The sequence below is a fragment of the Planomicrobium stackebrandtii genome, assembly GCF_030814955.1.
Taxonomy (GTDB): Bacteria; Bacillota; Bacilli; order Bacillales_A; family Planococcaceae; genus Planococcus; species Planococcus stackebrandtii.
Genome location: NZ_JAUSWB010000006.1, coordinates 113980 through 228220 on the forward strand (window position 1 = coordinate 113980; position 114241 = coordinate 228220).

Consider the following 114241-nt stretch of genomic DNA (forward strand, 5'->3'; position numbering starts at 1 on the left):
CTTTCGGAAGATCGGTTTTTCTGAATTCGATGCGGCAGTTTTCAAGTTCCAGACTCCCGCCCAGAAGTTTTTGCCATGTACTCGCGGCTTCCTCTGGATTCCATACCCCAAACACACAGCGTTCAATTGCCAGTTCTTTATTTGATTCTTGAATTGCGCCATTTTCCTTAAGGTTCTTGTAGCGCTCCTGGTCCGTTTCCTGCCATTCAATAAAAAATGGGGAAGGCAGGCGGGCTGATGCCTCTTCTTTAATGAACAGCATTTTCCATTTGATCAGCTGTCCGGCTTCAGTCCGGCGCTCGGCATCCAGAACTCCAGACGTGGTGAATCCGCGGCCGTTTAAGTCATCGTTTACTGACTCGATATTGTCGGTGCGCAAGCAAACCGTCCCAAACCCCACTTGGTCATAGAGCAGCTGCCGGGTCAACGGATGATCAGCCTGAGCAGCAACTTGCTCTTTCTCAACTGACAGCCATTCGATATAGCAATCCTTTACATACAAAAGTGCATTATGCGTTCCCCAGTTTATATGTTGCCCTCCAACAGCTGCATAAAATCCTTGTTCCTTCCACAGGGTTGCAGCTTCCTGCGGATTTTTGCGGACGAAATGAACAATATGATCCAATTTCATAAAGCACCTCACAATTTTTGTCATGCTATACCGTTCGCCATCTGTAACCCAGTCTCCTCCAAGCAAAGAAAGTAAAAAACTGGCACCAGAAAACCTATGATTTTAGCAGGAACTTTGGTTTTTTTACCATAATGGGTGGTTTTTATCCCGCATATTCGGTAGGGTAAACTATAGAAAAACTTATAGGAGGTCACGATGGATAAAAAAATGTTGAAAAATCCCGTATTTATAGTATCCGCCGCCGTTATTCTTATACTGGTTATTTTAGGTGCGGCGACCCCAGTTCAGTTCGGGGAAGTAGCGGGGAGCTTATTCAGTTTCACTACCTTAAACTTTGGCTGGTTCTACTTGCTGGCTGTCTTTGTCATTACCCTCTTCCTTATTATCATCGCATTGTCCAAATATGGCGGCATTCGGCTTGGAGCTGACAGCGACCGTCCGGAATTCCCCTTCTTTACTTGGATCGGCATGCTGTTTTCTGCCGGATTCGGAGCTGGCCTTGTGTTTTGGGGCGTAGCTGAACCGATGAGCCATTTTTTCACCACCCCTTTTGGCGATGAAGCACAAACACCGGAAGCTGCGAAAATCGCTATGGGCTACTCGTTTTTCCACTGGGGCATCAGCCAATGGTCGGTATTTGCCATTGTCGGGCTCGTCATCGGGTTTCTTCAATTCCGAAAAAAGAAACCTGGCCTGGTTTCTACAGCTCTTGAGCCGGTGCTCGGCAGCAAGCCTTTGATCAAACACTCAATCGATTCGCTTGCGGTCATCGCGACCGTCATGGGAATTGCGACATCTCTTGGACTGGGCGTTCTTCAGATGAATGGCGGACTGAATGCCGTATTCGGTATCGACAACGCCTTCCCGATACAGCTTGGCATTATCGCTGTTATGTTTGTGGCATATACTTTATCTTCTTCAACCGGACTGAAAAAAGGAATTGCGTACTTAAGCAATTTAAACCTTGGACTCGCTTTGGTACTGATGGTATTTGTCTTTATTGCCGGACCGACTGTCTTCATCATGGAGACCTTTACATTGGCAATGGGCGATTACATCACCAACTTTGTGTCCTATAGTCTGCGCCTTGAACCTTATGCAGATGGCGATTGGGTGCAGGGATGGACAATCTTCTATTGGGCCTGGGCAATTGCTTGGTCTCCATTCGTTGGCGCATTTGTCGCACGTGTCTCAAGAGGACGGACGATCCGCGAATTCGTAATGGGTGTACTCGTCATTCCGCCGGCTATCGCTTGCCTGTGGATTGCGGTCTTTGGCGGCACGGCACTTTGGTATGATATCAATCAGGGTACTGGAATTGCCGAAGCTGTTGATAATGACCTGACATCGGCTCTGTTCCAAACTTTCGGAGTGCTGCCATTGACGACCATTATGTCGGTTCTTGCCATTCTGCTGATTTTCACTTTCTTAGTGACTTCTGCTGACTCAGCTACTTACATCCTGGCTTCAATGACCAGCTACGGAAGCTTGAATCCGCCAACAGCGTTTAAAATTGTTTGGGGTATTCTGATGTCTGCAATTGCTGCAGTTCTGCTGTATGCAGGCGGACTGGAAGCTCTTCAAACAGCTTCTCTCATATCGGCTCTGCCGTTTACCGTACTGCTCGTATTGATGCTTTGGTCCTTCACTAAAATCATTCGCACAGAATCACCGCCAATTCGAAAATCCGAATTGCAGCGATTCAAGCGCATGGAACAGGAAGCCCGCAAGCAGCGCAACAAATAACCGAATCAATGAAAAAAAGCGTACGGCCCTTCCAGTTGGAAGGGCCGTACGCCTTTTTGTTTAGAGTGTTATTTGTCTTCGTTGATCAATCGAACCGTTTCATCAAATTCTTTGTCAATTTGTGCATCCGGTTTATAAGTTACAAGGCTGACAAGCCATGTAACAAGCAGGCACAGGAAGAAACCTGGAATGATTTCGTAGACACTGCCGATGAAATTCGTTGTTGCAGTTGCTCCAGGTTCGTCTGCAGCAGTACCAATCAAATCCCACACGATAACTGTTACAGCACCAACAATCATTCCGGCCAAAGCACCTTTTGAAGTAAGCTTGCGCCAGAATAGAGACAGTAGAATGATTGGTCCGAACGCGGCACCAAATCCTGCCCACGCATAAGCGACCAGACCTAAAATGGTGTTGTTTTGCTCCCATGCAAGATATGCAGCAATTATGGCGATAACCGCTACAGCAATACGGCTCAAATTCACATAGCCTTTCGGCGATGCTTCTTTCTTGAAAGCAATCTTGTACAGATCTTCAATCAATGCAGATGAACTGACCAGCAGCTGAGAAGAAATCGTACTCATAACAGCTGCCAGAACAGCTGCCAATACAAATCCAGCAATAAATGGATGGAACAGGATTTGGCTCAAGTCAAGAAAGACCGATTCTGGATCCACTAAAGTTGCTGAAGGATTTTGTTGGAAGTAAGCAATCCCGACAAGCGCTGTTGCCGTTGCTCCAAGAAGACTGAAAATCATCCAGCCCATACCGATGCGGCGGGCTACACGAACTTCCTTCAAAGTTTTAATTGCCATAAAACGAACGATGATATGCGGTTGGCCAAAATAACCAAGACCCCAAGCTACAGCGGAGATAACTCCGATTGTAGAGGCTCCAGAAACAAGGCTCATCATGTTCGGATCTACTTCACGAATACTGGCAGCTGTTTCGCCAAATCCGCCTGTAGCAAAAATCCCAACTGCCGGAACTGCGATCAACGCCAACACCATCATGATGCCCTGGACAAAATCCGTATAGCTGACAGCTAAAAATCCGCCGAACAGCGTATAGGCTACAACAACAATCGACCCTAAAACAAGGCCTAAATGATAGTCCATGCCGAACGAGCTCTGGAAGAATAATCCAGATGCAACCATTCCGGAAGAAACGTAGAACGTGAAAAAGATCAAGATAATAATTCCCGATACAATTCTCAACAACCGTGATTTATCTTTTAAGCGGTTCTCAAGAAAACTTGGAATGGTAATCGAGTCGCTCGTGACGAATGAATAAATCCGTAAGCGCGGCGCAACAAAGTACCAGTTTAAAAAGGCACCCACTGTCAGTCCAATGGCGATCCATACCTCAACCAATCCTCCGAGGTAAATAGCACCAGGCAAACCGAGCAAAAGCCATCCGGACATATCCGATGCACCGGCACTGAGTGCTGCAACTGCTGGCCCAAGACCCCTCCCACCAAGCATGTAGTCGGATAAATCGGCAGTTTTTCGATAAGCATACCAGCCGATAAAGAGCATGGCTGCAAGATAAATAGCTAAAGCAATGATTTGATATGTAGTATCTGTCATTTTATCCCCTCCTTGTTTAACAGTGTAACATCATTGACACTTTTTAAAAGTCCCATTTTCGGTTTTACTGCCCGTCCAATCGGGGAAAAGAATCTCAAGGAGGAGATTATGATGCCATGGAGCAAAAATGATTATCCGGATTCGTTTAAAAACTTGGACAATGCAGTCCGCAGCAAAGCCATTGAAATCGCAAATGCATTGCTTCGTGATGGCTACGAGGAAGGCCGCGCCATACCTATTGCTTTGGACCGTGCAAAACAAAGTGTAACGGGAGACGAAGAGCGGCCGATCTACGAGATCAGAAAACATGACGAAGGGTGGCAACTAAAGAAAAAAGACAGCAAAAAAGCCATCCTGATCGAAGAAACAAAGGATAGCCTGATGGGCGAAGCCAAACGCTACGTCAACAAAAATCATGGAGAACTCCACATTTACAACGAAGATGATTCCCTTTCCGACACGCTTTATGAATAACTCCCGAACACTAAAACGCCGCTGTCAGCCGACAGCAGCGTTTTATTTGAACCAGCCTTTTTCTTTGAAACGGGATATGGCTTCAATCCGGTTCCCGACCTCGAGCTTGTCCAGAATGGTTGAGATATAATTGCGGACAGTACCTGTAGTGATAAACAGTTCTTTGGCAATTTCTTTCGTGCTGCGCCCTTCGGCGATCAATTCCATAACTTGGCTTTCCCGTTCGGTTAATGGGTTTTCGTCAGCATAGGCCAAATCCACAAGCTCTGGTGCATAAATACGGCGCCCATCCATGATTGTCCGTATGGATGTAGCAAGGTCTTCACTTGGGCTGTCTTTCAGCAAATATCCGCTGACTCCCGCTTTTCTTGCGCGCTCAAAATAGCCTGAACGTGCGAACGTGGTCAAAATGATGATTTTGCAAGGATGTTCTTTCAGAATTTCTGCAGCATCCAAACCACTTTTTAATGGCATTTCGATGTCCATAATGCAAATATCAGGCTGCAGCTTTTCCACAAGCTCAATGACCTCTTCTCCATTTGCCGCTTTGCCAACCACTTCCAGATCCTCTTCCAGATCCAATAACGAACCTAAAGCTCCCAGCATCATCCGCTGATCTTCTGCTAATACGATTCGAATCATTTCACCGCCTCCTTTGAACTATATAAAATTACATTCGGCACCCGGATATTCAGCGTAGTGCCATCCATTTCTTTAATATCGACTGAACCATTCACAAATTCCAAACGCTCCCGCATCCCTGCCAGTCCGTTCCCCTGCAAGGAAGTGTTTCCTTCCGGGAACCCTTTGCCGTCATCCTGCACCTGAACTAAAATCTCTTCCGGATTTTGCTTGATCAAAACGCTGCAGCGTACAGCACCGCTGTGTTTGACAACGTTTGTCACGGCCTCTTTCAAACACATGCTGAGGACATTCTCCACCAAGAGCGGTGTATTGGTCAGCTGTGGTGAACCGTAAAACACAAAATCGATTTCTGCAGCACTTAAAATTTGCTGAATGCGCAGCAATTCTTCATCCAATTTGGTGCCGCGCATATTTGAGACCAGCTCTCTGACTTCCTTTAAAGCAGTACGGGCTGTCTGCCGGACATCGTTGATTTCATTTAAAGCAGATTCTGGATTCCGGTAAATTAGTTTGCCCGCCAAATCACTTTTCAAACCGATCAGTGACAATTTCTGCCCCAGTGTATCGTGAAGATCACGCGCAATCCGTTCCCGCTCTTCGATGATGACCAGCTGGGAAATCCGCTTATTGGCATCTTCCAGCTGACCTTCCAGCTTTTCCCGCTTGTTGCGGTTATAAGTATTGAAAGGCAAAAGAATTACTCCTAATACACTGAGCACGATAAATGGCAGCTGTGAAACGTATAGTTCACTGTGTTCAAAAAAGCCGAATACGACAGCCGTAATCGTTGTTCCGATATGGATGCCATAAATTATGAAAAAACCGACTTTGCTGCGCAAGTTCCCAATGAAAAAGGCAACAAAAATCGAGAGATAGACGTAGCCGAACAACAGGATCATCCCAATATTGATCGCCATTTCAAAGCTCACCCAAACATAGACAAAGCCGGTTCTTGAATTGAAAGAAAGCCGATATGCGATGAAGAATAGCAGCAAAAGCAAAATGCCGAAAATAATTTCAGGCATCAAAGAAGATCGGAAAATAAAGAAAAACGGTAAAATACAAAAGATCACCCAAGCGTATAGGCTCAGCCAAGGATTTTTAGGGAATATTTGATACCAGCTGTGCATACGATCCTTCGCTTCCTTTCTCTGCCTTATAAGTTAAACTAATGATTTTCGCCTGCTGATATTACGCAAATCAGCTCCACTTACCTGTAGGCGTTTCCGCTAATTCGATCCCTATCTTTTAGGAATACAGCAGAAAAACTTAGGCTTGCTTTCAATCTACTCCATCTCTTAGCGCAGGCGCGCCAGAAGCGATGGTTAAAAGTTGGTTTCTTTAATTCAACTTATATAGTTTCATCATAGCAAAAAATAGGCAAAAGAAAAAACCATTCCGCTAAGAATGGCTTTTTGCTTCTTTTACTGTTGAGCCGTTTTCGAATTGCCCAGCAAGTGTTTGATATCCCCAAATGTAACGAATGTTTTATTTGGTGCATCATACAATTTGTAGCGCAATGACTTAAGGCTCGATTTGATGTTGATCGTTGTTGCCTGTTGAAGCGGTGGAGTAGAAACATGTGCTTTCTCCAAGTTGTAGTTAGGAACACGCGGGCTCAAGTGATGCACGTGGTGGAAACCGATGTTGCCTGTTACCCACTGCAATACTTTTGGAAGCTGGTAGTACGAGCTTCCTTCTACCGCTGCTTTCACATAATCCCATTCGTTTTCGTCTTCGAAATACGAATCTTCAAATGTGTGCTGAACGTAGAACAACCAAATACCGAATGCTCCGGCAATGAACATCGTTGTTCCTTGAACGATCAAGAATGCCTGCCAGCCGATTACCCAAATCAAAAGCGAGTAGATGGCAACTAGCGAAAAGTTGATCAAGTACGTGTTGTTGCGTTCTTTTTTGCGTGCATCTTTACGATTGAAACGGCTTGAGATTAATACAAGGAAGAGAGGTCCAATTCCGAACATGACCAATGGATTGCGGTACATGCGGTATTTGAAACGTTCCCATTTTGAAGCTTCTACATATTCTTCTATAGTCATTACCCAAATATCGCCGACTCCACGCTTATCAAGATTACCACTTGAAGCATGGTGAATCGAGTGCTCGCGTTTCCACTTTTCATAAGCGAAAAGTGTCATGATGCCTGTGATAGTACCGACAACTGCATTTGCTTTTTTGTTCTTAAAAAACGATCCGTGCGTGCAGTCATGGAAAATGATGAATGTGCGGATAACGAATGCGGCGGCTACTGCTGATAACGCAATGGTCAACCAAATTGAGACATCAAGTGCTTGGTAAGCCAAGAACCATGCCAATATAAAAGGTGGAATTGTGTTTGCTATTTGTCTTACACTTGCTTTGACATCCGCCTTTTCGAAAGGGGCGACAAATTTGCGTAACTGCGCTGTTTTTTCTCTGCTCATGTCTTCAACTTCCTCCTCGAACGGACTTTTTCGGTCCGAATAACTTATTAACCCAATCATAAAGGGAAAACCACCTGACTATAAGACACAAACGTCTATATTTCTATATGACAGTTGTCATATGTTTCAGGAAATCTGCTTCTTTAAAATTACAAGCAATATGTGTATACTGAAAATAATCAGAAAAATCAGAACGGAGTGAGGCATATGACCGGTCTTGTAGCCGTCATCATGGTCTTTTCGATACCACTTGCTGGCATCATCAGCGCACATCTCCAGACGCAGGCAAAACTTAAGCACAAAATGATTGAAACTGAACTGGAACTTGAAAAGCTGAAGCACGATAATTTTGTCATCGAAACACAGAAAATGCGCCTCGAGTTGGAACAGCTGAAATTGGAAGATGCTAAAAAAAATGAGCATCTCCTGCTGAAATAAGAGCAGCAAAAGACCCGTCACCTAATTGTGTGACGGGTCTTTTGGGCGTTTTTGCTTTTCTTGTTGTCCAGACTCCAGCGGCCAACTCCTCGGGTCGTAACCCACTCTGGCTGTGCGGCAAAGAACGCCGCTTCGCCGGAGCGTCTTATGCCCGTCGGACCTACACTGGCGCTTACGCTTTTCCTTATTGTCCAGACTCCAGCGCCCAGCTCTTCGGGGTCATAAATCATTCCAGCTGCGTGGCAAAAAGCGCCACTTCGCTGTTCTGCCTTATGCCCGTCAGAGCTACACGGGCGCTTACGCTTTTCTAAGCAAATACACTGTTTTCTATCTGTTTTAATTGGTGGAAATATGATTTTCTTTCCATTAGTTCCTGGTAGGATCCACTTTCTACGATGCGGCCGTTTTCCATTACGATAATCTGGTCCATCTTTTCAAGGCCTGCCAAGTCATGGCTGATCGTAACGAACATGTCTCCTTTGCCTTGCTGGAAAAGTTCCTCGTAAATGGCTTGGCCAGTCAGGCTGTCTACTGAAGATACCGGTTCATCGAGAAGCCATAGTGATTTGCCTTTGAGGAGAGCACGTGCAATGGCGAGCCGCTGTTTTTGGCCGCCAGACAAGTTCTGCCCTTTTTCCTCCACCGCCATCGACAACGGAAACAGTTCCAACTGAACTTTAGCTAATGCCAGTTCCATTTTTTCATCACTTGCTTCCGGATCTGCAATCAGCAGATTGCTGCGCACCGTGCCATAGAAAAAATGATTTTCCTGGAGCACTACGTTCATTTTCTGCCAGATGGATTCCTGTTGAAGCTTTTCGGCAGGTATTCCGCCAATTGATAATTGCCCGTGGTCAAGCGGAAAGACGTTCAGCAGCAATTGCATAAGCGTCGACTTGCCAGATCCGCTGGGTCCGACAATTGCGGTTTTTGTGCCTGGCTTCAAATGAAGTGAAACATCATCGACTGCTGCATTTTTTTCTCCAGGATAGCTAAAGCTGGCTCTCGTAAGCTTTATATCGAGCGGCCCTTCCGGAAGCTGTTCCGTTCCTCGCGGCGCAGCAGGTTCTGCCACAATTTCTTCTAACCGCACGGCGGCTTTTCGGCTTTCTTCAAAATATGCAGGGAAGGCGGCCATCGGGGCTACGTTTTCAAAGGCAGCAATGGATATCATAACGAGCATAGCCAAATACAAACCGTTCAGTTCACCCGCTGCAACAAAATACGCACCGACACCCAATACGAAAAACGATACCAGCAAAGCCACCAAGGAATTGATGGACTGGGCCAGGTTTTCCTCCAACCCCTCTTTTCGCTGGCTCTCATTATATTGGGCTGCATCATTTGCCAGCTGCTGTTCTTTGGCATTGAGCTGCTGGTGGATTTTCAAATCCCGAAAACCATAAAGGAATTCTGTCGCTTCAATAGCCAAACTTCCTCGCTTGGCTCTCGTTTTTCCATCTGTCCGGCGTTTTCTAATCGAAAACAGAGCCGGAACCACGATAACCGTCAGCAGCATCCCGATGAACATCACAGCAGCAATTCCCATGGAGAAAAATGAGCTGAAGAAAATGGTGCTTAAAAAAACAATCCCTAATACAACCGGCGGATAGAAAACACGCAGCAGGAAATTTTGCAGGCTTTCGACGTCTCCAACAATTCGAGACAATAAATCCCCACTCCGATACTTGCCAAATATTCCAGGGGCGAGCGGCGCCAAACGATCAAAAAAGGATACTCTCAAATGGCTGAGCATAGTGAACGTTGCCCGGTGGGAATACAAACGTTCCCCGTAGCGGCTTAACGCCGAAATAAAACCGAATAATTTCAGGCAGGCTGCCATCACAACAAGCGTCGTCATGTGAGAAGTCAAGGCAGCTTTAGAAATTAAATAGCCGCTTGAACCCATCAATGCCACACTCGCTGCGCCCGCTATAAATCCAAAAAAGATAGCAGTGGCAACATCCTTCTTCTCAATCAATGTCAATCTCAATACATGCTTTAATTCATTCATCGCACGCCGCCTCCCTGCTGTGCTGCAAGCATTTCTTTATAGGGACCGTAATTTTGCAGAAGTTCATCATGGCTTCCAGCTGCTTCCAGTTTGCCGTTTTCCAGAAAGAAAATCATATCCGCATTTTTAATCGTATGCAGGCGGTGAGCAACCGTGATGACCGTGGATGTTTTTTGCAGCTCACGAAGCGAAGCTTGCAGGATTTGTTCGGTCCGCAGATCCAGTCCAGTTGTCGGTTCATCAAATAAAATGAGCGACGGTTTCTTCAAGAAGGCGCGAGCCAGCGCAATTCGCTGTTTCTCTCCACCGGATAATCCGCGTCCGGCTTCCCCGATTGGCGTTTCAAATCCTTGTTCAAGCATTGAGATCATTTCTGCAATCCCTGCTTTTTCAGCAGCTGCCAGCACTTCTTTATCATTGACTTGCCGGTTGGCACCGATTTCCATATTTTCACGGATAGTGCCAGCAAAAAGATACGGATTTTGGGATATATAGCTTAACTGGTCAAACCAAGACTTTTCACTGACGGTTTCACGTGGAACTCCGTTGATCATCAGATGGCCCTGGCTTTGCGGCAATAACCCAGCCAATAAATGCATAAATGTCGTTTTTCCGGAACCGCTTTTGCCGACAATCGCCACCTGGCTGTAAGGGGGAATTTCTCCATTAAACGGTGCGAGTTCAAAGCCTTCGCCATATTGAAAAGACAAGCCTTCCAAAGACAAATGCGGCGGCTCAGGTGCAACAGCTTCATTGCCCCAAGTTAATGGCGAATGTTTTTTTTCAAGTTCAGCACCCAATTGTTTGGCTGCTGATACGCTGCCGCGTGCTGTATGGAAAGCACTGCCGAAATCTTTCAGCAAATTAAAGAAATCCGGCACTAAAATCAAAATGAAAAACGCAGTGAAAAAGCTGATGCTGTCAAACACAACAAGGCGCAGACCAATTTCCAGTGCAACAATACCAATGCTAAGCATGGAAATGTACTCCAGCATCAACGATGATAAAAACGCGGATTTCAATACTTCCATTGTTGAATCACGGAAGCTTAAACTGCTTTTGCGGATGGCTTTTTGCTGCTTTTCAGCCTGTCCGAATAATTTGAGCGTGGACAATCCCTGCAGAATATCCAAAAAAGTACCGGAAAACCGGTTGAGCTGCTCCATTTTTTCATCGGCTTTTTTCTTCGTCCCTTTTCCGACCATGGCCATGAAAACTGGGATGAACGGCGCCGTGATTAAAATGATGACACCGGTAGTCCAGTTTTGAGTGAAAATAACCACCAATAACAGGAGTGGAATGATATAAGTTTGGATCATTTGTGGAATGTATTTACTGAAAAAGCCATCTACTTCATCCACTGCATCCATCAATAGGCTGACCTTTTGGCCAGACTGCCCTTGAGCTGCAGACAGCAGCGGATTTTCAGCAAATGACTTTATCAAGTTGGTTCGAAACTCATTTTTTACGTCAGCGGCCAGATTGACACCCGCTCTGCCAATTGCGTAACCGGCCACTACACGCAGCAAAATTGCCGCGAACAAGCCGCCAAACAGTGGCAGCAAGCTTTCGAATGCAGCATTCTGAAGAAAAACACGATCTGCAATGAATACGAAAAATAAGGCTTGTCCAATTGTGGCAATCCCTTTTAAAAGCGATGCCGCCGCCAGAAAGGCCATAATGTTTTTCCGTTGGAATGCCAGCTGTTTTAAGTCGTTCATGCCATTCTCTCCTTCGCTTTACCTCTTCTCATTATAAAGCATACGATACTGAAACCCCCGTCAGGTGCCCATGGCAGCCGCATTTATCCAAAGCTTTGTTACAATGTTGTTCACAAATTCATCCTTTTCTTCCGCACATAAAAACCCTGCAGGCATTTGGCCTCCAGGGTTGAAATCATTAACTTTCGATTGGTTGTTCATAAGAGTTTATTGAAAAAATGGCCGACTTTAACCAAACCATATCTTCTTGTATTATCAGTTTCAAGGACTGATCCGTACATCTTCGGTATTCGTCCATTAGCTTAATCAGTTCATATTCGAAAATGGCGAGCTCTTCTTCTGTGATCACTGCAAACACCCTCTTAGGTAAGCCATTTTATAATTAGCGTCTTATTACCTACAGTAATAAGGCTATTATACCAAAAAAATAGCATTTTACTACCTTAAAGAAGTTTTTATTTCATAAAAATAACAATAAAATAGAGTAAGACGTTAATCCGACACAAAAGGACACCAAACTGCTCTCTCTTTCTTCTGGAAGTTCTTCTTTTAGGACGTTTAAAATAACACCTCCTGCCAGGAAAGCTGTGAGCACTGAAATAATCCATTCATGAACATCCGCAAAAGCTCCAGTTGCCCACCCCACAAGGATAGCTGCGGCAAGCAGCCATCTGCCATACCGATCATATTCTTCCTGGTGGGTCGCGCGTAACCCCTTGTCATTGGTTATGAAATGTACCCCCATTGCAATGAAGAATAAAAACATCCCCAAAGGATCCCCGTACTCTTCTCTGACAAGCAAATAACTAATTACAGAGTTGTATAATGCAAAGGTAACAATATGCACCCAGAAAACCCCCGTTGCAGCTTTCGGCTGATCTGCATGCTTGTTCTTTTTCTTGGAAGTTTTGACTGAGTGCTCTAAAGCATAAAAAATGACCAGTCCGGCCATCGCGATCACATATATATGGTTTTCCAGAAACTGCAGACCGCTGTTTTCGAGCTCTCCCTGCAGTTCGTCCTGGAAAATACTGAGTTCAGGCAATAGATGCAAAAAAACATAAGCGACTGATATACCGCCGGCAACTGAAAGAAACCGGCTGCGCGGCAACACTTTCAACAACTTTAAACGTTTTGAGAAAAGATGAATCAATACAAATCCAATGGCAAAAATAAAGCTTAGACCAAGCATCCGCTTTCTCCTTTCTATCTATATAAGGTGAACGAAACAGCAGCTTTCCCCACCGCTTCGGCTGCTTTGGGCAGAGCAAGACCAGTGCTCCCGCGGGGTAGCGAAACTGATTTGCGGAATTCCAGCAGCCGAAAATTATTAGTTCAACTTATATATGTATATTTCAGAATCGGATACCTTATATGCGAGATAACCCTCTTTACTAGATGTCTCCCCTTAGCGGAACTCGTTTAAACAAACTAGGGATTTGCAGCTGTTTCTTCTATAAAAGATGCAAAAAAAAAGCGTCCAGGAGACGCTTGAGCTTGTAGACAAAAGAGTAGTTATGAAATTCAAAGAATGAATATTCATTTTAGCTTGTTTATACGGGATACTGCGCTCCAGGCGGACGCTTTCCGCGGGCTTGCGCCGAACTAACTCGGACTTGGGTCCGAGTGGATTTCGGCACTTCGCTATCCCGCAGGAGTCGCCGCCTTGCGCTCCGGATCCTGGAGTGAGGTGATTTATCAGGCTTGTCGAAATCAGCGTCATGGAGAAACTGGCGAACAGGCTTCTCTATTTGATTAAAGCCGCATGCTCCCAACCGGGCTGGCCACGAGACTCCTGTGGCACAGCGAGAGCTGAAGACCCCGCAGGAACGCAGTGACGAGGAGGCTGAAGCTGAGCCCACGGAAAGCGAAGTGGCCGGACCGGTTGGGATGATACACTACTATTCATTTTGGTTAGATTTTGTCTACAGTCTGAAGCGTCCAGGAGACGCTTTTACCTATCAAGCATTTTTCCACTCAAACACCCGCTTGCCGGCTATGCTCTACAGATAGTTCACGCAGCTTGAACTTCTGAATTTTCCCGGAGGCTGTCATTGGGTATTCCTTTATGAACTCAATATAGCGCGGAATTTTATGTCGTGAAATTTTTCCGCTGCAATACTCCTTCAACTCTTCTGCCTCCAGCCCTTCCCCTTCTTTCAGGATCACCCATGCCATCAGTTCTTCTCCGTATTTCGGATCCGGCACACCGACCACCTGAACATCCTGGACCGAAGGGTGCTGGTAAAGAAATTCTTCGATTTCACGCGGGTAGATATTTTCGCCTCCGCGGATTACCATATCCTTAATGCGTCCGGTAATGGCAATATAGCCGTCTTCGTCTTCCACTGCGATATCACCCGTATGAAGCCAGCCTTCGGAATCAATGGCTGCTTGGGTGGCTTCTTCATTTTTATAATAGCCCTTCATGACATGATAGCCTCTTGTACAAAGTTCGCCGGGAATGCCCGGCTCCACCTCTTCACCTGTTACTGGGTCAATAATTTTCACTTCCACTCCGGCATGCGGCTTGCCGACAGTTGAGACCCGTTTTTCAATATCATCATCCGCCCGCGTCTGCGTGATAACTGGCGACGATTCTGTTTGTCCGTAAGCGATAGTAATTTCTGAAGCGCCCATATCATGGATGACTTTTTTCATCACTTCAATCGGACAAGGCGAACCGGCCATGATGCCCGTGCGAAGCGTGGAAGTATCGAACGACGCAAATTCCGGATGGTTTAATTCGGCGATGAACATGGTTGGCACTCCGTGAAGCCCCGTGCATTTTTCGTCCTGCACCATCTGCAGCACGCGCTTCGGTTCGAACTGCTCCGCAATGACCATGGTCGTGGAATGCGTGACCGCGGCCATCGTTCCAAGAACGCAGCCAAAACAATGGAAAAAAGGCACCGGAATGCACAGCCGGTCCTTTTCCGTCAGGTTCATCGTGTCACCGATCAACTTGCCGTTATTGACGACATTCAGATGTGTCAGCATGACGCCTTTGGGAAATCCTGTAGTGCCTGATGTGTACTGAATATTGATGACATCGTCAGGAATCATTGAGGCGAAGCGTTCCTCATACTCGGAGTCGCTGATTCCTTCAGCAAAAGCCTCAAATTCGTTCCACGAATAAATTCCCGGATAATTGTTATTGCTCATGACAATCACCCGTTTCAAATGAGGCAGCTTCTTGCTTATAATCTTTCCTTTATCAGCCGTTGCCAACTCTGGACAAACCGTGTTGAGAATTTCTATATAGCTGGTGCCTTTGAATTCTTCCCCCAATATCAAAGTTGTCGCGTCCGACTGTTCCAATAAATACTCCAGTTCACTGGACTGGTAGCTGGTATTGACTGTCACCAGCACACCGCCCATTTTGCCGGTAGCGAATTGGCTCAGCAGCCATTCACGCTTATTGTCTGACCAAATGGCCACATGCTCCCCTTTTTCAATCCCAATGCCGATAAACGCCTTTGCCAGACGATCTGTTTCTTCATCAAATTCCTTATAGGATTTTCGGATGCCATGCTCTGGATAGACATAAGCTTCCGTCTCCGGATGTCGCGCGGCTTGCTCTTTTACCACTTGGCCGACTGTCTTTTGCAAAATAACCATTTTCCATCCCCCTAATTGAAAACGTTTTCAGTCCACTATATACTATCACAAAATTCCAAATTAATGGAACCTGCTCTATCTGTAAAAACGGACAGCTCGCTCTTATCATGTACTGCATGATAAACTAAAACTACTACATGCAATGGAAGGGATCGACCATGGACTTACAAACAATGCAGGACCAACTTACAGAACGCCTTTTGCAGCAGCAGCTGGTGTCAGCAACCATCAGCCAGCCAAGGCTTAAATCAAATGACATCAAACGGATCAAATTAAAACCGGTAGAGATAAAGAAAGAATACTTGATTCAATTTGAGTACCAGCATGAGCATGTTCTGAAACATGAAAATCTGCCAGTTGAGGAAGCCGCCAGAAAGCTGGCTCTTTTGTTCACTGATTTCCGCCAGGCACTGTTTCAGTTAACAGATGAAAAGGTGCAGATCCAACTATCCAAGAAATTCAAAGTCATCTGGAAAGCCGAACCGACTGGAGAGAAAAAAGCCGAGCTTTCGCATAACCGCAAAAAGCAGTATTTGCTGGAAGACGGCATTCCGTATCCATTTTTGGTGCGTCTTGGCGTACAAAGCCCAGATGGCAAAGTCAAAAAACAGAAATATGATAAGTTTCGCCAAATCAATCGCTTTATTGAATTTATTGACGATGCACTTGCCTATTTGCCGCAGGACCGCACCGTTCGCATCCTCGATTTCGGCTCCGGAAAATCCTATTTGACCTTTGCGCTTTACCATTATTTGCGCATCGAAAAAGGACTGGACCTCCGTGTTACCGGCCTTGATTTGAAAAAAGAAGTGATTGCGGAATGCCAGCAGATTGCGCAGGATCTCCACTACGAACAGCTGGAATTCCTGGTTGGCGATATTAACGACTACAATGATGAATCGGCTGTCGATATGGTCGTCACCCTGCATGCCTGTGACACAGCAACCGATATGGCCTTAGCACGCGCCGTCAAATGGGATGCTAAGGTGATCTTGAGCGTTCCTTGCTGCCAGCATGAACTAAACAGCCAAATCGATGCACCGGAACTTGGCATCATGCTTCAGCACGGGCTGATCAAAGAGCGGTTCAGCGCCTTGGCGACCGACTCTATCCGAGCAGAACTGCTGTCGCTGGTCGGCTATGAAACACAATTAATGGAGTTTATCGATATGGAGCATACCCCTAAAAATATTTTGATCCGTGCTTATAAAACCAATCGAAAACCTGCTGCAGGGCAATTTGAAAGTTATCGTCAGTTTACTGCTCTCCTGTCAGCCGCCCCATTTCTGGAAAACGAATTAAAGGAGTATTTATGAAACGCAAAAACCTGGTAAACGGCATAATTTTAGCTTTTTCAGTCGTGCTGATACGCTTTATCGATGTTCGCGTTTATGATATGAATATCATTGTGACTTTACTGCTATTAGTTGCCCTTATTTACGGAGCAATGCGGATTGTTGAGCGGTTTCCATCTCTTGATCAATCTGTCAGCAAGCGCACCTCATTCACTGTCAATACGCTTGTCATCATCTCCATCTTTCTAGTGTTTTTCATCTTTAAATTATAGGACAAAAAGAAGCGTTGGCCATAGTGAGCCTTCGCTTCTTTTTGTCCATCAAGGAGAATTTTCATTCGGCTTTTGCTGCGCCTGTTCCTGAATGGTTTTGAATATATAGGCCTTTACCGGTTCCAAAGTGAATTTCAAATTGCTGGTTTTCAGGTTGTTCTCCAAATAATCCAATTGATGTTCCTCTACTGCGTCGGATTGAAGGTTCAAGACGCTGTTGACATACAGCATCCCTTCATTCGTCGCCATCGGGCTGTCCTGACCTTCTTTTTCGCGGTCCCGTACTTGTTCAATCCCAAAAATCAGGCCTTCATTTTTCAATTCCTTCATCGCTGCTGCATAGCGCTCTTCGCCGATTTCTTTCGACAAGTGCTGATCCAATTGTTTAACGTCCTCAAAGTTTGCACCTCTATAGTATTGCGCATAATAAGCGATTAACACCTGCTCCTTGTCCTCCAACTCTTCCATCGCCAATCCCTCCATTATTTTGCTGTTGCTTTTTCTATTCCCTTTTCTCTAATGCAATATGCATTACTGTTCCATGTCACTGGAAAAAAGTGAAACTTTCGCTCTTTTGGTTCGTTATTACTACTGACACGATAAGAGAAAGCAGGTGCATCATATGGCTGAACAGGCGATCGTCCAAATTAAAAATCTGTCGAAAACGATCGGCAGCAAAAAAATCATCAAAAACTTGAACCTGGATTTGCACAAAGGTGAAATCACAGGATTTCTGGGACCGAATGGAGCCGGAAAAACCACAACCATTCGCATGATGGTCGGCTTAATGAAGCCCACTGATGGAGAAGTATGGATTGATGGCCAATCCGTACAAGGGGATTTTGAAGGCAGTATCCGGAAAGTCGGCGTGATTGTTGAAAATCCGGAAATGTATAAGTATATGTCAGGCTATAAAAACCTGCTTCACTTTTCCCGGATGCACAAAGGCGTTCCAAAAAAGCGAATCGATGAAGTCGTCAAACAGGTCGGCATGCAGAATCGCATCAATGAAAAAGTGGGTTCCTATTCACTGGGCATGCGCCAGCGGCTTGGCCTTGCCCAAGCGCTGTTGCACGACCCCAAATTCCTCATTCTAGACGAACCGACAAATGGCCTCGATCCAGCCGGCATCCGCGAATTCCGTATTTATCTTCAAAAAATCGCCAAGGAAAACGGGGTCGCTATCTTTGTATCAAGCCATCTACTCTCTGAAATCGAATTGCTGTGCGACCGGATTGCCATTATCCAGAATGGTGAACTGATCAATATTAAGAATGTCAACGAACTTCAGAAATCCCGCTATTACATTCAAGCAGAGCCATTGGAGCTTGTAGGCGAAGTGCTGACAGGGGCCGGTTTTCCAGCAGTATTGCACGACAATGGATATTTGGTCGACTCCGGAGCGGAACATATCCCGGGAGCCATCAATTTATTGGTAGGTGCCGGCGCCAGAATTTTTGCCGTCCAGCCTTACCGAGAAACCCTGGAATCGCAATTCCTTGAAATGACAGGAGGCGGAGAAATTGCTCAAGCTCATACAAAATGAATGGATGAAATTATGGAATAAGAAAATAACTTGGATCATGGTCATATTGCTGGTTTTCATCGTATTTGCCGGTCTTGGAATCACCAAGTGGATGAACTCCACAGGCAATCAAGACATTGATGAAAGCTGGCAGGAGAATACGCAGGCAGAACTCGCCAGCATCAACCTCATGATGGAGGAACCTGGTTTGAGCGAAACTCAGATTGACAATTACGAAGAGCAAATCGCCATCGCTGAGCATCGTCTGGAAAATGATATTGCGCCACTCGAATACGCCAGCATGCAGCAGCAGGTGCTCGACACTCATATGATGATGTCACTCGTCACGCTATTGACAGTTATTGTCGCAGCCAGCATTGTCGCAGCTGAATTTTCGCAAGGCACAATTAAAATGCTGTTGACGCGGCCGGTGAAACGCTGGAAAATCCTTACTTCCAAATACATAACCGTTTTGCTGTTCGCTGTTTTACTGACAGTGATTCTGCTGATTTCAACAGCACTTGCCGGACTGATCTTTTTGGGCATCGGAGAAGGCACTCTTCTTACATGGACCGGCACCGAAGTGGCAGAAGCTTCGTTCTGGCTGGAAGCCCTCAAGCTGGCAGCACTTAAATTCTCAAGCATTTGGATGATCAGCACGTTTGCCTTTATGCTCGGAACTGTATTCCGCTCGAGTTCTCTGGCTATCGGCTTATCGATCTTCCTCATGTTCACAGGTGTTCAAGCTGTATTCTTCCTGCAGAATTATGAAATCGTTAAATACTACCTGTTCACCCATACAGATCTGACACAATTTTACACCGGCAACTTCCTGGTTCCGGACATCACCATCTCGATGTCCCTGCTTGTACTGGCCATCTATTTCCTAGTATTCATGGCCATCAGCTACTGGACATTCGGAAAAAGAGACGTAACGGCTTAATAGAAAAGCGTAAGCAGCCATAAGCAGAAGCTAACCTAATAGCGCGACTTCCTGTCGCAACGGTTAGCTGACCCGCATCCTGCGGCCCTCCGACAAGCGCTGGAAGCCTTACCAGTAATGGCGTCTTTTGCCATTGGTGGTAAGGCTGAAGCGACTCGAGGGGCTGGCTGCTGGAGTCTGGACACAGAAAAGCGCAAGCGCCCGTTTAGCTCTAAATGGCATTAAACAGAACATATTTCCAAACTGATAAGCAAAACAAAAACTGACCCGGAATTCTGGGTCAGTTTTTGTTTATCCATTCAATTAATGCTTCTATCACTTGATCCTGTTGCTCCACCGCGGTTATTTGGGCTGGATTGTCACCTTTTTGTTCACCGTACAACCCAAACTGCGCATGGTTTCCCCCTTCAATTTCCTCAAAGATACTGCCGTCCGGAAACAGTTCACGGCTCGCTTCAATATCCTCAATCGTGGACAAGCCATCCAACTCTCCATAAATCGACAGCATCGGCAGTCCGCTTTCTGAAAAGTCACTTGCTGGGTATGCCCCCAGGAAAAAAAGTCCACTAAGCTTCGGTGAAGGGTCTTCTGCATAGAAAGAGGCAGCTACCCCACCCAAAGAATGTCCGCCAAGAAACCATTCCTCCACTTCGGGATGTACTTCCATCACAGAACCCGCTGTTCCAGAACCGAGGATCCCAAAATTCAACGGCAACTGAGGAATCGACACCACAAATCCTTGTTCGCTCAAGGATTTGCCAAGGTAGGCGTAAGCTTCCTTTTGGACTTTAGCCCCTTGAAACAGGATTATTCCTTGGCCATTCGGCGATTCGGGCTGGAAGAACAGCCCTTCCCCGTCACTTTCAAGCGCAGACAAATCCACTCTTTCAGCCAAGGTCTCACTTGGCCCATAATCAAATTGAGCATAAACAACAAAGCTGACAATCGCAATCACTAATAAAGCTAAAACGCTCATTGCAACACGCAACAGCCACTTTTTCATCGCGCCACCTTCTTGTCTGAACTTTTTAGTAAGCCAAGCCTACACGGCTCTGAATAAATTCCTGTGATTGGAGCTGACGATAGGCGAATTCTGCTGTATCACCGACAGTAATTTCCTTGCCTTCTTCCGGCAGCAAGTCTTTCTCTGCGCGGTAATTGCCGCGTGCCTCGCCGTCTGGCAAGTATGTAGGGCAAACAATGGTCCAATGAAGCTCTGTTTTTTCAAACAATCGGTAAACTGCTTCATGTTCTTCTGCAGCAAAAGTCAGCTTACGCTTGGAGTCCCCACCCTCATAGCGAAGCAGACCCGGGCTGAGGCGACTGTCCAAAATCCCTGCCGTCCCAATTGTTATTATCCGTTTGATATTGTGATTGGCCATCGATTTGACAATCAGAGGTGCTGCTTCAGATAACGTCGTCGTTCTGTCCGTACCAATGGCACTAAAAACCGCAGTTGTCCCTGCGATTGTTCTTTCAATATCTTCCGCGTTCCGCACATCTCCCAGAATAATTTCCAGATTCGGATGTGTTTCCAATTTTTCTGAGCGGACCAAGGCCTTTACATGATGCCCATCTCTGAGTGCCCGCTTGAGAATTTCGCCTCCCACACGGCCAGTCGCTCCGAATATAGCCAGTTTCATCGCTTTTCCCCCTCATGTTCTGTCTATCAAAAACCTGCATGGTGTTTATCTGAAATGATAGCCTTTTTTCGCCAGTACCTGCTTTAAGTCTTCACGGCGTGGCTTGCTAAGAAAATCTGCCATTTGCTGTGTCCAGGTCGCTGTTTTCTGATTCGATCCGCGGCTGGCGTAGTAGGCTTCGATTGTATTGTCGTATTCCGGCAAGAGAGTTTCGTATTTGGCTTCATCGTATTCATTTTCATGCAAAATCGCTTCCACCGGCAATCTCGGCTTGACTCCATTCGCTTCGTTTGGCACACCGACCGTCAATCCGTAGACCGGGAAAACGCCTTCCGGCAATCCGACCAGTTCGCTGATCTCTTCCATATTATTGCGGACACCGCCGATATAGCAGATACCATAGCCTTTTGATTCGGCAGCAAGAGCCAGATTCTGTGCCAGCAACCCGATATCGGTAACGGCAACAATCAAGTTTTCCGCACGGTCAAAGACGATTTCCTGTCCTTGCAGTTTTCCAGCGTGCTGCAGGCGGTTGTAATCAGCGCACATCAAAAAGACCGCTCCGGCGCCTTCCATCTGCTTGGCGTTTTTTGATAATTCGCCCAGCTTTCTGCGTTTTTCAGGATCCGTTACCCATACAATCGAGTAGGCCTGGACAAAATGGGACGTCGCCGCATGCTGTGCTGCCTCAACCAGTTCACTGACTTCCTCCCGTGACAATTGTTTTTCTTTATAATCTCTTACAGACGCGTGTGCTTTCATTAATTCGATAACCATTGGCCGTATCCCCTCTCAGTTCATTTCTTCTATCGTACCAAATTCTCTGCCGCGATACTCTTCAGATGATTTTTGCTACAATAGAACTTACAGAGGTGAATGGATTTGAAAAATACGAAGACCGCTTTTTCCATCCTTTTCTTATTGGTTCTCGGCGGTTTTTTGTTCATATGGCTGGAAAAGGAATTGGCGTTCCGCGAAGAGCTGGAGCAGCGGACTTTGCCTACCGGATTGCATCCCATCGTAGAAGAAAAACGGGATTTGCTGGTGGCGCAAGCTGCTGAAATCGGCATTGATATCCTGATTACCGATGGCTATCGTTCACCGGAAGAGCAGGATGGCCTCCACAGCCAAGGCCGCAGTTCGTCTGGATCTATCGTGACTTATGCAGAAGCAGGGGAATCCTATCATAATTATGGTTTGGCCATCGATTATGCATTGCGCCTGGATGATGGCTCGGTGGTATGGGATATTGAACGGGATGGCAACGGCAACGGGGAAAGTGACTGGTTTGAAGTCGCAGCGATAGGCAAAAACCTGGGCTTTGACTGGGGTGGCGACTGGCAGCGCTTTAAGGATTATCCTCATCTGGAAATGACTTTTGGCTTATCCATCCGCGAGCTGCAGCAAGGCTGGCGGCCTGAAGATAAGATGGAGTAGCCATTGTAACCGAAGGGCACATTGTTTCGTCTTCTTTATAAAGGAGGCAGAACGAGGATGAAAATGGCTTTATCGGTTTGGATCGCTCCTCTTATTTTATTGCAGGCAGCTTGTGGCGCGGAGAATGCGGGCAATGAAAACGTGAACAGAATAACTGACTTCCAGGTTATTTCTTCTCACAGCGAATCTTCAGAAGCGGACTTTATTTACCGCTTGTCAACAGACCGGGATCAATACACCGAAGGCGAAGAAATAATAATTCAAGCTGAACTGGAATATACTGGCGAGGCGGAAACTATTGAAATTTCCCACGCCGCTTCCCCCTTCTATTTCCCACTTCGTGAAGAAACCCGGGCTTATGCTGTAGAGTATCCCATGAATGAACCTTTGCTGATTACTAAGCTGACGAGAGGCGAGCCCTTACAGGAACGCTATGCCGGCAGCGGCGGCTACAGTGCAGAAGATGATGATGCCTATATTGAGTTTGTCCAAAACATCATGAAAAAGCAGTTTCCTTCAGGCTACTACAAAATGGAAGGGTACGCGGATTTTTCTGCGATAAATGCCGATGGGTCCAGTACCCCTTATAAAATCAGTGCAACCATCGACTTTATGGTAGCTCCAAAAAATTAAAGCAGGGGCTGTTCCAAAAGGGGCTGATGTCCATTCCAGCGGACGCTTTCCGCGGGCTTGCGCCGAACTGACTCGGGCTAAACGCCCGAGTGGATTTCGGCACTGCGCTACCCCGCAGGAGTCGCCGCTTCCATTCCCGTCAGCTCATTTAAAAACCGGCAAAGAAAAGCAATCCTTTTCTTTGCCGGTTTTATATTTTGTAGTTATGAGACAGTCCATGCATTATTATTAGGAAAACAAAGTCATCTGTCGCGGTAGTCGTGCAAATAAGACAGCGGAGTTATGTAATAAAGTTCCTCTGGACATCTTTGAGAAATTTTATGAAGTTCCCAAAACAGTTCTTTGGAAATTTTATACCGTTCGATCGAGTCCGGCATTTTTTTCATTTTAGATGTAGCCCGCTCACTTGCCACTTCTTCTATGTCCACCCAAATCGTTTTGTTCTCGCTGGCACCTCCCTGTTTTCCAGAAGCAGGAATCTCCAGACTTAAACGTGCAAACAGGGTGATAAAGCATTTTCCAGCTTCTTCATGCGTAGCTTTGGATTTCGAGAAAAAAAAGTGCACTTCTTGTTGATCAGCAGATGGATTTTTCGGCACGTTCGCTGTCATCCTTTCTGTTTAAGGTATTATTCCATTTGAACAAACAAAAAGCCGAAAAGCCCTCCTAGGGAGAGATGCTTTTCGGCTTTGCTGGCAGCTCTATTCTCTGCAGCACTTGACCAAATTATTCGTTTTTATAGTCATCGTCACAAAATGTTGAGCTGGAGAGTACAAAGCGGAAACACTATTAGTTTTCCTGTTATTTCTAGCTTACCGGAATTTTTGAAATTAGTAAAGTGCCCTATTCCACCAAACTTCTGCGCCCCAAATGCGGTTTTCAAATGCACAGCCAACTGAAAATTGATGCACTCTTTCAAGTTACCGCTATTCCCCATGCGCCCATGAAATCCGTGGATCAATCTGCCTTGTCATACGCACCATGATAGGCTGAAAGCCCATTCGTGGCCAAAAATAGGAAGCCAACTGATTTGGAGTATGCCAATCTGCAAAAATATATTCGAATCCTTGTTTTTTCATTTCACCAAAGCAATGATTGGCTAATGCACGCCCTACTCCTCTTCCGCGAAGATCAGGATTGGTAGAGGCAGCAGGAAGTTCTGCACAATTCTCGGGCGTTACCATGCTCATTGGGTCTTCTTTGCGAAAATAGACATGGAATCCAGCAACTTGGTCTCCCTGCTCTGCCATCCACAAATAGGCATCCTGATCTTCAGTCAAGGATTCATAACTCTCTTTAACATCTTCCATCGTTTCACGTGTAATCGGCAGCCAGGAAGGAGCCGTCGCCTGATGAATGCTGTTCCACATTGCCATTTTCTTGAGCAATGGCGCATCTTCTTTACCGCCTTTTCGGAATTCAAGCTTTGGAAGCGTGCCATTATTCGGTTCAAAATCATCGAGCGAAAGGATGCCGTATTTCTGTTCAAAGCCAAAAGATTGATCCAGCCATTGGTCAATGACCGCCTCATTGCCAAGCGGCGCCAGCAGCATATGATGAAAGTAGCCGTGTTTGACCCATTCAGCTCCAGCGTCTGCATACAGCAGCCTCAGCAGCCTTGGATTTTCGTGCTCACTGATTGCGATGGATTCATAGTCCATCCACACATAGCGGCCTCGCTTGGCATCTTCTTTAAATTCATACAGCAAATACCCGATGACATCGATGCCTCTTACAGCGACAATGCCGTTGATAAAGGGCCGTTCCAATACCTTTCGGAGAACTGCTTCAGTGTCATCGATTTCTTCAAATTGGGCAGGCAAAAAATTGAAGATCTTCCGTTCCCGTTCATGCCGCTTCGCTAACAATACGGACATCTGACGAATATGCTTTTCTTCCATCCCTGTAATTTGAATCATCCACGATCACTCCTCTGAATAGAGTTTCACTTCCAGGATTCTGTAGTTGCCGACTTTCACTGTTTCACCAAACCGGACCGGAACCGGCTCTACAAAAATAGGGCCATCTATGATGATTGTATGAAATTCCCCTTCTTCACCACAGGCATCCACGCCTGCAGTCTCCAGTTCACCGATCAGTTCGTGCGTAAACTCCCGCCCTAAAAAACTTTCGTCCAACCGCTTCGTATCAACTACGGTAATAACAGCCTGGAAGCCTTCGTTAATCAGTTCTTCCAACAGTTTTTTCCGCGGCTCCTGCCAAAGTGGATGGCTGACATCCATGTCTGCTTCCGCACTGACTTTTTTCACCCATTCCAAATGGTCCTGCAAATCGATGTCGCCATAAACACCCATGTCGATGCCCTGCGTTTTGAATTTCTTCAACTGTTCGATAAATTCCTTTTCATAACCGGACCAGCTGGCTTTGCCAATAACTAACGGCAATCCCATGCGGTCAGCCTGCGCTTCCATAACCTCAATCGGCAAGCCATGCGAACGGGATTTGGTGCCATCTTCTTCGAACATCGTAAATAATGCGAGCGGCACATGTCCTTCCAGCACCGCGCGGTAATAAGCGAGTGCCGAATCTTTTCCACCACTCCATGACATAACAAATGATTTTTGCATACTACACCTCTTCTTTTTTAATTCACTGTTGTTGTAACTAGTTCGCCGCCTCTTCCGAAAAACCCTTTTGCACATCCGGATTTTGAATTTCGAGAACACTGGCAAGCCCTTGGTGGTTTGCTGAAAAATCTTTTTTCGTTTTTTATTATACTTCTATCCGTTTAATAGGCTAAAGCAAAGGGAAAACTCAACTATACCCAAAGGAGGTAAAAAAATGCAACAGCATAAATTATACGTAAATGGTGAATATATAGAATCTGCAGGAACAGAATGGATCGACATCATCAATCCTTCAACTGAAAAAGTCATTTCACAAATACCTAAAGGCACAAAAGAAGATGTTGATCGCGCAGTGGATGCTGCGTTTAAAGCGCAGACAGCGTGGGAGTTGACCCCCAACATCGAACGCGGCAAAATTGTCCGCAAGCTCGGGGATAAAATTGCGGAGAGACGCGATACTTTTATCGATCTGCTGCAGGAAGAGCAGGGAAAAAGCTATGAGTTGGCAAGCGGAGAAGTGGATCTTGCCATTGACTATTTCCATTACATGTCCGAATGGGCTCGGCGTATCGAAGGTGAAATTTTGCCAAGTGACCGCCCGAACGAAAATATTTTTGTCTACAAAAAACCGATTGGTGTCGTAGCCGGTATTGTTCCGTGGAATTTCCCGGTATTTATCCTGGCCAGAAAAGTGGCCACCGCTTTTGTCACCGGCTGCACGATTGTTTTAAAGCCAAGCCAGCAAACGCCGAACACCGCCATGGAATTCACTAAAATCATCCACGAGATGGATGAAGTGCCAGCAGGCGTGTACAACGTTGTTACAGGAACAGGCTCAGAGATTGGCAATGCACTCGCATCACATGAAAAAGTGCAGCTGATCACCATGACTGGCAGTGTCCCAGCAGGTACAAAAGTGATGGAAGCAGCAGCGCAGAACATTACCAAAGTCAATTTGGAATTGGGCGGTAAGGCTCCGGCCATCGTCACGCAAAATGCGGATCTCGATTTGGCAGCTGAAGCCATCGCCACTTCCCGCTTGGCAAATAACGGACAGGCCTGCACAAACGCCGAACGGGTTTACGTGCATGACAGCATCGCAGATGAATTCACAAAAAAACTCATTGCTGTGTTTGAATCGAAAGTTCTGGGAGATCCGCGTGAAAACAAAGAGGCAGATGTCGGTCCGCTCGTCAGCCAGGACCGTCTTGATACGGTACACGACATGGTCGAACAGGCGGTCACAGAAGGTGCCACTGTCGCAATCGGCGGTGAACGCGACAGCAGCCGGTCTGGATTTTTCTACAAGCCCACTATTCTGACAGGAGTGGAACACGACTCGGCCATTATCCGTGATGAAATTTTTGGGCCTGTACTGCCGATTACTACCTACAGCACACTGGCAGAAGCTATTGAAAAAGCCAATGATACAGAATTCGGCCTTTCTTCCGCCATCTACACAAACGATTTGAACGAAGCCATGCAGGTTGTCAACGAGATGAAGTTTGGCGAAACCTATGTGAACCGCGAAAACTTTGAAGCGGTTCAAGGCTACCACGCCGGTATGCGCAAATCCGGACTCGGGGGCGCAGACGGCAAGCATGGCATGGAAGACTTTTTAGTTACGCAAGTGGTTTACATGCAGTATAAGAATGGCAAATAAATGAACACAAAAAACACTCTTCCTTTTTAGGGAAGAGTGTTTTTTCAGGCTGTCGAGAAACTTCTACCAAGCCGTGGATTTCCAAAGCTTACCACCCGCTTTCAGACCCACAGGATATGGTCATGCAGCAGGCGCGAAATGCTATGGGAGCAGAAGGGTTTACGAGCGGACGCTTCTCCAAGCTACTTCGTAAACTCTTTCTTCCTTGAATGCAGCTGGAGGCGGCGACTCCTACGGCAGAAGCTTTGCCAGTGGAATGTGTCCGCCTGAAGGGAAATGAAAAGTAAGGTGAGTTTTTCAACAAGCTGAAAAAAAGCAGCCGGAAACTCCCGGCCGCTTTTCAGCTTGTTATTTTCCTACCATGTTCTCCGGTTTAACCCATTCGTCGAACTGATCAGCAGTCAAATGCCCGCTGTTTACGGCAGATTCTTTTAAGGTGGTGCCATCTTTATGTGCTTGCTTAGCAATTGCAGCGGCATTCTCGTAACCGATATGCGGGTTTAATGCTGTAACCAGCATCAATGAATTGCTGACGTGATTTTGAATAACATCCAAATTGGCTTCGATGCCTACCGCACAATGGTCATTAAAGCTGACCAAGCTGTCTGTCAAAAGACGGACAGACTGCAGGAAGTTATAAGCGATAACCGGTTTGAAAACGTTCAACTCGAAGTTCCCCTGGCTTGCCGAGAAACCGATTGTTGCGTCATTGCCCATTACTTGAGCCGCAACCATTGTCAGTGCCTCGCTTTGAGTCGGGTTGACTTTACCTGGCATAATCGAGCTTCCAGGCTCGTTTGCAGGAATTGTAATTTCACCGATTCCGCTGCGGGGACCGCTTGCCAGCCAGCGTACATCATTGGCAATTTTCATGGCATCTGCTGCCAATGCTTTAATAGCGCCGTGTGTGTAGACCATTTCATCATGGCTTGTCAGTGCATGGAATTTGTTTTCTGCAGAAGTGAAAGAAGTTCCAACCGCTTCACTGATAAATTCAGCAACTGAAGGGCCGAAAGTCGGATCTGCGTTGATGCCTGTTCCAACTGCTGTGCCGCCGATTGCCAATTCACGCATGTGTTCAACGCTTTCGCGAATCATCCGCTCGCTTTTTTCAAGCATGTGCCTCCAGCCGCTGATTTCCTGGCCAAGTGTCAAAGGTGTTGCATCCTGTAAATGCGTACGTCCAATTTTAATGATTTCATCGAATTGCTGTGCTTTTTCATCCAATGTTGCTTTAAGTTTTTGAACAGCCGGCACCAGGTTTTCAGTTACTGCCAAAACCCCTGCTACATGCATTGCTGTCGGATACGTATCATTCGAGCTTTGAGACATATTCACATCATCGTTTGGATGAAGTTTTTCGTCAGAATTCTGCTCTGCTAAGATTTCATTGCCACGGCGCGCCAGAACTTCGTTCATGTTCATATTGGATTGTGTACCGCTTCCTGTCTGCCAGACAACCAATGGAAAATGATCGTTCCATTTGCCTTCGATCACTTCATTTGCAGCAAGTTCAACGGCTTTCATCTTCGCTTCGGATAATTTCCCCAGTTTATGGTTTGCTTTGGCTGTCGCTTTTTTCAATTGAGCAAAAGCCATGACGACTTCATGCGGCATGCGTTCCGTACCGATTTCAAAATTCTGTACGCTGCGCTGCGTTTGAGCGCCCCACATTTTGTCCGCTTCAACTTGAATTTCACCAATGGTATCTTTTTCTGTACGATACTGCATTCCATTCACTCCAATTCTGATGTCTATGTATTCTTCTCTTCTATTATAACCACACACAAGCCTAAAAAAGCGACCTTTGCAGTTAAAAATCGCTGGTTTTGCTATTGAAAAATTCTTCAATTATTGCTTCATCAGAATGTGGAATATACTCGCCCTTAACGATTTGTGCACCGTTTATCGATCCGCTGGAAAGCAGGACCAAGTCATCAGGACCGCTTTCCTTCAAAGCAGCCAGAACCGCTTCGCGCCGTGAATTGGCGGTCACTACCTGTTGCTTGTAAGGCACTGTGAACCCTTCCAATACCGCATTGATCACGGTACTCGGTTCGTTGTCGCCTGGATGATCGACTGTGACCACAAGAACGTCCGCTTTCCCTTCCGCCGCTTTGGCCATTTTCGGCATTTTCGAGAAGTCCCGTATCCCGATGCCAGCAATCAATGCAATCAGCCGATTGTGCGACAACTTCTTTACTTCTTGCAGCACCGAGGCTAAAGCGACCGGCGTATGGGCATAATCCAGAATGATTTTGCGGTTTTCGGGGCCATGAATTACTTGAAAACGGCCCTCAACCTGAGGCATGTCCGGAAGAACAGCTAAAATATCTTCCAGCTGAACACCTGACAAAAGGGCTGTGCCGATCGCTGCCGTCAAATTAGCCGCATTGTATTCGCCATAAAGCGGCACATGGATCGGCCATCGCTTTTCCTGATAACATAAATCAAATTTCAATCCTGTATCCGAAGATTCGCAAGCCGTCCAAATCAAATCAGCTCCGGAATCCAGCTGGTTGCTGTATGTCAAATGAGGATAATCAACGACTTCCAAAATTTCCTTGGCCATACCTTCATCATCGATGTTGACTACAGCAGCCTTAGCTTGCTTGAATAACAAAAGTTTTGACTGAAGATAGTGGGTGAATGTCTTATGGTATTCCAAATGCTCTTCAGAAATATTTGTGTGGATGGCGACATCAAAACTGATGCCTTCCACGCGTTTTTGATCTAAAGCGATAGAAGAAACTTCCATCGCCACAGCGCGGTCTCCTTCTGTTACAAACTTTCCGAAAATTTTGTGAATGTCGGATGAAATCGGAGTGGTCGGGGTGCTTTTATAAAAAGGAATTTTGCCATTGGCTCCTATAATCCCTGTCGTGCCGATAAACCCACAGGAAATGCCCAAAAGGTTAAATAAATTGTAAACGTAAGTAGCTGTAGTTGTTTTCCCATTGGTTCCTGTAACTCCAACTTTCAGCAAGTTTTTTTGAGGAGAATGGTAAAAGAAATCGGACATATAAGCAAGTGCTGTCCGGACATTCGCCACCACTGCAAACGAAAGATCAGGATGTTTTTCGGCATATTCAGCAATTATCTGCCGATTCGATCCGATAACTGTGGTGGCGCCGTTGTCGATTGCTTCTTCAATATACAAATGTCCATCGGTGTTTTCGCCTGGAACACAAAAGAAAGTGCAACCTTGGGTAACTTGTGTTGAATTGTATTCAATTGAACTGACTTTTGATATTGCAGGTCCAAATTGATCGATTACGGGGAAAGACGGGATGCTGGTGAGTTGTATCTCCATTGAAAGGCTCCTTAGGGAAAATATTATGTCAAATACCTATAGTTTCACAGGAACATGTATCATTATTCTATCATTTCCCTCTGACAGCGCCAACATTTTAAGTCGAATTACGTCGAATTTTTCTGAAATGCTGACTTTTTCTGTACTTTTATAGAGCATAAAAAAACTGCTCAACAATCTCTTTGAGCAGGGAACTTCTATAATTATTTCACTTCAATTTATTCCAATCGCCGGATTCCCGGGACCAGCACCTAAAAAAATTCAGCCAACCTACATCTAACTCCCGTTGTAGCCGCCATTTTTTATAAAGTTCTAGGTTTGCTTGCCTGCACATATAAAGTGCCGTCATTCACTTCAACAATCAGCACTTTTTCGTCTTGGCTGATCGCTTCATTGTTATAGCCGGTTGCACGTTTTGAAATCATTCCCGCGCAATTCTCCAGCACTACTTCCCCATATCCATCGACAGGAATTGAAATGATCACATTGGCCATTTGTCCAGGCAGCGGCTCTTCCGAATAGGCACTTAATGATTCTGCAGCAGACAGCGGCAATAAGATTAAAAAATATAAAACCATAGTTAAGATGGTTGCCGCCCCTCCACTAATCGCCAAGATCGCCCATTCGCTCAGTTCTGTTGCTGTTTCCATCAAAAAGCCGATTGCAGAGCCAAATATGATGAAAGCGAGGATTACGGTCAGGTTGAACACCGGCAAACCACCCTTAAGGTCAGCGATGTCGCCAAAAAAGACATACAGTACAGTAAGCGCTCCTGATGCAAGCAGCACATACATATAAAGCTGCTCCATGGGTAAGCCAAAAACAGCCATTCCAAAACCTCCCATTCCAGTAAGTAAATTCCCATCTCTCTTACTAATAACGAATAACTTCAAAAGAAGTTTCAGAATCCTTTGAAACCCAAATAAAAACCCGTTCTTTTATAGAACGGGTTTTGCAAATTGAATTTCATGAAAACCTTGTACCAGTTGAAAGCCGATGCCTACATACCCTTCACGGAGCAACTCCTGCTGCTTTTCAAGATCATCCAGCTTGGCTGTGACATGGTCACTGTAGTGGCCCAATGGATTTTCCAGGTCTTTCACCAGAATATACCGCTGTAATCCGGCATACTTTTCCTTCAGGGCGGCAATGTGCATTGCCTGCGTAAACTTGTCTTTTAAGCTCGGGATGTTCATGGGCGCAACGGTGCAGCAAACATAGCGATACTCTTCTTCAAGATTAGGCAATTCCTTCATAATGACCTCAGCTAATTTTTGCTGCAGGCGATTTCCCCGGTATTCAGGAAGCACCACAGAAATCTCCTGGTAAATCACTTTCCGCAATTGCTCTGGCGGCAGGCCGATATCCCAGCCCAAATGTTCTTCATCGATTTCAGGAATAAGCAATGCCCTGAAACCAATCAATTCATCTTCGACAAATGCCCCAACCATCAAGCCCCGCTCATTCAGAATAAACAAAAACTCTTCGGTAGCCAATGCCTGAAGGGAGTCCTTTTCGGGAAGCGATTCAATTACTTTTGCTTGAATCTGTTCGATCACGGGCAAATCTTCCAAATACAGCCGCTTCATAGAAAAGGGAAGTTTTTTATGAAGCACTTGGTTTGTTATTGTGCCTTCATGCAGCAACTTCATCAGCCATTCTCCTCCACATATTTTGTAGCTATAGAATACCACTTCCATTCCAGAACGTCTGCAAGTTTTTCACTATATTACAATGCCAACTATCTTGTTGGAGAGCCGGAAAACAGTTCAACCGCTGTCTCTTTCAAAAACCTCTCAATTTCCTTTTGATTGCGCAGAAAAATGACTTGGTTGTGAGGACTTTCTTCTATAAACTGTTCCAGGCGCTTTCTCATCTTTATTTTTCGGGCACTATATGTGGAGATGATGAACTTTAGGAAGTCTTTGTCCAGTTTTTCCGGACAACCGGCGGCTATATCGGGACGTGTTTTTCCATGATTCATAATGCGGCGCTTGACCACTCGGTACAGGCATACGGCTAATGGCAGTTCCAAATAGATGATAGTATCGGCTTTTTGCCTTCGAATTTCATAAGTGCCTGTGTAATTTCCTTCAATGATCCAACGGTCCTGTTCAACCAGCCGCTGCTGTTTTTCACTGAATTCTAAATCGCTGCTTTCCACCCAACCTGGCTTCCAAAAATAAGCATCCAAGTGATGGACCGGAATTGCTGCTATGTCTGCCAAGCTTCTTGAAAAGCTTGATTTGCCAACCCCAGATGATACGCCAAGCACCATAATTCTCTGCATAACCGCGCCTCCCCATTGTTTCTCTGTTCAGTTTTTTTATTATAATTCATGGTGGAAAAGAAAAGTAGTAAAAAGAATATTTCATAATCCCTTGCAATATATGTAACCCCATGTTATTCTAAGGAAGAATTATTTTTGTTCGGATAACTTTTTACAAAGTGTCAGATGTCCATCTGCAAGATTTGAGCAAGGATAGTAATACAATGTATGCTTACGCATACGAGGAGGAAACACACATGGAACAAGGTAAAGTAAAATGGTTTAACTCAGAAAAAGGATTTGGCTTCATCGAACGCGAAGGCGGCGACGATGTATTCGTACATTTCTCTGCAATTCAAAGCGAAGGCTTCAAATCTTTAGACGAAGGTCAAGAAGTTACTTTTGACATCGAGCAAGGCCAACGCGGTCTTCAAGCTACTAACGTTCAAAAAGCGTAATCTAAAGTCAAACTATCAATGAGCTCTTCTTCGGAAGAGCTTATTTTTTTGTCCTTTATGAAGGTGTGATCAGGGAAATCCTGGTTGCGCCTTTTCTCATTCAAAAAAAAAAAACGGCATTTGCCTTATCAGCAAATACCGCCTCGTATTTCTTTTAATTCAGCCAAAAGTACAGTTGGAAAACTGCAAAAATCAAAATACATACGGCAAGCGTTCCAAAAATGATCCCCAATGCTAATTTTTTCCCGGTCATGCTGTCACTCCTTTTTCATTCTCAAATCTTCAATGGTTTCGGTAATTTTATAAGCTCCTGCCCCTTTATTCGACAAGACTGTGAGAATATTGCCCTCTTCAGGGTAAAATGCGGAATGGAAACAGACCCCCGGATCGTATCCCATAACATGATATTTCACCAATCCATCCCCTTGGCTCTGAATCCATATTCCATAACCATAATCGCCGTCTTCCCCGGATGCATGCACTTGGAGCATGGTCTCCAGCATCTCTTTCGTCACTAAGGCGCCGTCCACCAGACTGCTCCAGAAATTCGCCATATCACTCGCTGTGACATAAGCTCCGCCGTCAGCACCTCCACGGATCGGGATAGCGTATTGGTTTGTACGCCACACTCCATCTTCTTCAATATAGCCGAAAGCCGTTTCACCAGGCAGCCGGTCTAAACGGAAATAACCCGAGCTTTCCATCTTGGCTGGACCAAAAATCTGTTCTTCCACAACTTCGGCAAACTCTTTGCCAGTCACCTGCTCCACAATCAGGCCGAGTGCGATAAATCCAGCGTTGTTGTAGCGGAACCTCTCACCCGGCTTGAACATCATTGGCTGGTCTTTAAACAAAGGAATAAAATCTGAAGCAGTTTGCATGGTGTACATCGGCCGTTGTTTCCATAGCTCTTCATAATCTCCCATGACTTGTTCATCAAAATAATCCGGCATGCCGGATGTATGAGTCAATAGCTGATGAATGGTGACGTCGAAATGCGGAAAAGCCTGCGGCAGCAGTTCGGATAGCTTGTCGTGGAAATTGAGCTTTCCTGCCTCCACCAATTGGCACACAGCAACAGCCGTGAAAATCTTGCTGCCCGATGCAATACCGAACCTTGTATCGACAGCATTCGGCCGTTCATCTGCACGATTGGCAAATCCTCTTGCTGCTGTCCAGGTTTCCTCTTTACGCAAAAAGACGGCGCCCGAAAAATCGATCTCTTCCATCTTGTCCATAATTGGCGTAGCTGGTTTCTCCTGCTGAAACCGTCCGTCTTCTGTAATGTTAATGTGGCGGCCGTCTGACAGCTCAATCGATAAAGGATGCGTCTCGCTTTTTTGTTTCGAAAAATACCAGACGCGCTTTGGTGCCACCAATAAAATATAAGCATGTCCACTGCCCAAGAAGTTCAATGCATTTGGATCGATCCCCTTATAGCCCCTCACTGGAATATCCATCTCTTCAAGCTGTTTGCCGACTTCTTCAACATGCGGTGTCGTGATGCTCACTTCACTGATGCTAAGCAAAGAGTCGACTGTAAAATTGCCCATGCGATCGACGCTGCGCCGCGCAATGAATTCAATGACATTGCCGGCAGGATCTTGGAAATAAAATGCATCAGCATCAAAATTGGCGTAAAAAACTTCATCCATTCCCTCTTGGCGATTCAAGGTTACCCGCTCACCAGCCCACCATTTAGCGAGTGTAAACTGGTTGCCTGGAATGTTCAGCGCATAATGATAAATAGCTGGTCTTTCGGATTCCTGGAAGACTAACTGGGATTCTCCAATCGACAGCGTAAAGCTGCTTTCATCTTCTTCAACAATCCGGAAGCCCAGTTGGTATTCATAAAAGCCCTTCATGTCTTCTAACTGATTTGTGTATAAGGTCACCTTTTTAAACATGTCCTCACTCCTTGCCTTTAGCATACCGAAAAATCCAATCTTTTACCTCTTTTAGCCATAAAAAAAGAGCCCAGAGGCTCTTTTTTATGGCAGTCGGAAGTGGTTAAGAAGACAGTCCATTGTTTACTGTGGAGCGAAGCCGGATCATGTCGCGGCATTCAATGCCATTCTCAAAAATCGGCTGTGGGTAATTCCGCCTGAAAAAATCCGGATCAATCGCACACATCCGAAACCCGCATTTCTGATAAAGCGCAAGTTGATCCAGGCTCGAATTGCCGGTACCGATTTCCACAAACGTAAATCCGCGGAGTGCCGCTTCAGCCAAAGCATGCTGCAGAAGTTGACGCCCGTACCCTCGGCCCCGAAAGCTTTCTGCAACTGCAATATTCTTTATTTCCACAACGGTGTCCGACAGAGCGACAAGTACGTAAACGCCGACAATTGCACCGCCCTGCTCTCCGATCGTGCACCAGCCGGATTCACTATAAGCACGCACCAGGCTTTCGGAAGGATCCGCTTCGAGCAACAAGTCCATCGGCAGCGGTTCATGAGCCTGCAGCTGTCGGAATTCCATCATTTCTTTTCTTTAAAGCCTTGATCGATCAAATAATTTTCAGCATCGTCAAAAGTTCCAAAGCTTTCTTCCAGGTTTTTTCCTGTGTAGATATTCCAAAATGGCTCTTCATAAACCAAATCCAGTTTCACATTGTCGCGGCTAACCCACGTTTTGTCGTATGGAGGTTCTGGCTCCAGTGATAAGTAATCCAAAGAATCAGCAAGGACGCTGCGCAATTCCTTTTCGGAAAAATCACGGATGTTGACAAAGCCTTTCTTGTCCGCTTCGTAATGCGGCAAGTTTCCTACATAGACAAAGCCATTGCCCGTCGGATGCAAATGGTAAACAACGATTTTTTTGTCGTATAAGCTTTCTTCATAATGAAAATTCACGCGTTTCATCGATACATCTTTTCTCGTCAATTCCGGAAAAGATTCAATGATTTCCAACTTTTGTTCAAATGTTAACAATCTCATTACCTCATTTCTTAGTTTCAGTTAGTTCATCAAAAACATCAGTAAGATCCAAAATATAGAACTGCTGTATGGAGAAAATCGCAGAAATATATGGTTACACCCGTTTCGCATTTTTAATTACCATTCAGTATAACATGCCAGCCACAATCCCACATCCATAGAAAAAAGCTGCGCGAACGCAGCTTTTTGGCTTTACTATAAAATCGAATAACGATTTTACTCCACCGACTTACTTTTTCTTGCCAAACGGCCACCAGACACCCCGGTCAAAGGATACTGAAATTGCCGGTATCAATAATGGCAGGACGATCAATCCGTACAGCAGCAATCCAGTAATGACGATGGTTGCAATCTGTACTAGGCTTAAGACGCCGGATGGCATCATGGCACCGAATGTACCCGCCAGAATGATGGCTGCCGTGATGATGACAGTTCCCATCTTCGCCATCGAAGTACGCATCGCATCGCGAACGGTGATGCCATTAAATGATTCTTCTCGGAACCGGTCGAGCAGGAAAATCGAGTAGTCGACTCCGAGCGCCACCAGCATGACAAAGCCAAAGAATGGCACTGCCCAGCTGATGCCGTCATATCCGAGACCGTTGACAAAGATTAATTCCGCAATGGAAATTGCTGTATAGTACGTCAATAACAGCGATCCAATCATATACAGCGGCATGATCAATGACCGGAAAAGAATTGCCAGCACAACGAACAAGCTGATCAGCATGATGATCACGGTATTCGTAAAGTCATTGGAAGATACTTCTTCCAAATCACTGTTGATGCTCGAAATCCCGCTGAATGCAATTTCCGCGCTTTCAAGCGGCGTTCCGGCTACAGAGCGTTCCACCGTTTCCTTAATCTCAGAAGTAATGACAATGGCTTCATGAGAGTAAGGATCCTCTGACAAGATTACTTCCATCATCATTCCTGTGCCGTCGGCAAAAGAATAACGGTCCAATACCTGCTCAAAATCAGCGCTTTCAAGTGTGCCTTCCGGAATGAACAGGCCCGTATCGCGAACCGCTTCGCTGCCGCTCATCTCTTCCATCATATAGACAGCTTCCGTCAAACCGGTTTCAATTTCTGCCAAGCCATCGTTTGAAGCTCCGACTCCATCTGCCAATTGCGTTAATCCGGCACTAAGTTCTGCTGTTTGGCCAGCCGCGCCAGCCAAACCTTGCTGAATTTCTGACAACCCACCGTTGATTTGTGTCAAAGCACCAACAGTTTGAGGAATGTTGCCTGTTTGCTGCAATCCTTGAGAAACCTGATCCAATTGTTGATTGATCTGGCCGAGACCTGCCGCCGCCTCATCCAACCCTCCAGCATCACCCGCTTGTTCACTGATGGCAGTTAAGTTCGCCTGGACTTCTGCTAACCCTGCCTGCACTTCACCTATTCCATCGCGTGCTTCGCCAAGCCCATCCGCCAGCAAGCCGAGCTGCTCGTCGACGTAGAGCTCATCGATTACTTCCCCCGTTGGACGTGTAATGGAGCGAACCGTTTCAACCCCATCAATTTTATCAATTTCTGCACTTAACGATTCGAAATAAGGGACAGTTGATCGATCCATCAATGAGTCTTCTGACTTCACAATCACTTGAACAGGCAGTGAATCACCTTGCCCAAAGCCTTCTTCGATAGCACGCAAGCCTTTCACCGATTCATATTCCGAACCAATTTCATCTACTGTATTAAACGACAAAGAATTATCGTATGTAAAGAGCAAAGGCACTGTAATCACAGCTACCACCAGCATCGACAACAAGGGCCGGTTGATCGACAGCTTGCTCATGGTGACCCATAATTTGCTGTCATTGTGAGAAGCTGATTTTTTTGCTGGCCAGAATAACTTTTCCTTCAATAATGACATGAAGAATGGCACGATCGTGTATAGAACCAGCAACAATACGAATATCCCAACTGCTACCGCTACGGCAGATTTAAAAATCGGAAATTCTGCAAAGCCGATGGCGAAGAACCCGATAAATACAGCGATTCCGCTGATCAGCAACGTTCGCCCTGCCGTTTTATACGTGTTGATGATTGATTGCTCTACATCATGTCCTGCCGAAAGTTCTTCTTTATAGCGGCTCAGGAGCAAGATACAATAATCTGTTCCAATTCCGAAAAGAATCGCGACCAGGAATATTTGCGTATAGTTGGATACTGGGAAACCAAACCAATCGATGAAAAAAGCGACCAGTGACTGGCTCAATAAATAAGTAATTCCGACTGCCACAAGCGGTATGAAAGGCGTTACAATTGACCGGAAAACGGCCAGCAGCAATCCGAAAATCAAGACAACCGTAATAATCTCGGTGCGCTTCAAGCCTTCCTGTGCACTGATGTTGACATCATTATTTATGATGGCTTCTCCAGTAACATAGGCCGTCAAGTCTTCAGGAATAATAGACTCCCTGATGGTATCGGCAACGGCGTTCACTTCTTCGTCTGTCCCATCCACTGTAATCGGCATCAACACCGTTTGGCGGTCTTCCGAAATGAGCTGGCCTTCCAGTTCTTCGCTTTCAACTGGATTTAAGACACTTGTCACCGGATCTCCCAGCGCTTCGATATCCGTCACCATCTGTTCAAGCGTTTCCCGAACCGAATCCGTCAGTTCACTTTCCAGCGGCATGACGAGAGAAATCGTTTGTTCCGAGGCGTCTGCATCTGTCAGAATGCTTGAAGCGATTTGCGAAGAAGCTTCATCAGACAGCTGAAACGATCCTGCCTGTTCTGCCTGCTCTGTTAAATTAGGTGCTAATAAGAATAAGGCGACTGTTAATACTATCAATCCTATGGCAATCGGCCATTTGAATTTTAATACGCTACGCATGTATTACACTCCATCCATTTTTATGATCGTTTTCAGCTTCCGGAAAATCGTGAGGAATTGATCTATTTCTTCATCCGCAATATTTTCGGACATCAGCTTCTCGAGATAATCCGTCAACACCTTGTCCAGCTCTGCCAAAATCGTTTGGCCTTTATCCGTCAGTTCCAGCAATTTTTCCCGCCTGTCTGTTGTTTCGACGATCTGAATTACTTCTTTTTGAAGCAGTTTTTTTATGCGGCTGGAAATTGCACTTTTATGTACGGCTTGCATGACAGCCAATCTTGCCGAAGTAACCTGTTTTTCCTTGCTGATCAGTTTCAACAATTGGATTTGTTCCGGCGAATACTCTTTCCATAAAGGATGGTCAACGGATTTGATGACACGCTCAGTTCCGTATATCATGACTTCTTGAAAAAGATCCACCGCTTCTTGAATGCGATTGTCCACGATAGTTTACCCCCTCAACCAATATTAATAGTCTAGGGGGTAAACCTTCTATGGTCAAGAAAGAACCGCAATTCCACAAAAAAACCTGTGAACATAAAGTTCACAGGTTGCGTTTATTCAATATCGCGCGTAGCCGTATTGCGTATTTCACTTCGTCTTGCGTATACATTTTTTGCGATGGTCTTAATTACGGCATACACCGGAATTGCTAAAATGATTCCCCAAAGACCGGCGATATTTCCTGCCGCCAAGATCAAGGTAATGACCGTCAGCGGATGGACGTCGAGCGATTTCCCCATGACGTTCGGAGTGATGAAATTGCTTTCGATCTGCTGTGCAACGAGCATGATAATGGCTACATACACAGCCATGATCGGATCTTGCACAAGCGCGATGATAATAGCTGGAATAACTGCAATGTAAGGCCCCAAAAATGGAATGACATTGGTAGCCATACCGATCAATGCCAACAACAATGCATAGTCTAAATCGATAATCAGATACCCGATCAGCAACATGAGTCCTACAAGGAAGCTGACAAACAGCTGCCCCTGGATATAAGCCTGCAAGGTTTCATCGATGTCATGCAAAGTTTTGCGAATCCATCTTTTGCGCTCTCCGGAAAAGAATCCGGAAACGAATGGAACAAATTTCTTATGGTCGACCAACAGGTAAACAAGGAAAAACGGCACTAACACTAAAGTGATAACACCCGAGACAAAACTCGTAATGAAGGCCAGAATCCATCCTCCGACATCGCCAAGGCTGTCACCAATTTGCCCGGTCATGCCATCCAACTGTTCTTCAATTGAATCCGGAAGCCGGTCACGCTGGTCGAATATATATTGACCGTATTCTTCCACACTTTCTACTATTTCAGGCCCATTCTCTACCAGTGTATTGATCTGATCTGTAACAATCGGTCCGATCATGACATAGAACAAATAGAACACCAAGATAATGGATAGCAGAACTGTTAGAACTGCAGCCCATTTCGGAAACTTTTTCTTCATCAGAAAATTCAAGATCGGCCTTGTCAGGTAGAACAAGACGCCTCCCAACAACAATGGAACAAAAATTGTTCCTGCAATAATGAATAAGGGATCAAAAATTCCTTGTACTTCAATAAATAATCGAATGATGACTAAAGCCAGGATAATTCCTACTCCAACTTGAAACCAAAGCTTGTTCGTCAAGCGCCACACTTCCTTTCTTTCAATAGTATACCCAGTTTATCATGAAAGTATGGTATTATATTTTTTTATGTTATTTTGAAATTATCGCGTAAAAAGGAAATACTAACAAACAAAATATATGATCAAGCAATGGAGGATTTATTCCAATGGACCAATTATGGCTTACAATTAAATTTCTGCTTCTCGGCCTATTTCAAGGACTTACTGAACCAATTCCTATTTCTTCAAGCGGACATTTATTGATCGCGCAATACTTTTTGGACGTACAGATCGAAGGAAGTGTTTCAACTTTCGCGTTGCTCGTCAACAGTGCTTCGCTGATTGCAGTACTGATTATTTACCGTGACGATATCAAGCGCCTCGTCATCAACGGATTAAAGTACTTTACAGTTAAAAACGCGGAAACAAAACGGGACTTCCTGTTCGTTGTCTACCTGGTAGTCGCAACAATTCCTGCTGGGGTTATCGGCCTGCTGTTCCAGGATGCAATTGATGAGAATCTTTCGACCATTGTCACAGTCGGTTTGACCTTAATCGTGACAGGTTTCGGGCTTTGGTGGATCCGCAATATGCGCGGACAGCGAAACGACGGCAACATGACAATGAAAGATGCTGTGATCATTGGCGGTGCCCAGGCAGTGGCGTTGATTCCAGGAATCAGCCGAAGCGGCGCTACCATTGTTGCGGCTATGGCACGTGGCATTAATCAGGAAACCGCTCTCCGCTTCTCTTTCCTGTTATTTATTCCGATCAGCCTGGGTGGCGCTGTCCTCAGCATTACCGACATCGTCAATGATGATAACCTGGCTTCCATGGCGGTCCCTTACATCATGGCGTTCCTGGGATCTCTTGTAGCTTCTTACTTCTCACTCAAATGGTTCATGAACATCATGGCGAAAGGCCAATTAAAGTATTTTGCAATTTATTGCTTTATCGTTGGTCCTCTTGTCGTTCTGGCATGGGTAGTATTAAATTAATTAAAAGAGACGAACTTTCAATTTTGATTGAAAGTTCGTCTCTTTTTTATCGGTTAAAGAAATTAGCCGTGTAATAGGGTTGATTCTCTGCGTTGAACGCTGTGCCTATACCAAGAAACCCAAAATCGGGTTTGACGATATTTTCACGATGTCCCATGGAATTCATTAATCCTTCATGGGCAAAAATACTGCTGTATTGCCCATAAGCCAAGTTCTCACCGGCCACATAAAACGCGATATCGTCTTCATTCATTCGATCAAACGGTGACTGGCCCACCAGGTTGGTGTGGCTGAAATACTTATTTTCCGCCATATCGTCACTATGCTTACGGGCTGTCAGTTTTGTCTGTTCATCCCACTTCAATAGCGGCAGGTTACGTTGAATACGCGCTGAATTGGTTAATTCAAAAAGCAGGTATTCGTATCCTTCTTTCAACTCTTCGTTCGCTTCTGCGTATATTCCAGGACGCGCTTTCTCCAGCTCTTCATGGATAACTTGCACAGCAGTCACTGTATCTTCTTCATGGATATCATAAAAAACGGTTGTATAAGTATTCTCGGTTTTAAATACATCGTATTCTTCCCCGGTATCAAGTATATATTGAACGTTTCCTTTTTGGAGGCTTTTCAGCGGAACCCCGAGCAACGAACGGACTTCCGATTTAGTAGAATCCATCGTTATTCCTTCCGTAGAAGAAATCAAATCCTGGTTCGTGAACATTCCATTCACTTTTCCATCCTCATCGTAAGACAAGAGCACGTAATTTTGATAATCCTGATGGTAGCTATGCCAGTCAGTGCCATACTCATTCCGCATTAAACGAAGTGGCATTCCCACTTTTTCCTGCGCTTCGTCCTTGTCCATACCAAGCGTAACATTATGGACCGCAAACAAGGCATCAGGTTCGGCCAATTCCGGTTTTGCCACAGCCTCCGGCATTTCAAGAGAGCTGGAAGCAATCATAGACCGCAGTTCAGTGCCCACACGCGAAGTGAAATTCCAGGCTTCATCAACTGCTTGTGAAACTTCCGGATCTTCGGTGATGTTATCAATTGTGCGATCGACTGAATCCAAGAAACTTAAATCGACATATTCACCCACTGGTTCTTCCCAAATCGGGCGCGCAAAAAAAACCGCCAGCAACAAAACCATCAACCAAAAAAGTTTCCGCACACACATCACCTCTTACCCTACAGTTTAATCGCAAACGCATCATCCACAAAGCAAAACGCCTTTGTGCAAGAAAAGCGGAGGCTGCCGTTAAGCCCCGACAAGCGCTGGAAGCCTTATCGGTAATGGCGGTTTTTGCCATTGGTGATAAGGCTGAAGCGACTCGAGGGGCTGGCTGTCGGAGTCTGGACAATAAAGAAAAGCGCAGGCTGCCGTTTAGCCCCGACAAGCGCTGGAAGCCTTATCGGTAATGGCGGTCTTTGCCATTGCTGGTAAGGCTGAAGCGACTCGAGGGGCTGGCTGCCGGAGTCTGGACATCGAAAAGCGGAGGCGTCTTAAATTAAAAAGAGGAACCATCCCAATTGATGGCTCCTCTTTTACCCAATTAAAATTCTTCAGTAATGGCAGTCTTTTTAGGTGAACTGAACAACAACGTAAATACTAAACCAAGCGCAAATGTCACCAAGCTGGCGATGAGCGTGGCCGAATCAGTCGAGAATCCAGGAAAGACCACAAACAAAGACCCGATAATCAGACCGATAATCGCCGCATACGTAACGTAGGTAAAGTGTTCCAACAAATATTGGATTGCCTTGCTGCTGACGATAAATCCAACGATAACTCCAGCACCGATAGCCAGCGCAACTGGAATGTTTAAGGTAGTTAAAGCATTGATAGCTGTCGAATAGACACCCAGCAACAACAGGATAAACGAACCGCTGATTCCTGGCAGCAACATCGCCATGCTGGCCAGCCAGCCGGAAAAGAACAGCGTGAAGAATACAGGTATAGTAAGTGAAGTAATCGGCGCCAAATTATCCTCTGTCGGGATAAATGCAGTAGCCGCTAAAGCAGCTCCAATAACCACAAGGATAATCAAATGGCGTGGAGTAAAATTCTTTTTAACTTCTGCCTGTTTCATAATGTACGGAATAACGCCGATGATCAGCCCCATGAAGAAAAACTGCGTCGCTTCATAATGCTGCTCCAATAAATATTCAATAACCCGGCTGAACAGCAGTAGTGTAATGACAACTCCCAGACCAAGTGGTACTAAAAATCCGAGATGTTTTTTCCAATCCCGGCTGAAAAAACCGCTGATTGCTTCCAATAAACGATCGTAAATTCCTAAAATAAAGGCAATTGTGCCTCCGCTGACACCTGGTATCAAATCACTGATGCCCATTAAGATGCCGCGGTATATGTTCTTCCATTCCATTCGTCTAGTCTCCTTGTCTTAAAAATCACTTTAACCAGTATAGCATGTGCGAAATGGAAACTCGAGCATCACTTAATTCAGATCAAACCATCCATCAATAAATTAATCTATTATTCTTTTTGCTTCTTCCACAGCGCTCCTAACAATTTCTGCCGCAGCCACTTCTTCCGTCAGGCTCCGAGTCGATTGCCCGGCCCATAACGACATGAATTCAGGATCATCAGCCTTTGCAGCAGCAGCCCGGATGTCTTTGGTGATCGTATTTTGAGAGGGAAACGGCAAAGGAGCAACGCCGGTTTGTTCAAACTTCTCAATAAAATGATTTTTGATGCCGCGTGCCGGACGTCCCGAAAAGCTGGTTGTCACAACTGTACTTTCCTCATTGCTTTTGAATAGCGCCTGCTTATACGCGCTATGTGCACCGGATTCTTTAGAACTGACAAAACGGGTCCCGATTTGCACACCCTGTGCCCCGAGAGCAAGCGAAGCCACCAATCCGCGGCCATCTATGATTCCTCCTGCTGCTATCACTGGAACGCTGACAGCATCCACTACCTGCGGCACTAATGACAAGGTCCCAATCTGCGCACCTGCCGGATGACGATCAAGCGAAAAGGTGCTGCGATGTCCTCCTGCTTCGCTTCCCTGAGCCACTATGGCAGCTGCTCCAGAAGCTTCCGCCTGTTTGGCCTCTATCACTGTGGTCACCATCACTACAATTTGAATTTGCTGCTCTTTAGCAGTTTTCATTTGCTCAGCTGAAAGGCAGCCAAAAGCTGTACTAATAATAGGCACACCTTCTTCGACACAAACATTGAACTGCTCTTCGCTCCAATCCGGTGATTGATAGGAAGACCCAATTTCCTGAATCTCAAATTTTGAACGAAAAGGGCTTAATGCCTTCTGGACTTCTTCTAAACGGCTGAAATCATCCTTCACCGGTGCTGCAAAAATATTGACGCTAAACGGTTTTGCTGTTGCGGACTGAATTTCTTTGATTGCTTGTCGCAATGCACTGGGCGACATATAGGCAGCCCCCAGAGTTCCGAGTCCTCCTGCATTACTGACTTCAACAACCAGTTCTACGGTCGTCGGTCCTCCGGCCATACCGGCTTGAATAATCGGATAATCGATTTTGAACAATTGGCAGATTTCCGTTTCCAATGAAATCATGAATGGTCCTCCTCTTTGATTTGAATGCATTTGCTGTTGTTCCAAGTATCCCGCAAACGGCAATGTACAGCAATAGGGAACTTTCTTGCATGAGACAACGTTCTCTATAGTAAGCAAACATGAGAAGGCGGGATTTATTTATGAAGGGATTCCTTTCACTTCTAGGCGTCACTTTAATTGTTGGAGCATGTGGATTAATTCTCTTATCTTTTTACGGCAACCCTCTAGAAAAGGTGATCAGCCAGGAAAGAATGTACGCATATATTGAAACACGCCAGAACGACCTACCGGAAATACCACCGCAAAATCAGATGACTACTGAGATTCCGGAACAGGCAGCTTTCACCACTACAGCTTTTACGGCAATTGACAACAGCTGTAACAGAGCCTCCCTGAACGACAAAAGCCGACTCGAATAACGAGTCGGCTTTTTCTTTTCATCAAACAACTAAACGAATCCGGTTGCCAGAAGGATCTTTCACTTCCCAGTAATCATCATATTGTGCAATTTCAGTTCCCATCGAATGCAGAGTATCTGCCAGTTTATTTCGCTTTTCACTTTCAATTATCAACGTATAGTAATGCAGGCCTGCTGTTTTTTCAGGCAATGCCGGGATGCCCGTGCCATTCCAAACATTCATGCCAATATGGTGATGATATTTCTGGTCAGCCAAGAACAAGGCCTGACCCCCCATGCTTGCAACTACTTCAAAACCAAGTCCATTTACATAGAAATTTTTAGCATCTTCCAAGTTTGAAACATGCAAATGGATATGCCCCATTACTGTAGCAGCAGGCATCCCTTTCCATGGCTCTGATGATTTTTGCGCTGCTTCCACTAACCCTTGGGCATCAAGCGGGTCTACTGCCATCGAAACTTCATCGTTTCTCCAGTTCCATTGTTCAGGTTCCCGGTCACGGTATATTTCGATGCCGTTGCCTTCCGGATCCGATAGATACAAGGCTTCACTGACAAGGTGATCCGAAGAACCCAGCTGGATTCCATTCTGATGAAGATGAATAAGAATTTTCCCTAAATCTTCTCTAGTTGGCACTAAAATCGCAAAATGGTAAAGTCCTGCATAACGATCCTGTTTTGGTGAGATTCCTTCTATGGCTTCAAGCTTCAACAAGACATTGCCGGCTGCACCCAACTCTACAATCGTCGGCTCTTCTGAAATCACTTCAAATCCAATAATTTCTTCGTAAAATTTTTTCATTTTATTAATATCCATTACTTTTAATCCTACTTCACCTACATAAGTCACTGGCTTCTGATGAAAGTTCATAAATATTTCTCTCTCCCTTTAGTTACTTTATGTAACAAATTATATTTATTAAACTAAACTCTGTCAAGTAACTTAATTCCTTTAAAGAATCTATCATTTATGCTATCATTGGAGAAAAGGAGTGAGGAGTATGGATACTTCCGTCATTTGCCCCCGTTTTGAGACAGCTATTTCTCTGCTCAGCCAACGCTGGACAGGTTTAATTATTTATCAATTATTATCCGGTCCCCAGCGCTTCAGCCATTTAACCGAAATTATCGGCATCAGCGGCCGCCTTTTATCGGAACGCCTGAAAAATCTGGAAGCCGAAGGACTCGTTACACGAACCGTCTACCCGGAAACGCCCGTACGGATCGAATACGCATTGACCGAAAAAGGATTTTCCCTAAAACCGGTTATGGATGAAATCCAAAACTGGTCGCAAATATGGGTGGAACCAACTGAAACAAGAAATGTGTAAACAGCCGTCTGGCTAACCAGTTAATCGCATCATACTCCCTCTAAAACAAATAAGAGCTCATCCGGTAAACCGGATAAGCTCTTATTTTATTTCGCCTGCAGTTGTATGATGTGTTTTAATCCTTCATGAGCTGTACTGAATATCGGAGTCTTGCTGTCCAATTGGACAATTGACATGGCCAGCTTTGGGCTGATTCCGACAAGTATGCAGGTGGCTCCTATCAAGTTCAGCGTATCAGTCATCATTTGAATCTGATAGCGGACCTGGTTTTCGAACTCCTTGATACCGCTCAAATCGATTAAGACGTACTCGATTTGCTTCTCAGAACATTCCATTAAAACTGTCGCGATCAATTGATCTGTACGATTTTTGTCAAAGTCTCCGATTAAAGGCAAGGCAATCGTCTTGTCCCAGATGTTCAGAATGGGAATCGACAGCTCCTTGATCAATTGCGCACTTCGCTTCTGCTCTTCTGCTTGCATCGTAACATCCATCAGCATAACGATATAGCCCTCAGGTTCATCGCTGCTTCCCATGATGGGAGTGATCACAATATCGGTCATCACTTGATTTCGGATTGTAATGCGCGTTCGATGAACTCCGGTTAGTTTCTGCATAATCTTGTTCTGATGCTCCGGACGCTCGTGGAAATCATCCATGTTCATCCCAATCATTGCTTCGCAATCCGGCATGCCATATAAAGGAGCGACTTCACCCATTAATCGGCATGCTTCGGTATTCATCCATCTGATGGTATAGGAACTATCTGCAATAATGATGGTTTCCCCGATAACATCCAGGGCGTTCAGTAAAAGTATATTTTCCGGGATCTTTCCTATAGCTGGCATGTGTTACCACCTTATCTACTGATTTCCACTTGCTTGTGTTCATCTATTATGCCATAACAGCACAAAAATTAACCATTCTTTCAAAAACTTTATTTTACAGCAGCTGCGACTTTTTCTCTTGCAGCTGAATAGTTGCCGTCAAATCGTTCGACCGTTTCGTTTCTTAGCCAATACGTCACTGGAAACAGCTTATCCAGAAAATAACGATCGTGGGAAACTGCGATAATGGTTCCTGGAAATTCACTTAAGGCATCTTCCATCACTTCTTTTGCTTCCAGATCGAGATGATTCGTGGGCTCATCCAAAATCAGCAAATTGTGGTTTTGATGCATCAACTGAGCGAGTCGAAGCCTCATTCGCTCGCCTCCGCTCAGCTGCCGAACCGGCTCGAAAACCATATTTCCGAAGAATAGGAATTTAGCCAACATGGGCCGTGCATCATATTCTGAAACGGCAACCGCGTCACGGAATTCTTCAATAATGGTTCGATCATTGTCCATCTCCAACGTGTGCTGTGACAAATAACCGATCGACAAACCGCTGCCCATTTTCACTTCGCCTGCGTCAGCATGCCCTTGGCCCACCAGCATGTTGAGCAGGGTTGTTTTTCCTGATCCATTGGAGCCTACAATTGCCGCGCGTTCTCCATAGCGTATATGCATCGAAACATCATGGAATAAAATTCGGTCTCCAAACTCTTTCCAAATCCCGTCAAGAAAAACGACGTCTTTACCGCTGCGTCCATCTATTTTGAAATCCAGTGCCATCTGTTTTTTTGATAATACCGGACGGTCGAGAAGTTCGATGCGATTTAGGGCTTTTTCTATACTTTTCGCTTGTCGATGCATTCCTGCGTTCGGCGGATTGGCCCGGTTGGCCCACTCCTTCAGCCGTTTAATGGTTTCTTTCATCTTTTGAATTTTCTTTTGCTGATCTTGGTATTGCTGGAATTCAATCAGCAAGCGAGCTTCCCGCTCTTTGACATAGTTTGAATAATTGCCGGCATATTGAATCAAGCCCCCTTGGTCCAGCTCCCAAATATGAGTAACGGTTTCATCCAGAAAATAGCGGTCGTGGGAAACAAGGACGATCGTTCCTTTGTAATGGCTGATGAATGCACCTAACCATTCAATAGCTTCCAGATCCAAGTGGTTTGTCGGTTCATCCAGCAGCAACAAATCAGGTTTCTGCAAAAGCAGCTTTGCCAAGCCCACTTTTGTTTTTTCCCCTCCGCTCAGATGTCCCCATTGCTCAAATTTCAGTTGTTTGATTTTCAATCCATTCAGCACCTGGTCAATTTTCACTTCTATGTCGTAGCCGCCGCGCTGAATAAAATTATCCTGCAACGTCCCATAGCGCAGAAGCAGACGTTCCATCTCTTCTGAAGATGCCTTTTCCATTTTGTATTCCATCTCTGTCAGCTGCTGCTGGATAAGCGTCAGTTCTGAAAACACAGTGATCATCAGCTGCTCTACAGTCTGCTCTTCCTGTTCCACAGGCGACTGTTCCAGCAAGCCGATGCTGCAGTCTTTTTTCCATGTCACAACTCCCTCAGTGGGCTGTAAGGTTCCAGCCAAAACATTCAAAAGAGTCGTTTTCCCTTCTCCGTTTCTTCCGACAAGACCGATGCGCTGACCGTACATTACTTCCCCTTTTATTTGGTTGAATAGTTTTTGCGTCGCAAAATGGCACAGTATTTGTTGAAATTGGCTAATAATCATGTTCCTCTTCCTTTCCATTGAAGAGACGCATGCACAGCAAAAAAGGCACGCCAGGAGGCATGCCTTTGCTAAATCCGTTTGCAGGCAGATGTCTCTTACTGGTAATTTTCACTCGATGCAGTTGGCTGAAAAAGGACAGACTTGTCCCGTACAGCTGCTGCAGTGAAAGTGACGCCATGAAGAATGTATAGATATTCCTGACATTCTGTCATGCGCTTACCAGTTTGATTCATCTTACCCACCTCCTTCGTTTATTTCTTATATCATACATTTCCTGTTGTTTTCCGTCAATAATTTGACGGAATAATCTTTTTTATCTTCTTCTCTGCTTAAAAGTAGGTATAAATTCCTTAAAATCGGGAAACATTAAAGTAACAGCATTTCAGCAGAGAGGGGGGATCAGGAAATGTCCATGTATTCCAAGTTGGCTTTTGACAACGATACCCGAAAAGTAGAAAAGGCATTGAAAAAGTATGAAGACAAAAAGACTGAAGCCTTGGTGTTGCTAGCGGAAATTGACATGCTTGAAAAAATGGAAGATGTCCAGGACGCAGAGTTGTGGAGACGGCAATCAATGAAGGAAAAATTAGTGGCAGTAGAACGCCAGCGAAGAGGATTAAAAGAAACCATTACAAACTACGTAGAAAAGCACGGAGATCAGGACCTGCATCGCTATACGGAACTGCTGATGGAACTTGAAAATGACAAGGCAAAATAAACAAAAACAGGGATCCTAATGGATTCCTGTTTTTGTTTTAGCTTGTAGACAAAAGAATACTTATGTTTTTTAAAGAATAAACATGCAATTTATCGTAATTACGCGGGATCCTGCGCTCCAGGCGGACGCCTCTACGGACGAAGCGCTGAAGCTGAGCCAACGGAAATCGAAGTGGCCGGACTGGCTGATGTTATGCACCGCTATTCATTTTGTTTAGAATTTATCTATTCTTTTTCAGATGAATTTTTGCCAATCGACTGAAGGATATCCCCCATCCATCCCTTTCGTTTCAAATAAAGATACAGGACGAAGGTCGAACCAATAATTACAAGCAGCGCCCCAAGGTAACCGAACTGCCATTTCAATTCTGGCATTTTTTCAAAATTCATTCCCCAAAGGGCCCCCCATGCCATAATCGGTGTGAACAAAGTGGTGAGAACCGTTAAAGTTTTCATGATTTCGTTGCCTCGATAATTGGCCACTACGTTTTCGATATCAACCATGTTATTGACTTCGTCCTCGTAAGAATTGACAAGCATAACACAGCGTCCAATGCGGACAGCTGTCCGCTGGTATTCAGCTTCTTCCGTCACACTTTTTCCAAACGTTTCTTCAATCGCCATTTTGATTTCCTGGAACCCCATAATCAGGTGCTTCCATAAGAGAATCTCATGGCGTACATTTTCAATTTTCTCTAAAGTTTTCTTATTATTTTTCTCTTTGATTGCCCACAGCAAATCATGCAGGCGCTCTTCAAAACTATCAATTTTATGTAATATAGAAGCTACCATCTCGCCTAGGATGATCATCATCACTTCTACAGAAGAGGCTGCGCTTTCCATTTGGTGCAAAATTTCTTCTTTCTCCAAATCTGCATCTTTTTCGAAATCAATCTTATTCGTAACAAAGACTTCATGGGACAAATAGAAATGAAAAACCTCACGTGAACCTTCAGATGTGGCACTTTGCCGGTAAATCAAGGAGCCCCAAAGCGATTCTTTTCCATTCTCAATTGTATGTGTATGAAGGATATTCACTGCAGGATTTTTTGATTTGTCAATCCATCTGAGCATTTTTTCATTTTTGGGAAGGAATTTGCGGAAACTATAGTCTTCGACACCGTCCTCCTCATGCCAAACTGCATTTTCAAACGTATATTGCGGCATTATTTTGTCCCCTTTCGACCGTTCGGTGCGATGCAAAAAGCAAGCCAGTACTTGGCTTGCCCAGACTGTAGACAAAATCTAACCAAAATGAATAGTAGTGTATCATCCCAACCGGTCCGGCCACTTCGCTTTCCGTGGGCTCAGCTTCAGCCTCCTCGTCACTGCGTTCCTGCGGGGTCTTCAGCTCTCGCTGTGCCACAGGAGTCTCGTGGCCAGCCCGGTTGGGAGCATGCGGCTTTAATCAAATAGAGAAGCCTGTTCGCCAGTTTCTCCATGACGCTGATTTCGACAAGCCTGATAAATCACCTCACTCAAGGATCCGGAGCGCAAGGCGGCGACTCCTGCGGGATAGCGAAGTGCCGAAATCCACTCGGACCCAAGTCCGAGTTAGTTCGGCGCAAGCCCGCAGAAAGCGTCCGCCTGGAGCGCAGGATCCCGTATAAACAAGCTAAAATGAATATTCATTCTTTGAATTTTATAAATACTCTTTTGTCTACAAGCTCAGCAAGCCAGTACTTGGCTTGCCTACTCTTTTTGCTGTGTGTTGTCTCTGTATTTTTCATTCGAGTTTTCCTTGTATTCCAAATCCCTGTTCGGCATCGGATCCATATCCTTTTCAGGCGGCATATTCCGGCGCGGCTCAACTTCTGGAATCAGCTCTTCGCCTTCTTTGCTTTCACGGTCTTTCTTCATCCAAAACACCTCCTGGACTGCTGTTATACCGTAATTACCCGTTTTATTTTTTTATAATCCAAGGAAACGATTTTGCTTATTGAACGGCCAGTGATTCAATGAGCGCTGCATCATCCGGATACGCCATCTCCAATTCCCCGAGTTCAGAAATCGGCTTCCAGGCAACTGCCTCTATCCATTCATCGCCGTCTTGCAAAGTAATCTTCCCGCCTGTCACTTCCACTTTGAAATAAGTAACTTCAAAGGAAACTGCCGAGTCTTCGTACTGACCAGCTCTGATGTTCAACTTCTCTACGACCCGAACTGTCAAGCCAGTCTCTTCAAAGAACTCCCTCGTACAGCATTGTTCCACTGTTTCGCTGCCTTCAAGACCACCCGCTGGCACTGTCCACTTTTTTTCCTCACCGGGAACACCTTGCAATACCAATAACACTTCGTTTTTTTCGTTGACGCACACGCCTGCAGCGCCTTGCCAATTAGACATTTCCATGAGATCTCTCCTATAGCTTTTTCAATACAAGCAGTTTCCTTCTTTTTAGGCACTACACTGCCACCTCTTTTTACGTTACCACACATTTCAGCACACGGGACCGGCTTGTGCAAATAATTCAGAGCAAAACAAAACGGCTTGCCGAAGCAAGCCGTTTTACCGGGGGTCTTACTCTGCCTTTTTTCTTTGTTCCTGTTCCAAAACAATGCCATGAGTCGCATCCGGCAGGCCAAGATCTCCTGAGAAACCATTCGCTCTGTAGAAGGCATCCGCTGAAGAAGAGTCTGTCCGGACAACTAGTTCGCGGAAATGTCCATGTGCATCTTTTAGAATTTGCTGCAATAATTTCGTTCCGATTCCTTGCCGGCGGGCATTTGCAGAAATATAAAATCTTCGCAGCCTGCCAACGCCTTCTTTAGTGGAATAAGGGTCGCGGTTTAAACCGCCAATTGCCACTAGATGATTATGATGGTCCCATACGCCGTATAGCACTTCGCCTGTTTTACTAAATGTATTGCTTCCATCTTCGTACTGGTCGACGAGCCTTCTCAAAAAACGATAGCCCTCTGCTTCACTTTCTTCCACCAGCTTTGAAACATCTACTTGCTGTAAGTCCTGGATTTCTTTGATTTCTACTGCCATGTCGCATCCTCCTCATTATGGATAACCATTTCCACTTGCGGATTTCCTGCCATTAGCTTGCTCTTTCAGTGTATAGCAGTTGAGATTCGATTGCCAATAAATATCAGAATTTTCTTTCAACACAAACGCAAAACAGACTGCATGTCCTAAACTGCAGCCTGTTTTGTATATCAAACTGTATCTTCAATTGCCGATTTCCTATCTTCTGTTTTCTTGATGATGAAAATGCTCGCTTCATAGAGGCCCGCCATCGGAATAAGGACCAGCAGCTGGCTCAAAAAATCCGGTGGGGTGATCAATGCCGAAACAATAGCCAGCACCAGATAGGACCATTTTCTGACCTTCTTCATCGAAACAGACGTCAATACGCCAATAGACGATAAAAACAAAGCGATAATTGGCATTTCAAAAAGCAAGCCGAGGGGAACCGTTGTCATGATCAAAAAATGAATGTATTCATTCGCGGAAATCATTACATCAAAATTCGCCATTCCCATACCGATTAAAAACTGAAAGCTTAAAGGGTTGACGATAAAGTAACCAAAAGCAATTCCCAAAACAAACAGCAAAAACATGACCGGCGAATAAAGACCCAAAAAACGTGCTTCTTTTTCTTCCAGGCCGGGTTTCACAAATTGCCAGATGAAATGAATCAAAAATGGCAAAGACAATCCCAAGGCCAGTGTTGCAGATATGGACGTATAGAATTTGATGACCTCTAATGGCCCTAGAATAACCAGGTTGTTGCCTTTGACGATGTAGGGAAACCAAAAGTTTAAAGTCGAGAATACGACCAGCAGGAAGAACAGGAAAACAAGCGCACTTTTAATGAGCTGTTTCCGCAGTTCTCCTAAATGGTCAACTAAAGTTTCTACTTGTACGCCTGGTTCCTCTGCAGGCGGCTCTGGCTCTTCAATGGGGGGCTCCGGCACTTTTTCCGCAGGTTTTTCTGTCTGCACCGCTTTTTTACGCAAAGGACTTGTTAAGTTTCTGTCTCCATACGGATCCATCTAACCACCTTCATAGCTTCTCAGATTTTTTAAGATCCTTTTCTTCCACAGTATCTTTTTTCACGGTCTCGTCGTCATCATCGTCCATCAAGCCTTTAGTTGAACGCTTAAATTCCGAAAAAGTTTTTCCTACCGCTCCACCGATTTCCGGCAATTTTTTCGGTCCAAATATAATCAGGACAATGACCAATATGATAATCAAACCTGGTACACCAATTGAAGCTAATCCACCCATATTATTTTCCTCCTTTTTTAAACAAGCGATCCGCCTTCACGGCTGTAGCGAATTATTCCTTCTGCACAGCGGTAAGCCAGTGCCCCAACAGTGCCAGTCGGATTGTAGCCGCCGTTATGGGCAAAGTTCCCTGCTCCTATAACAAACAGATTCTCCGCATCCCAATGCTGCAGGAAGTTATTAACTACGCTGGTAGCTGGATCTGCCCCCATAATAGTCCCTCCCGTATTGTGGGTAGTTTGGTAAGGAACGATATCGTAATCAGAAATTGGACTTCCAGCTACCACTGTAGTTGCCCCCATTTCCTGCATGATTTCGCCGGCTCTTTCCGTAAGGTAACTGTGAAGCGCACGATCCTGATCAGTAAAATTGTAAGTCAATTGCAGCAACGGAACGCCATAAATATCTTTATAAGTGCTATCCAGCGACATATAGTTGTCTCTATGAGGCATGGAAGCTCCCTGTCCGCCAACATTTAAAGTTCTAGTGTAGTTTTCAATTGATGCTCGCTTAAAATCGGCTCCCCAGGAAGGGGTATCCGGTGGAATCGGATTGTGCAAGATTGGCCGCAAGCCGGTCTGGGTCATGGATAAACTGGCTCCGTGTATAAAGTCCAAATCCGCATGGTCGAAAGAATCTCCATTAAAGTCATCAACAGTCATTCCAAGAGCTCCAGCACCCATAAAGGTATTCATTTGTTCGTCGAAGAAACCGGACGCTCCGGGAAGAATCTGGTACGCGTAGTTTTTCCCAAGTGTTCCCTGACCCGTTTCCGGATCGTACTGCTCACCAATTTGGGACACCATCAACAGCTTGGCATTGTTCAGCATATAGCTTGTCAGAACAACAACATTTGCCGGCTGGATAAATTCCTCAAAAGTTTCTGTATCGTAATAGCGGACACCTGTGACACGATCGCCTTCTTTCATGACTTCAACCACATTGGCATTAAACTTGATTTCATAATTGCCTGTTTCTCTGGCAGTTGGAACGACGGTGATTTCCGGAGAGGTTTTCGCCCCATACTCACAACCAAAGCGTTCACAGAAGCCACAGTATTGGCACGCATTAATTTGCTGGCCATCCGGATTTTCGTATGCTTCAGACAAATTGGCAGATGGCATCATGAATGGCGACAGCCCTAAATTGGTGGCCGCTGTTTCAAAACGCTGTAAAAGCGGCGTCTTTTTCATTGGCGGAGTTGGATAAGGACTTGAACGCTGACCCCAAAACGGATTATTATCCTCACCGGAAATGCCAGCGGTTTTTTCAAACCGATCGAAATACGGTTCCAGTTCGTCGTATGTGATTCCCCAGTCCTGAATAGTATATTCAGGCGGCAGCTTGTTGGCGCCATATTTTTCATCCGTCATGGTTTTAATCTGAAAATCATAAGGAAGAAAACGCCAATTCTGGCCATTCCAATGCGTTCCCGATCCGCCCAATCCTTCACCCAATAAGAATGATCCCATTTGGCGCATCGGCAATGCCCGCTGCTGTCGACTATTACGGAAAGTAATCGTTTCTTTTGATAAGTCCTGCATCAATTCATAACGGATTGCATAGCGGTACTCATCGTGCACAATGCTAAAGTCTTCCGTTCCCCGTTCACGCCCGCGTTCCAGTCCCACCACGCTGAGCCCTTCTTTCGCACATTCGGCGGCGATGATTCCGCCCGTCCACCCGACACCTACAGTCACCACATCAACGCTGTCTAAAGTCGTTACCATCTAAATTCCCCCTTTTCAGTTAATGCTCCATGCCCAGAGACTGAGGTTCAATTTCCACAAAGTCTTCACTGTCGATTTCATTGATATAAGCAGCTTGGTGGCCTGGGAAACTTTTCATGCGCCAGCCGTCCATATTATGGTTGCCGCCGTAAATCGGATCTGCATAAGCGCCTTCAAGGGTTGCCTGCCTTAAAAGCCTGAAAAAGAACAGCGATGTTGTCCCCTTCATCTGGATCTCGTCTTCCTGGAAAGCTGTCAGAATTTCATCCATCTGTCCGCCGTCCAAATCAACAAAGTTTGCGTTAAAACGGCTTTGAGATTCCTGCTGCATTAACTGAATGCCCTGCCGGAACATCTCATTTCTCTTTAAGCGGCTTTGATAACCTTGAGTAGATTCCCCTTCATAAAAAGGTGCCTGCATATATTCTTTTGAATTTTCGCCATAACTGCCCGCCAGTTGCTGATCAATAAAATAAGCGACACCTAATCCAATGGCTCCCGGACCTAAATCATCCTCCGGAAAAATCCGTTCCGTGGCCTGATTCAGAATTTCAAATTCTGCGTTGTTTTTAAAGAAGGTCAGCCCTCTTACTCCTCCTGGTGCCCCCATCGACTCCTCAGGCGTGCCGGGTGCAGAAGTTGAACCCGCATTCTGCTGATTGGTATTGGCGCCGATCAACCCGCCGATAATTCCTCCGCCGATCAATGCACCCGTTGCAATACCTGAAGTTTTTAAAAAGTCGCGCCGCGAAAAGTTCTTTTCTTTTTTTGCCATTACGCTGTCCCCCTTATGATGATTAAAGTTTAGAATATTTCGAATATTAACTACTATACCCTTTCAAAAGATTCGTATTCATAAATTCACAGAAAATTATAACAAACTTTTCCAACCTAAAAAAAGGCAGTCCCCAAAAATTTCAGGACTGCCTTGAACTTAATTATGTATACAAAAAAGCCAAGGGAATGGACACCTCGGCTGTGTAGCATTATGGTATTAGTTTAAAACTTTGATCGTAACGTCTTTACGGCCCCATTGTAGAGCTGCATCTTGTGATGGAATGAATAGATCAATTTTGTTTCCTTTGATTGCGCCGCCAGTATCGCCAGCGATTGCTTCTCCGTAACCTTCAACCCAAACTTTAGAGCCTAGTGGAATTACTGAAGGATCAACTGCGATTACTTTTTGGTTTGGATTTGAACGAAGGTCAATTCCAGTTGCTGTAGTTCCTGAACATCCTGCACAGTATGCAGTATAAGCTGTTGCAGACACTGTCATGGTTTTACCAGATTGTGTTGAAGCTGCTGCAGGAGCTTTTTCTGCAGGAGCACTTGCTGGTGCTGGCGTTGGAGCTGGTGCCGCTGATTTTGCAGGTGCTGCTGGCGCTGCTGCAGTTTTAGCTGGTGCTTTTTCTGCTGTTGCAGTTCCGCCTTTGACAACCAATTGCTCACCCGGGAAAATAAGGTGTCCGGAAACGCCATTCCAGCTGATTAAGCTGTCCAATGAAATTCCGTGTGCACTAGCGATTTCGAATAATGTGTCGCCAGATTTTACTGTATATGTTGAGTTGTCCGCTTTCGTTTCTGATGCTGCTTGCCCATCAACTTTAAGTTCCTGGCTCGGCAAGATCAAGTCTGAGGATAAATTGTTTAATCCTTTTAAGCTTTCTACTGATACGTTCTTATCTTGTGAAATTCCCCAGAGAGTGTCTCCTGATTGAACTGTATACGATGATGAAGCACTAGCTGACGTAGCTGCTCCCACACTTAACGCTGCGATAGCAGTTAGTGTAACGATTTGCTTTTTCATAAATTGAAATTCCTCCTTTTCACTAACAGGAATGATCATAACACCTCGACATTTCAGGAACATGACAGAATGGCAGATAGAACATAACAATTTCGTGACACAATTGTTCACTTTATTACAAGCTGTAATAAAACTGATAATTTGCAGCGAAGTCTTATAATTCCGAACCTTAATTTAAATGCCTGAAGGCAAATGAGCCGAATTGGATAGAACCAACTTTTTTCCATTATTGCTGCTCCAGCAAAAAAACCGTGCAGCTATTCAACAGTTTTGATTTGCCGGCAAATAAAATCATTGCTCCAACTTCTTAAACAAGAAATTGTGCTTAGACAGTTTATCCCCTATATATGAGGGAATATTAAAAAGTTGTTTATAGAAAATGAAAGGAGGAAGTCACTTGAAAAATATCACTTCGGTTTTTTGGATCTCATTAATAATTTGCATTGGCCTGGTTGCTTGGGGACTGGCTTCACCTCAAGGCTTCCAGACACAGACAGGCGAATTGACAGCAGCCATCTCCAGTACATTTGGCTGGTATTATCTTCTGACAGTCTTTCTAATTCTGATTTTCTGCGTGTACTTAATATTCTCAAGATTTGCTAATTTGAAGTTAGGAAAGCCTGGAGACAAACCTGAATTTTCTCTCGTATCGTGGTTTGCCATGCTATTTAGTGCAGGCATGGGGATGGGGTTGGTTTTTTGGACAACAGCCGAACCAATTTCACACGCATTCATCAGTTCTCCAAACGCTGAACTGGGGTCAGATCAGGCAATTCAGGAAGCAATGCAATTCTCTTTTTTCCACTGGGGACTGCATGCATGGGCCGTATACGGAATCGTTGCACTCGTTTTGGCTTACTTTAAGTTTCACAACGACGCCCCAGGTTTAATCAGTGCAACGCTGATTCCTTTATTCGGCAAAAAACTGATGGCCGGACCACTTGGAAAACTGATAGATACGCTGGCGGTCTTCGCAACAGTAATCGGCGTCGCTTCAACGCTTGGATTCGGATCTGCTCAAATGAATGAAGGGATTTCCTTTTTATTCGGCACACCGAATACATTTGCTTTCCAAATGCTGATACTTGCTGTTGCAACAGTCCTTTTCATTGCCTCTGCCTCTTCCGGGATCGGACGCGGCATCAAGTACTTGAGTAATATCAATATGGTTCTTGCTTTTGTTCTGCTTTTGCTCTTATTGATTGTTGGACCAACACTTTATATTTTCAACTCGTTTGCTGATGCCATCGGCGGCTACATGAACAACTTCTTCTCCATGAGCTTTAACCTTGAGCCAATTAATGAAGAGCGGCGGGCATGGGTAGATGGCTGGACAGTATTTTACTGGGCATGGTGGATTTCATGGGCACCGTTTGTCGGCATTTTCATCGCCCGCATTTCCCGCGGACGGACAGTTAAAGAATTTATGCTCGGTGTACTGTTGGTGCCTTCACTGGTATGCTTCATCTTTTTCGCGGTATTTGGGGTTTCTGCATTAAACCTTGAACAAAACAATATCGCCAAAATTTCCGAATACAGTTTAGAAACAGCAACATTCGGGGTGTTGCAATATTATCCACTCGGTACTTTACTTTCTATTATTACGTTGTTTGTCATCGCGATTTTCTTTATCACTTCCGCCGATTCGGCTACGTTCGTACTCGGCATGCAAACAACTGGCGGCATGTTGAATCCGCCGAACTTGGTCAAGATCACTTGGGGGCTTATCCAGTCGGCTGTTGCTGCCATCGTCATTTATACTGGCGGCACGCAGGGACTGCAAAATGCCCTGATCATTGCAGCCCTGCCTTTTTCGGTCGTTATCATTTTAATGGGCGTCTCCTTTCTCAAGGCGGCTTCTCATGATCCATTAGCCAAAAAGAATAAAAGGCATTAAAAAAATAAGAGCCGGCACATAAAAATGTGCCGGCTCTTATTTTTTGTTATTTAAAAACGCTGGTACTGTGCAGAGGCTGCACTTTAGATTTTGGATCCAGATAGGATTTCGCGTTATTAATGGCAGTCGGCGCTTCACCGAAGCCTACGGCAATCAGCTTGACTTTGCCTTCATATGTGGCAATATCCCCTGCTGCATAAATACCGGGAATGCTCGTTTCCATCTTGGAATTGACGATGACCGAGTTTTTATCCATCTCGAGTCCCCACTCTTTAATGGCGCCTAGTGAAGTGATATTGCCATAGTTGACGATAACGTGATCTACATCAAGGCGCTCTTCGTTTCCTTCTTTGTCAATCAACACTAGCTCGTTGACCTCACCGTTTTCACCAACCAGCTCTTTAACGCCATATGGCTTTTTCACTTCTACTTTTGATTCCATTAAAGTATCAATGTTGGCTTCGTGAGCCGTCATTTTGTCTCTGCGGTGGCTCAAAGTCACATGGGATGCTACATTTTCAAGCATCATCGCCCAGTCAACTGCTGAATCCCCGCCGCCTAAAACGACGACTTTTTTATCGCTGAAAAGAGTCAGATCTTTCACACCATAGTGAAGTGTTTTGCCTTCGAACACTTCGCATCCTTCAACTGCAAGTTTGCGGGGCTGGAATGCACCAACGCCGGCAGTCAGCAAAATCGCTTTCGTGTAGTGGAGACCTTTATCTGTCTGAATCACAAAGTGGTCCTCGTGGCGCTCTGCGGCTGTAACGGTTTCTTCCAGACAAATTTCGGGATCTCCGTATTTCGCCTGCTGGACCAGGTTATCCACCAGGTCTTTCGCTAACACTTTTGGAAATCCACCTACATCGTAAATGAACTTATCCGGATACAGCTCAGTCAGCTGACCGCCAAGCTGCGGAAGGCTGTCCAAAATCTTTACTTTCATTTTGCGCATACCGCCGTAAAAGGAAGCAAACAGGCCAGTTGGCCCGCCGCCGATAATTGTAATATCAAAAACTTCGCGTTCTTCCATTTATAACACTCCTAATCTAATCAATATCTATATCCTATCATATTTACCCCGTATTCACGCCATTGGACTTATGGCGGAAATTCAAAAAATAAAAGTTTGAATTATCCGTCTTTTATCCTTAAACTGAAGAATGGATAGACTAGAGAGGATGAGGACAATGGATTTAGGAATCAAAGAAAAAGTCGTAGTAGTTATGGCATCAAGCAAAGGTTTAGGCAAAGCGACGGCCCTCGAATTTGCCAAGGAAGGCGCAACCGTCATCATCTCAAGCCGCAGCCAGCAATCACTTGATGCAACTGCCGCCGAAATAAAAGAAGCTTCTGGAAACCAGCAAGTGTTCTCCCATGTTTGCGACGTCTCCAAAGAACAGGACATACAGGAAATTTTTCAATTTGTCGTCAATCAATTTGGTCGAATTGACGTATTGATTAATAACACGGGCGGTCCGAAAGCGGGCGGATTTGACGCAGTGGAAGATGCCGACTGGTACAAGGCGTTTGATCAAAATCTGCTGAGCTACATCCGAACTTCGCGCACAGTGCTCCCTTATATGAAGAAACAGCAATTCGGACGCATCATTAATATTTCTTCTTCTTCGACAAAAGAAGTAATTGACGGCCTGATCTTGTCCAATACTTTCCGGGCAGGAATGGTGGGCTTTTCGAAGACGCTGGCACGTGAAGTCGCAAAAGACAATATTCTGGTCAACACGGTCGGACCTGGCCGGTTTGGCACAGACCGGGTAGCAGAACTGGATCAGATTGCAGCAGACAAACAAGGCGTTCCGATTGAGCAGATTATCCAAAAAAGCAAAGCCAATATTCCAGCCGGCCGCTATGGTGATCCCGAAGAATTCGCTAAAGTTGTCGTTTTTCTCGCTTCTGCGGCCAATTCCTATTTGACAGGACAGTCACTGGTCATAGAAGGCGGTTCATTAAAAGCACTGTAATGTGCCAAATCATTATACAGCCAACCCAAAAATCGATATACTGGAAAATGAACCAATTATAAAGGAGATGTTTTTAGAATGGCGAAAAAAGGACACATCCACATGGAAAACGGCGAAATCATTGAATTCGAACTTTTCCCGAACGAAGCACCAAACACAGCTGCAAACTTTGAAGAGCTTGCAAACTCAGGCTTTTACAATGACGTAACATTCCACCGCGTAATTCCCGGCTTCGTAAGCCAAGGCGGCGACCCAACCGGCACTGGTGCTGGCGGCAGCGGCAAAACAATCAAATGCGAAACTGAAGGCAACCCGCATAAGCACCAAGCAGGAAGCTTATCGATGGCGCATGCCGGCAAAGACACTGGCTCAAGCCAATTCTTTATCGTTCATGCACCACAGCCGCACCTTGATGGCGTTCACACTGTCTTTGGACAAGTGACTTCAGGACTTGAAACTGCCAAAGCAATGAGCAACGGCGACAAAATGACTAAAGTTCACGTTTTTGACGAAGAATAAGCCTTATAAGCTTAACCGGCCTGGATCCTTGATCCAGGCCGTTTTTTTGGTTATTTTCTTTCAGAAACTAAGCTTTATTAAGTATACTCTGTCACTTTACTGCGCAATTCAAGTACAGAGTAAACTGGGCTTTTAAAAGAGAAAACAATTGTTAGAAAATTGAATCAAATTAGTGATATTACATCAAATTAGTGATATATTAAGCGTGAGAGATTTATCAGACAGGGGGTGAGTAAAGTGAAGAAATTCAGTTTCTTACTGCTGCTTATAGCCCTGATTTTGGTCATTGCCGCGTGCACCCAGGAAAATGGACAATCTGAAGAAGAAAGTGGGAATGCTATTGAGGAAGAAACAACTGAAAATGTTGAAGGAACAATGAGCACGGAAGAACAGCCGTATATTGTCGGAATTGACACTTCGTATGCTCCATTTGAATTTCAACAAGGCGGTGAATACACAGGAATTGATATTGAATTGATCAATGCCATCGCGGAACTCCAGGGATTCGAAATTGAACTCAGTCCAATGAACTTTGATGAAATCATCCCCGCTTTGGAAGCGGGTGATTTGGACATTGCGATTGCAGGCATGAGCATTACCGAGGAACGGCAAGAAGTTGTTGAGTTTTCTGAGCCTTACTTTGATGCCGGATTGGCTCTTGCAGTAGCCGTGGACAATGCCGATATTGATTCAGTAGAAGATTTGGAAGAAAAAATTGTAGGTGTAAAAAACGGCACTACTGGATCCAAGTTTCTTCATGACAATAGTGAGGAATTCGGCTATAGAATCTCCAGCTTCGATGAAAGCCCAACCATGTTTGCGGAAATGGAGAATGGTCATTTAGATGCCATCGTGGAGGATTATCCGGTAGTAGCTTATGCAATGAGCACTAAAGATTTGGAGATTAAAATTGTAGAAGAGCGGTTGACTGATGAACAATATGGCATTGCGGTATTAAAAGATGAAAATGAAGAGTTGCTTGAACAAATCAATGCAGGCCTTCAGGAATTGCGCGATAGCGGACAATACGAAGAAATTCTCAACAAGTATTACATCCCGTAAACCGTGCGCATTCTGAAAGTCTACATGAAACCGGCCTGGATCAGAATCCAGGCCGGTTTCACTTGCCGTTTTAAGGTTGGTTAAGCCGCTGATTTTGAAATACGATCCGTTGAGTGTGAAATACGGTCCGCAACAGGACAAATACGATTCATAACAAGCTAAATACGATCTGTTGCTTCTAATTTACGATTCTACCGGTAAAACACCACAAAAAAATACGCCCGCAGGCGCATTTTTTACAACACTTTGCTTAAAAACGCTTTGGTCCGCTCATGCTGCGGATTGCCGAACAATTCCTTTGGCACGTTTTCTTCCACGATATAACCGCCATCGATAAACAGTACGCGATCACCCATTTCAGCGGCAAATCCCATCTCATGCGTCACAACGACCATCGTCATTCCTTCACGCGCTAATTGCTTCATAACATCCAGTACATCCCCTACCATCTCCGGATCAAGCGCAGAAGTTGGTTCATCAAAAAGCATAATTTTCGGATCCATTGCGAGTGCGCGGGCAATGGCAACGCGCTGTTTCTGGCCGCCGGACAGCTCGCCCGGATAAGCCTTCGCTTTCTCGCGCAATCCGACTTTATCCAGTAATTCGTAAGCCTTTTGCTCACTGGCTTTTCTGTCGCTTTTCTTTACTTTCATTGGTGCCAAAACAACATTTTCCAGCACCGATTTATGAGGAAACAAATTAAACTGCTGAAATACCATGCCGACGTCCTGACGAATTTGATTAATATCTACTTTTGGATCTGTAATGTCTACGTTTTCGATATAAACATGTCCACCCGTAATTTCTTCCAGCCGGTTCAAGCAGCGAAGAAATGTGCTTTTCCCTGAACCTGATGGCCCAATCACACAAATGACTTCTTTTTCTTCCACCACAGTGCTCATATCTTTAATGACTTCCAGATTGCCGAATGATTTTTTTAAATTCTCTACTCTGATCATAGTCATCGTAAGACAAACTTCCTTTCTACAAAGCTCGCCAGCATGGAGAGCAAGTATATGATGACGAAGTAAATAATTCCCAGAATCAAGTACACATTAAAGGCATCAAATGTTGCACTGGCCTGAATTCGGCCTTCCTGCGTCAAATCTGCAACCCCAATAACCGATAACAGGGACGTATCCTTTAATGAAATAATCGCCTGGTTGGTAATGGTTGGCAGCATCCGTCTGAATGCCTGCGGCAAAATGACATAGCGCATGTTCTGTGTTGAATTCAAGCCCAGAGAACGTGCCGCTTCTGTTTGCCCTTTATCAATTGACTGAATGCCTGCACGGATAATTTCCGAGAAATAGGCACCCGCGTTAATGGCCACTGTGACGATCCCAGCAGTAGTACTATCCAAAGATATAAAGTCAAGCGAGTTCAAACCGAAATAGATAAAGAAGAGCTGAACGATAAACGGCGTCCCTCGTATAGCATCAACAAAGATTTTGGCAATCCAGTTCAAAATTTTCAATGGTGCCAATCTGAAAAGTGCCACAACCAAGCCGATTAGAAATCCGAAGACGATGGCAATAGCAAAAATATACAGTGTGACTTGCAGCCCTTCCATTAAGTACGGAAAAGCATTAACAATTGTATCCATACACCTATCCCCTTTACATAAAAAAATGCAGCGCACCCCTGCGCGCTGCATTCATTTTTTATTCCGCGATATACTTCGCTAGAATTTCATCATATTCTCCACTGTCCCGCAATTCCTGAAGGCCTGCATTGATCTGTTCAAGCAGCTCTGCGTTTTCACCTTTCAATACCGCAATTCCGTATTGATCTCCAGTTAATCGATCACCAACAGTTTTCAAAGAAAGTTCACTTTCAGCAATTGCATAGGCAATAACCGGATAATCTTCCAGAAGAACATCGGCATTGCCGTTTGAAACTTCCTGGAACATCGATGGGCTATCTTCGAATTGTGAAACCGTATAGCCATATTCATCTTCGTTGTCACGAGCAAATTGTGCACCCGTTGTCCCGCTCTTAACAGCTACAGTTTTTCCTTCAAGATCTTCCAAAGCCATGATGTCCGTATTGTCCTCAGCAACAACTAAAGACAATCCTGCATCAAAGTACGGATCTGAAAAATCAACTACTGCTTGGCGTTCTTCTGTAATACTCATTCCCGCAATGGCAACATCCAATTGGTCTGCTTGCAGTGCCGGGATGATTCCGCCAAAGTCCATCGGGTTGAATTCAATTGTAAAGCCCTGATTTTCAGCAATAGCGTTAATCAAGTCAATGTCGATTCCTGTGTATTCGCCATCCACTTCAAATTCGAAAGGCGGATAGGTGGTATCGATACCCACTGTATACGTTTCTCCTTCGCTGCCGCCACCTTCGCTTGTCGTACCTTCTTCGCTTTCATCAGATCCACATGCAGCGAGCACGAGCATCATTGCAATCAATAGTGCTAATAGACTCCATTTTTTCATTAGTAGTTCCCCCTTGTTTTCTTTCATCGGTCTTTCTGAATATTAATATATCACAATCTTCTCAATTTCAGAACCTTTGATAGAAAATAACCAACATTCAGCAAAAATAAATGAGGACTATATAACCTCTTTATTGTTGGCAACTTCTCTTTTTTTCCGCAAGCGGTTAAACAGCCGGAAATTATGAACAAGAGTCTTCACAACTGCGTATGTGGGGATGGCAATCAGAATACCGACAAATCCGTACAAAGCTCCTGCAATCATCAGCAGTAGAATAATGGTCAACGGATGGATATTCAAGCGGTTGCTCATGATATTTGGGGTAACCAAATTCCCCTCAAGCTGCTGTACGACCAGCAAAACCAAAATAACTTTTAGCGCCATCCACATGTCGCCGCTCATGAGGGCAACAAACAACGCCGGAATAATACCAATCAGTGGACCTAAAAACGGCACAATGATCAAGAACATCGCAAAAATGGCTAAACTAAGGGCATAATCCAATCCAATAATCAAATAGCCTATATACATTAAGGTTCCCACTACAACAGCAACAATGGCTTGTCCCACGATGAACGCAGACAAAGTACGATCAACATCTTTTAATAGCTTTTCCCCTTCAAGCTTATGCTCTTCCGGCAAATACTTTATTAGATGCGGAACGAATTTCTCATCGTCTTTCAATAAGAAGAAGAGAACGAAAGGTACAACGATCAGGACAATAGCAATGTTCATAACCATCGTTAAAATATTCATGACGTTGCTCAGCAAGCCTTCTGAAAGATTTTCCAGGTAGTCCACAGCCCATGCTTTTATTTCAGGGCCCGTGACCCCACCCAATTGAAAACCGGACAGCATATCGTTCGATTCCTCGGTCACTTCTTCCACTGTTGAAGGCGCAAGATTTGCCAAACTTTCGACTTGCTCCGAGATGACCGGTCCAAAGAAATAAAGCAGAATGGATAAGCTTAAGATAATGGCAGTAAAGACAATTCCAATCCCGGCAATTTTAGACATGTAACGCATCAGCAATCGCACAAATGGACGCAATAGATAATAGAGTAACCCTCCGATTAGAACCGGAGCAAAAATAGTAGCGATGATGATTTGTAAGGGTTCAAAAACATAATCAATCTTTCCCAAGAAAAACAAAGTGACTGCAACGAGTAAAATCGCGGTCGTGTATTCGAAAAACGGTTTTTTAATCCACATAGTGACTCCTCCTTCCCTGCTAGAACAGGTATTTTTTGCACATAAAAAAGCGAAAGCAAAAAGAAACTTTGCTTTCGCTTTTTCCAATGCTTTTATTTATCTTCTTCAAGTTCGCGCATTTCTTTATGAGTTTGCGGGAATGCATTGGCCTGCCATTCTTCACGGTAAGCAGAATCCAATTGAGACAAGCCCTGTTCCGTAGAATCTTCTAAAACGCTAACACTTTCACGTTCATCTACTTTCGAGCTGTTGCGCATATCCGTGTCTTCTACTACACTTACAGTATTTTTTGCCTGATACGCTTTAAAAACAAAAATTGCAGAGGCTGCTGCAAGTGAGCTGCCAATCAGTGTATTCATTGTTGATTTTTTCATTTTAAGTCCCTCCAAAAATACGTGTTTTTTTTCACTTCTACTTGTATACCCTATATATGATTTTTTAACTAGTCCAGTGGAATTTTTTTATTCCTTCAAGATTCCAGTTGCTGCAAAGCCTTTTCTTCTGCCGGAATTCGTACGAGCAAAAGCAGAAGAGCATTGGCAATACTGAAAATCAAAGCTGTTCTCCATGCACCGAAAATAAGCGGCAATGCAGCGATCTCCATGGCAACGACGAGATAATTAGGGTGCGGCAGCCAGCGATATGGGCCCTTCTTCACTAAATCCGCTCCAGGCAGAATGAGTATTTTCGTGTTCCAAAAACGGCCCAGAGACGTTAAAGCCCAGAAGCGAAGCAGCTGTGCGATGGCAAAAATCACTAAAAAGATCTGCCAGCCGGTCCCCAGCCCGGTGCCAGACACCCAAGTTTCGATGATGAGTGAAACGAAGAAAAGCACATGGAGCAGGACGATCCATTTATAATGTTCAGCGCCAAATTCGATGGCACCTTGTTTTCTCATAGCTTTTTCGTTAAATCGCGCATACACCACTTCCAACAGCCGTTGCAAAACGACAAAACCGATTAATAGATAAAAGAAGGTCATCGCACCGACTCTCCCCATTCAAGCCATAGCATCTCTGAACTGAATCCGGGTCCCAAGGCGGTAAGCAAGCCTTCTTCTCCCTGTGTAGGTTTCGTTTCCATAAAGTCTTTCAGCACATAAAGCACAGTAGGAGAAGACATATTGCCATACTTAGCAAGCACTGCTCTTGAAATATCCGTCTTGTCCGTTGTCAGGCCAAGCGATTTTTCGTATGCTGTCAATACTTTTTTGCCGCCTGGATGTGCAATGAAATGGGTGATATCTGATGAAGATTTTGAAATCTTTTCTAAAAACAGATCTACATTGGGTTTGAGCCATTTTTCAATGATTTTTGGAATATCACGCGAAAAAACGACGTGAAGCCCCTCATCTTTAACGTCCCAGCCCATAACATCTTCAGAGTCCCGCATTAACGTTGATTGTGACTCTTTAATATGGAATCCTTCACCCGGCAAGCTTACTTTGTCTCCTGTCACCAAAGCACAGGCAGCACCGTCCGCAAACAGGGAAGTTCCGATCAAATTGCTTTTTGAGCGATCGGAGCGCTGAAAAGTTAAACTGCAAAGTTCCAGGCAAAGAACCACTACCACGGCTTCCGGATAAGCCCGGCAATAATCGTCAGCACGGCTGAGGCCTGATGCTCCCCCTGCGCAACCGAGCCCCCATAAAGGAATGCGTTTTACATGCTGAGGCATCTGCAGGACATTCATGATCCGGGCATCGATCGTTGGTGTAGACATCCCGGAACTCGACACAAAGATAAAAGCATCTACATCCTCTTTGTCCACCTTCGCCTCTTCCAAACACCGGGCCACAGCGCGGCTTCCCATTTTCACAGCTTCTTCCACATAAAGCATGTTCTTTTCTTCCAGTCCCCGCTCTTCTTCAAACCAATCCAAAGGAGCAGCAAAATAGCGGCCTTCAATCTGGCCGTTTCCAAACACCTTTAAGAGCCTTTCGATGTCATTATAGTCGCCTCCGAACAAACTTCGGACCACACCGACAATTTCTTTTTGGTCTACGTGATATGGTGCATTTTCTGTTACTACTTTTCGAATCATTGCCATCCACATTTCCTCCTCTAAATCGTAACTTCCAAACTATATTTCTTATGCAGCAGACCACCCCTAACCTTCTGTGCTGCAAGCACTGTGTCAGCTGTCAAGGATATTCTAAAACCACTGGGTTGAGCTTCTCAATAAACTTATGCATCCGAACCTTGTATACTGAAAGGAGAAGACTAGGAGGAAGCATATGTCGCTGAACCAACAGAAACTCGGATGGCAATTAGCCAGCTACACAGATTTTTTAAAAGCTTTACAGGAAAAACAGCAGCTACTCACTCCCGTTGCCCACCGCGGCCTGTGGAATCCTGCTCCTGAGAACTCGCTTCCTGCTGTTCAGCATTGCATTGACCATCATATTTATTTAATCGAACTGGACATGCAGGTGACTAAAGACGGCCATATCGTTCTCATGCATGATACGACAGTTGACCGAACGACGAACGGCTCCGGAGAAGTAGATGAATTGACTTTATCGGAAATAAAACAATTGTCATTAAAAGAATTGACTGGCGGTCCCAACGCCAAAAACACAAATGAAAAAGTGCCTACTCTTTTGGAAGTACTGCCGATGATTAAAGGAAAAGCCATGATCAATGCAGATAAGGCATGGAAATTGCGGCATGAACTTTATGAACTCGTTGAGCAGCATGACCTGTTTGATCATTTCCTGCTAAAAAGTGACAGGCCCGTTAAGCAATTAGCCGCTTTTTTTGATTCAAATCCACGGAACATGCCTTATATGCACAAGCTGAGCGACAACAACCTTCACCAACTCGACCTGTTGCTGGAGACCATCTCTCCAACGGCAATCGAACTTCTTTTTTACACAGAAGATGACGAAGTCCTTTCGGATGCTGTCATTGCCAAACTCAAAGGCCATACGAACTTATGGGGCAACGCGCTTGATTTTGCTGAAAATGCCCGCCACTCGGACTCTTTGTCCCTACTTGATCCTGATAAAGGTTGGGGCTGGTTTATAGATCGCGGCATCAGCCTCGTTCAAACCAATTATCCCTTGCAATTCATGGCTTACGCAGAAAAGAAGATGAAGATAAACGAACCCGGCTGATGGTTAAGCCGGGTTTACCGCTTGTAATAAGCTCTTCACCTTTTTTCCAACCAAGCTTGCTGACGCCGGATTCTGTCCGGTAACCAAGCGTCCGGATTCAATCACACAAGCGGTGAATGGCAGCTGAGCTATTTGAAATAAGGTACCCTGGTTTCTCAGTGCCTGCTCCAATGAAAACGGAATATCACTGTACATCCCCATCATTTTTTCCTCCAAATCTGAAAATCCCGTCACAACATGCCCTGCCAACAGGTTTCGGCCATTGGATAAATGAATGTTCTGCAAAGCGCTCTGCCCGTGGCAAACGGCTGCCACCACACCACCCCTTTCATATATGGAAGCCGTCAGTTGCTGCAAACCTGGATGATTTGGAAAATCGATCATTGCACCATGGCCTCCTGCAAAAAATATCGCGGAATAGTCCCAGCTTTCGACCTGCTCCGGTGTCAGTGGTCTTTTCAATTTGTCCATCAATCCGTCATCCAAATAATACTGGCGGGTTTGCTTATGGACCACCGCTTCCATCAAACTTAACGGATCAATCGGAATTCGGGCAGGGGCAGCGCTGATAATATCCACTTTGAAATCATCCTTGATTTCATGATAGAAATCGGTCAATTCCCTCAGCCAAAGCCCCGTTTTTCTGTCTCTGACTCCAATGTAGGCTGCGTTCGTCGCGACAATCAAGATTTTTTTCATGACAATCTCCTTTCGCCTTAATTTAGCGTATTTCCTCTTTTATTCCCTGTCCTTCCTAAAACTACTCTCCAGCTATTTTTTAATCATTATTTTATTTTATATAACATTTTATTGTTACTATTTACTTTTCAATGTGGTAAAATAAGATCAAATAGGGAGGGATAGATATGAAGACTTTATTGTCTTTATTAGCTGCTGTCATCCTCGTGCTCAGTTCGTTTTCGTCTCCCGCCAAAGCGATTGTTTTGTTTGATGACGTATTTGCCAATCATCCGTTCGCTTTTGAAATCGCTTACCTGTATGAAGAAGGGATCATCAATGGTTATCCTGATGGAACCTTCAGACCAAACGATCCTGTTACCCGGGCTCATGCTGTCGCCATGATCGGACGTGCCTTGAATCTGGATGACACATCACGCTCCACCGGCTTTAGGGACGTACCTGCGAGCCATCCTTTTTCCGGTTATATTGCTTCTGCTGTTGAAGAAGAGATCGTTGTTGGGTTCCCGAACAATTATTTCCGACCTGATTGGACGGTCACCCGTGCTCAGACAGTCACTATACTGGATAGAGCCTTCTATTTCCCTGAAGCACCAGACAATAATTTCCGCGACATGAGGGAAAATCATTTTGCGTTTGATGCTGTCTCAAGACTTGCATACCAAGGTGTCGCGCGCGGTTATCCGGACAACACTTTCCGCCCCGATATCCCTGTGACACGCGCTCAGTTTTCTGCGTTTCTGGCCCGTGCAATCGAGCCGTCTTTCATTCCTGAAAAACAGGAATTACTGATGACAGCCAATGAAATTCTGGCGGATTTGCAAGCTGAAGATTTTGGTGATGTGGCGGCCTTTGTCAGCTCTTCGGATGGATTGACCTTCTGCCCTTACAGCGGTGGCTGTATTGATAATGGCGGGGTCACTTTTACCAAAGCTCAGCTGCCAGGCTTTATGAACAACCCCAATGATTATTTATGGGGCTATCAGGATGGCAGCGGTTTTGAAATCAATTTGACACCTGCTGAGTATTACAATGCTTACTTGATGGATACGGATGCGACCTATACTGCCAAAGAACGCTATGGGCGAACTATCCAGCCAACTACGCATGAGTTTATTCACCGCCTGTATCCCGAAGCGACCATTGTTGAGTTCTATTTCCCTGGCACAGCTCAGTATGACCAAATGGACTGGCAAAGCCTGAACATGGTATTCGAGAAAAACAGCAACGGTGACTGGGTGCTAGTGGCGATTGTTAATGATCGCTGGACTGTCTAACTCAGAAAAAAGACCCGGCATTTTAGTTGCCGGGTCTTTCTTTGTCTTCCTTTATTTTTTTCAAAAGTGCTGTTAAAGCCTCTTCAAACTTCTCGTTGTCTTCGGCTCGCCTTTTTTTCGGTCCCTTCATCCTGCCTCCGCCTTGACGGATTTTTTTGGCAACGTGTCGGCCGTGGAGCAATTGTTCAATGTTTTCATCAGAGTAGACGCGGCCGTTCTGGTCAATCGGAATGCCGCGCTTGGCAAGAACCATTGCCGCCAGTCCATAATCCTGGGTAACAACAATATCTCCGTTTGCCACCCGGTTGACCAGGACAAAGTCAACGGCATCCGCTCCTTTTGACACAGTAATCGTTTCCGCCCCTTCCCGATGCATTTCATGGGAAGTATCGCAAATCAAAATGACCGGCAAGCGGTAAGCTTTAGCCAAATCGATGGTTTGTCCGACCACCGGACAGCCATCTGCATCAATAAGAATTTTAACCATTACTCGTTCGCCCCTTTCGCCATTCTATCCACCAATTTCTCGGCTGCTCTCCGGTAAAGATTGCTGGTATGCACCAGTGACGCAATGAGCAATACCTGTTCCAGCTCCTCTGCGTCCTCGTCATCCGCTGTTTGTTTGGAAGCTTCTGCCACTTGTTGATCCAGTGCATCCGCGAAAATCTCCGTATTGCCTTGCTGAAGCTTTAGATAACTTTGGTAAAACCGCTCCAGGTCCAGCTCTTTTTGTGCTGCCTTTTCATTAATGCCATTCAATACCAACTTGACGTCATTGATCGATAACGCACTTTTCATCTGGTAAATCAAACTGATCAGCATAATGTGGTTGCGGCTGTACTTTTTATTTTGAACTGGATAAAACAGTTTTCCTTTTGCGTAATTGTTGATCATGGTTTTGGTAAGTATTTTTTCGTCTGGATGCCGTTTCGATTCGGAAAAATTGGATTCGAATAGTTGAATAACCTGGTCAATATACAGGTCGATCTTCGGAATATCTTCCGGCAAAACCTGATTATGAAAAGCCATCTCCTGGATGATGCTATTTGCTTTTTCCATATACATTCACACTCCCTCAGCCGTTTCATACTCGTTATTTTACATCACCATCAAGTTTTCTCCAAACTTGACTCTGTTTAGCGATGCGAGTATCGTTATATGTAGTTTCAATAACTACATATAACAAGGAGCTGTTTCACATGAACGCATATATCCGAGAACCCTTTAACGCCTTATCCCATTTGGCAGGTGCTGTATTGTCACTGGCCGCACTTTTAGCGATGGTCATCAAAGCGGCCTATGCCAATGAACCTTTCTTGCACGTTGCCGCAGTTGCCATTTTTGGCATCAGCCTCATTTTGCTGTATACAGCTTCGACGATTTACCATTCGGCTCTTTCACAACCTTACATTATTGCATTCTTGCGGAAACTGGATCACTCGATGATTTTCGCTTTAATTGCAGGCTCATACGCACCCTTTTGCCTGATTGCTCTTGGCGGAACACTCGGCTGGACACTATTTTCGCTTGTCGCCATTTTGGGACTGAGCGGCATCTTCTTTAAGATGGTCTGGTTTCATTCCCCGAGATGGCTGTCGACTGCCATCTATATCGCCATGGGCTGGATCATTATTTTCGCTGTCGTGCCGCTTTCAGACAGCATGTCACTAACCGGCTTGCTGCTGCTTGTCGCAGGTGGAGTTTCCTATACAGTGGGCGGGATCATTTATGGATTAAAACCCGATTTCCTCTCTTCCAAGTATTTAGGCTTCCATGAAATTTTCCACCTCTTCATCCTGTTCGGCAGCCTCTGCCATTTCTTAGCCGTTTATTTTTATGTGCTGTAACAAGAAAAGCGGAAGCGCCCGTGTAGATTCGACGGGCATAAGACGCTCCGGCGAAGCGGCGTGTTTTCAGCCGCACAGCTGGGTTGGCTTATGACCCAAAGAGCTGGCTGCTGGAGTCTGGACACAGAAAAGCGGAAGCGCCCCGTGTAGATTCGACGGGCATAATGATATGATAGGAGCTAACTTATCTGAAAGGGGCATATCTATGAAAAATTTAGATTCTAATCAAACTGAAATGGCAGAAATTTTATACAGTGCCTATCAAAACGGACACACCATAGCTAAAGATCAGATACCAGCTGCGTTAGAGAAGAACCCCGCATACGCAATACAGCACGCTGTTACCGCAAACAAAACAAGCAAGGGCCAGGAAGAGTTGAAGGGCTATAAAATCAGCTTAACAAGCAAAGAGACCCAGAATCTTTTTCAATCAGAAACCCCGCTGTATGGGGCTCTCACCACATCTGCTTTATCGAATGGCGTCATCGAACTTGATTCGTTATCTTCTCCTTTAATCGAAATCGAATTGATTTTTATCGCCAAGGAAGATTTGTCTGCGGCTGACGATGTTCATGCGTTGCTAGAAAAAACCCAAGTCGCTCCAGGCATTGAAGTTCCGGATTCCCGCTTTGACGACTGGTTTCCTAAAATCACACTCGGACAAGTGATCGCCGACAGTGCAGTGGCTGGAAAGATCATTACGGGCCTGCCGCAGGACAATATCGTATACAGCCAACTGGAAAATTTGGCCGGCACATTGACATTGGACGGCAAAGAAATTGCTGCAGGTAGTTCCTCTGAAGTGCTGGATCATCCCATCCATGCAGTTAAGTGGCTCGCCAATGAACTAGCTGAGCACGGATTGGCTATCAAAAAAGGCATGGCCATTTCATCCGGCACTTTCATTTTGCCAAAACCTCTTGAAAAAGGACTTTACGAAGCCAGTTACGGGGAGCTTGGCTCGGTAACCTTGACCGTCGAATAACAAAAGTGGTGCACAATTTTCTTTGTGCACCACTTGAGCTTGTAGACAAAAGAGTATTTATGAAATTCAAAGAATGAATATTCATTTTAGCTTGTTTATACGGGATACTGCGCTCCAGGCGGACGCTTTCCGCGGGCTTGCGCCGAACTAACTCGGACTTGGGTCCGAGTGGATTTCGGCACTTCGCTATCCCGCAGGAGTCGCCGCCCTGCGCTCCGGATCCTGCAGTGAGGTGATGATCAGGCTTGTCGAAATCAGTGTCATGGAGAAACTGGCGAACAGGCTTCTCTCTTTAATTAAAGCCGCATGCTCCCAACCGGGCTGGCCACGAGACTCCTGTGGCACAGCGAGAGCTGAAGACCCCGCAGGAACGCAGTGACGAGGAGGCTGAAGCTGAGCCCACGGAAAGCGAAGTGGCCGGACCGGTTGGGATGATACACTACTATTCATTTCGGTTAGATTTTGTCTACAGTCTGAAGTGGTGCACAATTTTCTTTGTGCACCACTTTTTCTATATTGCTATTCTTTAATGGGAAGAACGCTGTTCCTTGGGCATCATCCACATATAGTAAAAGACAATGAGGATGACAAAAATGCCAAGCATCAAATACAGATTCGAATAACCGGCGATTCCTGCAAGGACTCCGAGTGAGACTGAACCTACCGCAATCCCGCTGTCGTATAAAGCAAAAAAGGTTCCTGTGGCATAGCCGCTGCGATGCTTATCAGCCGCTTGAATGGCCAGGGTTTGGAAGCTCGGGAGCAAGGTCCCGTAGCCAAGACCCACCAGTGCACCTGAAGCCAGCAGCATCCACGAAGATTCCGTAAAACTCAACGATATTAATCCCACTCCGAAAATAATTATGGAAGGAATGATGACCACGCTCGGACCTACGGCGTCAAACAATCTCCCGGTAAGCGGCCGCACAACAAGCATAGCGATCGCATATACCACAAAGAAAAAGCTCGCTGCTTTGATGAGTCCAAGCGATTCGGCATAGACGGAAATAAACGTCAGGATGCTGGCATAAGCAAACGAAATGAAAAAGCCGACACTGGCAATCGGCAACGATTTTTTCTCCAAAAAATCGTTAATCGTCAGTTTATGCTTGCCACTTTTCACAACGGGCTCTTCTTCCACTTTAACACCTAAGGCACATAGGAAACCGATCACCATAATAACGGCGAGTACAATAAAAACAATTTGCGCCGGCATATAAAGCTGAAGCGTTAACGCAATAAACGGCCCTGCAACTACTGCCAGATTCATGGCAATGCCATAGTAGCCCAAGCCTTCTCCGCGCCGCTCTGGCGGAATGATGTCCGCTGCGATGGCACCAGCTACGGTCGTGACCAAACTAAACCAGATGCCCTGGAAAAAACGCAGCAGCAAAAGCACTGCAAAACTTCCGACAAACACATAAAACACGGTACTGACGGTAAACAAGAAGAGCGCAATAATCAGGATTTTTTTCTTCCCGAACTTCTCCAAAATCATGCCCGCAAAAAAACGCATGATGATGGCAGACAGCAGGAAGATCGAAACCGCCACTCCACCTTCAGCAGCAGTACCGCCTAAATCGTTCAAGACATACAGCGGCATAAACGTCAGCAGCGCATAAAAAACCACAAAAATAAAAAAAGTACTGATTGAGATATTAATAAAACTTTTTGTCCAAATTGGTCTTTTTTCAGCCATTCCTTACATCCTTTTCTTCAGAACCCGTTATTCCTATTTTTTTCAGCAACACAAGCAACTGTTCTTTTTCTTCATCCGTCAAACTGGAAACCAGGCTGGCTTCTGTCTGCCGAATCCGCTCTTCAATATCCGGCAGTTTTTGTTCAGCAAAAGAGGAAAGCTGAACGATCCGTTCACGCTTGTCTTTTCCTTCACGGCGAGCGATCCACCCGCTTTTCTCGAGGCGGACAATTGTCCTTGTCACAGTCGGTGCCTCGACATTTAAATACTGCCAGATTTCTTTCTGTGTCATCGAACCAAATTGATTGAGGCAAAATAATATAGACCACTGGGAACTGTATAAATCAAATTCCTTAAGAGCTTCGTTTACTTCCTTGATGGATAAACGGGATTTTTGATGGATCTCGTGAAACAGCAGGTTTCTCATGCTTTTCATCCTCGCATTTTATTTACTTAGGTAAGTATATGGCTATTTAATTTCTTTGTAAAGAAAAGCATTTCGACTCTCAAAAAAGCCATTTCCATCTGGAAACGGCTTTTCTGCTGGTATTAAATTAGAAATCCTTGTTTTTTTGCATCGAACAACAGTTCTTCGCGGAATTTTGGGTGTGCGATTGCTGCCAAGCGCTTGGCGCGCTCTGAAATAGATACGCCATGCAACCGGGCAACTCCATATTCAGTGACAATATTGTCCACGTCATTTTTGCCGGTGGTCACCACTGATCCTGGAGTCAGGTTCAATTTGATACGCGACAAGCTATCGTCTTTCGCAGTCGATGGCATGCAAATATAGCCTTTGCCATTTTCTGCGAACCGGACACCGCGTGCGAAATCAACTTGTCCGCCGCTTGATGAATAATATTTGCCGCCAACCGTCTCGGATGCACATTGGCCGAACAAATCCACTTCGGTTGTCGAGTTGATAGAGACAATATTCTTTTCTTTAGCAATTTCCCTTGGATCGTTGACGACGCTCACCGGCTGAAATTCAACGGCCGGGTTGTTATTGATAAAGTTGTACAGATTTTTAGACCCAAAAGCGAAAGTTGCAACAATTTTTCCAGGATTCGTAAACTTCCGTGTTCCATCTACTGCGCCGGCAGCTACCAGGTTTGCGACGCCGTCCGGCAGCATCTCGGTATGGATTCCTAGATGGCGGTGGTCTTTTAACATGCTGATAACAGCATTGGGAACAGCACCGATTCCAATCTGCAACGTATCGCCATCTTGAATATCCTGAATGATCGAAGAAGCAATCAGCAGATCCTTATCGCTGGCTTCGAGGACTCGCTCTTCTGATAGAGCGGCATGATGATGCACATATCCTGAAATTTGGCTGACATGAATTTGATTTCGCCCGAATGTCCGCGGCATCTGGTCATTTACTTCCAAAATGAACGGCACTTTCCCAATGAAATCAGCAATATAATCGGCCTGCGTGCCCAATGTAAAATAACCGTGTTCATCCATGGGCGAAGCCACTGTCAAAATCATCGACATCTTAGTGACTTTTTGAAGCATGCGCGGCATTTCATGAAAATTGTTTGGAACGAGATCCATCTTAGCCTGCTGGTAAACTTTTCGCGTAGCCCCGCTCAAAAAATACGAAACATGCTTTAACTGCTCTATTTCGCCCTGTATGTAAGAACGTGAACGCAATGCCAGCATTTGATGGACTTTCACCCCGTCCAATTGCTCGGCGTTTTCTTCCAATATATCCAGAAGGCGAATCGGTTCCCCATTGGCAATCGGGATGATCAGATCCGCTTTCGAATCGATTAGCTCTATAACTTCTTGTGGCGTTAATTCTTTCCCCATTTTATGTCCTCCCCTTGTGTGCTGTTATGCTACAACTTTATCATATATTGTGCAGACCCCATTATTTCCGAAATTTATGCACTATTCGGCGTTTTTAGTCCAAATAAAAAAAACCGTCAGTTTTTCTGACGGTTACGATTTTTTAAAGCAAAAACAACACCGGCCAAGCCGAATAATGCCATCAGTGCCCATAAGATTACTAAAATAATGGAGCCTATTCCATCAGACCCCTCTAATACAGCAACGAGCTGTAAAGTGAAGAAAGCCAGGCTGATTAAAGCAATTGCACCGAAATAAAGGATTCGTGCCTTAAAACTAAAATTCTTCATGTTTTTGACTCCTTTGGTTTTCATAGTTTTCGAAGCAAAGCACTTTATCATTCTCTGCAATTTATCCCACTCTGTCTACTTTTACCTTTTAGGACAAGTCTAAACGTCGGAGACACTGCTATATTTAGCTGAATTAAAAAGTTATTCTGTTTCAGTTTAACTTGTGCAGGCTTATTTATTTGATGAGAAATTTCGTACGGCTGTAGCCCTCTTTTGATTTTTCGACTTCCAGAATAGCCGGGATTGCTGCTTTCAGTTCCTGGACATGTGAAATGACGCCAATCATCCGCCCGGATTTTTGCAGATCAATCAAGGTCTCAATCGATTTGTTGAGTGATTCTTCATCAAGCGAACCGAATCCCTCATCGATGAACATTGTATCAATCGACACATTGCCTTGGAAGCTTTGTATGACATCTGCCATTCCGAGCGCCAAACATAGCGATGCATTGAATTTTTCCCCGCCTGACATAGTTTTTACATCACGCGTCTGTCCCGTATACGCATCGTAGACATCCAATCCGAGCCCGCTTTGTTTGCCGCGCGCTTCCTGGCGGTCGCTGCGGATCAAGTGAAATTGGCCATTCGATAAATTCTTCAATCGTTCATTGGCCGATAGGATAATCTGCTCCAAATATTCGATTTGCAGATAGCGTTCAAATGAAATCTTCAAACCGTTCTGTCCACGAATCATATCATAGAGATCGGCAATCCGGTTTAAAGTTTGCTCAGCTTCAAGCGCTTTTCCAATCACCTGATGAATGCTGTCAATCAAGCCCAATCCAGCCTTTTCAAAATCCTGTGAACGATTGCGCTCTGCCAGTGCTTGCTCGTAAGCAGCTTTTAGTTCCACTAGCTCCACTTCCGCCTCGCTTAAGTCCTTGCGGCTTTGAGATGCCAGCAGCTCTTCAAGTTCGCTGACTTGCTGCAATAACGTATGGCGGGTTTGATTAAACTCCAGAACCTCTTTTTTCAAAGCAGTAAATACTGCTTCTGCCATTTTAGCCTGCTGATAAGCTTCTTCAGAATCAAATGAAGATTTTGCCAAAGCCTCCGCAAACTGCTGTTGAGCTCGTTCCCTTTTTTGTGCTATTTCTTCTGCAGTATCTTTGGCATGCTGCACAGAAACCAGGGCACTTGCCAAGCGTTCTTTCGATTGTTGAAACTGCTCCTGTGCGCTGGTCCAGCTTTGCTCCAATTGTTGTTTGCGGGAAGCAGCTTGCTGCAGCTGTTGTTTCAAAACAGTAAGCTCCCGTAGATCTTCTGGCACAGCAGCCAATTGGTTCTCAAAAACGGCTTTGGACGTTTCGTAGGAAGATTGCTGTTTCTGCACTTCTTCCGCCAATCCACGTTTATTTTGCTCTAATTGTTCAGTTTTGCGCACACAACCAGCCAATTGTTCTTTCCAGTTCCGCAACTCAAGTTTTGCCCTCTGCTGTTCTTTTATTTGTTCGGTTAACTGGCGCTTGGTTTGTTCCAGTCCATGCGACTGTTCTTCTGCCTGTTCTGGAACCAGTTCCAGGTTTATGAGTTCTTTTTCTTTGTTTTCCAATTGCTCCTGCAAAGCGAACAGTTTAGCTGACGCATTGCGATATTCTCTATCAACTGCATCAAAATCAGATTTTGCAGCTTCTACTTGTTCTTTTGACACCGCTTGTTTTTCGCTCTTCAAGCCTACTCCAGGATGATCCACGCTGCCGCAAACTGGACAGGCTTCGCCATCGTGCAATTGGGCAGCTAAAATATGCGCCTGGTTGGAAAACCATTGCGCTTCCAGCTGGCGATAAGAACCGTCGGCCTGTTCAAAAGCCATTCTTTTCGCTTCCTGACTGGTTTCTTGCTGTTGCCTTTGCTGCTTGAGCACAAGGTACTCAGCAGCTCTGCGGGATTTCTCTGTGACAACTGATAGCTCCTGCTGTGTTTCATCAGATGATTCCAGAAAGACTTCCAATTGGGCGACTTTTCCATCCAATTTTTGCTTGTCGTCTTTTTTGATGCTGTATTCTTCTTCTACTTGCTTAAAACGAGCTTCTGATTGTTGCGAAACTTTCTCAAGATGTTCCAGATTCTCTTTTTTCTGGCCTAACTCCTGAATTGCCGGGGACAGCTGTTCCAGGTAAGTGATCTTTTCACGCAGCCCGTCCCGCTCACCCTGAAGTTCCTTTTCTTCCATAAACAACTGCTCGGCAGCAAGCTTTGCTTGTTCCGACTGCTGCTGCTGATGTACCGCTGACGTAAGCACTTCTTTTTTCTCCAATTCATTGGTTTGCAATTCCTGGAACAGGCTTTCAACACCGGCAATATAACTGGCGCGTTCCGCCAACTGCAGAGCAATTTCTTTTTCTGCATACTGCGGCAGCTGCTGTTCAATCTGCTCGAGCTGCTGTTTTTTTATGTCCAGTTCGCCAAAGCGGTCATTCCACTTTTTCGCCTCATGATAAGCATTTAACTTGTTTGCATGCAGCCCATACACTGCCTGGTATTTCTGTTCATCCAAACCGATCTTTTGCTTGTAATAGACAATCTCTTTTTGAAGACCGTCAAGCACCTGGTTAATGTTCATATGCTCCCGGCCCAACACGTCAAAAAGCTCCGAATCACGTTCCGGCAAGGAAGAGGTGATTCGTTGGACATAGCTGCCCAGAACATGCTGTTCGCGCTCAAAGAGTTTGGCAGCAGCATCCTTCTTTTGCTTGAGGCGTTCACTGATCAGCTTATAAGGCTCTGTTTTAAAAATTTTCCGGAGAATCTCTTCTTTGTTGTCTGTTTCAGACGTCAGCAGCTTGCGGAATTCGCCTTGCGGCAGCATGACGATCTGGCTGAATTGGTTTTGTGTCAGACCGAGAATCTCTTCAACGCGCCGATTGATTTCCGAGACAATCTGTCGTTCGACACAAGGTTTTTCTCCTTCCGCGTTGCGCTCAAAAAACTCGTAGCGTTCGCCGGTTGCGCTTTTATTGCCTTTTTTCACATGGCCCATCTGACGAAGAATCCGGTAAATCTTGCCGTGAATTTCAAATTCCATTTCAACACAGGTGTGCATTGCATCATCTGCAAAATCACTTCTTAAAATACGTGATTCACTTCTGTCGGAACCGCTGGCTGAGCCGTACAAGGCAAAGCAGATGCCATCAAAAATGGTGGTTTTCCCTGAACCGGTACTACCCGAAATGACGAACAGCTGATTTCCCTGTAAATCAGCAAAATCGATTTCCTCGGTATTTTTATAGGGACCGAATGCGGTCATTTTCAATTTTAAAGGCCTCATGATTTCACCTCTTCTTTTCCAGCCGGCTCCTCATGCAGAAACTCCTGAAGTACATCCTCAAAAATTTTGGCTGTTTCATCTGTCGCTGTTTCACCTTTCACTTCTTCGTAAAAAGCATGGAACAAGGACAGTGAATCCATTTTCTGGCGCGAATCAGCTTTTATTTGCGTCATGCTTGCTGAAAAGTTTCTGCGTTCCACATGCATCGCGTTTGGATACACTGAGCGTATTTTTTCCATCGGAAACAATACCGGCGCATCGTCCAGCAATGTCACAAAGACAAAATCTTCACTGATTTCGTGATGCAAAATCTCAGCCATTGTGCCTTCGACCGTACGCAGATTGCGTCTCGGCGAAAACAATCGCTTTGTCACTGAAACACTGCCCTCAGCATCCATTTCAACAATGTGGAAACCTTTTTGGTGATGTTCTTCTGAGATCGAATACTTTAAAGGCGATCCTGAATAACGGATGGTTTCATTCAACACATAATGAGCTTTATGCAAGTGGCCGAGCGCTGTGTAATGAAATCCTTCGAAATGATGGGCATCCACGTGCTCCGCTCCGCCAATTGACAACGGCCGTTCAGAATCGCTGGTGTTCTCTTCCTGTTCACCGTGAGGCGTCACAAAGGCGTGCCCCACAAACACATGGCGGGCTTGAGGATCAAACCCTGACTTGATATTTTCTGTGATGGCTTTCATGGCATCATTGTGGGTCCGAATGGCATCATCTTCAAACTCATAGCGGACCATTGATGGATCTGTATAAGGCACCAGATGGAAATGGACTTCCCCAAAAGGATCAGCCAGAACAACCGCTTGGTGTTCTTTATGAACATGCCCAGCAATATGGATGTCATTCATTTTCATCAGCCGGCTGCCAAAATTCAACCTTCCGGGACTGTCATGGTTTCCTGCCACAGCCAAGACCGGTGTTTTCAATTCCAACACGATTTTCGCCAGCACCTCATCCAATAAATTGACGGCGTCAGTTGGCGGTACTGCACGGTCATAAAGGTCCCCTGCAATAATAACCGCGTCTGGCTGTTCTTCTTTTATAGCATCTATGAATTGCTCAAGCACTATCTGCTGCTCTTCTGTCATGTAAATTCCCTGTACCAGCTTGCCTAAATGCCAGTCGGCGGTATGAAAAAACTTCATCGAATTACCCCTTTCTCGACTTGCAAAAGAATATATGTTCGTTCCATTATACACGATACTGTCTGCTTGTTTAAATCGGATTTATGTTCTATAATAAGAACAAACGTTCTTATTAAAAGGAGGGTACTCATGAAAGCACAAATCCTGAAGGCTTTTAAATACCAGCAGCTTGTTGACATGATGTATATGGCCAATGATGGAAGCATCAGCAAACGCCGCATCAAAATTTTGAAGGTCCATGGAGACTCGTTCCAGGCCTATTGCTTTCTTCGCCGCAAAAAACGCACCTTTAAAATGGATAATGTGCTTTCATTGATGCCCGTTATCCATAAAGAGCGCCAGATCATTTAAGCCGATTCGCCCTTATGATACACTGAAAGAAATGGTTTTGGAGGGTGAAATGATGAGATTAACTGTTTATCTTGCTGGAGAAATCCACAGCGCCTGGCGCGAAGAAATCAAGAAAAAGTCGGCAGCTTTGGATTTGCCGATCGACTTTGTCGGACCGATGGAAATTCATGAACGCTCGGATAATATTGGCGAAGACATTCTTGGTGCACAGTCTGATGCTATCGCTAAGGACCAAGCCGCTTCCAGCTTCAACAATCTGCGCACAGGCGTCCTGATGCACAAAGCCGATTTGGTCATTGCGCTTTTTGGCGAACAGTACAAGCAATGGAACACGGCAATGGATGCCAGCACAGCCCTTGCTTTAGGCAAGCCGGTCATACTCATCCGCCCGGAGAAATTACACCATCCTTTAAAGGAATTGTCCCGCAAAGCAAACGCCACAGTCGAAACTTGCGACCAGGCCATCAAGGCTCTGGCTTATATTACCGAATAAAAACAGCGCTTCTCTCCCTCTGTCTTTAAAGGAGAGAAGCGCTGTTTTATCTTTTATAAAATAGTAGAAAAGCACAAGCTCATCTTAAAATCCAATAGATTTCTTAACATTAGCGCGTTAAACGGCCCAGGCTTCTTACAGGAACCCTATCCAACGTCCACGACGCGGAGAGCAAGAAATAGTTTTAGTTCTGACTTATACAACTATTCTGCATCAACTCCGCCAGCTTCTTCGCTTTCACTCCAATAAAAAAAGCCCCTCGGGGCTTTTTTTATTGGTACCAGCTTCCAACTATTGGATAGTCAAATTGTTCATTGTTGAGCGCTCTGATAATCCCCATAATTGGAATGATGATGCCCATCAGTCCGAATACGATCAGCATCGGAATTCCGATGATGAAAACAATCAGCAAGCTCGAGATGAAAATCAACACCCCTAAAGCCAGTTGGAACAATAGCGCCTGGATTGACAGCTTCTTCACTTCTTTGTCTTGTGAAATCAGAAACACAATCACAGGAACAAGGAACGGAGCGAAAAACGCACTGGCATGGACAAGTATTTTCAAGCCTGTATTTTCCATCATGCAACCCTCCAGTCAAATCTTTCTTATACTCTACTATACGGATGGCTGACTATAAAGTTTCATATTTTATTGGCTGATACTTAAAACAACTTTGCCGAATTGGCTGCCGGAAGCTAAATGGTCAAACGCTTCCTGTGCTTGGTCCATCGGAAATGCTTTGTCGATGACCGGCCGCATAGTAGTTGCTTCCATATGTTTCAGCATGTCTCGCAACTCTTCCCGGCTACCCATAGTTGAACCAAATAATTGGTATTGCCCGTAAAAGAATTGGCGAAGATTGAAATCGACATTGTCTTCTGTAGTAGCTCCGAAAATGACAATCCGCCCGCCTTTTTTCAAAACCTCAAGTGAGCGGTTAAAGGTTGCCCCTCCGACGCTGTCGATGACGAGGTCAATCTTCTCATCAGCCAATTCCCTCACCCAATCACTGTCAGTGGGAATGGCCCGATCGGCGCCAATCTTTTCCGCTTGCTGACGTTTTTCTTCACTGCGGGACGTGACGATCACTCTCGCTCCCACACTTTTAGCAAATTGGATCAAGAACGTTGCCACTCCGCTGCCTGCACCCGGAATAAACAAAGTATCTTCTTTTTTCAACTGCCCTTTCGTAAACAGGGAGCGATAGCCGGTTACTCCCGGCAACGCCAGACTCCCGGCTTCTTCCCAACTCAGATAACGGGGCTTCTTTTCCAATTGGCCAGCAGATATAGCAATTTTTTCAGCAAAAGTTCCGTGGTCGGGCATGCCCAAAATATCGAATTCCGGAGGGGGCGCTTCGCTGTTTGTATACCAGCGCAATGCTGGATTAATGATCACTGCATCTCCAGCAGTAAAGTCGATGACATCTTCACCCACGGACTCCACTACTCCAGCGCCATCAGATCCAATGATCAAAGCTGAAGGATTGTCTCCATAACGTTTGATCAAACCCAAATCTCTGCGATTGACGCCAGCAGCTTTCAGTGACACGACGACCTCTCCTGGTTTCGCTTTCGGCTCCTCCATATCTTTCAGTTTCAACTCACCGGATTCTATTACAAATGCCTTCAAATCCATCATCCTTCCTTAAAGTGTTCACTGAATAATTCCAATTGCGTTTTGCTGACAATGTCTTGCGAAAATAAGGGAACATAAACGAGTTTTTGATTTGGAAAAGTTTCTTCAATCTGCTGCATGTATTTTTTCTCGTGCTTTTTCCGTTCCATTAAAAATTCACCATCGGCCTCTTTTGGCAACACTTTGTTAATAATGAGCGTATTCACATGAAGATGGTAATTATGCAGCAACTCCAATGCTTTTTTTGTTTCCAAAATAGGCAGTCGTTCCGGATTCAGCACAAAGATAAATCCAGTCTTCTGTTCATCAAGCAGGAGATCCCGTGCTTTTGAAAAACGTTCCTGCCGTTCTCTTAACACATCATAAATCGGATCTTCCCGCGGTTCGCCATCATTCAGCAACTGTGTGTAATTGGCATTTGTCTTGCGGCGCTTTTCAAGAAGCCCTTCAATCCAGACTCCCATCAATTCCGGCAACGTCAAAAGCCTTATGGTGTGCCCCGTCGGAGCAGTGTCAAACACCAATTTATCGAAGTTCTGACGCTCTTCCAAAATAATGTGGATCAGCTTGTCGAATAATGCGGCTTCATCTGCACCAGGAGAGGCTTTTGCCGTATCCAGTTGGCGGTTTACTTCTTCCATCATACTGGAGTGGACGGTTCCTTTAATATTGGCTTTTACTGTTTTAATGTAATTATCTGTTTCAATTTCCGGATCAATTTCAAGCGCATAGAGATTGTCAGCGATTGCTTTCGTCTTGCCGCCAATTTTTTGATTGAAGATATCCCCTACATTATGAGCTGGATCCGTTGAGATCAACAATGTCTTATTGCCGTCTTTGGCTGATCGCCAAGCAATGGCCGCAGCTGATGTCGATTTCCCAACACCGCCTTTTCCTCCAACAAAAATGATGTTTTTTGATAATACATCCATTCTATTCCCTCATTCCTAAAGAAACTAACAGCAGCGAATGCCGGTTAACGGTGATTTATCCATGCCCATACGCAAATGCCAGTCATGGAATTCTTCAATCATGTACGGATACAATTCCAAGGTATAATAGTACACCGGATTGGGTATCCCCAGCATTTCCGAATAAAGCATCAGGAGGAATAGATCGTCTTCATCCCGAAGTTCCCGGGCAATTTCAGTGCGATGCGGCAATTCAAGGACGGCCTCATAAAAAGCGATCAACTGTTTTAATTTGTCGAACACCAACATATCAGCACCTCTTCCTTTTAAAAACGGAAGGGACCACAAAACGCATGATCCCTTGGCCGTCTTCCTATTTTTTCTGCTTTAATGATCAGTGGAATGAAACATTCACTGCTTGAACTTTTTCTTTATTCGTCGTCTCCTGAGAAATCAGGATCTGTTTTCTTCAGCAATGCCTGGATAGCTGTCAGGATAATCCAAAGTGTAAAGACGAAAATGATGGCTCCAAAGACAAACAGCAGCGTACTTGGCTGGTCTGCGTACCAAGCCCATTGGAGGAACACTTGCTGGAACATTGCCCAAAGTGTCATGAACATCAGGAAAATCATTGGAATGATGGTAATCATGTAATTGCGGCCAAGTTTTCGGAGCCAGATGGAAATCAGCAGCAAACTGATGCCCGCGAGCAGCTGATTGGCTGTACCGAATAACGGCCATAACAAGTAGCCGCCTGAACCAAAGCCGTTTGGCCCCTCAGGAAGAAGAACCAGTGCGGCACTTGCTCCAACAGCAATTGTTGTCGCAACATGCTTTTTCTCAAGGGATGGAATTTTGTATTCTACGCCCAATTCCGAAATGATATAGCGCATCAAGCGGACGGAAGTATCCAAAGTGGTGGCGGCAAATGAAACAACAATAATGGAAACAATCGTTGAAGCAACATCTGCAGGAATGAGCAAACCTTGAGCCAAGTTGGTAGCTCCTTCGATAAAGGCGCCCAGTCCAGCTCCGTTGGATGCCTGGAAACTGCTGTATGTCGCAAAAAACGATTCGCGGTCAGGGAACAAAGTAATAACGGCAATAATTGAAATCAGAGCCAAAACCCCTTCACCTACTGCTCCTAAATAACCGACAAAACGGGCATCGGTTTCTTTATCCAGCTGTTTTGAAGTAGTTCCGGACGATACCAAGCCATGGAAACCGGATATTGCTCCACAAGCAATGGTAATGAACAGCAACGGGAACCAGGAGATATCTGCATCTGGATTGGTTGCGGGTGCCGTAATTTCTGGATTGGTAAACAACAATCCAAGATAAAGAATACCAAGTCCTACAATTAATTGGTGCGAGTTGATAAAGTCACGCGGCTGGAGCAATTTCCATACCGGCAAGGTGGAGGCGATGTAAACGTAGATCATCAACACGATGATCCAGATAAAGAAAGCTGTTGAGATTGATCCCAGGCCAAATAGTCCCGCACCGTCTTCTCCGCCCATATATTGGACAAGATCGATTTGCAAAAAGCTCACTTGGCTGGCAACTACAGCAGTTATGTACATGACTGCCAAGGCGATAAGTGATGGAACGAGCATTTTCTTATTCTTCTTATAAACGGCATGACCAATCCAAATTGCCAATGGAATCTGGATGAATACCGGGATGACACTTGCCGGGTAGGAAATGAATAGGTTAGCGATAACCCATGCAAATACCGCGTTAACCATAAGAACCAAAATTAAAATAATAAACAGGAACAAGATTTTTCCTCGCTGGCCAATTAAACGGTGGGCAAGCGTTCCTACAGACTGCCCTTTGTTCCGGACTGACAGTACTAATGTTCCAAAATCATGGACACCTGCAGCAAAAACTGTACCGAGCACTACCCATAACACTGCAGGCAGCCAACCCCAATAAACAGCGATGGCTGGTCCTAAAATTGGGGCAGCTCCAGCAACGGAAGTAAAGTGATGCCCCCATAACACAAATTTGTTGGTAGGCACAAAATCCACGCCATCTTTAAAGCGATGCGCCGGCGTTACATAATTCGGATCTAGCCTGAAAATCTTTTCTGCTACAAATTTGGAATAAAAGCGGTACCCCAGTATAAAAATAAAAATTCCAATAGCGGCCAATGCAATGGCATTCACAACCCCAACCCCTTTTCCTATTTTTTGCAAGCGCTAACAAAGCACTTGTAGTTTAATCATAGAGGAGTGACACAATAATGTAAATGTTCTGATAAATTTTTCATTTATATTATAACGTCGTTTTAAAAGTCATGTTCCTTAAACTATTTTAATAGAAGAGGATGCAAAAAATCTCAGGCAACCATTTTCTGCACAGCTCTCTTGCCATTAAGATATGGAGCAACCCAGTGCTTCTTCTTTTTGCCGCGATAGAGGGACACTGATTTGCCAGAAGTGATTTGATGGCATATTACCAAATCAGGCTCACTCAAACAGCTTATTTATCTGTATTTATTTTCTGTTCATAGAGCTTCAGTTTAGTGTAAATGATTTCAAGAACCGGAACCGGTATCTCCAGTTCCTTAGCTCGAGCAAGCAAATAACCTTGCAAATGCTCGGCTTCTGTAGGCTGCAGCTTTTCAATATCTCGCTGCATTGATGATTTCATCCCCGCTGCCATGCTCTCGATTCGGCTTAGTTGCGTATCCGCAATTCCCGGTTGGATAGGAGCTCCCATTTTTTCCATAATTGCCGCAAGTTCCTGCAGAAGTACCTGAATCGTGCGCCTGCCTGTTTCAAGATCCCGTATCGGACCGATAGGCGATTCCATCATTGAAGTAATGCCTGACATCGCTGTGATAAACAGATATTTATGCCACATCTCCTGGTTGATGTTGTCGCTTTTGATAAATTCCGCCTTGGTTCCTGAAAAAGCCTGCTCCAGTTTTTCAATCCGTTCAGTTTTTTTGCCTGTCCGCTCTCCGTATATCAATTGATGAACAGGGCTTGTCTGAACAATTGTACCGTCCTCCGCTAAAGTCGTTTCGACAAAGCACAAGCCGCCAATGACTCTTTCTTCTCCGAATGCTCTAACCAGCGGCTGTAAATGCGAGATGCCGTTAAGTAAAGGCAAAATCATGGTATTCGGACCTGTGAATGGCTGAATATCCTCTATAGCATCCGCAAGCTGGTAGGATTTCGTGGAAACCAGCACGACATCAAACGGGGGGCTTTGTTCTTTTTTAGTGATCAGCTTTGGCTGCAGTTGGAGATCTCCGTATTTGCTTTGAATTTTCAGACCTGTCTGCTGCAGTTTTTTCTTTCTGCCTTCCCTTACCAAAAAAGTGACGTCCTCTCCTTTCTCCAGTAAGCGGCCGCCAAAGTATCCGCCAATCGCACCTGCTCCAACAATTAAAATTTTCATTCTTCCACTCCTCTTTTGTACTTTTCATATAGACTAATTTATGGTTTTAACACTAATTTGCCAATGGTTTTCCGCCCCTGCAACGATTGATGGGCCTTTGCAGCTTCTGCAAGTGGATAAGTAGCTCCAATTGTCAAAATCAGTTCTCCGCTCTTCATGTAGCCCAGTAATTCGCTGAAACTCCGTTGGAACAACTCCGGGTAGCGCATAATTTGAGGCAGGAAAAAGCCGATGACCGACTGATTTTTGCGCATCAACTGACCTGGGTTGAAAGTGGCTTGCTGCCCGCTCGCGGCTCCGAATATAACGAGCCTTCCAAATGGTGCGAGGCATTTCACGGTTTGATTGAAGACCTCGCCCCCCACCATCTCAAGTGCCAAGTCGACCCCTTTGCCATCAGTGATGGACTTTACTTTTTCGACCCATCCGTCTTCCGAATAGTTGACCAGATGGGTTGCCCCCATTTTTTGTGCATGAAACAGCTTTTCTTCTGTGCTGGCAGTGGCAATGATTTTTCCTGCGCCAAAAATTTTGGCTAATTGCACTGCAATAGCACCGACACCTCCTGCTGCGGCATGAATCAGCACCGTTTCTCCTTTTTCGAGGCGGCCCATGGTTTTTAAAATATGATAAGCACTCAGCCCCTGCAGCGGCAATGCAACCGCCTGATCAAAACCGACGCCTTCTGGAACTTCCGTCAGTACACTTTGGTCCACGGCCGCATATTCTGCATAGCCTGCAGAACCGATTAGCGCCACTACCCGATCGCCGGCTTTAAAATTCTCCACGTTTTCTCCGGCCTCAACAATCACGCCAGCGACTTCCGATCCCGGAATATAAGGCAGCTCGGTCGGCACCACATACTTTCCTTCACGCCTTGCTGTATCGGCATAATTGACGCCAATCGCCTTTACTTCAATAATGACTTCTGTAGCTGCCGGGTCCGGTTTCTCCGCTTCAACCAATTGCAGTACATCGGGACCACCATACTCTTCAAACTTTATAACTTTCATCACTGTCTCCTCCTAACAAATATAATGTTCCGCATCTATCAGTTTTTCAGCAATTTGCCGTTTCACTTTAATTAGCCCACCGCGCTGCAGCCGTACCAATTCTTTTGTCACAGCAGCCGTATTGAGATCCAATTGGTCTTCCGGAGAAGCTGCCTGCATCAATTTGCGCGCTGCCATTTCCACTTCCAATAGCGTATCGCCAGTCAACGCTTGCACCATAAGAAGTTTCTGTGCAGATTGCTCCTCTTTGTTTCTTTCTATCGCTTTTGCTGTTCTCATGACAGCAGATTCCAAAGCATATAATGCAATGGCGATATCGGCCAATGCCATTAGAACTTCCTGCTCTTCGCCCAATCCACTGCCGTACGATTCATAAGCGAGACCAATACTGAACAGAAAAATACGGCGTATCGCCTCTACTGCTTCCATTTCTATGGAAATCGGTCCATCAGCTATTTTGGGGGAAGACTTCATTTCTTTAATAGTTGAAGCCGCCAATTGAGGCAATGGCACCTTTCCTTTCGCTGCCTGTTTCAGTAGGTTTCCAGGTATCAGTAAACGGTTTACTTCATTTGTTCCTTCAAAAATCCGGTTGATCCGTGAATCCCGGTACATTTGCTCTACCTTGTATTCCTTGATAAAGCCATAGCCCCCGTGCAATTGCAGCGCTTCATCCGCTACAAAGTCCAGCGTCTCTGAGCCATGTACTTTGCAAACTGCGCATTCGACCGCATACTCCATCAGTTGTTTGGCGATTACGCCATGATCTTCCGACCCATAAAGGCTGCCAAGCGCGTCTTCCAGATACCCGGCAGTCCGGTATTGCAGAGATTCGGATGCATAAATCCGCAGCGCCATGTCAGCCAGTTTTTCCTGCGTCGCTGTAAATTCAGCAATCGCTTTGCCGAACTGGCGCCGCTCCTTGGTATACTTCAATGTCAGCTCCAGTCCGTATTTGGCTGCACCCATACAGGCAGAACCCAAGTTATAGCGTCCCAAGTTCAAGACATTCAACGCAATAACGTGGCCTTTTCCGATTTCGCCAAGCACATTCTCGACCGGAACTCTGCAGTCCTCGAAAATGACTGCCCGCGTGGAAGAACCTTTAATGCCCATCTTTTGTTCCTCGGGGCCAAGTGATAGGCCAGGGTGGTCTTTTTCAACGATAAAAGCCGTAAAGGCAGTGCCATCCACTTTTGCATAGACAATGAACGTATCTGAAAACTCGGCATTGGTAATGAACATTTTTGTTCCATTTAATAAGTAATGAGTGCCTGCTTCGTTCAATTTGGCAGTGGTCTTGGCTGACAAGGCATCCGATCCCGCTCCCGGTTCCGTCAGGCAGTAAGCTCCGATAAATTCACCGGAAGCCAGTTTCGGCAAATACTTGTCTTTTTGCTTCGCCGTCCCAAAGTAAGTGATTGGCAAAGTCGCAATGCATGTATGATTGGAATGCGCCACTCCGTAGCCTCCAGCTGACCCAAGCGACTCACCAACCAGCCCTTTGCTGATTTTGTCCAATCCCAGGCCCCCGTAAGCTTCCGGAACACTGTGCCCCAGCAAGCCCAGCTCACCAGCTTTTCCCAATAGCTCTTTAACCAATCCAAAATTTTGGTTTTCAATCTCTTCATTGTTCGGCCGGACTTCCTTCTCTAAAAAACGTTTCGCTGTTTTAGCGATCAACTGGTGCTCATCAGTGAAATCTTCTGGAGTAAAAAAGCCTTTGGACGGCTGGTACAAAAAAGCCGCTCCTTTGTATTCAGTCGTTTTAGTTTCCATGATGGCTCGCCTCCCTGATCAAATGTTTTTCCAGCTGCCGGCGGTTGGCATCAGGCAATGCTTCACTCCTTTGGGTTTTGAAATTGAAATAGATAGCGCTTGCCTGCCCTTTTGCAATCAGTTCCCCACTTTCTGCATCTTTAATTTCATGCTCCACCCGAAAACTTGAATTGCCGATTTTGCTGACTCCTGTTCGAACGCTCAGTTTTTGATTGTAGTAGCCTTGGCTGATAAAATCACAGGAAGCTGAAGCTAGAATTATTTTCCAATTTTTGATGTCGCGTCCAAAACCCAGTTCAGCGAAAAATTCAGTGCGCGCTTCTTCCAGGTAAATAAAGTAACTGACGTTGCTGATATGCCCCAATGCGTCTGTTTCACTAAAACGCACTTTTACTGGAATTTCATGTGCCATTTCTGTTTTCCTCCCGTCAGACGATGCCATTTAAAATCAAATCACTGTATATGCCAGCCAACCGATCCGCTGAAATTCCTCCAGTGGGATTAAACCATTGATAGCTCCAATTGGTAACGCCCAAGATGGCAAAAGCAATCATTTCAGGTTCAAGCCCTTGCCTAAATTCATGCTCGGCGATGCCGTCGCTTATTATCCTCTCAAGATTTTTCCGGAATTTCTCACGCTTTGCTTTTACTTCGACCGCATTCTCTTCGCAAAGATGGCGCATCTCCCTGAAGAACACTTTTCCGCTCGGTCCATGGTTTGCAATATCAGTAATCAATAACGCCACAAGCTCCTCCAGTTTTTTCCGGTTGCTAAGCTGGCTTTGCTGGATTTTCTGTTGGCGTTCCAGCAGATCATCGATATAGCCTAAATGGATGTCCATCAGCAGCTGCTCTTTGCTTGTAAAGTAATAGTAAAACGTTCCTTTGGTCACACCTAGAGCTTCGACAATATCTTGTATGGACGTTTCACTAAAACCTTTTTTCTCAAACAGAAGTATGCTTTGCTGTTTGATGCCTTGTTTCATGACTTTTCCCCGCCATTCGTTTTTCCGTAGTTTAAATCGCGTGCATGCCGCCGTCCACCACAATGACATCACCTGTTATGTAGTCAGAAGCCTTAGATGCCAGGAACAACGCCGTTCCTTTCAAATCTTCTTCTGTACCAAAGCGATTTAAAGGCGTCCGGGCCAGCAAGCCTTCCTGCCCTTTTTCCATTATTGCCTTTGACATTTTTGTCGGAAAGAAGCCGGGTGCGATGGCGTTAACGTTAATATTATGCTGCCCCCATTTGGCAGCGAGGTCTTTCGTAAACGTGATGACAGCCCCTTTGCTGGTGTTGTAGCCAATGGTATCCATGAGCGTCGGATCAATTCCTCCGAGCCCCGCAACTGATGAGATGTTGATGATTTTCCCGCTCTTTTGCTTGATCATTGCCTTTCCCACTTCCTGGCTCATCAGGAATGTGCCGGTCACATTTACATCCATGACTTTTTTCCAGGCATCCAAGGGCATGTCAACAACCGGAGCTCCCCATGTCGCACCTGAATTATTGACCAGGATATCAACGGAGCCAAATTTCTCGATTGTTAGTTGAACCACGTTTTCCACATCTTCCGGATTGGTGACGTCACAGGCCAGCGCAAGCGTGCCAATGCCCATTCCAACAAGCTTGTCAGCTGCCTCCTGGCAAGCCTCCACTTTGCGCGAACACAATACGACGTTCGCACCTGCTTCAGCAAAAGCCTCCGCCATCATAGCGCCAAGACCTCGTCCGCCTCCAGTGATGATTGCCGTCTTGCCCTCCAGCTTGAATAAATCCATTACGTTCATCTTCCATCCCCCTAATTGACCATTGAATTTCATACTAACTAGTTAGTATGTTCAGAATACTTAAACTTTATGTTACCGCTTTCATTTTTTTATTGCAAGAAGGGATTAGCTGAAACACCGCTTCCCCTTTCCCTTTGTCTATGATCAGCTGTTTAAAAAATCCGGAATTTGATGCAAGTCAATATTGCCTCCTGACAAAACGACTGCAACTTTTTCATTTGCCGCGCTAACCTTGCCGGACATCACCGCAGCCAAAGCAGTCGCTCCCGATGGTTCTACCAGCTGCTTCGTGCGCTCCAAAAGAAATTGAAACGCTTCTTTTATTTCCGTTTCCGAAACCAGGACCAGCTCATCCAAATGCTCTCTTAAAATCGGAAAAGTTAAATCACCGGGCTGCGAGGTCCGCAGTCCATCCGCAATGGTCGAGGTTCCAGAAATGGCTGTGATAATTCCTTTTTGAAGTGACAGAAACGTATCGTTTGCAGTCTCCGGTTCTACCCCAATCACACGGACTTCCGGTTTCAAGAACTTTACCGCACATAAAATTCCGCCGATCAAACCGCCTCCACCGACTGGCACGACAATGGCTCCAATGTCCGGCAACTGCTCTAAAATCTCCAGTCCGACAGTTCCTTGACCTGCAATAACGGCCGGATGATCGTACGGGGGAATGTATATGCCGGAATTGTCTTCAGCTAATTGCTTGGCTCTTGGTATCCGCTCAGCTGATGTCGTCCCGCAATATTCGACTTTAGCTCCGTAAGCTTTGATCGCTTCAACTTTTGCCCGGTTAGCGTCCTTCGGCACGACAATGGCTGCCGGAATTCCCAGCTGGCCTGCAATATAGGCTACGGCTTGGCCATGATTGCCAGACGATGCTGCTGTGATAAACCGTGCGCCTTCTGCCATCGCCTGCTTGACCGCGTTTGTTGCCCCCCGAATTTTGAATGAACCTGTTTTTTGAAGGTGCTCTGCTTTTAAAAAAATCTGCAGATCACATCGTTCGTTTAATAGGGATGACGTTATAATCGGGGTTTTATGGATAACGTTCTCGATTCTCTCCTGTGCCTTTCTCACATCTTCCAAACTGACCATCTTACTCGCTTCCTTTCTCGACTTTTTCTGTATGCTCCGTATCTTATCATACCCATATGAAGGAGTTTAATTATTCAGACAAATTTTATCGCATCTAAGTAGCTGCTCTCGATTTAGTTTCTTCTATAATGATGCTGATAGTGGATGCAAGTATTCAATCCACTCTCTTTCCTGTAGACTAAGATTTCAAATCCTTGAAAGGAGTGGAGACATTGTTGAAACGATTGGTGGTTACAGGCTACAAGCAACATGAACTTGGGATATTTGATGAAAAGAATCCAGGCATCCGCTTTATCAAAAAAGCATTGGAGAACCGGTTTCGCGCATTGCTTGATGAAGGGTTGGAATGGATTATTTTAAGTGGACAGCTCGGGGTCGAAACTTGGGCTGCAGAAGTGGTGATGGATATGAAAGAAGAGTTTCCGGAATTGAAATATGCCGTGCTGACACCTTTTCTGGAACAAGAAAAAAGATGGAACGAAACCAAACAGGAGCAATATCGTTTGATCCTCTCCAATGCGGATTTTCACCGCAGCTTGACCAGCAAACCATACGAAGCGCCCTGGCAGTTTATCGAAAAAAACAAGTTTTTTCTGCGCAATTCCGATGGCATTCTGATTGTCTATGACGAAGAAACCGATGGCTCACCGAAATTCATCAAAAAAGAAGCCGACCGTTACGCAGAAACCACGGATTACCAGGTTTTAACGATAACTGGCGACGACTTGCGTGTTGTGACAGAAGAAGAACAAATGAATGAATGGGACAATTAAGATCTTGCATATGCCTTTAGCCAGTTGACTATATGTAAGCTTTTAGGTAACCTTAACAACTATGTTAAAATAATTACATCAGGAGGAACTATGAAGAAAGCTTCGAAAGTCTTTTACATCACATTTGCATTGGTCATTTTAACTGTCGCTTTCGGCGTTATTGCGCCCGAAACCTTCGAAACTGCCACTGGAAACATCCGCAGCTATATCAACACCGCTTTTGGCTGGTATTATTTAATGATTATGGCCGTCCTGTTAATTTTTGTGGCCATCATCATGGTCAGCCCATATGGAAAAATCCGTCTAGGCAAAGACTCGGATCGCCCGGAGTTCTCGACGTTCAGTTGGATTTCCATGCTATTTTCAGCTGGAATGGGTATTGGCCTCGTATTTTATGGCGCCTCTGAACCCCTGTCCCACTTCGCTATCCAACCGGCAACAGCAGAGCTCGGTTCCGATGAAGCGTTCAAGGAATCTTTGCAGCGTTCTTACTACCATTGGGGCATCCATGTCTGGACCATGTATGGAATGGTCGCTTTGTCTTTAGCCTTTTTCCAATTCAGAAAAGGCCAACCTGCGTTAATTTCATCAACACTGAAGCCGATTTTCGGCGACAAAATGAACGGTCCTTTAGGAACGTTTGTTGACGTTCTTGCTGTTTTTGCTACAGTCTTTGGCGTAGCAACTTCACTCGGCTTTGGCGCTGCTCAAATTAATGGCGGAATTTCTTATCTATTCGGCGTCCCTCAGGAATACTGGGTACAGATGGTCATCATCGGCGTCGTAACGATCCTGTTCATCATTTCTGCATGGTCAGGACTGAACAAAGGTATCAAGTACCTGTCCAATGCCAATATGATTTTAGCCGTTATTTTACTTGTTCTGGTACTTATATTGGGTCCAACTCTTTTAATCTTGAATATGTTTACTGAAACTTTCGGGGAGTACATCCAGAATCTTATCAGCTTGAGTTTTCAGTCGGCTCCTCTGGATGCGGAAAACCGCAGCTGGCTTGATGGCTGGACCATCTTTTATTGGGCTTGGTGGATTTCTTGGGCGCCATTTGTCAGCATGTTCATTGCCCGTATTTCCAAAGGCCGTACCATCCGCGAGTTTTTAGCTGGCGTGGTACTGGCACCAACGATTTTTGGATCGATCTGGTTTGCCGCCTTTGGAACAACTGCCATCAATATTCAAAAAAGCGGCATCGATTTAACGGCTTTTCCCACTGAACAAACATTATTTGCGATGTTCAGCGAGCTACCTCTCGGATTCCTCATGTCAATTGTTGCAATTTTGCTCGTCAGCACCTTCTTTATTACATCAGCTGACTCTGCCACTTTTGTATTGGGGATGCAATCCACGCGCGGCTCACTATTGCCAAGCAACCAAATCAAAATTCTTTGGGGAATTGCCCAGTCGATGGTTGCTGCCATCCTGTTGTCGGTAGGCGGCTTGACGGCCGTGCAAAACACCATCATCATTGCGGCATTGCCTTTCTCCTTTGTCATCATCTTAATGGTGTTTGCGTTGTTCAAGGCTTTGAACCTGGAATTACAATTGATGAAGAATAAGAAATAACCAAAAGCCGCCTTCGGAAACATTCCCGAAGGCGGCTTTTCCCTTTTGATTAAAGAGGCAATGAGCGGGTATAGGATAACTAGACTATATCCTTTGGAGGTGCTCCGGAAATGCAGACAGAAACCAAAAAAATCATTCAGGAATCATTGAATGCGTTGCTTGAGAATGACTCATTCCTGCCAGATTTAACAGACCGCAAGCAGGCTTTCGCTTCACTGAGTGCCATTCTTTCCACTCCCGACAAAATACATAAATCTTTCTTAAGAGTTCCGCTCGACGATGGAAGCGTGGTGCGCATTCCTGCCTATCGCGCGCAGCATAATGATGCGATGGGCCCTTATAAAGGCGGCATCCGCTATCACGAAACTGTCAATGAAGAAGAAGTCATTAACTTGGCATTTTTAATGACCTTGAAAAACGCCTTGCATAAAGTGCCATTTGGCGGAGGCAAGGGCGGCATTGAAATCAATCCACGCGAATTTTCGGAAAAAGAGCTGAACTTAATTTCTAGAAAATATGTGCGGTATTTTGCGGATGTCATCGGTCCTGATAAAGATATTCCCGCACCAGACATGGGGTCAGGCGAACGCGAAATGGACTGGATGATGGCAGAATTTAAGAAAGTCCATCATGGCACCCCTTACCTCGGAAGCTTTACAGGAAAAAGTGTCGTTAACGGCGGTTCTCTTGGAAGACGGGAAGCAACTGGAAAAGGGGTTTATTTCACATTCCGTTACTTGCTGCATGATTATGTGAAAGCGAATGAACAGCTGCTGGCCAACAGTGACAACCTTTTCGCCAAGACTACATTGTCTCTCTATGACCGTCCGTTGACGATGGCCGTTCAGGGCTTTGGAAACGTCGGCTCTGTTGCAGCTCTGGAAGCTTATAATTGTCCTTTGATCAACCACAAAATCGTAGCCGTCAGTGACCGCAACATCACCTTATTCAACGAAGATGGCTTAGACATTCCCGCATTGATCGAATTTACCAAAACCAGCCGCGGCGATCTTCCATCAACAGAGCAGCACCTACAAAGTGCCGGCATCAAAGCTGAAATAAAAGAACGGGACAGCCTCGTCACATTGCCTGTCGATGTCCTTCTCCTGGCAGCATTGGAAAACCAAATCCACGAAGGAAATATGAAGGATATCCAGGCGCGCATCATTGTCGAAGGAGCGAATGCTCCGACTACTGCAGAAGCTGATGAATACTTGAATGAACAGGGAGTTGTCATCATCCCGGATATTTTGGCAAATGCCGGAGGAGTCATCGTCTCTTATTTCGAATGGCTGCAAGGCCGTGAGACGCAGTTCTATACAGAAAAAGAAGTCTACCGGTTATTGATTGAGAAAATGCAGGAAACGATGGACATGATCCTCCCGCAATATTACGGAGATCCATATGCCCTTCGCCAAAACTGCTTTATCCATTCCGTCATGCGATTATCGACGGTGATTTACCGGCAAGGCAAGCTTTACTAAGAAAAGCGAAAGCGCCCATGTAGCTCTGACAGGCATAAGACGCACTGGCGAAGCGGCATTCTTTGCCGCACAGCGCGAAAAGTGAAAGTGCCTGTCCAGCTCTGACAGGTGTAAGACGATTTGGCGAAGCGGCATGTTTCCAGCCGCGCAGCCAAAGTGGCTTACGTCCCGAAGAGCTGGGCGCTGGAGTCTGGACAATAAGTGAAGAATTAAAAATCATATTCTTTATTTTATCAATGAAAAAGCGCAGCCTTTTAACGGGCTGCGCTTTTTTACATTTCAGACGTTCGCCGCTGATGGGAAATGCTGTACGCATCATGCCGGAAGTTCAGGATCCGGTCTTCCGAACATTCAATGCCTTCTGTCATAAGCGTCGGGTCATACATAATCCCATCTGCTTCTGGTGCTTCTTCTATGATTTCCAAATAACCAATTGTCAGCTTTTCACGATCTTTTGGCCACTCTTTTGTCGGGTCATCAGTGGGATCACCTGGCTGTCCCAGTACCACGTCCAACCGGAACTTGACCGGTGCTCTTGCTACACGGTCTTCAATGTCCGCTTCGAAGAAACCGATCGGCAAGGCAACCGCATCGAGCGGCGATAAGGTCGCTACGCCACTTTCCGGTTCCCAAAGATACTTGATCGGCTGCCGCTGCCCTTCTTGATTGATGAAATAAAATGCATGGACCGAATGGTATTGCCCCGTTGCAAAACTCGCTGGCGCCTGCATTTTCCGGATGTTGGCAATCATTGCTCCGCTTTCCGGATAATCCGCCAGCAAGCCTGCCAGTTCCGTTAAACTCGGTTTGCCTTTCTTAAATGACTTGACGACGCCAAGCATCTCCGTAAAAACTTCAGGTATTTTAGCAAAGAAAATGGGAGACGTGACACCTACAATATTGGTTGCTTCTCCGCTTGGCAGCTGGAATTGGACTGCCATTCCTTTGACTGGAGACATTGCATCGGCCCATGTCGGATTTGGAGAAAAATGCGAAAAACGCACCATTGCTCCGCTTTCGCTTTTTTGAAAATGTGGAGCAGCCGTCAAATGGCTGGCAGAGCCGTTCGCCGTAAAACGCGCCTTATAGCTCTTCCCTCTCGCATGAGCTCTCCGGTAACCCGTATACGTACCAAAAACCTTTTCAATCTGATCAATAGCCGTTTTTGCCATTTTATCCATTTACAATCACCTCTTATACTGTTTCTTACCCTTTTTCGCATCCTTTAACTATTTAATGCTGATCTGCATACAGCCACCAGTAGAGAGTCGCTGCCAATCCGATCAAGCCTGTGAAAAAAACCGCAAAAAAACTACTGAGTCCAAGTACCGCTCCTGTCCCGGCTATTCCGCTGAATAGCGCTGGAACTGCCCAAGGAAAAAATGCTCCATAGCCCGCTGCTGCGATCACTTGAGCCAGCACCACCATAAACAGGATGAAACCAATTGGTGCCAGATAGCCTCTGCTATAACAGGCCACAAAAGCAGGTGGTGTGCTTAATGTTGAGGTGAGGATGGTCGTAACCAATAAGACAAAACCACCATCCAACACAGCCTCCATGGACCATGCAGGCAGCTTGATGAAGAATCCAATAATGACCCCAATAATGACAACATACGCACCCAAAAGGAAGTTGGTTATAAATACTGCTAGAAATTTCGCCATGACAATGCTCAGTCGATGCAAAGGCAATGTCAGCAAATCCTTGATTGTGCGATCTGCGTATTCTCTGCCAAATACCCAGCTCGTCACAAAGCCGAAAACTAAAATTCCGCCAACTGCAATAATTTGGGCCAGCATACTCAGATAGGTGGGCCAATCCGCCAATCCAAATAGTTGTGCTTTATCCCCAATCAAGCCTGAACTTTTTGCGAACTCTGGATTTTTTAAGACGAATATAAAAAATCCAGCCATCAAAGGGGCCGCTGTAAAGACTGCCAAGGTAATCCAGATCATTTTAGATTTCCTAATCTTTAAGCCCTCTACTCCCACTGCCGTAAAAAAGCCCATCGCGTCATCCCTCCCGCTTTGAGATGACGCGCAGAAAGTACGCTTCCAGCTCTTCTTCTTCCAAAGCTAAATGGGTTGGAGGAACACCTTCGGACACCAAATAACGGGAAATATCATCTGGGTGCTGCACTGCATATTCGGCAGTCGTTTCAATTTCCCCTTTTCTATTGAAAACAGATGAATATCCTGCTCGGTTCATTGCCCCTAAGGCTTTCTCTCTATTACGCGCATCCACAACCAATCGTTTGGATAACAGGCTTTTAAATTGATCGGCTTTGACTTCCTTTATCAACTGTCCTTGATGGATTACACCTATTCTGGTGGAAATTTTAGCCACTTCACTTAAAAGGTGGCTCGACATGAAAATCGTCACCCCCATATCAGAGGCCAAATGCTGAAAAAGCTCCCTAATTTCAATAATCCCTGTCGGATCCAGTCCATTTGAAGGCTCATCCAAAATCAAAATCTCCGGTTTGTGCAACAATGCTTTTGCAATCCCGAGACGCTGCGCATTTCCCAAAGACAACTTGCCGGCCTTTCTATCCGCATATGCTGTCAACTTTAATTGATCCATCACCTGGTGAACAGAAGAACTGTCCAAAACGCCGCGCAGACGGCGGAAAACGTCCAAATTCTCTTTGACTGTAAGCTCAGGGTACGCATACGGTGTTTCCACAAGGCTTCCGACTTTCCTCCATATGTCGTGATTGGCCAATCCCACTTTCTGGTTTCCAATATAACAATCTCCTTGGCTCGGGTGGACCATTCCCAGCAGCATTTTGATGGTGGTCGTTTTGCCTGAACCGTTCAATCCGATAAAACCGTATATTTCCCCTTTCCCGATCTCCAATGAAATGTTTTCTACAGCCAAGAATTTCTTGTATCGTTTGGATACGTTAGACAATCGAATAACAGAATTCATTTTCATTGCTCCTTTACCAAAGGAATCTTCAAGAAAAATCAAAAAATTTTAATTATATTATGTGCCCATTCTTCTAAACTTACAAACATTGCATGGCAGTTTAAGGAAATTTCATGCATTCCTTGAATATTAAATGATGAAAAGGGAATACATAAAAAGAATAAGCAATAAAAAGGAGGCAATATGCATGGATTTTAAACATGAAAACAACAAGTTTTCGGCTCTGGAGAATTCCGAAGAGTTGGCTTTCCTGAGCTATATACCAAATGGCGGTGTTTTGACGGTTGACCATACTGAAGTTTCTCCAAAGCTCGAGGGCCAAGGAATCGGCAAAAAATTAGTGGCACAGGTTGTTGACTATGCCCGCAGCGAAAACAAGACAATTGATCCGCAATGTCCATTTGCTAAAAGCGTCATTGAAAAGACCCCAGAGTTTCAGGACGTGCTGGCAAAATAATCAAGCATCCGCTTAGAGCGGATGCTTTTTCTTATGGCTTTGTTTGAGAGGTGCGGCAAGGGGAACATGAACAGTAAAAAGGGGTTGGATAGTGTGAAGACATCACTTGAGGAAGCCGTCAAGATGCATGCACAGCCATTCAATTCAATTGAAGATTTGACACCTCTATTGGAAGCGGCTGGAGATGCTAAGTTCGTCCTTCTTGGAGAAGCAACCCATGGGACATCTGAGTTTTATACATGGCGGGCAGCTTTGACTAAAAAACTGATTCTGGAAAAAGGGTTTTCGTTGATTGCGGTTGAAGGCGATTGGCCCGCTGCCCAACAGGTGAATCGCTATATCAAGAGTTTTTCCAAACAAGAACAACAGCCGCGCGAAGTGCTTCAAGCCTTTAAGCGATGGCCAACCTGGATGTGGGCCAATGAAGAAATCGCTGACTTTATTTATTGGCTGAAAATGCACAATGACACCGATCGCCAAAACGTCGGCTTTTATGGCATTGACGTCTATAGCCTTTGGGAATCCATGGAAGAGATCGTACATCGCCTGACAGATATCGCCCCTTCCGGTGAAGCGATCAACTTGGCAAAACAAGTATTGGCTTGCTTTGAATCCTTTAATCGCATACCTGAAAATTATGCTGCTGCCGTCGACTTCTCAAAGTCATGCGAAAAAGCGGTATCCCAATTGCTGGCATCCATCCGTTCAAATGAGGAGCTCTATAGAGATTCCCATGAAACTGACCTGGATTTGAAGATCAATGCACTTGTCGCCAAAAATGCAGAAGAATATTACCGCTCCTTGGTGCAAAGCGATGAAATTTCATGGAACATCCGCGATGAACACATGGTGGAAGCCATCAATGAAATACGTGATTATCACGGCCGAGAATCAAAGATTATCGTTTGGGAGCACAATACCCATATTGGGGCTGCAGATGCCACTGAAATGAAAAATGAAGGCATGACCAATGTGGGACAGATTATTCGTGAACAAAACCGCCCAGAAGATGTTTATGCCGTCGGCTTTGGAACCCATTCAGGTACTGTCATTGCGGCCCCTTCCTGGGAAGAACCTTATGAAAGAATGGTGATTCCGCCTGCCCAGCCCTATACGTGGGAAGACCTTTTGCATCGGACCGGTGCATCCGACAAATTCCTGCTGTTCCATTCACAGAACTTTGCTTTGTTCGATCGCTGGGTCGGCCATCGTGCAATCGGCGTTGTCTACAACCCTGAATTTGAATCATACGGCAATTATGTTCATTCCAAAATGTCACAGCGATACGACGCTTTTGTTTTTATCGATCACAGCCATGCGCTGTCTCCGCTTTGACTAGCGGCTAAAAAGGTCCAGTTTGAGCATTTTTACACGTTCTTCAAATTTCGAATGTTATGATAAAACAAGACTCTCTTAGTGTGGCACAAACCACTGAGCCCGAGTCGAAAAAGGGATGATCTATCAAAGGAGCTGTACTGACAATGACGGAAAAGAAACAACTTGGAACTACCGGATTGTTCATTAACCCGATCGGCCTTGGCATAAACGCTGTTGGCGGACACAATCTGTATCCTGATTTGAATGAAGACACCGGCAAAGAACTGGTTCACGCCGGCATCGACAACGGATTGAATTTCGTAGATACGGCTTATGCTTACGGTTATGGCCGCTCAGAGGAATTGCTTGGCGAAGTGCTTCAGGAATCCGGTGCACGCCATGAAATGGTAGTCGCAACAAAAGGCGCTCAACGCCGGCAAGGGGACGAGCATATTACCGACAACTCACCTGCGTTTTTAAAACAAGCAGTAGAAGACAGCCTGAAACGCCTTCAAACCGATTATATCGATTTGTTCTATATCCACTTCCCAGATGAGCAAACGCCGAAAGCTGAAGCTGTCGGTGCATTGCAGCGTTTGAAAGAAGAAGGCAAAATCCGTTCAATCGGCGTATCCAACTTTTCCATGGAGCAGCTGAAAGATGCCAATAAAGATGGCTATGTAGATGTTTTCCAAGGCGAGTACAATCTGCTGAAGCGCCAGGCGGAAGAAGATTACTTCCCATACGTAAAAGAGCACGGAATTTCCTACGTCCCTTACTTCCCGTTTGCTGCAGGTTTGCTTGCGGGCCAATACGATAAAAATAAAACCTTTAATGATTTGCGGACGAATATGCCCCATCTTCAGGGACAGGAATTCGAACGCAATTTAGAGAAAGTCCGCAAGTTAAAAGCGTTGGCAGAAGAAAAAGGGGCGGAAACAGCACACGTAGTGCTTGCCTGGTACTTGGCACGCCCTGAAATTGATGGCGTTATCCCCGGCGCCAAACGTGCGGACCAAGTACTATCAAACTTGAGCGCACTGGATGTTCAGTTGAGCACTGAAGAAATCCTTGAAATAGGCTCTATTTTTAAAGACTGACACAAATAAAAGGCGGCCCCTCGGGGCCGCCTTTTATCATTTTATCTGAATTCACCGTCTGCAATGTTAAACAGATAACTCCAGTTGTCCGCTTTGTACAGCTCATGGAAAGTAAGGCGGTCCCCAGTACCGAGGGTCACTTCTTCTCCGACAATCGCTACTACCATTGCGGTCCCTGTGTTATCCAGGTTCAAGTAAACATCTCCGATAGAAGGACGGATCGCGTTCTTCTCACGCAATACCTCTTCCAGTTGAGCATCCTGCTCCAGCTGTTCAGCCGAAACTTTGGATTTATCAAAGTAAACAATATCATTGCTGCCTGCTTCTTCTCCAGGAACCATCACATAAAATTCTTTTGATTTCACTGTGTTTTGGCGAGTAGTGATAACATTCTTGCCTTCGACCGATTCAACTTTCTCAAATTCATTTAATGAGTAATGATCCATGTAATCCGGATCTGGTCTCGTGATTAGGATGTATCCGCCTTCTTCTGCTGGACGATCCTCACGTAAAGTATAGCGTGCCCCAAAGAATAAGAAAGAATCCATGTTCTTCGGTTTGTAGAACGTAACTTCATCAGCCTTGCTTGCGACTTGTTCCATGTCTTTGACGCGGAACATCAGCACCGACTTTTTAGCCAGCGGTTTTACAGAATATACCTTGTGCAATTCATTTTGGTAATAAACAAATTGTCCTTTTCGTACTTGCAATAATTTCATAATTTGCCCTCCGATACTGTCATTGCCATGGTTTCATTCTAGAGGAAAAAAGCATAGAAGTCCATGCAAGCACTTGAATTGTTTGGTATGCTACTATCACAAAAACTATTTATGGGGGAGGTACCTTAATTGGATATTGAAAACCGAGATGAATTTATCATTAAAAAGTATCAGCAAGAAGAACAAATCATGGTTCAACTGTTTGTTCAATGGTGCACGAATTATCAGCTGAACCCCGCTGAGCTTTACCAGCGTGCGTATCCCGGGCAACCACAAAGTGCTGTGCTGACTGACGCGATCGATGAGACGGATACCGAAGAGATGGACATAGACCATGAAACCTTGCTGGACGTTCTGCAGATGTTCGGAAATGATGATTTGGCTTTTGTCGTTTCAGAAGAAATTGAAAAACTTCCTAAAAAATAAAAGATCCAGTGCAACAGCACTCGATCTTTTATTTTTTGCGTTTCCGCAGTTCTTTTGCCTTATTTTCAATATGGCTGGTACGCAAATTTTCGAATCGATTAGATGCGATATTGCTGTAAATTTTATCAAACTTCGACTTATCTTTAGCTGATTCACCTTCTGTTTCTTCAATTTTATCTGCTTCTATAGATTCTGGACGTTCTTCTTCTTTTGGGTCATTGACCATTAGCCCTTCACTCCTTTTTCTAAAGCAGTTCTTACTTTAAAAGTTTCCCTTCATCGCTTCAGGATAAACACCAGAAAAAAACGGCCATCATACGATAAAAGATGGCCGTACTTTCTGTCAGACAGTTAGTTTCAAGCTTTTTAATTCTTTTTCGAGAAACTTGGCAAGTTCCAGCATGCCAAATTTCCCAGCTTCTGCTTCTGCATCAGCATTGTAATTGGTGTTGGTGTTCACGTCGTAAGTAAAGATATCCCCAGCAGCGTTTCGAATAAATTCAATTCCGGCTACATTGATATTGTTTTGCTGCAAGAACGCTTCATATTTTTTAAGGATGGGGTCATCAAAGCCTTGGATTACCTGGAATTTCGGCTTTTCTTCCACTTCTTCCCCTACCGGACAAAACAAATCATCAATCCGGCAAGCATCTGCCGGACATAACTCAAACCCTTCAGATGTATCCACTTGAACAGCATAGACAAATTTCCCGCCGACGAATTCACATCGGGTGATGAATGGTTCGGGTGCTTGAATATACTCTTGAATCAAGGTAATGCCATCAATGGACGGTTCAAATTCAGAGCCTTCGACGTATTCTCTCAAAGCTTCGTGCGAATGGAATAAGCGTACGCCCAAACCTTTGCCGGCACGATTATGTTTAGTAATGAAAGATGGAACACCCATTTTTTCAGCAGCTTTTAAAATCTGCTCTTGTCCGTTTACAGCAATTGTTTTCGGTGTTTGAATCCCTGCAGCATTTAACGCCATGTATTGGTTAACTTTGCTGACTTCCAAACGCAAGGCGCGGCTGCCATTAAAGACTGTACGGCCATGATGCTCAAGCCATACTAGTAAGGACTCGGTCAGCTCAGGCGCAAAACGATGGCCTCTTGTATGGGAAGATGCGCTCATTCGGCTATAAAAAATGCCTTCAGGCGGCGCTTCGTTCAAGTCGACTAATCCCTCATTAATAAACCAGTCTTCGTAAGGCAAGTTCAGTTCATCGAGCCGTTTGAATAAATGGGTCGTCCATTCTTCATTTTCATGAATTACATAAATTTTTTCTGACATATTGCATCCTCCTAGATATTCAGCGCGCGAATCGCATTTCTTTTTTCTTCTACCAAGGGCATAACTTGTTGTGAAAAACGTTCCATTTCCTCCAATTGCGGAGAAAATTGCAGCAGCAGCAAATCCAACCCCGCATTTTCAAAAGCGATAATCCGATCTGAAATCTGTTCAGGCGTACCGATCAAATTCGGGCGCAAGCCACGGTTTGATACCGAGTAATCCTCCAGCTTTATTTGCTGCTCCAGCTGAGACTTGCTGACAAAGTCATTATACCCGACATAGCCGTCTGTTTCTTTGACATCGGTGATGCGCGCGTATTCTTCAGCGACTTGCTCTTCTGTATCGCGGCAAATCACATACGCCGCCATGCCGAATGTCTGCAAAGGTGAGCCGCCAGCTTGTTGGCGCAATTCTTTCATGCCAGCAATTTTTTCCTGAATCTCTTCCACCGTTCCCCCATGCATCACATAGGAATCACACGATTCCACGATTGACTTCTTGCCTCGTGGACTTTCGCCACCAGCGTAAAGAATCGGGTGCGGGCGTTGAACTGGCTTCGGTGCAAGACGCGCATTTTGAATATCATAATATTTCCCTTTAAATGAGAATTCCTCCTGCGTCCACATGCCTTTGACGACTTTCAAAAACTCGTCTGTCCGATCATAGCGTTCATCGTGTTCTGTGAAGTCTCCACCATATTGCTTCGCTTCTTCCGCCCACCAAGCTGACACTACATTCAGTGTAAAGCGGCCATTGGAGATTTGATCAATATTGGCAGCCATTTTTGCTGCGATGGCAGGATTATGAAACGCGGGACGAATGGCGGTCATAATTTCAATTTTTTCAGTCACTGCCGCAAGCGCTGCTGCTGTAGACCAAGCATCAAGAGAGTCAGCGGCCATCCCTTTAATATCATTTAAATTCAATTCTGCAATCAGGGTTGTATCATATCCCCATTTTTCAGCAGATTGAATGACTTTCTTAGCATACTCAAATGTCGGTGGCATTTGCTCCTCTTCTACATTTCGCAGCCAACCTCCAAAAATCGGCAACCAAAAACCATATTTCATCTTCACCACACCTTTCCTTTTCGGCCCAACTTCTCGAAAGATTCAATCTTTTAACAGAATAAAAACAGTATACAATAAAACCTTTAATTCTTACCAGTAAACTAGACTTTAAATTCTCTAGAAGAAAAATGCCAAATTGGCCATCTACCCCCTGTAGATCATTTTGCGAATGAAGCCGGCATAACCACAGCGGTAACTTCACCTGTCGCACACAATGTATTGCCGGCATAAACCTCTGTCTTCACTTTGAATTTCTTTGGATGGATTTCTTCAATTTTTCCCACAGCTTTCAAAACAACTCCCTGGGGAGTGGGTTTCAGATAGTCGACATGCAGAGAAGCTGTAACAAAGCGCGGAGGTGATTCACCACTGCCAGGTTCAAACCCATTTTTCCGATGCAACGCTAAAGCAGCAGAACCTGTCCCGTGGCAATCGACCAATGACGCAATCAATCCCCCGTAAACAAATCCCGGAATAGCAGTGTGAACAGATTTTGGCTCATACAACGTGACAGTCTCCTTACCACTCCAAGCTGTTCTAAAATGATGCCCTTCTTTGTTGAGCCGTCCGCAGCCATAACACCAGGCAAAGTCTTCTGCATAGTCATCCTGTATAGCGATTACTGAGTGGTTTTCCATAATGTATTCCCCTTTTCTTTTAGTTGATTGGCAATATCAAATATTGGCTTTCCTTAAATGTGCCTTTTTATGCCCAAAGGAAAAAGCATGATCCTTTTCATCAGATCATGCTTTTCCTTTTTCCATCCCTCGAAAATCCTGAGGGATTTTTGCACGCGGAAAATTTTATTAAATTCTTTCTACAAACTGTACATCTCTGACGAATACGAAACTCTCGTCATTGCAGTTTAGTTGCGCTGACATGCATTTGCCGATAGGGCAATTGGGTTCACGTGTACTTCTCAGTGAATTTTTTGATTCTGCAGCCAGGCTTTCAATTGCACTTCCACAAAAAACTTACGGCTTACTGTTTGAAACACTTTCCGGATAGAAACCCGAGTAACGATGGTTCCTGACAAGAGTGAATATCGTCAGTAAAGCAAATTTCCCGCCAAGGCCGTGCAGTTTCTCGTCTGAAGGCGATTCTGGATTGGATCCAGTCGTATCTTCCGACGGTGATTCCGCCTTGTACTTTTATATTACCCACTCTTCCGCTGGAACTAAACCTATTTTTTAAAATTTTTTAATAAATTCTGAATAATATTTTTACTTTTCATCTCCTTCCCTCTATACTAATAATTAGTTCGAAATCCGTAATACATAGAGGAGAGATTATATGGTTAAAAGTTTGCCCGTACGTTCAGCCATTTCCGATGAAGAAAAATGGGATTTATCCAGTTTATTCAACAGCGTTGCCGAGTTTGATCAAGCCCTGGAAAATTTGGAAAAGGAAGCCCAAGCTTTAAATCAAAAAACGCAAGGAACCATCGTCGATGTGCAAACTACCATTCAGGCGTTAACGGATTACACGGCTTTTCTCGAAAAGTTAGTTATAGTAAGCACCTACGCAAGTTTGACGATCAGCACCGACCAAACCAACGATGAAGCTCAATTGCAGTCCAGCAAATTCAGCGCTGCATCAGCCAAAATCAGCAGCAAGCTGTCTTTTATCAACAGCGAGCTTCTTGCCTTGCCGAGAGAAACCTTAGAGCAGGCAATGCAGGAATCTGCAGAGTTCAAAGTATTTCTTGAAAAGCTGCTTCGCAGAAAGCCTTACCAGCTGCACCCTGAAGTGGAAAAAAGCCTTGCCGCTTACTCTTCTACTTTCAGTGCGCCATACGGTCTTTACAACACCACAAAAATGGTCGATATGAACTTCGACGATTTCGAAGTAAATGGCGTAACCTACCCGCTCAGCTATGTCTCTTTTGAAGGAGACTGGGAAGCAGAGCCGGATGCGGAGCTTCGTCGGGCAGCATTTGATGCCTTTTCCAAAAAGCTCAAAGATTATCAGCATACGACTGCGAAAACTTATGACATGCAGTTGCAGACAGAAAAAACTACAGCGGACCTTAGAGGCTATGACAGTATTTTCGATTTTCTTCTGTTCAATCAGGAAGTCGACCGCTCGCTTTATAACCGCCAAATTGATTTGATTACCAAAGAACTGGCACCGCATATGCAGAAGTACGCCAAGCTATTGCAGAAAGCTCACGGCTTGGACCGCATGACGTTCGCCGATTTAAAAATTTCTTTAGATCCGAGCTACGAACCGGAAATTACCGTGGAAGAATCCAAAAAATACATTGATGATGCACTTTCCATTATGGGCACGGACTATATTGAAATGGTTGACCGGTCGTATTCTGAACGCTGGATTGACTTTGCACAAAACAAAGGAAAATCGACCGGAGCCTTCTGTTCAAGCCCATACGGTGACCATCCCTATATTTTGATTTCCTGGACCGGCCGCATGAATGAAGTCTTTGTGCTTGCTCACGAACTTGGACATGCCGGCCATTTCTATAACGCCAACCGTGAACAGAACATCTTTAATGCGCGGCCTTCCCTTTACTTTATCGAAGCCCCATCGACGATGAATGAAATGCTGGTCGCCAACCATCTGCTGAAAAGTTCAGAAGATCCGAAATTCAAACGTTGGGTGATTTCATCGATTGTGGCCAGAACCTATTACCACAACTTTGTCACTCACTTGCTGGAAGCTGCCTATCAGCGCAAAGTGTACGAGCGGATTGATGAAGGAAAAAGCGTCAACGCCGGTATTTTAAACGCCATTAAACGCGGTGTGCTGGAAGAATTCTGGGGAGATGCCGTTGATATTACAGATGGCGCCGAATTGACTTGGATGCGCCAGCCGCATTATTACATGGGCTTGTATCCGTACACCTACAGTGCCGGGTTGACCATCTCCACTCAAGTATCCAAACGGATCTTGAATGAAGGCCAGCCGGCTGTAGATGATTGGCTGGAGGTTCTAAAAGCTGGGGGCACCAAGACACCGGTGGAGCTTGCACAAATGGCCGGAGTCGATATCACGACCGAACAGCCGCTGCGAGACACCATCGCCTACATTGGCGAACTGGTGGACGAACTGGTGCGCTTGACTGAAGAAATTGAGCAAACTGTATAGGTTCTTAAGCATTAACTAAATAAAGCCGTGCGCAGTTCGTTTGCGCACGGCTTTTCAAGTTGTCAGGAGCCTTCTATCAAGCATTAGTTTTCAAAAGCTTACCGGTCGCTTTGGGATTCACATCTATGCGTAGATTTCTTTCGTAAGAATCCGGTCTGGACGACTGTAAATTTATTTGAGCGACTGCAAATTCGTATGAGCGACCACAAATTCATTTGAACGCCCATAATAAAAAATCCATTTATAAGACCTTATCAAAATCACCTCAAAAAACGGCGTGCCTGTAACACTGGATTGGATTCGCAACAATAAAAATGTTCAATTGCTGCAATGAAGGCATGAAAATTTTTTCAGGCATTCTTTTTACGCCATAACAGGAGCTGTTCCACACCAATAGCGATTAGGGTACCGGTGATCAGACCGTTTGATAAAGTAGCCGCGACAACAGATGGCAGGTTCGCCATGCTTTCAGGCGGAACGAACATGATGCCGACCCCGCTCATCAAACCGAATGCAGCCACTTTGTAGGAATGCTGCCAATCTGTTTCATTTTCCAGTTCCGTAAAGGCCATCTCCACCATTTTGGTGAATACGGCAAAAATGACAGCATACGCCACTGGAGCCGGTAAAGAAGCAAGAATAGCCATCACTGACGGAAAAAAACTGATCAGCACGACAATAACGCCACCGAAGATGAACGGCTTTAGCGCTGGGGTTCTGGTGGCACTGACAAACCCAGCTGCCCCTGAAATCGGTACGGGACCGATGGACGAAAAAAGACCGGCAATGATGTGATTAATCCCGGAAGCTGTTGAAGCCTGTTTGATGCGGTCCGGCACATGAATCGAGAAGGAATTTTTAAGCACGCTCTCCATTACCCGAATCGATGCCATCATATTGGCAATCAGCAGGATGGTCAAAAACAAAGCCGTAACAAACATGCCGCTATCCCAGATCAGCGGTCCAAAAACCAGCATTTCCGGAAACGATACCAAAGTATTCGCCCCGCTTTCCGCTTCAGGCGATTTGCCGAGAATCCAGAAAATCAGCCAGCCGGCAGCAATCGCAAATAGGATGGAATAGCGGCTGACCCAAGGCACTTTGTGGCCCATGAAAAAGAAAGTCAATAAGATGACCGCAATGCCGCCCATCAGCACTAGCCCGTCCACCGGATCGCCTTTCGAAACAATTCCCAACAAACCCGCTAAAATCGACTCGCTGATTTGGAGCACCAATAGCAGCAAGTAAACGAACGTGATGGTGGGTGTAAAGAAAATCTTAAGCTTATCGACCAGGCCGCTATAAGCAAATACGATAAACAGCACTCCGCTATATAACAAGCCGCTTTGCAGTGCTTGAAGAGACTCCTCCATAGAGCCATACAGGATTCCAACCAGCCCTGCGTAAACAATGAAAATTCCCCACCATAAACCGGCCGGTCCTTCGTTGATCGGCATGCGGTGGCCGATTGAAGCTTGAACCAGGCAAGCGATGCCCAGCACAAACATGGTTCGCTGGACGAATAGCGCTGTATCCGCCGTATCCATGCCAAAGATGCTGGCAATGGCAATTGGTGCTGCGATAGAAGAGGCAATCAAAAAGACCGCCCATTGCACACCGCCAAAAATATTTTTCATAAGCGCTTTCCCCACTTCTTCATTCTGTCAATTGCTTACAGTATACACCTTTTGAAAAGATCAAAAAAAGACCCGACAATTGTCAGGCCTTCGGTTTATTGCGTGCTGCTTTTTGTTCATTTACTTTGCGTACCGTTTCTTGCGGATCAGCATCGCCATCAGTTTGTTTGTCCGGGTCAAAACCGTCTCTGTAGACGACCGGATATCCCTGGTCTTCCAACTGTTTGACTTGCTTGCGTGATGCTTTAATCAATAACCGCACTATCAGCACAGATAAAATGAATATAATTACGACAGAAATAATCCCTGGGATGTATTCCGATTTGTCTTCAGGAAAATATAAAAAATCCATTGTGTTGTTTCCCACCTTTAAACCTTAAGTTTCATCTTA

The 114241-nt window shown here is 45.1% G+C and carries 116 protein-coding genes (1 of these 116 cut by a window edge); 33 read left to right on the plus strand and 83 right to left on the minus strand.

What is annotated here, in order from left to right; genetic code table 11:
• Positions 1 to 631, minus strand: partial view of a VOC family protein gene (locus QOZ98_RS12295; protein WP_308787724.1) — the 5' portion only. 83 nt of this gene lie to the left of the window's left edge; 631 of the gene's 714 nt are visible here — the first part of the coding sequence; the start codon lies at positions 629 to 631; the stop codon falls past the left edge of the window.
• Positions 632 to 826: 195 nt separating this feature from the next.
• On the opposite strand from QOZ98_RS12295, the gene QOZ98_RS12300 reads away from it, so the two are divergent.
• On the plus strand, positions 827 to 2377 hold the full coding sequence (locus QOZ98_RS12300) for a BCCT family transporter (RefSeq protein WP_308787725.1): 1551 nt from the start codon (positions 827 to 829) through the stop codon (positions 2375 to 2377).
• A 68-nt stretch (positions 2378 to 2445) separates the two neighbouring features.
• Here QOZ98_RS12300 and putP read toward each other — a convergent pair whose 3' ends face one another.
• Positions 2446 to 3966: a sodium/proline symporter PutP gene (putP, locus tag QOZ98_RS12305; protein ID WP_142827342.1), complete on the minus strand. Its 1521-nt coding sequence runs from the start codon at positions 3964 to 3966 to the stop codon at positions 2446 to 2448.
• A gap of 111 nt (positions 3967 to 4077) precedes the next feature.
• On the opposite strand from putP, the gene QOZ98_RS12310 reads away from it, so the two are divergent.
• Positions 4078 to 4440, plus strand: a complete 363-nt coding sequence (locus tag QOZ98_RS12310; RefSeq protein ID WP_308787726.1) for a DUF2188 domain-containing protein — start codon at positions 4078 to 4080, stop codon at positions 4438 to 4440.
• Between the two features lie 42 nt (positions 4441 to 4482).
• On the opposite strand, the gene QOZ98_RS12315 is transcribed toward QOZ98_RS12310, so the two are convergent.
• The 3 genes from QOZ98_RS12315 to QOZ98_RS12325 form a co-directional block, all read right to left on the minus strand.
• Positions 4483 to 5082 carry a response regulator transcription factor gene (locus tag QOZ98_RS12315; protein WP_308787727.1) on the minus strand — a complete coding sequence of 200 codons (600 nt, stop codon included), beginning with the start codon at positions 5080 to 5082 and terminating at the stop codon, positions 4483 to 4485.
• On the minus strand, positions 5079 to 6215 hold the full coding sequence (locus QOZ98_RS12320; RefSeq protein ID WP_308787728.1) for a sensor histidine kinase: 1137 nt from the start codon (positions 6213 to 6215) through the stop codon (positions 5079 to 5081). The genes QOZ98_RS12315 and QOZ98_RS12320 overlap by 4 nt, the downstream gene beginning before the upstream one ends.
• A gap of 294 nt (positions 6216 to 6509) precedes the next feature.
• Entirely contained in the window at positions 6510 to 7529 is a 1020-nt protein-coding gene (locus tag QOZ98_RS12325) for a fatty acid desaturase (RefSeq protein WP_308787729.1), read from the minus strand.
• A gap of 207 nt (positions 7530 to 7736) precedes the next feature.
• On the opposite strand from QOZ98_RS12325, the gene QOZ98_RS12330 reads away from it, so the two are divergent.
• On the plus strand, positions 7737 to 7967 hold the full coding sequence (locus QOZ98_RS12330; RefSeq protein WP_308787730.1) for a hypothetical protein: 231 nt from the start codon (positions 7737 to 7739) through the stop codon (positions 7965 to 7967).
• 307 nt (positions 7968 to 8274) lie between these two features.
• Here QOZ98_RS12330 and cydC read toward each other — a convergent pair whose 3' ends face one another.
• From cydC to QOZ98_RS12355, 5 genes are all read right to left on the minus strand, one after another.
• On the minus strand, positions 8275 to 9981 hold the full coding sequence (gene cydC / locus QOZ98_RS12335; RefSeq protein ID WP_308787731.1) for a thiol reductant ABC exporter subunit CydC: 1707 nt from the start codon (positions 9979 to 9981) through the stop codon (positions 8275 to 8277).
• Positions 9978 to 11702 carry a thiol reductant ABC exporter subunit CydD gene (cydD, locus tag QOZ98_RS12340; protein WP_308787732.1) on the minus strand — a complete coding sequence of 575 codons (1725 nt, stop codon included), beginning with the start codon at positions 11700 to 11702 and terminating at the stop codon, positions 9978 to 9980. The genes cydC and cydD overlap by 4 nt, the downstream gene beginning before the upstream one ends.
• Positions 11703 to 11880: 178 nt before the next feature.
• The gene (locus QOZ98_RS12345) at positions 11881 to 12051 is read right to left on the minus strand and encodes a hypothetical protein (RefSeq protein ID WP_308787733.1); all 171 of its coding nucleotides are present in this window, start codon (positions 12049 to 12051) and stop codon (positions 11881 to 11883) included.
• 111 nt (positions 12052 to 12162) lie between these two features.
• A complete protein-coding gene (locus QOZ98_RS12350) occupies positions 12163 to 12894 on the minus strand; it encodes a hypothetical protein (RefSeq protein WP_308787734.1) in 732 nt (243 codons plus the stop codon).
• A 785-nt stretch (positions 12895 to 13679) separates the two neighbouring features.
• The gene (locus QOZ98_RS12355) at positions 13680 to 15323 is read right to left on the minus strand and encodes an AMP-binding protein (RefSeq protein ID WP_308787735.1); all 1644 of its coding nucleotides are present in this window, start codon (positions 15321 to 15323) and stop codon (positions 13680 to 13682) included.
• 158 nt (positions 15324 to 15481) lie between these two features.
• Between QOZ98_RS12355 and QOZ98_RS12360 the strand changes: the two genes are divergently transcribed.
• Positions 15482 to 16639, plus strand: coding sequence for a class I SAM-dependent methyltransferase (locus QOZ98_RS12360; protein ID WP_308787736.1), 1158 nt, complete (start codon positions 15482 to 15484; stop codon positions 16637 to 16639).
• Positions 16636 to 16890, plus strand: coding sequence for a hypothetical protein (locus tag QOZ98_RS12365; protein WP_142827353.1), 255 nt, complete (start codon positions 16636 to 16638; stop codon positions 16888 to 16890). Before QOZ98_RS12360 ends, QOZ98_RS12365 begins: the two co-directional genes overlap by 4 nt.
• Positions 16891 to 16938: 48 nt before the next feature.
• On the opposite strand, the gene QOZ98_RS12370 is transcribed toward QOZ98_RS12365, so the two are convergent.
• Positions 16939 to 17358, minus strand: coding sequence for a hypothetical protein (locus tag QOZ98_RS12370; RefSeq protein ID WP_308787737.1), 420 nt, complete (start codon positions 17356 to 17358; stop codon positions 16939 to 16941).
• A 154-nt stretch (positions 17359 to 17512) separates the two neighbouring features.
• On the opposite strand from QOZ98_RS12370, the gene QOZ98_RS12375 reads away from it, so the two are divergent.
• Positions 17513 to 18436, plus strand: a complete 924-nt coding sequence (locus tag QOZ98_RS12375) for an ABC transporter ATP-binding protein (protein WP_308787738.1) — start codon at positions 17513 to 17515, stop codon at positions 18434 to 18436.
• The gene (locus QOZ98_RS12380) at positions 18414 to 19358 is read left to right on the plus strand and encodes an ABC transporter permease (protein WP_308787739.1); all 945 of its coding nucleotides are present in this window, start codon (positions 18414 to 18416) and stop codon (positions 19356 to 19358) included. The genes QOZ98_RS12375 and QOZ98_RS12380 overlap by 23 nt, the downstream gene beginning before the upstream one ends.
• A 280-nt stretch (positions 19359 to 19638) precedes the next feature.
• Here the strand turns inward: QOZ98_RS12380 and QOZ98_RS12385 are convergent, their stop codons facing one another.
• The 3 genes from QOZ98_RS12385 to QOZ98_RS12395 are packed head-to-tail and all read right to left on the minus strand — an operon-like array spanning position 19639 to position 21778.
• Positions 19639 to 20361 carry an alpha/beta hydrolase gene (locus QOZ98_RS12385; protein WP_308787740.1) on the minus strand — a complete coding sequence of 241 codons (723 nt, stop codon included), beginning with the start codon at positions 20359 to 20361 and terminating at the stop codon, positions 19639 to 19641.
• Positions 20362 to 20386: 25 nt separating this feature from the next.
• Positions 20387 to 21001, minus strand: a complete 615-nt coding sequence (locus tag QOZ98_RS12390) for an NAD(P)-dependent oxidoreductase (RefSeq protein ID WP_308787741.1) — start codon at positions 20999 to 21001, stop codon at positions 20387 to 20389.
• Between the two features lie 45 nt (positions 21002 to 21046).
• Positions 21047 to 21778: an NADPH-dependent oxidoreductase gene (locus QOZ98_RS12395; RefSeq protein WP_308787742.1), complete on the minus strand. Its 732-nt coding sequence runs from the start codon at positions 21776 to 21778 to the stop codon at positions 21047 to 21049.
• Positions 21779 to 21883: 105 nt separating this feature from the next.
• Between QOZ98_RS12395 and QOZ98_RS12400 the strand changes: the two genes are divergently transcribed.
• Positions 21884 to 22438: a M15 family metallopeptidase gene (locus QOZ98_RS12400; protein WP_308787743.1), complete on the plus strand. Its 555-nt coding sequence runs from the start codon at positions 21884 to 21886 to the stop codon at positions 22436 to 22438.
• Positions 22439 to 22495: 57 nt separating this feature from the next.
• Positions 22496 to 23071, plus strand: a complete 576-nt coding sequence (locus QOZ98_RS12405; RefSeq protein WP_308787744.1) for a hypothetical protein — start codon at positions 22496 to 22498, stop codon at positions 23069 to 23071.
• Positions 23072 to 23313: 242 nt separating this feature from the next.
• On the opposite strand, the gene QOZ98_RS12410 is transcribed toward QOZ98_RS12405, so the two are convergent.
• The 3 genes from QOZ98_RS12410 to QOZ98_RS12420 form a co-directional block, all read right to left on the minus strand.
• Complete coding sequence (locus tag QOZ98_RS12410; protein WP_308787745.1) at positions 23314 to 23670, minus strand: hypothetical protein; 357 nt, start codon at positions 23668 to 23670, stop codon at positions 23314 to 23316.
• Positions 23671 to 23997: 327 nt separating this feature from the next.
• Complete coding sequence (locus QOZ98_RS12415; RefSeq protein WP_142827363.1) at positions 23998 to 24990, minus strand: GNAT family N-acetyltransferase; 993 nt, start codon at positions 24988 to 24990, stop codon at positions 23998 to 24000.
• 6 nt (positions 24991 to 24996) lie between these two features.
• Complete coding sequence (locus tag QOZ98_RS12420) at positions 24997 to 25659, minus strand: Dph6-related ATP pyrophosphatase (RefSeq protein WP_308787746.1); 663 nt, start codon at positions 25657 to 25659, stop codon at positions 24997 to 24999.
• Positions 25660 to 25873: 214 nt separating this feature from the next.
• Between QOZ98_RS12420 and aldA the strand changes: the two genes are divergently transcribed.
• Entirely contained in the window at positions 25874 to 27322 is a 1449-nt protein-coding gene (gene aldA / locus QOZ98_RS12425) for an aldehyde dehydrogenase (RefSeq protein WP_308787747.1), read from the plus strand.
• Positions 27323 to 27670: 348 nt separating this feature from the next.
• Here the strand turns inward: aldA and fumC are convergent, their stop codons facing one another.
• The 5 genes from fumC to QOZ98_RS12450 all read right to left on the minus strand — a co-directional run bounded on the left by fumC (position 27671) and on the right by QOZ98_RS12450 (position 32925).
• Entirely contained in the window at positions 27671 to 29053 is a 1383-nt protein-coding gene (gene fumC / locus QOZ98_RS12430; protein WP_308787748.1) for a class II fumarate hydratase, read from the minus strand.
• 82 nt (positions 29054 to 29135) lie between these two features.
• Entirely contained in the window at positions 29136 to 30635 is a 1500-nt protein-coding gene (locus QOZ98_RS12435) for a UDP-N-acetylmuramoyl-L-alanyl-D-glutamate--2,6-diaminopimelate ligase (RefSeq protein WP_308787749.1), read from the minus strand.
• A gap of 302 nt (positions 30636 to 30937) precedes the next feature.
• Complete coding sequence (locus tag QOZ98_RS12440; RefSeq protein ID WP_308787750.1) at positions 30938 to 31465, minus strand: hypothetical protein; 528 nt, start codon at positions 31463 to 31465, stop codon at positions 30938 to 30940.
• A gap of 108 nt (positions 31466 to 31573) precedes the next feature.
• Positions 31574 to 32287 (minus strand): hypothetical protein, encoded by a 714-nt coding sequence (locus QOZ98_RS12445; protein WP_308787751.1) that lies wholly within the window; start codon positions 32285 to 32287, stop codon positions 31574 to 31576.
• 89 nt (positions 32288 to 32376) lie between these two features.
• Entirely contained in the window at positions 32377 to 32925 is a 549-nt protein-coding gene (locus tag QOZ98_RS12450; protein WP_308787752.1) for a P-loop NTPase family protein, read from the minus strand.
• 236 nt (positions 32926 to 33161) lie between these two features.
• Here QOZ98_RS12450 and QOZ98_RS12455 point away from each other — a divergent pair, with 236 nt between their 5' ends.
• The gene (locus QOZ98_RS12455) at positions 33162 to 33362 is read left to right on the plus strand and encodes a cold-shock protein (RefSeq protein ID WP_006830093.1); all 201 of its coding nucleotides are present in this window, start codon (positions 33162 to 33164) and stop codon (positions 33360 to 33362) included.
• Between the two features lie 257 nt (positions 33363 to 33619).
• Here the strand turns inward: QOZ98_RS12455 and QOZ98_RS12460 are convergent, their stop codons facing one another.
• The 6 genes from QOZ98_RS12460 to QOZ98_RS12485 all read right to left on the minus strand — a co-directional run bounded on the left by QOZ98_RS12460 (position 33620) and on the right by QOZ98_RS12485 (position 40792).
• Positions 33620 to 35269 carry a serine hydrolase gene (locus QOZ98_RS12460; protein ID WP_308787753.1) on the minus strand — a complete coding sequence of 550 codons (1650 nt, stop codon included), beginning with the start codon at positions 35267 to 35269 and terminating at the stop codon, positions 33620 to 33622.
• A 103-nt stretch (positions 35270 to 35372) separates the two neighbouring features.
• Positions 35373 to 35846: a GNAT family N-acetyltransferase gene (locus tag QOZ98_RS12465; protein ID WP_308787754.1), complete on the minus strand. Its 474-nt coding sequence runs from the start codon at positions 35844 to 35846 to the stop codon at positions 35373 to 35375.
• Positions 35843 to 36295: a hypothetical protein gene (locus QOZ98_RS12470; protein WP_142827373.1), complete on the minus strand. Its 453-nt coding sequence runs from the start codon at positions 36293 to 36295 to the stop codon at positions 35843 to 35845. Before QOZ98_RS12470 ends, QOZ98_RS12465 begins: the two co-directional genes overlap by 4 nt.
• Before the next feature lie 235 nt (positions 36296 to 36530).
• The gene (locus QOZ98_RS12475; protein WP_308787755.1) at positions 36531 to 39149 is read right to left on the minus strand and encodes an MMPL family transporter; all 2619 of its coding nucleotides are present in this window, start codon (positions 39147 to 39149) and stop codon (positions 36531 to 36533) included.
• Positions 39150 to 39152: 3 nt separating this feature from the next.
• Positions 39153 to 39596: a MarR family winged helix-turn-helix transcriptional regulator gene (locus QOZ98_RS12480; protein WP_308787756.1), complete on the minus strand. Its 444-nt coding sequence runs from the start codon at positions 39594 to 39596 to the stop codon at positions 39153 to 39155.
• A 113-nt stretch (positions 39597 to 39709) separates the two neighbouring features.
• Entirely contained in the window at positions 39710 to 40792 is a 1083-nt protein-coding gene (locus QOZ98_RS12485; RefSeq protein WP_308787757.1) for an AI-2E family transporter, read from the minus strand.
• Between the two features lie 146 nt (positions 40793 to 40938).
• On the opposite strand from QOZ98_RS12485, the gene QOZ98_RS12490 reads away from it, so the two are divergent.
• Positions 40939 to 41769, plus strand: coding sequence for an undecaprenyl-diphosphate phosphatase (locus QOZ98_RS12490; protein ID WP_308787758.1), 831 nt, complete (start codon positions 40939 to 40941; stop codon positions 41767 to 41769).
• 46 nt (positions 41770 to 41815) lie between these two features.
• Here QOZ98_RS12490 and QOZ98_RS12495 read toward each other — a convergent pair whose 3' ends face one another.
• The 3 genes from QOZ98_RS12495 to QOZ98_RS12505 all read right to left on the minus strand — a co-directional run bounded on the left by QOZ98_RS12495 (position 41816) and on the right by QOZ98_RS12505 (position 45332).
• The gene (locus QOZ98_RS12495) at positions 41816 to 42943 is read right to left on the minus strand and encodes a CAP domain-containing protein (protein WP_308787759.1); all 1128 of its coding nucleotides are present in this window, start codon (positions 42941 to 42943) and stop codon (positions 41816 to 41818) included.
• Positions 42944 to 43325: 382 nt separating this feature from the next.
• Positions 43326 to 44159: a DUF368 domain-containing protein gene (locus QOZ98_RS12500; protein ID WP_308787760.1), complete on the minus strand. Its 834-nt coding sequence runs from the start codon at positions 44157 to 44159 to the stop codon at positions 43326 to 43328.
• Between the two features lie 102 nt (positions 44160 to 44261).
• Positions 44262 to 45332, minus strand: a complete 1071-nt coding sequence (locus tag QOZ98_RS12505) for an NAD(P)H-dependent flavin oxidoreductase (RefSeq protein WP_308787761.1) — start codon at positions 45330 to 45332, stop codon at positions 44262 to 44264.
• A 140-nt stretch (positions 45333 to 45472) separates the two neighbouring features.
• Here QOZ98_RS12505 and QOZ98_RS12510 point away from each other — a divergent pair, with 140 nt between their 5' ends.
• Positions 45473 to 45751, plus strand: a complete 279-nt coding sequence (locus tag QOZ98_RS12510) for a hypothetical protein (RefSeq protein WP_308787762.1) — start codon at positions 45473 to 45475, stop codon at positions 45749 to 45751.
• A gap of 21 nt (positions 45752 to 45772) precedes the next feature.
• Here QOZ98_RS12510 and QOZ98_RS12515 read toward each other — a convergent pair whose 3' ends face one another.
• Complete coding sequence (locus QOZ98_RS12515) at positions 45773 to 46621, minus strand: VOC family protein (RefSeq protein WP_308787763.1); 849 nt, start codon at positions 46619 to 46621, stop codon at positions 45773 to 45775.
• Positions 46622 to 46751: 130 nt separating this feature from the next.
• Between QOZ98_RS12515 and QOZ98_RS12520 the strand changes: the two genes are divergently transcribed.
• Positions 46752 to 47081 carry a winged helix-turn-helix transcriptional regulator gene (locus QOZ98_RS12520; RefSeq protein WP_308787764.1) on the plus strand — a complete coding sequence of 110 codons (330 nt, stop codon included), beginning with the start codon at positions 46752 to 46754 and terminating at the stop codon, positions 47079 to 47081.
• 86 nt (positions 47082 to 47167) lie between these two features.
• Here QOZ98_RS12520 and QOZ98_RS12525 read toward each other — a convergent pair whose 3' ends face one another.
• The 3 genes from QOZ98_RS12525 to QOZ98_RS12535 all read right to left on the minus strand — a co-directional run bounded on the left by QOZ98_RS12525 (position 47168) and on the right by QOZ98_RS12535 (position 49883).
• Positions 47168 to 47929: an STAS domain-containing protein gene (locus QOZ98_RS12525; RefSeq protein ID WP_142827384.1), complete on the minus strand. Its 762-nt coding sequence runs from the start codon at positions 47927 to 47929 to the stop codon at positions 47168 to 47170.
• An 89-nt stretch (positions 47930 to 48018) separates the two neighbouring features.
• On the minus strand, positions 48019 to 49650 hold the full coding sequence (abc-f, locus tag QOZ98_RS12530) for a ribosomal protection-like ABC-F family protein (RefSeq protein ID WP_308787765.1): 1632 nt from the start codon (positions 49648 to 49650) through the stop codon (positions 48019 to 48021).
• Positions 49651 to 49745: 95 nt separating this feature from the next.
• On the minus strand, positions 49746 to 49883 hold the full coding sequence (locus QOZ98_RS12535) for a hypothetical protein (RefSeq protein ID WP_185960016.1): 138 nt from the start codon (positions 49881 to 49883) through the stop codon (positions 49746 to 49748).
• 173 nt (positions 49884 to 50056) lie between these two features.
• Between QOZ98_RS12535 and QOZ98_RS12540 the strand changes: the two genes are divergently transcribed.
• Positions 50057 to 50368, plus strand: a complete 312-nt coding sequence (locus tag QOZ98_RS12540) for a hypothetical protein (protein WP_308787766.1) — start codon at positions 50057 to 50059, stop codon at positions 50366 to 50368.
• Positions 50369 to 50592: 224 nt separating this feature from the next.
• On the opposite strand, the gene QOZ98_RS12545 is transcribed toward QOZ98_RS12540, so the two are convergent.
• The 9 genes from QOZ98_RS12545 to QOZ98_RS12585 form a co-directional block, all read right to left on the minus strand.
• A complete protein-coding gene (locus tag QOZ98_RS12545) occupies positions 50593 to 51534 on the minus strand; it encodes a magnesium transporter CorA family protein (protein ID WP_308787767.1) in 942 nt (313 codons plus the stop codon).
• A 525-nt stretch (positions 51535 to 52059) separates the two neighbouring features.
• Positions 52060 to 52227, minus strand: a complete 168-nt coding sequence (locus tag QOZ98_RS12550) for a hypothetical protein (protein WP_308787768.1) — start codon at positions 52225 to 52227, stop codon at positions 52060 to 52062.
• A gap of 76 nt (positions 52228 to 52303) precedes the next feature.
• Positions 52304 to 52711, minus strand: coding sequence for an NUDIX hydrolase (locus tag QOZ98_RS12555; RefSeq protein WP_308787930.1), 408 nt, complete (start codon positions 52709 to 52711; stop codon positions 52304 to 52306).
• Positions 52712 to 52885: 174 nt separating this feature from the next.
• Positions 52886 to 53359 carry a GNAT family N-acetyltransferase gene (locus tag QOZ98_RS12560; RefSeq protein WP_308787769.1) on the minus strand — a complete coding sequence of 158 codons (474 nt, stop codon included), beginning with the start codon at positions 53357 to 53359 and terminating at the stop codon, positions 52886 to 52888.
• A 170-nt stretch (positions 53360 to 53529) separates the two neighbouring features.
• A complete protein-coding gene (tatC, locus tag QOZ98_RS12565) occupies positions 53530 to 54369 on the minus strand; it encodes a twin-arginine translocase subunit TatC (protein WP_308787770.1) in 840 nt (279 codons plus the stop codon).
• A gap of 10 nt (positions 54370 to 54379) precedes the next feature.
• On the minus strand, positions 54380 to 54604 hold the full coding sequence (tatA, locus tag QOZ98_RS12570; RefSeq protein ID WP_308787771.1) for a twin-arginine translocase TatA/TatE family subunit: 225 nt from the start codon (positions 54602 to 54604) through the stop codon (positions 54380 to 54382).
• A gap of 17 nt (positions 54605 to 54621) precedes the next feature.
• A complete protein-coding gene (locus tag QOZ98_RS12575) occupies positions 54622 to 56334 on the minus strand; it encodes a GMC family oxidoreductase (protein ID WP_308787772.1) in 1713 nt (570 codons plus the stop codon).
• A gap of 19 nt (positions 56335 to 56353) precedes the next feature.
• Positions 56354 to 57109: a gluconate 2-dehydrogenase subunit 3 family protein gene (locus tag QOZ98_RS12580; protein WP_308787773.1), complete on the minus strand. Its 756-nt coding sequence runs from the start codon at positions 57107 to 57109 to the stop codon at positions 56354 to 56356.
• A 219-nt stretch (positions 57110 to 57328) separates the two neighbouring features.
• The gene (locus QOZ98_RS12585) at positions 57329 to 58141 is read right to left on the minus strand and encodes a LysM peptidoglycan-binding domain-containing protein (protein WP_308787774.1); all 813 of its coding nucleotides are present in this window, start codon (positions 58139 to 58141) and stop codon (positions 57329 to 57331) included.
• Between the two features lie 397 nt (positions 58142 to 58538).
• Between QOZ98_RS12585 and QOZ98_RS12590 the strand changes: the two genes are divergently transcribed.
• Positions 58539 to 60038 (plus strand): BCCT family transporter, encoded by a 1500-nt coding sequence (locus QOZ98_RS12590; RefSeq protein ID WP_308787775.1) that lies wholly within the window; start codon positions 58539 to 58541, stop codon positions 60036 to 60038.
• Between the two features lie 46 nt (positions 60039 to 60084).
• On the opposite strand, the gene QOZ98_RS12595 is transcribed toward QOZ98_RS12590, so the two are convergent.
• Positions 60085 to 61071 carry an NAD(P)/FAD-dependent oxidoreductase gene (locus QOZ98_RS12595; protein ID WP_308787776.1) on the minus strand — a complete coding sequence of 329 codons (987 nt, stop codon included), beginning with the start codon at positions 61069 to 61071 and terminating at the stop codon, positions 60085 to 60087.
• A gap of 157 nt (positions 61072 to 61228) precedes the next feature.
• Here QOZ98_RS12595 and QOZ98_RS12600 point away from each other — a divergent pair, with 157 nt between their 5' ends.
• The 3 genes from QOZ98_RS12600 (at position 61229) to QOZ98_RS12610 (ending at position 63601) form a co-directional block, all read left to right on the plus strand.
• Positions 61229 to 62020 carry an SDR family oxidoreductase gene (locus QOZ98_RS12600; protein ID WP_308787777.1) on the plus strand — a complete coding sequence of 264 codons (792 nt, stop codon included), beginning with the start codon at positions 61229 to 61231 and terminating at the stop codon, positions 62018 to 62020.
• A 78-nt stretch (positions 62021 to 62098) separates the two neighbouring features.
• Positions 62099 to 62539 carry a peptidylprolyl isomerase gene (locus QOZ98_RS12605; RefSeq protein WP_142827393.1) on the plus strand — a complete coding sequence of 147 codons (441 nt, stop codon included), beginning with the start codon at positions 62099 to 62101 and terminating at the stop codon, positions 62537 to 62539.
• A gap of 237 nt (positions 62540 to 62776) precedes the next feature.
• On the plus strand, positions 62777 to 63601 hold the full coding sequence (locus QOZ98_RS12610; protein WP_308787778.1) for a transporter substrate-binding domain-containing protein: 825 nt from the start codon (positions 62777 to 62779) through the stop codon (positions 63599 to 63601).
• Between the two features lie 236 nt (positions 63602 to 63837).
• On the opposite strand, the gene QOZ98_RS12615 is transcribed toward QOZ98_RS12610, so the two are convergent.
• The 7 genes from QOZ98_RS12615 to QOZ98_RS12645 form a co-directional block, all read right to left on the minus strand.
• The gene (locus QOZ98_RS12615; protein WP_308787779.1) at positions 63838 to 64566 is read right to left on the minus strand and encodes an amino acid ABC transporter ATP-binding protein; all 729 of its coding nucleotides are present in this window, start codon (positions 64564 to 64566) and stop codon (positions 63838 to 63840) included.
• Positions 64563 to 65207, minus strand: a complete 645-nt coding sequence (locus QOZ98_RS12620; RefSeq protein WP_308787780.1) for an amino acid ABC transporter permease — start codon at positions 65205 to 65207, stop codon at positions 64563 to 64565. Before QOZ98_RS12620 ends, QOZ98_RS12615 begins: the two co-directional genes overlap by 4 nt.
• Before the next feature lie 58 nt (positions 65208 to 65265).
• A complete protein-coding gene (locus QOZ98_RS12625) occupies positions 65266 to 66051 on the minus strand; it encodes a transporter substrate-binding domain-containing protein (RefSeq protein WP_308787781.1) in 786 nt (261 codons plus the stop codon).
• 117 nt (positions 66052 to 66168) lie between these two features.
• Positions 66169 to 67263, minus strand: a complete 1095-nt coding sequence (locus QOZ98_RS12630) for an AI-2E family transporter (protein ID WP_308787782.1) — start codon at positions 67261 to 67263, stop codon at positions 66169 to 66171.
• Positions 67264 to 67355: 92 nt separating this feature from the next.
• Positions 67356 to 67637 carry a hypothetical protein gene (locus tag QOZ98_RS12635; RefSeq protein ID WP_308787783.1) on the minus strand — a complete coding sequence of 94 codons (282 nt, stop codon included), beginning with the start codon at positions 67635 to 67637 and terminating at the stop codon, positions 67356 to 67358.
• Between the two features lie 95 nt (positions 67638 to 67732).
• Positions 67733 to 68245 carry an isoprenylcysteine carboxyl methyltransferase family protein gene (locus QOZ98_RS12640; protein ID WP_308787784.1) on the minus strand — a complete coding sequence of 171 codons (513 nt, stop codon included), beginning with the start codon at positions 68243 to 68245 and terminating at the stop codon, positions 67733 to 67735.
• Positions 68242 to 69312: a type III polyketide synthase gene (locus QOZ98_RS12645; protein ID WP_308787785.1), complete on the minus strand. Its 1071-nt coding sequence runs from the start codon at positions 69310 to 69312 to the stop codon at positions 68242 to 68244. Before QOZ98_RS12645 ends, QOZ98_RS12640 begins: the two co-directional genes overlap by 4 nt.
• Positions 69313 to 69499: 187 nt before the next feature.
• Between QOZ98_RS12645 and QOZ98_RS12650 the strand changes: the two genes are divergently transcribed.
• The gene (locus QOZ98_RS12650) at positions 69500 to 70381 is read left to right on the plus strand and encodes a glycerophosphodiester phosphodiesterase family protein (RefSeq protein WP_308787786.1); all 882 of its coding nucleotides are present in this window, start codon (positions 69500 to 69502) and stop codon (positions 70379 to 70381) included.
• Positions 70382 to 70384: 3 nt separating this feature from the next.
• Here QOZ98_RS12650 and QOZ98_RS12655 read toward each other — a convergent pair whose 3' ends face one another.
• Positions 70385 to 71080 carry a type 1 glutamine amidotransferase domain-containing protein gene (locus QOZ98_RS12655; RefSeq protein ID WP_308787787.1) on the minus strand — a complete coding sequence of 232 codons (696 nt, stop codon included), beginning with the start codon at positions 71078 to 71080 and terminating at the stop codon, positions 70385 to 70387.
• A gap of 167 nt (positions 71081 to 71247) precedes the next feature.
• Here QOZ98_RS12655 and QOZ98_RS12660 point away from each other — a divergent pair, with 167 nt between their 5' ends.
• Positions 71248 to 72357: an S-layer homology domain-containing protein gene (locus QOZ98_RS12660; RefSeq protein WP_308787788.1), complete on the plus strand. Its 1110-nt coding sequence runs from the start codon at positions 71248 to 71250 to the stop codon at positions 72355 to 72357.
• A gap of 22 nt (positions 72358 to 72379) precedes the next feature.
• Here QOZ98_RS12660 and QOZ98_RS12665 read toward each other — a convergent pair whose 3' ends face one another.
• The gene (locus tag QOZ98_RS12665; RefSeq protein ID WP_142827404.1) at positions 72380 to 72844 is read right to left on the minus strand and encodes a YaiI/YqxD family protein; all 465 of its coding nucleotides are present in this window, start codon (positions 72842 to 72844) and stop codon (positions 72380 to 72382) included.
• A complete protein-coding gene (locus QOZ98_RS12670; protein ID WP_308787789.1) occupies positions 72844 to 73416 on the minus strand; it encodes a DUF1836 domain-containing protein in 573 nt (190 codons plus the stop codon). Before QOZ98_RS12670 ends, QOZ98_RS12665 begins: the two co-directional genes overlap by 1 nt.
• Before the next feature lie 140 nt (positions 73417 to 73556).
• On the opposite strand from QOZ98_RS12670, the gene trhA reads away from it, so the two are divergent.
• Together trhA and QOZ98_RS12680 are read left to right on the plus strand one after the other, a co-directional pair.
• Positions 73557 to 74204: a PAQR family membrane homeostasis protein TrhA gene (gene trhA, locus QOZ98_RS12675; RefSeq protein WP_308787790.1), complete on the plus strand. Its 648-nt coding sequence runs from the start codon at positions 73557 to 73559 to the stop codon at positions 74202 to 74204.
• Positions 74205 to 74409: 205 nt separating this feature from the next.
• Complete coding sequence (locus QOZ98_RS12680) at positions 74410 to 75189, plus strand: 2-keto-4-pentenoate hydratase (RefSeq protein ID WP_308787791.1); 780 nt, start codon at positions 74410 to 74412, stop codon at positions 75187 to 75189.
• 526 nt (positions 75190 to 75715) lie between these two features.
• Here QOZ98_RS12680 and QOZ98_RS12685 read toward each other — a convergent pair.
• The 6 genes from QOZ98_RS12685 to QOZ98_RS12710 form a co-directional block, all read right to left on the minus strand.
• Positions 75716 to 76888: an MFS transporter gene (locus tag QOZ98_RS12685; protein WP_308787792.1), complete on the minus strand. Its 1173-nt coding sequence runs from the start codon at positions 76886 to 76888 to the stop codon at positions 75716 to 75718.
• Positions 76881 to 77324, minus strand: a complete 444-nt coding sequence (locus QOZ98_RS12690; RefSeq protein WP_407676712.1) for a MarR family winged helix-turn-helix transcriptional regulator — start codon at positions 77322 to 77324, stop codon at positions 76881 to 76883. Before QOZ98_RS12690 ends, QOZ98_RS12685 begins: the two co-directional genes overlap by 8 nt.
• Positions 77325 to 77437: 113 nt before the next feature.
• Complete coding sequence (locus QOZ98_RS12695; protein ID WP_308787794.1) at positions 77438 to 78706, minus strand: acetyl-CoA hydrolase/transferase family protein; 1269 nt, start codon at positions 78704 to 78706, stop codon at positions 77438 to 77440.
• 116 nt (positions 78707 to 78822) lie between these two features.
• Positions 78823 to 79035, minus strand: a complete 213-nt coding sequence (locus QOZ98_RS12700; RefSeq protein ID WP_308787795.1) for a hypothetical protein — start codon at positions 79033 to 79035, stop codon at positions 78823 to 78825.
• 175 nt (positions 79036 to 79210) lie between these two features.
• Positions 79211 to 82303: an SMC family ATPase gene (locus QOZ98_RS12705; protein WP_308787796.1), complete on the minus strand. Its 3093-nt coding sequence runs from the start codon at positions 82301 to 82303 to the stop codon at positions 79211 to 79213.
• Positions 82300 to 83466: an exonuclease SbcCD subunit D gene (locus tag QOZ98_RS12710; protein WP_308787797.1), complete on the minus strand. Its 1167-nt coding sequence runs from the start codon at positions 83464 to 83466 to the stop codon at positions 82300 to 82302. The genes QOZ98_RS12705 and QOZ98_RS12710 overlap by 4 nt, the downstream gene beginning before the upstream one ends.
• A 129-nt stretch (positions 83467 to 83595) precedes the next feature.
• On the opposite strand from QOZ98_RS12710, the gene QOZ98_RS12715 reads away from it, so the two are divergent.
• Complete coding sequence (locus QOZ98_RS12715) at positions 83596 to 83817, plus strand: transcriptional regulator (protein ID WP_308787798.1); 222 nt, start codon at positions 83596 to 83598, stop codon at positions 83815 to 83817.
• 52 nt (positions 83818 to 83869) lie between these two features.
• The gene (locus tag QOZ98_RS12720; RefSeq protein WP_308787799.1) at positions 83870 to 84310 is read left to right on the plus strand and encodes a YtoQ family protein; all 441 of its coding nucleotides are present in this window, start codon (positions 83870 to 83872) and stop codon (positions 84308 to 84310) included.
• Between the two features lie 271 nt (positions 84311 to 84581).
• Here QOZ98_RS12720 and QOZ98_RS12725 read toward each other — a convergent pair whose 3' ends face one another.
• The 12 genes from QOZ98_RS12725 to QOZ98_RS12780 all read right to left on the minus strand — a co-directional run bounded on the left by QOZ98_RS12725 (position 84582) and on the right by QOZ98_RS12780 (position 95952).
• Positions 84582 to 84890: a DUF4870 domain-containing protein gene (locus tag QOZ98_RS12725; protein ID WP_308787931.1), complete on the minus strand. Its 309-nt coding sequence runs from the start codon at positions 84888 to 84890 to the stop codon at positions 84582 to 84584.
• Positions 84891 to 84959: 69 nt separating this feature from the next.
• On the minus strand, positions 84960 to 85943 hold the full coding sequence (locus tag QOZ98_RS12730) for a zinc-binding dehydrogenase (RefSeq protein WP_308787800.1): 984 nt from the start codon (positions 85941 to 85943) through the stop codon (positions 84960 to 84962).
• A gap of 5 nt (positions 85944 to 85948) precedes the next feature.
• Positions 85949 to 86881, minus strand: a complete 933-nt coding sequence (locus QOZ98_RS12735; protein WP_308787801.1) for an ArsA family ATPase — start codon at positions 86879 to 86881, stop codon at positions 85949 to 85951.
• 24 nt (positions 86882 to 86905) lie between these two features.
• Positions 86906 to 87169, minus strand: a complete 264-nt coding sequence (locus tag QOZ98_RS12740) for a cory-CC-star protein (RefSeq protein ID WP_006829350.1) — start codon at positions 87167 to 87169, stop codon at positions 86906 to 86908.
• Between the two features lie 122 nt (positions 87170 to 87291).
• Positions 87292 to 89031 (minus strand): carbon starvation CstA family protein, encoded by a 1740-nt coding sequence (locus QOZ98_RS12745; protein ID WP_308787802.1) that lies wholly within the window; start codon positions 89029 to 89031, stop codon positions 87292 to 87294.
• Positions 89032 to 89347: 316 nt separating this feature from the next.
• Positions 89348 to 90274 carry a ketopantoate reductase family protein gene (locus QOZ98_RS12750; protein ID WP_308787803.1) on the minus strand — a complete coding sequence of 309 codons (927 nt, stop codon included), beginning with the start codon at positions 90272 to 90274 and terminating at the stop codon, positions 89348 to 89350.
• Positions 90275 to 90312: 38 nt separating this feature from the next.
• Positions 90313 to 91287: a quinone oxidoreductase family protein gene (locus QOZ98_RS12755; protein WP_308787804.1), complete on the minus strand. Its 975-nt coding sequence runs from the start codon at positions 91285 to 91287 to the stop codon at positions 90313 to 90315.
• Positions 91288 to 91299: 12 nt separating this feature from the next.
• Positions 91300 to 93066, minus strand: coding sequence for an acyl-CoA dehydrogenase family protein (locus QOZ98_RS12760; RefSeq protein ID WP_308787805.1), 1767 nt, complete (start codon positions 93064 to 93066; stop codon positions 91300 to 91302).
• Positions 93056 to 93478 carry an acyl-CoA thioesterase gene (locus tag QOZ98_RS12765; RefSeq protein ID WP_308787806.1) on the minus strand — a complete coding sequence of 141 codons (423 nt, stop codon included), beginning with the start codon at positions 93476 to 93478 and terminating at the stop codon, positions 93056 to 93058. The genes QOZ98_RS12760 and QOZ98_RS12765 overlap by 11 nt, the downstream gene beginning before the upstream one ends.
• A 16-nt stretch (positions 93479 to 93494) precedes the next feature.
• Entirely contained in the window at positions 93495 to 94052 is a 558-nt protein-coding gene (locus QOZ98_RS12770) for a TetR/AcrR family transcriptional regulator (protein WP_308787807.1), read from the minus strand.
• Between the two features lie 31 nt (positions 94053 to 94083).
• On the minus strand, positions 94084 to 94857 hold the full coding sequence (locus QOZ98_RS12775) for an SDR family oxidoreductase (RefSeq protein WP_308787808.1): 774 nt from the start codon (positions 94855 to 94857) through the stop codon (positions 94084 to 94086).
• Positions 94858 to 95001: 144 nt separating this feature from the next.
• A complete protein-coding gene (locus QOZ98_RS12780) occupies positions 95002 to 95952 on the minus strand; it encodes a threonine ammonia-lyase (RefSeq protein WP_308787809.1) in 951 nt (316 codons plus the stop codon).
• Between the two features lie 212 nt (positions 95953 to 96164).
• Here QOZ98_RS12780 and QOZ98_RS12785 point away from each other — a divergent pair, with 212 nt between their 5' ends.
• The 3 genes from QOZ98_RS12785 (at position 96165) to QOZ98_RS12795 (ending at position 99790) form a co-directional block, all read left to right on the plus strand.
• On the plus strand, positions 96165 to 96725 hold the full coding sequence (locus tag QOZ98_RS12785) for a DUF1273 domain-containing protein (RefSeq protein WP_308787810.1): 561 nt from the start codon (positions 96165 to 96167) through the stop codon (positions 96723 to 96725).
• Between the two features lie 90 nt (positions 96726 to 96815).
• Positions 96816 to 98306 (plus strand): glycine betaine uptake BCCT transporter, encoded by a 1491-nt coding sequence (locus QOZ98_RS12790; protein ID WP_308787811.1) that lies wholly within the window; start codon positions 96816 to 96818, stop codon positions 98304 to 98306.
• A gap of 110 nt (positions 98307 to 98416) precedes the next feature.
• Positions 98417 to 99790, plus strand: coding sequence for a Glu/Leu/Phe/Val family dehydrogenase (locus tag QOZ98_RS12795; RefSeq protein WP_308787812.1), 1374 nt, complete (start codon positions 98417 to 98419; stop codon positions 99788 to 99790).
• A gap of 272 nt (positions 99791 to 100062) precedes the next feature.
• On the opposite strand, the gene QOZ98_RS12800 is transcribed toward QOZ98_RS12795, so the two are convergent.
• The 3 genes from QOZ98_RS12800 to QOZ98_RS12810 are packed head-to-tail and all read right to left on the minus strand — an operon-like array spanning position 100063 to position 102722.
• On the minus strand, positions 100063 to 100971 hold the full coding sequence (locus QOZ98_RS12800) for a catalase family peroxidase (protein WP_308787813.1): 909 nt from the start codon (positions 100969 to 100971) through the stop codon (positions 100063 to 100065).
• A 52-nt stretch (positions 100972 to 101023) separates the two neighbouring features.
• On the minus strand, positions 101024 to 101800 hold the full coding sequence (locus tag QOZ98_RS12805; protein ID WP_308787814.1) for an ABC transporter permease: 777 nt from the start codon (positions 101798 to 101800) through the stop codon (positions 101024 to 101026).
• 4 nt (positions 101801 to 101804) lie between these two features.
• The gene (locus QOZ98_RS12810; protein ID WP_308787815.1) at positions 101805 to 102722 is read right to left on the minus strand and encodes an ABC transporter ATP-binding protein; all 918 of its coding nucleotides are present in this window, start codon (positions 102720 to 102722) and stop codon (positions 101805 to 101807) included.
• Positions 102723 to 102909: 187 nt separating this feature from the next.
• On the opposite strand from QOZ98_RS12810, the gene QOZ98_RS12815 reads away from it, so the two are divergent.
• The 3 genes from QOZ98_RS12815 to QOZ98_RS12825 all read left to right on the plus strand — a co-directional run bounded on the left by QOZ98_RS12815 (position 102910) and on the right by QOZ98_RS12825 (position 105596).
• Positions 102910 to 103179 carry a GNAT family N-acetyltransferase gene (locus QOZ98_RS12815; protein ID WP_308787816.1) on the plus strand — a complete coding sequence of 90 codons (270 nt, stop codon included), beginning with the start codon at positions 102910 to 102912 and terminating at the stop codon, positions 103177 to 103179.
• 93 nt (positions 103180 to 103272) lie between these two features.
• Positions 103273 to 104514 (plus strand): erythromycin esterase family protein, encoded by a 1242-nt coding sequence (locus QOZ98_RS12820; RefSeq protein WP_308787817.1) that lies wholly within the window; start codon positions 103273 to 103275, stop codon positions 104512 to 104514.
• Between the two features lie 146 nt (positions 104515 to 104660).
• Complete coding sequence (locus QOZ98_RS12825) at positions 104661 to 105596, plus strand: aldo/keto reductase (protein WP_308787818.1); 936 nt, start codon at positions 104661 to 104663, stop codon at positions 105594 to 105596.
• Between the two features lie 41 nt (positions 105597 to 105637).
• Here the strand turns inward: QOZ98_RS12825 and QOZ98_RS12830 are convergent, their stop codons facing one another.
• Positions 105638 to 106315 carry a hypothetical protein gene (locus tag QOZ98_RS12830; protein ID WP_308787819.1) on the minus strand — a complete coding sequence of 226 codons (678 nt, stop codon included), beginning with the start codon at positions 106313 to 106315 and terminating at the stop codon, positions 105638 to 105640.
• Positions 106316 to 106444: 129 nt separating this feature from the next.
• Between QOZ98_RS12830 and QOZ98_RS12835 the strand changes: the two genes are divergently transcribed.
• On the plus strand, positions 106445 to 106741 hold the full coding sequence (locus tag QOZ98_RS12835) for a BTB/POZ domain-containing protein (RefSeq protein WP_308787820.1): 297 nt from the start codon (positions 106445 to 106447) through the stop codon (positions 106739 to 106741).
• Positions 106742 to 106769: 28 nt separating this feature from the next.
• Here QOZ98_RS12835 and QOZ98_RS12840 read toward each other — a convergent pair whose 3' ends face one another.
• The 4 genes from QOZ98_RS12840 to QOZ98_RS12855 all read right to left on the minus strand — a co-directional run bounded on the left by QOZ98_RS12840 (position 106770) and on the right by QOZ98_RS12855 (position 109743).
• Positions 106770 to 106967, minus strand: coding sequence for a hypothetical protein (locus tag QOZ98_RS12840; RefSeq protein ID WP_308787821.1), 198 nt, complete (start codon positions 106965 to 106967; stop codon positions 106770 to 106772).
• A 117-nt stretch (positions 106968 to 107084) separates the two neighbouring features.
• Positions 107085 to 108035, minus strand: coding sequence for an ATP-grasp domain-containing protein (locus tag QOZ98_RS12845; RefSeq protein ID WP_308787822.1), 951 nt, complete (start codon positions 108033 to 108035; stop codon positions 107085 to 107087).
• 11 nt (positions 108036 to 108046) lie between these two features.
• Positions 108047 to 109105 carry an LLM class flavin-dependent oxidoreductase gene (locus QOZ98_RS12850; protein ID WP_308787823.1) on the minus strand — a complete coding sequence of 353 codons (1059 nt, stop codon included), beginning with the start codon at positions 109103 to 109105 and terminating at the stop codon, positions 108047 to 108049.
• Positions 109106 to 109263: 158 nt separating this feature from the next.
• The gene (locus tag QOZ98_RS12855; protein WP_308787824.1) at positions 109264 to 109743 is read right to left on the minus strand and encodes a PaaI family thioesterase; all 480 of its coding nucleotides are present in this window, start codon (positions 109741 to 109743) and stop codon (positions 109264 to 109266) included.
• Between the two features lie 655 nt (positions 109744 to 110398).
• Here QOZ98_RS12855 and pepF point away from each other — a divergent pair.
• Complete coding sequence (gene pepF, locus QOZ98_RS12860; protein WP_308787825.1) at positions 110399 to 112213, plus strand: oligoendopeptidase F; 1815 nt, start codon at positions 110399 to 110401, stop codon at positions 112211 to 112213.
• A gap of 350 nt (positions 112214 to 112563) precedes the next feature.
• Here the strand turns inward: pepF and QOZ98_RS12865 are convergent, their stop codons facing one another.
• Complete coding sequence (locus tag QOZ98_RS12865; RefSeq protein WP_308787826.1) at positions 112564 to 113850, minus strand: purine/pyrimidine permease; 1287 nt, start codon at positions 113848 to 113850, stop codon at positions 112564 to 112566.
• 82 nt (positions 113851 to 113932) lie between these two features.
• A complete protein-coding gene (locus QOZ98_RS12870; protein WP_308787827.1) occupies positions 113933 to 114202 on the minus strand; it encodes a hypothetical protein in 270 nt (89 codons plus the stop codon).
• Between the last annotated feature and the right edge of the window lie 39 nt (positions 114203 to 114241).

What these genes read in the sequence shown, in the direction of transcription:
- QOZ98_RS12300 (WP_308787725.1), top strand. Translation starts at nt 827, where the DNA reads ATGGATAAAAAAATGTTGAAAAATCCCGTATTTATAGTATCCGCCGCC.
- putP (WP_142827342.1), bottom strand. Translation starts at nt 3,966, where the DNA reads ATGACAGATACTACATATCAAATCATTGCTTTAGCTATTTATCTTGCA.
- QOZ98_RS12310 (WP_308787726.1), top strand. Translation starts at nt 4,078, where the DNA reads ATGCCATGGAGCAAAAATGATTATCCGGATTCGTTTAAAAACTTGGAC.
- QOZ98_RS12315 (WP_308787727.1), bottom strand. Translation starts at nt 5,082, where the DNA reads ATGATTCGAATCGTATTAGCAGAAGATCAGCGGATGATGCTGGGAGCT.
- QOZ98_RS12320 (WP_308787728.1), bottom strand. Translation starts at nt 6,215, where the DNA reads ATGCACAGCTGGTATCAAATATTCCCTAAAAATCCTTGGCTGAGCCTA.
- QOZ98_RS12325 (WP_308787729.1), bottom strand. Translation starts at nt 7,529, where the DNA reads ATGAGCAGAGAAAAAACAGCGCAGTTACGCAAATTTGTCGCCCCTTTC.
- QOZ98_RS12330 (WP_308787730.1), top strand. Translation starts at nt 7,737, where the DNA reads ATGACCGGTCTTGTAGCCGTCATCATGGTCTTTTCGATACCACTTGCT.
- cydC (WP_308787731.1), bottom strand. Translation starts at nt 9,981, where the DNA reads ATGAATGAATTAAAGCATGTATTGAGATTGACATTGATTGAGAAGAAG.
- cydD (WP_308787732.1), bottom strand. Translation starts at nt 11,702, where the DNA reads ATGAACGACTTAAAACAGCTGGCATTCCAACGGAAAAACATTATGGCC.
- QOZ98_RS12350 (WP_308787734.1), bottom strand. Translation starts at nt 12,894, where the DNA reads ATGCTTGGTCTAAGCTTTATTTTTGCCATTGGATTTGTATTGATTCAT.
- QOZ98_RS12355 (WP_308787735.1), bottom strand. Translation starts at nt 15,323, where the DNA reads ATGGTTATTTTGCAAAAGACAGTCGGCCAAGTGGTAAAAGAGCAAGCC.
- QOZ98_RS12360 (WP_308787736.1), top strand. Translation starts at nt 15,482, where the DNA reads ATGGACTTACAAACAATGCAGGACCAACTTACAGAACGCCTTTTGCAG.
- QOZ98_RS12365 (WP_142827353.1), top strand. Translation starts at nt 16,636, where the DNA reads ATGAAACGCAAAAACCTGGTAAACGGCATAATTTTAGCTTTTTCAGTC.
- QOZ98_RS12370 (WP_308787737.1), bottom strand. Translation starts at nt 17,358, where the DNA reads ATGGAAGAGTTGGAGGACAAGGAGCAGGTGTTAATCGCTTATTATGCG.
- QOZ98_RS12375 (WP_308787738.1), top strand. Translation starts at nt 17,513, where the DNA reads ATGGCTGAACAGGCGATCGTCCAAATTAAAAATCTGTCGAAAACGATC.
- QOZ98_RS12385 (WP_308787740.1), bottom strand. Translation starts at nt 20,361, where the DNA reads ATGAAAAAGTGGCTGTTGCGTGTTGCAATGAGCGTTTTAGCTTTATTA.
- QOZ98_RS12390 (WP_308787741.1), bottom strand. Translation starts at nt 21,001, where the DNA reads ATGAAACTGGCTATATTCGGAGCGACTGGCCGTGTGGGAGGCGAAATT.
- QOZ98_RS12395 (WP_308787742.1), bottom strand. Translation starts at nt 21,778, where the DNA reads ATGGTTATCGAATTAATGAAAGCACACGCGTCTGTAAGAGATTATAAA.
- QOZ98_RS12405 (WP_308787744.1), top strand. Translation starts at nt 22,496, where the DNA reads ATGAAAATGGCTTTATCGGTTTGGATCGCTCCTCTTATTTTATTGCAG.
- QOZ98_RS12415 (WP_142827363.1), bottom strand. Translation starts at nt 24,990, where the DNA reads ATGATTCAAATTACAGGGATGGAAGAAAAGCATATTCGTCAGATGTCC.
- QOZ98_RS12420 (WP_308787746.1), bottom strand. Translation starts at nt 25,659, where the DNA reads ATGCAAAAATCATTTGTTATGTCATGGAGTGGTGGAAAAGATTCGGCA.
- aldA (WP_308787747.1), top strand. Translation starts at nt 25,874, where the DNA reads ATGCAACAGCATAAATTATACGTAAATGGTGAATATATAGAATCTGCA.
- fumC (WP_308787748.1), bottom strand. Translation starts at nt 29,053, where the DNA reads ATGCAGTATCGTACAGAAAAAGATACCATTGGTGAAATTCAAGTTGAA.
- QOZ98_RS12435 (WP_308787749.1), bottom strand. Translation starts at nt 30,635, where the DNA reads ATGGAGATACAACTCACCAGCATCCCGTCTTTCCCCGTAATCGATCAA.
- QOZ98_RS12440 (WP_308787750.1), bottom strand. Translation starts at nt 31,465, where the DNA reads ATGGCTGTTTTTGGCTTACCCATGGAGCAGCTTTATATGTATGTGCTG.
- QOZ98_RS12445 (WP_308787751.1), bottom strand. Translation starts at nt 32,287, where the DNA reads ATGAAGTTGCTGCATGAAGGCACAATAACAAACCAAGTGCTTCATAAA.
- QOZ98_RS12450 (WP_308787752.1), bottom strand. Translation starts at nt 32,925, where the DNA reads ATGCAGAGAATTATGGTGCTTGGCGTATCATCTGGGGTTGGCAAATCA.
- QOZ98_RS12455 (WP_006830093.1), top strand. Translation starts at nt 33,162, where the DNA reads ATGGAACAAGGTAAAGTAAAATGGTTTAACTCAGAAAAAGGATTTGGC.
- QOZ98_RS12460 (WP_308787753.1), bottom strand. Translation starts at nt 35,269, where the DNA reads ATGTTTAAAAAGGTGACCTTATACACAAATCAGTTAGAAGACATGAAG.
- QOZ98_RS12465 (WP_308787754.1), bottom strand. Translation starts at nt 35,846, where the DNA reads ATGATGGAATTCCGACAGCTGCAGGCTCATGAACCGCTGCCGATGGAC.
- QOZ98_RS12475 (WP_308787755.1), bottom strand. Translation starts at nt 39,149, where the DNA reads ATGCGTAGCGTATTAAAATTCAAATGGCCGATTGCCATAGGATTGATA.
- QOZ98_RS12490 (WP_308787758.1), top strand. Translation starts at nt 40,939, where the DNA reads ATGGACCAATTATGGCTTACAATTAAATTTCTGCTTCTCGGCCTATTT.
- QOZ98_RS12500 (WP_308787760.1), bottom strand. Translation starts at nt 44,159, where the DNA reads ATGGAATGGAAGAACATATACCGCGGCATCTTAATGGGCATCAGTGAT.
- QOZ98_RS12505 (WP_308787761.1), bottom strand. Translation starts at nt 45,332, where the DNA reads ATGATTTCATTGGAAACGGAAATCTGCCAATTGTTCAAAATCGATTAT.
- QOZ98_RS12510 (WP_308787762.1), top strand. Translation starts at nt 45,473, where the DNA reads ATGAAGGGATTCCTTTCACTTCTAGGCGTCACTTTAATTGTTGGAGCA.
- QOZ98_RS12515 (WP_308787763.1), bottom strand. Translation starts at nt 46,621, where the DNA reads ATGAACTTTCATCAGAAGCCAGTGACTTATGTAGGTGAAGTAGGATTA.
- QOZ98_RS12520 (WP_308787764.1), top strand. Translation starts at nt 46,752, where the DNA reads ATGGATACTTCCGTCATTTGCCCCCGTTTTGAGACAGCTATTTCTCTG.
- QOZ98_RS12525 (WP_142827384.1), bottom strand. Translation starts at nt 47,929, where the DNA reads ATGCCAGCTATAGGAAAGATCCCGGAAAATATACTTTTACTGAACGCC.
- abc-f (WP_308787765.1), bottom strand. Translation starts at nt 49,650, where the DNA reads ATGATTATTAGCCAATTTCAACAAATACTGTGCCATTTTGCGACGCAA.
- QOZ98_RS12535 (WP_185960016.1), bottom strand. Translation starts at nt 49,883, where the DNA reads ATGAATCAAACTGGTAAGCGCATGACAGAATGTCAGGAATATCTATAC.
- QOZ98_RS12540 (WP_308787766.1), top strand. Translation starts at nt 50,057, where the DNA reads ATGTCCATGTATTCCAAGTTGGCTTTTGACAACGATACCCGAAAAGTA.
- QOZ98_RS12545 (WP_308787767.1), bottom strand. Translation starts at nt 51,534, where the DNA reads ATGCCGCAATATACGTTTGAAAATGCAGTTTGGCATGAGGAGGACGGT.
- QOZ98_RS12550 (WP_308787768.1), bottom strand. Translation starts at nt 52,227, where the DNA reads ATGAAGAAAGACCGTGAAAGCAAAGAAGGCGAAGAGCTGATTCCAGAA.
- QOZ98_RS12555 (WP_308787930.1), bottom strand. Translation starts at nt 52,711, where the DNA reads ATGTCTAATTGGCAAGGCGCTGCAGGCGTGTGCGTCAACGAAAAAAAC.
- QOZ98_RS12560 (WP_308787769.1), bottom strand. Translation starts at nt 53,359, where the DNA reads ATGGCAGTAGAAATCAAAGAAATCCAGGACTTACAGCAAGTAGATGTT.
- tatC (WP_308787770.1), bottom strand. Translation starts at nt 54,369, where the DNA reads ATGGATCCGTATGGAGACAGAAACTTAACAAGTCCTTTGCGTAAAAAA.
- tatA (WP_308787771.1), bottom strand. Translation starts at nt 54,604, where the DNA reads ATGGGTGGATTAGCTTCAATTGGTGTACCAGGTTTGATTATCATATTG.
- QOZ98_RS12575 (WP_308787772.1), bottom strand. Translation starts at nt 56,334, where the DNA reads ATGGTAACGACTTTAGACAGCGTTGATGTGGTGACTGTAGGTGTCGGG.
- QOZ98_RS12580 (WP_308787773.1), bottom strand. Translation starts at nt 57,109, where the DNA reads ATGGCAAAAAAAGAAAAGAACTTTTCGCGGCGCGACTTTTTAAAAACT.
- QOZ98_RS12585 (WP_308787774.1), bottom strand. Translation starts at nt 58,141, where the DNA reads ATGAAAAAGCAAATCGTTACACTAACTGCTATCGCAGCGTTAAGTGTG.
- QOZ98_RS12595 (WP_308787776.1), bottom strand. Translation starts at nt 61,071, where the DNA reads ATGGAAGAACGCGAAGTTTTTGATATTACAATTATCGGCGGCGGGCCA.
- QOZ98_RS12600 (WP_308787777.1), top strand. Translation starts at nt 61,229, where the DNA reads ATGGATTTAGGAATCAAAGAAAAAGTCGTAGTAGTTATGGCATCAAGC.
- QOZ98_RS12605 (WP_142827393.1), top strand. Translation starts at nt 62,099, where the DNA reads ATGGCGAAAAAAGGACACATCCACATGGAAAACGGCGAAATCATTGAA.
- QOZ98_RS12615 (WP_308787779.1), bottom strand. Translation starts at nt 64,566, where the DNA reads ATGACTATGATCAGAGTAGAGAATTTAAAAAAATCATTCGGCAATCTG.
- QOZ98_RS12620 (WP_308787780.1), bottom strand. Translation starts at nt 65,207, where the DNA reads ATGGATACAATTGTTAATGCTTTTCCGTACTTAATGGAAGGGCTGCAA.
- QOZ98_RS12625 (WP_308787781.1), bottom strand. Translation starts at nt 66,051, where the DNA reads ATGAAAAAATGGAGTCTATTAGCACTATTGATTGCAATGATGCTCGTG.
- QOZ98_RS12630 (WP_308787782.1), bottom strand. Translation starts at nt 67,263, where the DNA reads ATGTGGATTAAAAAACCGTTTTTCGAATACACGACCGCGATTTTACTC.
- QOZ98_RS12635 (WP_308787783.1), bottom strand. Translation starts at nt 67,637, where the DNA reads ATGAAAAAATCAACAATGAATACACTGATTGGCAGCTCACTTGCAGCA.
- QOZ98_RS12640 (WP_308787784.1), bottom strand. Translation starts at nt 68,245, where the DNA reads ATGACCTTCTTTTATCTATTAATCGGTTTTGTCGTTTTGCAACGGCTG.
- QOZ98_RS12645 (WP_308787785.1), bottom strand. Translation starts at nt 69,312, where the DNA reads ATGGCAATGATTCGAAAAGTAGTAACAGAAAATGCACCATATCACGTA.
- QOZ98_RS12650 (WP_308787786.1), top strand. Translation starts at nt 69,500, where the DNA reads ATGTCGCTGAACCAACAGAAACTCGGATGGCAATTAGCCAGCTACACA.
- QOZ98_RS12655 (WP_308787787.1), bottom strand. Translation starts at nt 71,080, where the DNA reads ATGAAAAAAATCTTGATTGTCGCGACGAACGCAGCCTACATTGGAGTC.
- QOZ98_RS12660 (WP_308787788.1), top strand. Translation starts at nt 71,248, where the DNA reads ATGAAGACTTTATTGTCTTTATTAGCTGCTGTCATCCTCGTGCTCAGT.
- QOZ98_RS12665 (WP_142827404.1), bottom strand. Translation starts at nt 72,844, where the DNA reads ATGGTTAAAATTCTTATTGATGCAGATGGCTGTCCGGTGGTCGGACAA.
- QOZ98_RS12670 (WP_308787789.1), bottom strand. Translation starts at nt 73,416, where the DNA reads ATGGAAAAAGCAAATAGCATCATCCAGGAGATGGCTTTTCATAATCAG.
- trhA (WP_308787790.1), top strand. Translation starts at nt 73,557, where the DNA reads ATGAACGCATATATCCGAGAACCCTTTAACGCCTTATCCCATTTGGCA.
- QOZ98_RS12680 (WP_308787791.1), top strand. Translation starts at nt 74,410, where the DNA reads ATGAAAAATTTAGATTCTAATCAAACTGAAATGGCAGAAATTTTATAC.
- QOZ98_RS12685 (WP_308787792.1), bottom strand. Translation starts at nt 76,888, where the DNA reads ATGGCTGAAAAAAGACCAATTTGGACAAAAAGTTTTATTAATATCTCA.
- QOZ98_RS12690 (WP_407676712.1), bottom strand. Translation starts at nt 77,324, where the DNA reads ATGAAAAGCATGAGAAACCTGCTGTTTCACGAGATCCATCAAAAATCC.
- QOZ98_RS12695 (WP_308787794.1), bottom strand. Translation starts at nt 78,706, where the DNA reads ATGGGGAAAGAATTAACGCCACAAGAAGTTATAGAGCTAATCGATTCG.
- QOZ98_RS12700 (WP_308787795.1), bottom strand. Translation starts at nt 79,035, where the DNA reads ATGAAGAATTTTAGTTTTAAGGCACGAATCCTTTATTTCGGTGCAATT.
- QOZ98_RS12705 (WP_308787796.1), bottom strand. Translation starts at nt 82,303, where the DNA reads ATGAGGCCTTTAAAATTGAAAATGACCGCATTCGGTCCCTATAAAAAT.
- QOZ98_RS12710 (WP_308787797.1), bottom strand. Translation starts at nt 83,466, where the DNA reads ATGAAGTTTTTTCATACCGCCGACTGGCATTTAGGCAAGCTGGTACAG.
- QOZ98_RS12715 (WP_308787798.1), top strand. Translation starts at nt 83,596, where the DNA reads ATGAAAGCACAAATCCTGAAGGCTTTTAAATACCAGCAGCTTGTTGAC.
- QOZ98_RS12720 (WP_308787799.1), top strand. Translation starts at nt 83,870, where the DNA reads ATGAGATTAACTGTTTATCTTGCTGGAGAAATCCACAGCGCCTGGCGC.
- QOZ98_RS12725 (WP_308787931.1), bottom strand. Translation starts at nt 84,890, where the DNA reads ATGGAAAATACAGGCTTGAAAATACTTGTCCATGCCAGTGCGTTTTTC.
- QOZ98_RS12735 (WP_308787801.1), bottom strand. Translation starts at nt 86,881, where the DNA reads ATGGATGTATTATCAAAAAACATCATTTTTGTTGGAGGAAAAGGCGGT.
- QOZ98_RS12740 (WP_006829350.1), bottom strand. Translation starts at nt 87,169, where the DNA reads ATGTTGGTGTTCGACAAATTAAAACAGTTGATCGCTTTTTATGAGGCC.
- QOZ98_RS12750 (WP_308787803.1), bottom strand. Translation starts at nt 90,274, where the DNA reads ATGAAAATTTTAATTGTTGGAGCAGGTGCGATTGGCGGATACTTTGGC.
- QOZ98_RS12755 (WP_308787804.1), bottom strand. Translation starts at nt 91,287, where the DNA reads ATGAAAGTTATAAAGTTTGAAGAGTATGGTGGTCCCGATGTACTGCAA.
- QOZ98_RS12760 (WP_308787805.1), bottom strand. Translation starts at nt 93,066, where the DNA reads ATGGAAACTAAAACGACTGAATACAAAGGAGCGGCTTTTTTGTACCAG.
- QOZ98_RS12765 (WP_308787806.1), bottom strand. Translation starts at nt 93,478, where the DNA reads ATGGCACATGAAATTCCAGTAAAAGTGCGTTTTAGTGAAACAGACGCA.
- QOZ98_RS12770 (WP_308787807.1), bottom strand. Translation starts at nt 94,052, where the DNA reads ATGAAACAAGGCATCAAACAGCAAAGCATACTTCTGTTTGAGAAAAAA.
- QOZ98_RS12775 (WP_308787808.1), bottom strand. Translation starts at nt 94,857, where the DNA reads ATGAACGTAATGGATTTATTCAAGCTGGAGGGCAAGACGGCAATCATC.
- QOZ98_RS12780 (WP_308787809.1), bottom strand. Translation starts at nt 95,952, where the DNA reads ATGGTCAGTTTGGAAGATGTGAGAAAGGCACAGGAGAGAATCGAGAAC.
- QOZ98_RS12790 (WP_308787811.1), top strand. Translation starts at nt 96,816, where the DNA reads ATGAAGAAAGCTTCGAAAGTCTTTTACATCACATTTGCATTGGTCATT.
- QOZ98_RS12795 (WP_308787812.1), top strand. Translation starts at nt 98,417, where the DNA reads ATGCAGACAGAAACCAAAAAAATCATTCAGGAATCATTGAATGCGTTG.
- QOZ98_RS12800 (WP_308787813.1), bottom strand. Translation starts at nt 100,971, where the DNA reads ATGGATAAAATGGCAAAAACGGCTATTGATCAGATTGAAAAGGTTTTT.
- QOZ98_RS12805 (WP_308787814.1), bottom strand. Translation starts at nt 101,800, where the DNA reads ATGGGCTTTTTTACGGCAGTGGGAGTAGAGGGCTTAAAGATTAGGAAA.
- QOZ98_RS12810 (WP_308787815.1), bottom strand. Translation starts at nt 102,722, where the DNA reads ATGAATTCTGTTATTCGATTGTCTAACGTATCCAAACGATACAAGAAA.
- QOZ98_RS12815 (WP_308787816.1), top strand. Translation starts at nt 102,910, where the DNA reads ATGGATTTTAAACATGAAAACAACAAGTTTTCGGCTCTGGAGAATTCC.
- QOZ98_RS12825 (WP_308787818.1), top strand. Translation starts at nt 104,661, where the DNA reads ATGACGGAAAAGAAACAACTTGGAACTACCGGATTGTTCATTAACCCG.
- QOZ98_RS12830 (WP_308787819.1), bottom strand. Translation starts at nt 106,315, where the DNA reads ATGAAATTATTGCAAGTACGAAAAGGACAATTTGTTTATTACCAAAAT.
- QOZ98_RS12840 (WP_308787821.1), bottom strand. Translation starts at nt 106,967, where the DNA reads ATGGTCAATGACCCAAAAGAAGAAGAACGTCCAGAATCTATAGAAGCA.
- QOZ98_RS12845 (WP_308787822.1), bottom strand. Translation starts at nt 108,035, where the DNA reads ATGTCAGAAAAAATTTATGTAATTCATGAAAATGAAGAATGGACGACC.
- QOZ98_RS12850 (WP_308787823.1), bottom strand. Translation starts at nt 109,105, where the DNA reads ATGAAATATGGTTTTTGGTTGCCGATTTTTGGAGGTTGGCTGCGAAAT.
- QOZ98_RS12855 (WP_308787824.1), bottom strand. Translation starts at nt 109,743, where the DNA reads ATGGAAAACCACTCAGTAATCGCTATACAGGATGACTATGCAGAAGAC.
- pepF (WP_308787825.1), top strand. Translation starts at nt 110,399, where the DNA reads ATGGTTAAAAGTTTGCCCGTACGTTCAGCCATTTCCGATGAAGAAAAA.
- QOZ98_RS12865 (WP_308787826.1), bottom strand. Translation starts at nt 113,850, where the DNA reads ATGAAAAATATTTTTGGCGGTGTGCAATGGGCGGTCTTTTTGATTGCC.
- QOZ98_RS12870 (WP_308787827.1), bottom strand. Translation starts at nt 114,202, where the DNA reads ATGGATTTTTTATATTTTCCTGAAGACAAATCGGAATACATCCCAGGG.